This window comes from Pedobacter sp. KH_004 (assembly GCF_057840755.1).
Genome location: NZ_CM174519.1, coordinates 3689890 through 3805232, shown reverse-complemented (window position 1 = coordinate 3805232; position 115343 = coordinate 3689890). Strand labels below are relative to the sequence as shown.

Annotated in this window: 105 protein-coding genes, 4 tRNA genes and 1 pseudogene (2 of these 110 only partly in view); 67 read left to right on the top strand and 43 right to left on the bottom strand. The window is 37.5% G+C overall.

Translation table 11 applies throughout. From position 1 onward, the window contains the following. Both AC3ITD_RS16245 and AC3ITD_RS16240 read right to left on the bottom strand, forming a co-directional pair. A protein-coding gene (locus AC3ITD_RS16245; protein WP_489361290.1) for an ABC transporter ATP-binding protein crosses the window boundary here: on the bottom strand, positions 1-351 show its start. Its footprint begins 558 nt before the window's first position; 351 of the gene's 909 nt are visible here — the first part of the coding sequence; it begins with the start codon at positions 349-351; its stop codon lies off the left edge, out of view. A gap of 4 nt (positions 352-355) precedes the next feature. After that, positions 356-526, bottom strand: a complete 171-nt coding sequence (locus AC3ITD_RS16240) for a hypothetical protein (RefSeq protein ID WP_489361288.1) — start codon at positions 524-526, stop codon at positions 356-358. Between the two features lie 487 nt (positions 527-1013). Here AC3ITD_RS16240 and AC3ITD_RS16235 point away from each other — a divergent pair, with 487 nt between their 5' ends. Both AC3ITD_RS16235 and AC3ITD_RS16230 read left to right on the top strand, forming a co-directional pair. After that, the gene (locus tag AC3ITD_RS16235) at positions 1014-1823 is read left to right on the top strand and encodes a sensor histidine kinase (protein WP_235527254.1); all 810 of its coding nucleotides are present in this window, start codon (positions 1014-1016) and stop codon (positions 1821-1823) included. Between the two features lie 63 nt (positions 1824-1886). Further along, complete coding sequence (locus AC3ITD_RS16230) at positions 1887-2636, top strand: LytR/AlgR family response regulator transcription factor (RefSeq protein ID WP_463484958.1); 750 nt, start codon at positions 1887-1889, stop codon at positions 2634-2636. On the opposite strand, the gene AC3ITD_RS16225 is transcribed toward AC3ITD_RS16230, so the two are convergent. From AC3ITD_RS16225 to AC3ITD_RS16200, 6 genes are all read right to left on the bottom strand, one after another. After that, positions 2633-3514, bottom strand: a complete 882-nt coding sequence (locus AC3ITD_RS16225; protein ID WP_489361285.1) for a TraB/GumN family protein — start codon at positions 3512-3514, stop codon at positions 2633-2635. The two genes, AC3ITD_RS16230 and AC3ITD_RS16225, sit on opposite strands and share 4 nt — an antisense overlap. 1 nt (position 3515) lies before the next feature. Beyond that, entirely contained in the window at positions 3516-4256 is a 741-nt protein-coding gene (locus AC3ITD_RS16220) for a lysophospholipid acyltransferase family protein (RefSeq protein ID WP_489361283.1), read from the bottom strand. Positions 4257-4456: 200 nt separating this feature from the next. Beyond that, positions 4457-4753, bottom strand: a complete 297-nt coding sequence (gene tnpA / locus AC3ITD_RS16215) for an IS200/IS605 family transposase (RefSeq protein ID WP_489361281.1) — start codon at positions 4751-4753, stop codon at positions 4457-4459. A 538-nt stretch (positions 4754-5291) separates the two neighbouring features. Continuing rightward, complete coding sequence (locus AC3ITD_RS16210) at positions 5292-5846, bottom strand: NUDIX domain-containing protein (protein WP_489361279.1); 555 nt, start codon at positions 5844-5846, stop codon at positions 5292-5294. A gap of 38 nt (positions 5847-5884) precedes the next feature. Then, positions 5885-8248: a TonB-dependent receptor gene (locus tag AC3ITD_RS16205; RefSeq protein ID WP_489361277.1), complete on the bottom strand. Its 2364-nt coding sequence runs from the start codon at positions 8246-8248 to the stop codon at positions 5885-5887. A gap of 118 nt (positions 8249-8366) precedes the next feature. After that, a complete protein-coding gene (locus AC3ITD_RS16200; protein WP_489361274.1) occupies positions 8367-10859 on the bottom strand; it encodes a TonB-dependent receptor in 2493 nt (830 codons plus the stop codon). 226 nt (positions 10860-11085) lie between these two features. On the opposite strand from AC3ITD_RS16200, the gene AC3ITD_RS16195 reads away from it, so the two are divergent. Beyond that, complete coding sequence (locus AC3ITD_RS16195) at positions 11086-12012, top strand: NAD(P)-dependent oxidoreductase (RefSeq protein ID WP_489361272.1); 927 nt, start codon at positions 11086-11088, stop codon at positions 12010-12012. Here AC3ITD_RS16195 and AC3ITD_RS16190 read toward each other — a convergent pair. Continuing rightward, complete coding sequence (locus tag AC3ITD_RS16190) at positions 12009-12440, bottom strand: DUF6157 family protein (protein ID WP_489361270.1); 432 nt, start codon at positions 12438-12440, stop codon at positions 12009-12011. The two genes, AC3ITD_RS16195 and AC3ITD_RS16190, sit on opposite strands and share 4 nt — an antisense overlap. A gap of 144 nt (positions 12441-12584) precedes the next feature. Between AC3ITD_RS16190 and AC3ITD_RS16185 the strand changes: the two genes are divergently transcribed. Then, positions 12585-13061 (top strand): OsmC family protein, encoded by a 477-nt coding sequence (locus tag AC3ITD_RS16185; protein WP_489361268.1) that lies wholly within the window; start codon positions 12585-12587, stop codon positions 13059-13061. Between the two features lie 83 nt (positions 13062-13144). Here the strand turns inward: AC3ITD_RS16185 and AC3ITD_RS16180 are convergent, their stop codons facing one another. Next, positions 13145-15025, bottom strand: a complete 1881-nt coding sequence (locus AC3ITD_RS16180) for a M1 family metallopeptidase (protein ID WP_489361266.1) — start codon at positions 15023-15025, stop codon at positions 13145-13147. Positions 15026-15312: 287 nt separating this feature from the next. On the opposite strand from AC3ITD_RS16180, the gene greA reads away from it, so the two are divergent. Next, a complete protein-coding gene (gene greA / locus AC3ITD_RS16175) occupies positions 15313-15786 on the top strand; it encodes a transcription elongation factor GreA (protein WP_029276724.1) in 474 nt (157 codons plus the stop codon). 75 nt (positions 15787-15861) lie between these two features. Beyond that, a complete protein-coding gene (locus tag AC3ITD_RS16170) occupies positions 15862-16260 on the top strand; it encodes an HIT family protein (RefSeq protein WP_489361262.1) in 399 nt (132 codons plus the stop codon). Between the two features lie 5 nt (positions 16261-16265). Here AC3ITD_RS16170 and AC3ITD_RS16165 read toward each other — a convergent pair whose 3' ends face one another. From AC3ITD_RS16165 to AC3ITD_RS16150, 4 genes are all read right to left on the bottom strand, one after another. Next, on the bottom strand, positions 16266-16547 hold the full coding sequence (locus AC3ITD_RS16165) for a GNAT family N-acetyltransferase (protein WP_489361260.1): 282 nt from the start codon (positions 16545-16547) through the stop codon (positions 16266-16268). Between the two features lies 1 nt (position 16548). Continuing rightward, positions 16549-17439 carry a pirin family protein gene (locus AC3ITD_RS16160; RefSeq protein ID WP_265798508.1) on the bottom strand — a complete coding sequence of 297 codons (891 nt, stop codon included), beginning with the start codon at positions 17437-17439 and terminating at the stop codon, positions 16549-16551. Positions 17440-17674: 235 nt separating this feature from the next. Further along, the gene (locus AC3ITD_RS16155) at positions 17675-18775 is read right to left on the bottom strand and encodes an NADH:flavin oxidoreductase (RefSeq protein ID WP_265798507.1); all 1101 of its coding nucleotides are present in this window, start codon (positions 18773-18775) and stop codon (positions 17675-17677) included. 11 nt (positions 18776-18786) lie between these two features. After that, a complete protein-coding gene (locus tag AC3ITD_RS16150) occupies positions 18787-19089 on the bottom strand; it encodes an ArsR/SmtB family transcription factor (RefSeq protein ID WP_056848339.1) in 303 nt (100 codons plus the stop codon). A gap of 176 nt (positions 19090-19265) precedes the next feature. Between AC3ITD_RS16150 and AC3ITD_RS16145 the strand changes: the two genes are divergently transcribed. From AC3ITD_RS16145 to AC3ITD_RS16120, 6 genes are all read left to right on the top strand, one after another. Continuing rightward, entirely contained in the window at positions 19266-19844 is a 579-nt protein-coding gene (locus AC3ITD_RS16145; RefSeq protein WP_489361257.1) for an RNA polymerase sigma factor, read from the top strand. A gap of 344 nt (positions 19845-20188) precedes the next feature. Further along, positions 20189-21361, top strand: a complete 1173-nt coding sequence (locus AC3ITD_RS16140; protein ID WP_489361255.1) for a FecR family protein — start codon at positions 20189-20191, stop codon at positions 21359-21361. Positions 21362-21573: 212 nt separating this feature from the next. Next, on the top strand, positions 21574-24930 hold the full coding sequence (locus AC3ITD_RS16135) for a TonB-dependent receptor (protein ID WP_489361253.1): 3357 nt from the start codon (positions 21574-21576) through the stop codon (positions 24928-24930). 10 nt (positions 24931-24940) lie between these two features. Continuing rightward, entirely contained in the window at positions 24941-26449 is a 1509-nt protein-coding gene (locus tag AC3ITD_RS16130; RefSeq protein WP_489361251.1) for a RagB/SusD family nutrient uptake outer membrane protein, read from the top strand. A gap of 11 nt (positions 26450-26460) precedes the next feature. Continuing rightward, positions 26461-27864, top strand: coding sequence for a PKD domain-containing protein (locus tag AC3ITD_RS16125; protein ID WP_489361249.1), 1404 nt, complete (start codon positions 26461-26463; stop codon positions 27862-27864). Between the two features lie 52 nt (positions 27865-27916). After that, a complete protein-coding gene (locus AC3ITD_RS16120) occupies positions 27917-28804 on the top strand; it encodes a glycoside hydrolase family 16 protein (RefSeq protein ID WP_489361247.1) in 888 nt (295 codons plus the stop codon). Positions 28805-29057: 253 nt separating this feature from the next. Here the strand turns inward: AC3ITD_RS16120 and AC3ITD_RS16115 are convergent, their stop codons facing one another. From AC3ITD_RS16115 to AC3ITD_RS16095, 5 genes are all read right to left on the bottom strand, one after another. Beyond that, entirely contained in the window at positions 29058-29645 is a 588-nt protein-coding gene (locus tag AC3ITD_RS16115) for a hypothetical protein (protein WP_489361245.1), read from the bottom strand. A gap of 130 nt (positions 29646-29775) precedes the next feature. After that, complete coding sequence (locus tag AC3ITD_RS16110) at positions 29776-30168, bottom strand: winged helix-turn-helix transcriptional regulator (protein WP_265798497.1); 393 nt, start codon at positions 30166-30168, stop codon at positions 29776-29778. A gap of 126 nt (positions 30169-30294) precedes the next feature. After that, the gene (locus tag AC3ITD_RS16105; protein ID WP_056848346.1) at positions 30295-30519 is read right to left on the bottom strand and encodes a hypothetical protein; all 225 of its coding nucleotides are present in this window, start codon (positions 30517-30519) and stop codon (positions 30295-30297) included. Between the two features lie 229 nt (positions 30520-30748). Continuing rightward, positions 30749-33067 carry an NHL domain-containing protein gene (locus tag AC3ITD_RS16100; RefSeq protein WP_489361242.1) on the bottom strand — a complete coding sequence of 773 codons (2319 nt, stop codon included), beginning with the start codon at positions 33065-33067 and terminating at the stop codon, positions 30749-30751. A 9-nt stretch (positions 33068-33076) separates the two neighbouring features. Next, complete coding sequence (locus AC3ITD_RS16095) at positions 33077-33520, bottom strand: GNAT family N-acetyltransferase (RefSeq protein ID WP_489361240.1); 444 nt, start codon at positions 33518-33520, stop codon at positions 33077-33079. A gap of 230 nt (positions 33521-33750) precedes the next feature. On the opposite strand from AC3ITD_RS16095, the gene AC3ITD_RS16090 reads away from it, so the two are divergent. From AC3ITD_RS16090 to AC3ITD_RS16080, 3 genes are read left to right on the top strand one after another with little or no spacing between them, the layout of a single operon-like run. Continuing rightward, positions 33751-35025 carry a hypothetical protein gene (locus tag AC3ITD_RS16090; RefSeq protein ID WP_489361238.1) on the top strand — a complete coding sequence of 425 codons (1275 nt, stop codon included), beginning with the start codon at positions 33751-33753 and terminating at the stop codon, positions 35023-35025. A gap of 3 nt (positions 35026-35028) precedes the next feature. Beyond that, a complete protein-coding gene (locus AC3ITD_RS16085) occupies positions 35029-36030 on the top strand; it encodes an SPFH domain-containing protein (RefSeq protein ID WP_489361236.1) in 1002 nt (333 codons plus the stop codon). A gap of 10 nt (positions 36031-36040) precedes the next feature. Then, complete coding sequence (locus AC3ITD_RS16080) at positions 36041-36280, top strand: hypothetical protein (RefSeq protein WP_265798492.1); 240 nt, start codon at positions 36041-36043, stop codon at positions 36278-36280. 159 nt (positions 36281-36439) lie between these two features. On the opposite strand, the gene AC3ITD_RS16075 is transcribed toward AC3ITD_RS16080, so the two are convergent. The 6 genes from AC3ITD_RS16075 to AC3ITD_RS16050 form a co-directional block, all read right to left on the bottom strand. Next, positions 36440-36847, bottom strand: coding sequence for a PIN domain-containing protein (locus tag AC3ITD_RS16075; RefSeq protein WP_489361233.1), 408 nt, complete (start codon positions 36845-36847; stop codon positions 36440-36442). A gap of 17 nt (positions 36848-36864) precedes the next feature. Continuing rightward, the gene (locus AC3ITD_RS16070; RefSeq protein ID WP_489361231.1) at positions 36865-37110 is read right to left on the bottom strand and encodes a DUF6364 family protein; all 246 of its coding nucleotides are present in this window, start codon (positions 37108-37110) and stop codon (positions 36865-36867) included. A gap of 156 nt (positions 37111-37266) precedes the next feature. Further along, a tRNA-Glu gene (locus tag AC3ITD_RS16065) sits at positions 37267-37338 on the bottom strand. 84 nt (positions 37339-37422) lie between these two features. Further along, positions 37423-37495, bottom strand: a tRNA-Met gene (locus tag AC3ITD_RS16060). Between the two features lie 86 nt (positions 37496-37581). Next, a tRNA-Glu gene (locus tag AC3ITD_RS16055) sits at positions 37582-37653 on the bottom strand. Between the two features lie 80 nt (positions 37654-37733). Beyond that, positions 37734-37809 (bottom strand) — tRNA-Met (locus tag AC3ITD_RS16050). Positions 37810-37923: 114 nt separating this feature from the next. Between AC3ITD_RS16050 and era the strand changes: the two genes are divergently transcribed. The 3 genes from era to AC3ITD_RS16035 all read left to right on the top strand — a co-directional run bounded on the left by era (position 37924) and on the right by AC3ITD_RS16035 (position 40935). Further along, positions 37924-38820 carry a GTPase Era gene (era, locus tag AC3ITD_RS16045; RefSeq protein WP_489361229.1) on the top strand — a complete coding sequence of 299 codons (897 nt, stop codon included), beginning with the start codon at positions 37924-37926 and terminating at the stop codon, positions 38818-38820. 128 nt (positions 38821-38948) lie between these two features. Then, positions 38949-40250, top strand: a complete 1302-nt coding sequence (gene der, locus AC3ITD_RS16040) for a ribosome biogenesis GTPase Der (protein ID WP_489361227.1) — start codon at positions 38949-38951, stop codon at positions 40248-40250. 175 nt (positions 40251-40425) lie between these two features. Beyond that, positions 40426-40935 (top strand): GNAT family N-acetyltransferase, encoded by a 510-nt coding sequence (locus AC3ITD_RS16035; RefSeq protein ID WP_489361225.1) that lies wholly within the window; start codon positions 40426-40428, stop codon positions 40933-40935. 3 nt (positions 40936-40938) lie between these two features. On the opposite strand, the gene AC3ITD_RS16030 is transcribed toward AC3ITD_RS16035, so the two are convergent. Together AC3ITD_RS16030 and AC3ITD_RS16025 are read right to left on the bottom strand one after the other, a co-directional pair. After that, complete coding sequence (locus AC3ITD_RS16030) at positions 40939-41445, bottom strand: GNAT family N-acetyltransferase (RefSeq protein ID WP_489361223.1); 507 nt, start codon at positions 41443-41445, stop codon at positions 40939-40941. 65 nt (positions 41446-41510) lie between these two features. Continuing rightward, positions 41511-43334 carry a tetratricopeptide repeat protein gene (locus tag AC3ITD_RS16025; protein WP_489361221.1) on the bottom strand — a complete coding sequence of 608 codons (1824 nt, stop codon included), beginning with the start codon at positions 43332-43334 and terminating at the stop codon, positions 41511-41513. A gap of 267 nt (positions 43335-43601) precedes the next feature. On the opposite strand from AC3ITD_RS16025, the gene AC3ITD_RS16020 reads away from it, so the two are divergent. The 3 genes from AC3ITD_RS16020 (at position 43602) to AC3ITD_RS16010 (ending at position 47992) form a co-directional block, all read left to right on the top strand. Next, positions 43602-45488, top strand: a complete 1887-nt coding sequence (locus tag AC3ITD_RS16020; protein WP_489361219.1) for a S9 family peptidase — start codon at positions 43602-43604, stop codon at positions 45486-45488. A 3-nt stretch (positions 45489-45491) separates the two neighbouring features. Beyond that, positions 45492-47165, top strand: coding sequence for a sensor histidine kinase (locus AC3ITD_RS16015; protein ID WP_265798483.1), 1674 nt, complete (start codon positions 45492-45494; stop codon positions 47163-47165). 137 nt (positions 47166-47302) lie between these two features. Beyond that, positions 47303-47992, top strand: a complete 690-nt coding sequence (locus tag AC3ITD_RS16010) for a response regulator transcription factor (RefSeq protein ID WP_056848356.1) — start codon at positions 47303-47305, stop codon at positions 47990-47992. A gap of 86 nt (positions 47993-48078) precedes the next feature. On the opposite strand, the gene AC3ITD_RS16005 is transcribed toward AC3ITD_RS16010, so the two are convergent. From AC3ITD_RS16005 to AC3ITD_RS15975, 7 genes are all read right to left on the bottom strand, one after another. Next, complete coding sequence (locus AC3ITD_RS16005) at positions 48079-49323, bottom strand: metallophosphoesterase (RefSeq protein WP_489361216.1); 1245 nt, start codon at positions 49321-49323, stop codon at positions 48079-48081. A gap of 54 nt (positions 49324-49377) precedes the next feature. After that, positions 49378-50124, bottom strand: a complete 747-nt coding sequence (locus AC3ITD_RS16000; RefSeq protein WP_489361214.1) for an AAA family ATPase — start codon at positions 50122-50124, stop codon at positions 49378-49380. A gap of 39 nt (positions 50125-50163) precedes the next feature. Further along, entirely contained in the window at positions 50164-51651 is a 1488-nt protein-coding gene (locus AC3ITD_RS15995) for a magnesium chelatase (protein ID WP_489361212.1), read from the bottom strand. A gap of 71 nt (positions 51652-51722) precedes the next feature. Next, positions 51723-52016, bottom strand: coding sequence for a DUF3861 domain-containing protein (locus tag AC3ITD_RS15990; RefSeq protein ID WP_489361210.1), 294 nt, complete (start codon positions 52014-52016; stop codon positions 51723-51725). A 51-nt stretch (positions 52017-52067) separates the two neighbouring features. Then, a complete protein-coding gene (locus AC3ITD_RS15985) occupies positions 52068-53165 on the bottom strand; it encodes a vWA domain-containing protein (RefSeq protein WP_056848359.1) in 1098 nt (365 codons plus the stop codon). A gap of 244 nt (positions 53166-53409) precedes the next feature. Next, the gene (locus AC3ITD_RS15980; RefSeq protein ID WP_489361207.1) at positions 53410-54096 is read right to left on the bottom strand and encodes a pirin family protein; all 687 of its coding nucleotides are present in this window, start codon (positions 54094-54096) and stop codon (positions 53410-53412) included. 2 nt (positions 54097-54098) lie between these two features. Further along, positions 54099-54602, bottom strand: a complete 504-nt coding sequence (locus AC3ITD_RS15975; RefSeq protein WP_265798477.1) for a hypothetical protein — start codon at positions 54600-54602, stop codon at positions 54099-54101. A 246-nt stretch (positions 54603-54848) separates the two neighbouring features. On the opposite strand from AC3ITD_RS15975, the gene AC3ITD_RS15970 reads away from it, so the two are divergent. From AC3ITD_RS15970 to AC3ITD_RS15915, 12 genes and pseudogenes are all read left to right on the top strand, one after another. Then, a complete protein-coding gene (locus AC3ITD_RS15970; protein ID WP_489361205.1) occupies positions 54849-55148 on the top strand; it encodes a hypothetical protein in 300 nt (99 codons plus the stop codon). 137 nt (positions 55149-55285) lie between these two features. Beyond that, positions 55286-58588, top strand: coding sequence for a preprotein translocase subunit SecA (gene secA / locus AC3ITD_RS15965; RefSeq protein ID WP_265798475.1), 3303 nt, complete (start codon positions 55286-55288; stop codon positions 58586-58588). Positions 58589-58703: 115 nt separating this feature from the next. Next, positions 58704-58901 (top strand): type II toxin-antitoxin system Phd/YefM family antitoxin, encoded by a 198-nt coding sequence (locus tag AC3ITD_RS15960; RefSeq protein WP_489361202.1) that lies wholly within the window; start codon positions 58704-58706, stop codon positions 58899-58901. Between the two features lie 107 nt (positions 58902-59008). Next, a pseudogene (locus AC3ITD_RS15955) lies at positions 59009-59245 on the top strand (Txe/YoeB family addiction module toxin); the annotation flags it as partial. 135 nt (positions 59246-59380) lie between these two features. Beyond that, positions 59381-59824: an SPOR domain-containing protein gene (locus tag AC3ITD_RS15950; RefSeq protein WP_463485003.1), complete on the top strand. Its 444-nt coding sequence runs from the start codon at positions 59381-59383 to the stop codon at positions 59822-59824. Further along, positions 59811-60995, top strand: a complete 1185-nt coding sequence (locus AC3ITD_RS15945) for a M20 metallopeptidase family protein (RefSeq protein ID WP_489361200.1) — start codon at positions 59811-59813, stop codon at positions 60993-60995. The genes AC3ITD_RS15950 and AC3ITD_RS15945 overlap by 14 nt, the downstream gene beginning before the upstream one ends. A gap of 58 nt (positions 60996-61053) precedes the next feature. Continuing rightward, a complete protein-coding gene (locus AC3ITD_RS15940) occupies positions 61054-61992 on the top strand; it encodes a hypothetical protein (protein ID WP_489361198.1) in 939 nt (312 codons plus the stop codon). 57 nt (positions 61993-62049) lie between these two features. After that, on the top strand, positions 62050-63618 hold the full coding sequence (locus AC3ITD_RS15935; protein ID WP_489361196.1) for a serine hydrolase: 1569 nt from the start codon (positions 62050-62052) through the stop codon (positions 63616-63618). Positions 63619-63644: 26 nt separating this feature from the next. Next, the gene (locus AC3ITD_RS15930) at positions 63645-64304 is read left to right on the top strand and encodes an SGNH/GDSL hydrolase family protein (protein WP_489361194.1); all 660 of its coding nucleotides are present in this window, start codon (positions 63645-63647) and stop codon (positions 64302-64304) included. Between the two features lie 153 nt (positions 64305-64457). Then, entirely contained in the window at positions 64458-66446 is a 1989-nt protein-coding gene (dnaG, locus tag AC3ITD_RS15925) for a DNA primase (RefSeq protein WP_265798467.1), read from the top strand. A 103-nt stretch (positions 66447-66549) separates the two neighbouring features. Beyond that, positions 66550-66801, top strand: a complete 252-nt coding sequence (locus AC3ITD_RS15920) for a YraN family protein (protein WP_489366693.1) — start codon at positions 66550-66552, stop codon at positions 66799-66801. Between the two features lie 97 nt (positions 66802-66898). Next, entirely contained in the window at positions 66899-67981 is a 1083-nt protein-coding gene (locus tag AC3ITD_RS15915; RefSeq protein WP_489361191.1) for a glutaminyl-peptide cyclotransferase, read from the top strand. 320 nt (positions 67982-68301) lie between these two features. Here AC3ITD_RS15915 and AC3ITD_RS15910 read toward each other — a convergent pair whose 3' ends face one another. The 5 genes from AC3ITD_RS15910 to pgi all read right to left on the bottom strand — a co-directional run bounded on the left by AC3ITD_RS15910 (position 68302) and on the right by pgi (position 75075). Further along, a complete protein-coding gene (locus AC3ITD_RS15910) occupies positions 68302-68841 on the bottom strand; it encodes a DUF4251 domain-containing protein (RefSeq protein ID WP_489361189.1) in 540 nt (179 codons plus the stop codon). 148 nt (positions 68842-68989) lie between these two features. After that, on the bottom strand, positions 68990-71071 hold the full coding sequence (locus tag AC3ITD_RS15905) for an insulinase family protein (protein WP_489361187.1): 2082 nt from the start codon (positions 71069-71071) through the stop codon (positions 68990-68992). A 29-nt stretch (positions 71072-71100) separates the two neighbouring features. Then, positions 71101-72414, bottom strand: a complete 1314-nt coding sequence (locus AC3ITD_RS15900; RefSeq protein WP_489361185.1) for a M16 family metallopeptidase — start codon at positions 72412-72414, stop codon at positions 71101-71103. A gap of 247 nt (positions 72415-72661) precedes the next feature. Next, positions 72662-73333: a hypothetical protein gene (locus AC3ITD_RS15895; protein ID WP_489361183.1), complete on the bottom strand. Its 672-nt coding sequence runs from the start codon at positions 73331-73333 to the stop codon at positions 72662-72664. Positions 73334-73428: 95 nt separating this feature from the next. Then, positions 73429-75075, bottom strand: coding sequence for a glucose-6-phosphate isomerase (gene pgi / locus AC3ITD_RS15890; protein WP_489361181.1), 1647 nt, complete (start codon positions 75073-75075; stop codon positions 73429-73431). A 159-nt stretch (positions 75076-75234) separates the two neighbouring features. On the opposite strand from pgi, the gene AC3ITD_RS15885 reads away from it, so the two are divergent. The 8 genes from AC3ITD_RS15885 (at position 75235) to AC3ITD_RS15850 (ending at position 82052) form a co-directional block, all read left to right on the top strand. After that, positions 75235-75441 carry a hypothetical protein gene (locus AC3ITD_RS15885; RefSeq protein ID WP_489361179.1) on the top strand — a complete coding sequence of 69 codons (207 nt, stop codon included), beginning with the start codon at positions 75235-75237 and terminating at the stop codon, positions 75439-75441. Between the two features lie 26 nt (positions 75442-75467). Further along, entirely contained in the window at positions 75468-75722 is a 255-nt protein-coding gene (locus AC3ITD_RS15880) for a hypothetical protein (protein ID WP_489361177.1), read from the top strand. Between the two features lie 66 nt (positions 75723-75788). Further along, positions 75789-76985, top strand: a complete 1197-nt coding sequence (locus AC3ITD_RS15875; protein ID WP_489361175.1) for an NHL repeat-containing protein — start codon at positions 75789-75791, stop codon at positions 76983-76985. Between the two features lie 188 nt (positions 76986-77173). Further along, the gene (locus AC3ITD_RS15870) at positions 77174-77560 is read left to right on the top strand and encodes a DUF5034 domain-containing protein (RefSeq protein ID WP_489361173.1); all 387 of its coding nucleotides are present in this window, start codon (positions 77174-77176) and stop codon (positions 77558-77560) included. A gap of 194 nt (positions 77561-77754) precedes the next feature. Next, positions 77755-79059: an amidohydrolase gene (locus AC3ITD_RS15865; RefSeq protein WP_489361171.1), complete on the top strand. Its 1305-nt coding sequence runs from the start codon at positions 77755-77757 to the stop codon at positions 79057-79059. A 63-nt stretch (positions 79060-79122) separates the two neighbouring features. Next, positions 79123-80197 (top strand): peptide chain release factor 2 gene (gene prfB, locus AC3ITD_RS15860; RefSeq protein WP_265798456.1). Its coding sequence is split into 2 segments (ribosomal slippage): positions 79123-79182 and positions 79184-80197, totalling 1074 coding nucleotides; the frame shifts between segments, so codons are not numbered across the junction. Positions 80198-80206: 9 nt separating this feature from the next. After that, complete coding sequence (locus AC3ITD_RS15855) at positions 80207-81139, top strand: alpha/beta hydrolase (protein WP_489361169.1); 933 nt, start codon at positions 80207-80209, stop codon at positions 81137-81139. Between the two features lie 82 nt (positions 81140-81221). Beyond that, positions 81222-82052, top strand: a complete 831-nt coding sequence (locus tag AC3ITD_RS15850) for a hypothetical protein (protein WP_489361167.1) — start codon at positions 81222-81224, stop codon at positions 82050-82052. A 42-nt stretch (positions 82053-82094) separates the two neighbouring features. On the opposite strand, the gene AC3ITD_RS15845 is transcribed toward AC3ITD_RS15850, so the two are convergent. The 3 genes from AC3ITD_RS15845 to AC3ITD_RS15835 are packed head-to-tail and all read right to left on the bottom strand — an operon-like array spanning position 82095 to position 84080. Continuing rightward, positions 82095-82820: a glycoside hydrolase family 18 protein gene (locus tag AC3ITD_RS15845; RefSeq protein WP_489361165.1), complete on the bottom strand. Its 726-nt coding sequence runs from the start codon at positions 82818-82820 to the stop codon at positions 82095-82097. Positions 82821-82827: 7 nt separating this feature from the next. Further along, entirely contained in the window at positions 82828-83205 is a 378-nt protein-coding gene (locus tag AC3ITD_RS15840; RefSeq protein ID WP_489361163.1) for a glycosyl hydrolase family 18 protein, read from the bottom strand. 11 nt (positions 83206-83216) lie between these two features. Next, the gene (locus AC3ITD_RS15835) at positions 83217-84080 is read right to left on the bottom strand and encodes a transglutaminase-like domain-containing protein (RefSeq protein WP_463485023.1); all 864 of its coding nucleotides are present in this window, start codon (positions 84078-84080) and stop codon (positions 83217-83219) included. A gap of 44 nt (positions 84081-84124) precedes the next feature. Between AC3ITD_RS15835 and AC3ITD_RS15830 the strand changes: the two genes are divergently transcribed. The 6 genes from AC3ITD_RS15830 to AC3ITD_RS15805 all read left to right on the top strand — a co-directional run bounded on the left by AC3ITD_RS15830 (position 84125) and on the right by AC3ITD_RS15805 (position 91844). After that, complete coding sequence (locus tag AC3ITD_RS15830) at positions 84125-84913, top strand: O-methyltransferase (RefSeq protein ID WP_489361161.1); 789 nt, start codon at positions 84125-84127, stop codon at positions 84911-84913. 10 nt (positions 84914-84923) lie between these two features. Then, on the top strand, positions 84924-85583 hold the full coding sequence (locus AC3ITD_RS15825; RefSeq protein WP_489361159.1) for a DUF1345 domain-containing protein: 660 nt from the start codon (positions 84924-84926) through the stop codon (positions 85581-85583). A gap of 335 nt (positions 85584-85918) precedes the next feature. Then, positions 85919-86287: a BlaI/MecI/CopY family transcriptional regulator gene (locus tag AC3ITD_RS15820; protein ID WP_265798449.1), complete on the top strand. Its 369-nt coding sequence runs from the start codon at positions 85919-85921 to the stop codon at positions 86285-86287. Further along, a complete protein-coding gene (locus AC3ITD_RS15815) occupies positions 86284-87834 on the top strand; it encodes an N-acetylmuramoyl-L-alanine amidase (protein ID WP_489361157.1) in 1551 nt (516 codons plus the stop codon). The genes AC3ITD_RS15820 and AC3ITD_RS15815 overlap by 4 nt, the downstream gene beginning before the upstream one ends. A 10-nt stretch (positions 87835-87844) precedes the next feature. Next, entirely contained in the window at positions 87845-89455 is a 1611-nt protein-coding gene (locus AC3ITD_RS15810) for a M56 family metallopeptidase (RefSeq protein ID WP_489361155.1), read from the top strand. A 7-nt stretch (positions 89456-89462) separates the two neighbouring features. Then, a complete protein-coding gene (locus AC3ITD_RS15805) occupies positions 89463-91844 on the top strand; it encodes an outer membrane beta-barrel protein (RefSeq protein WP_489361153.1) in 2382 nt (793 codons plus the stop codon). 149 nt (positions 91845-91993) lie between these two features. On the opposite strand, the gene AC3ITD_RS15800 is transcribed toward AC3ITD_RS15805, so the two are convergent. Further along, positions 91994-93121: a BamA/TamA family outer membrane protein gene (locus AC3ITD_RS15800; protein WP_489361151.1), complete on the bottom strand. Its 1128-nt coding sequence runs from the start codon at positions 93119-93121 to the stop codon at positions 91994-91996. A 408-nt stretch (positions 93122-93529) separates the two neighbouring features. On the opposite strand from AC3ITD_RS15800, the gene AC3ITD_RS15795 reads away from it, so the two are divergent. The 20 genes from AC3ITD_RS15795 to AC3ITD_RS15700 all read left to right on the top strand — a co-directional run. After that, positions 93530-94813: an IS4 family transposase gene (locus AC3ITD_RS15795; protein ID WP_489366659.1), complete on the top strand. Its 1284-nt coding sequence runs from the start codon at positions 93530-93532 to the stop codon at positions 94811-94813. 286 nt (positions 94814-95099) lie between these two features. After that, positions 95100-96080: a deoxyhypusine synthase family protein gene (locus tag AC3ITD_RS15790; RefSeq protein WP_025144047.1), complete on the top strand. Its 981-nt coding sequence runs from the start codon at positions 95100-95102 to the stop codon at positions 96078-96080. A gap of 254 nt (positions 96081-96334) precedes the next feature. Continuing rightward, positions 96335-97633, top strand: a complete 1299-nt coding sequence (locus AC3ITD_RS15785; RefSeq protein WP_265798443.1) for a c-type cytochrome — start codon at positions 96335-96337, stop codon at positions 97631-97633. Positions 97634-97681: 48 nt separating this feature from the next. After that, positions 97682-100711, top strand: a complete 3030-nt coding sequence (locus tag AC3ITD_RS15780) for a TAT-variant-translocated molybdopterin oxidoreductase (RefSeq protein WP_489361148.1) — start codon at positions 97682-97684, stop codon at positions 100709-100711. 26 nt (positions 100712-100737) lie between these two features. Then, complete coding sequence (nrfD, locus tag AC3ITD_RS15775; RefSeq protein ID WP_265798441.1) at positions 100738-102210, top strand: NrfD/PsrC family molybdoenzyme membrane anchor subunit; 1473 nt, start codon at positions 100738-100740, stop codon at positions 102208-102210. Positions 102211-102212: 2 nt separating this feature from the next. After that, a complete protein-coding gene (locus tag AC3ITD_RS15770) occupies positions 102213-102749 on the top strand; it encodes a DUF3341 domain-containing protein (protein ID WP_265798440.1) in 537 nt (178 codons plus the stop codon). Then, on the top strand, positions 102721-103344 hold the full coding sequence (locus tag AC3ITD_RS15765) for a c-type cytochrome (RefSeq protein WP_265798439.1): 624 nt from the start codon (positions 102721-102723) through the stop codon (positions 103342-103344). The genes AC3ITD_RS15770 and AC3ITD_RS15765 overlap by 29 nt, the downstream gene beginning before the upstream one ends. 15 nt (positions 103345-103359) lie before the next feature. Further along, a complete protein-coding gene (locus tag AC3ITD_RS15760) occupies positions 103360-104580 on the top strand; it encodes a hypothetical protein (protein WP_056848394.1) in 1221 nt (406 codons plus the stop codon). Between the two features lie 66 nt (positions 104581-104646). Continuing rightward, a complete protein-coding gene (locus AC3ITD_RS15755) occupies positions 104647-105885 on the top strand; it encodes a cytochrome c oxidase subunit II (protein WP_265798438.1) in 1239 nt (412 codons plus the stop codon). A 23-nt stretch (positions 105886-105908) separates the two neighbouring features. Next, complete coding sequence (locus tag AC3ITD_RS15750; RefSeq protein WP_489361144.1) at positions 105909-107786, top strand: cytochrome c oxidase subunit I; 1878 nt, start codon at positions 105909-105911, stop codon at positions 107784-107786. Between the two features lie 82 nt (positions 107787-107868). Then, positions 107869-108927 carry a COX15/CtaA family protein gene (locus AC3ITD_RS15745; RefSeq protein WP_489361142.1) on the top strand — a complete coding sequence of 353 codons (1059 nt, stop codon included), beginning with the start codon at positions 107869-107871 and terminating at the stop codon, positions 108925-108927. Between the two features lie 11 nt (positions 108928-108938). After that, entirely contained in the window at positions 108939-109847 is a 909-nt protein-coding gene (gene cyoE / locus AC3ITD_RS15740; protein ID WP_463485034.1) for a heme o synthase, read from the top strand. A 15-nt stretch (positions 109848-109862) separates the two neighbouring features. After that, positions 109863-110429 carry a cytochrome c oxidase subunit 3 gene (locus AC3ITD_RS15735; protein WP_265798433.1) on the top strand — a complete coding sequence of 189 codons (567 nt, stop codon included), beginning with the start codon at positions 109863-109865 and terminating at the stop codon, positions 110427-110429. 31 nt (positions 110430-110460) lie between these two features. Then, a complete protein-coding gene (locus AC3ITD_RS15730) occupies positions 110461-111168 on the top strand; it encodes a cytochrome c oxidase subunit 3 (RefSeq protein WP_056848400.1) in 708 nt (235 codons plus the stop codon). 24 nt (positions 111169-111192) lie between these two features. Beyond that, positions 111193-111549, top strand: a complete 357-nt coding sequence (locus AC3ITD_RS15725) for a cytochrome C oxidase subunit IV family protein (protein WP_489361138.1) — start codon at positions 111193-111195, stop codon at positions 111547-111549. Then, the gene (locus AC3ITD_RS15720; RefSeq protein WP_489361136.1) at positions 111549-112244 is read left to right on the top strand and encodes an SCO family protein; all 696 of its coding nucleotides are present in this window, start codon (positions 111549-111551) and stop codon (positions 112242-112244) included. Before AC3ITD_RS15725 ends, AC3ITD_RS15720 begins: the two co-directional genes overlap by 1 nt. A 56-nt stretch (positions 112245-112300) precedes the next feature. After that, positions 112301-112837, top strand: a complete 537-nt coding sequence (locus AC3ITD_RS15715) for a DUF420 domain-containing protein (protein WP_489361134.1) — start codon at positions 112301-112303, stop codon at positions 112835-112837. Between the two features lie 119 nt (positions 112838-112956). Then, positions 112957-113559 carry an RNA polymerase sigma-70 factor gene (locus AC3ITD_RS15710; RefSeq protein WP_489361132.1) on the top strand — a complete coding sequence of 201 codons (603 nt, stop codon included), beginning with the start codon at positions 112957-112959 and terminating at the stop codon, positions 113557-113559. A 109-nt stretch (positions 113560-113668) separates the two neighbouring features. Continuing rightward, entirely contained in the window at positions 113669-114631 is a 963-nt protein-coding gene (locus tag AC3ITD_RS15705; protein ID WP_489361130.1) for a FecR family protein, read from the top strand. 33 nt (positions 114632-114664) lie between these two features. After that, positions 114665-115343, top strand: the 5' portion of a protein-coding gene (locus AC3ITD_RS15700) for a SusC/RagA family TonB-linked outer membrane protein (protein ID WP_489361128.1). The gene runs 2972 nt beyond the window's last position; the window shows 679 of its 3651 coding nt (coding positions 1-679); its start codon is at positions 114665-114667; its stop codon lies beyond the right edge, outside the window.

Below are 115343 nucleotides of genomic sequence, written 5' to 3'. Positions count from 1 at the left end.
CAGCATTTTGGCGACTTTGCTTTTTGGGATCCTGAGCAGGAGGCAGCGATTAATTAAGTTTTCTTTACCAGAAAGATGTCCATAGATAGCAGGTTGCTCTACCAAGGCTCCAATTTTTTTGAGTGCGGCAATGCGATTACTGTTGATTTCTTTCCCAAAAATAAAAACCTGATCTGCCGGCGATTTCAATAAATTAAGCAGGATTTTTATTGTAGTGGTTTTACCAGCGCCATTAGGGCCTAAAAAACCATAAATACTACCCTTTGGTACTTGTAAGGATAAATCTTTTACAATGGTTTGGTTACCAAAGCTAAAGTTTAAGCCTACAGTTTCGATTGCATAATTACTCATTACCTTATTTGAAAACCGCTGATACTTGTTTTGCGATAGTATTAGTGCTTGATGTAGTTTTTACCACAACTTCAGCATCATTTTGATTTGTATTTACCATAAGCGTTAAAATAATCATCATGAATACTGGAACTAATAAAAGTAAAAATGGCGAGGTGTTTACTAACTTTTTCATTTTGTTTTCGTTTTGATGATTCAAAGGAACAGCATTCGAATTGATTGCTAAAATGTATTATACCAAGTGTTCAAGATTCTAGATAAACTGGCGTTTTTGGCGTTTATCGATGAGATTTGGAGTTTGTCGATAAAATATGGCTGTTTGCCTGTTGGTAGAAAAAAAATGCCTGTTGGTAGATTGTGTGCGGTTTAAAAAGAAAGTTTATTTATTTTGGATGCGGAAAGATTAGCAATAAGCTGCTTCCTCTTCCAAAGTATATTAAATGAAAAAAAGCAAAGGACCATTAATACTTCACGGGATTTTCTGGGCATTTATAATATTAATAATTGTGTTAGATGTCTTTTTTGATTCTCAGGTAAAAAGTGTTAAACATTTTTTACTCTCTCTTGTGCTATTTGGTATAATAAATATTTCCCTCTTCTATATAAACTATTTAATCCTTATTCCCCAGCTCATTAAAAAAAGGAAGAAATATTTTCTATACATGTTGGCGTTTGTTCTTTTGTTAGGTGCTGCGGCATTAATTAAAACAGTTGTAGCGGTTTTAAATCCTAAAGATATGATGGATTACATCATGGAAGGAAAGCCGAAAACACTGCAGGCAGATCAATATTTTTTCGCACAATTGTTTTTGTGTGGATTCTTCTTAGTCTCAAGTTGCCTGATTAAATTTGCTGCTGATTGGTTTTCTAATGAACGCATTCAACGTAACCTGGAAAGTGAACGCCGGGAAATGGAACTGCAATTCCTTAAATCGCAGCTTAATCCGCATTTTCTTTTTAATTCTCTGAATAACATCTACTCTCTTGCTTATCAAAAATCAGATAAAACAGCAGATGCGATTATGAAACTTTCGGAGATTATGCGTTACATGATTTATGAAAGCAATACCCCAACGGTAGCTTTAAGCAAGGAGGTTGATTATTTAACTAACTATATAGAACTGCAAAAAATAAGATTTAAAGATGGTGCTTTCATAGAACTTACCCTAAATGGGGAAATTGATGATCAAAAAATAGTACCGCTGATGCTGATTTCATTTGTAGAGAATGCGTTTAAACATGGCGTGGTGAATGATCCGGAAAACCCGGTTAAAATTAATATCATTGCGAACCAAAAGATCCTACATTTTAGCGTGATCAATAAGAAAAATCAACAGAATAAAGACGCTCAAGGTGGAATTGGTTTGCCTAACGTAGAAAGACGATTACAGCTGGTGTACCCAGACAGATATAAATTAAATGTTGTAAATTCGGCTACTCATTACACCTGTGAACTAATGATCGATATTTAATTTGCCAACTGGCTTTGACGAATTGACTATTTTTGAATCCTTGAATTAAAATTAAACCTAAAAATGAATTTAAACTGTATTGTTGTTGATGATGAGCCATTAGCGCTTGATATTTTGGAAGATTATATCTCCAAAGTTCCGTTTTTAACGATGGTGAAGCGATGCGAGAATCCAATTGAAGCATTACAGGTTGTTCAGGGTGGGGGTATTGATCTGGTGTTTTTAGATATTCAAATGCCAGAGCTAACGGGGATTCAGTTCTTAAAAATTGCGGGGACTAAATGCCACTATATTTTAACTACAGCGTATCCACAGTACGCCTTAGAAAGTTACGATTTAAATGTGTCTGACTATTTGCTGAAACCTATTGCTTTCGATCGCTTTTACAAAGCAGTAGAGAAGGTTCACAAACAGCATAAACCAGTAGAAGCGCCTGCCAGTGTAGCACAGCCAATTATTACCCCAGCAGCTTTCTCTGCTCCAGCCAATCCCGTTCAGGATTATATTTTTGTAAAAACAGAACATAAAATTCAGAAAATCTACCTTCACGATATTTTGTATATTGAAGGGTTGAAAGATTACATTTCGATCTTCACCAAAGATGAACGCATCATTACGCTCCAAAGCATGAAGAAAATGGAAGAGGCTTTACCACAGAGTCAGTTCATCCGCGTACATAAATCGTACATTGTGGCTGTTGATAAAATTGAAAGTATTGAGCGCAGTAGGATTACCATTAACACCAAAATAATTCCGGTAGGAGACACTTATCGCGATGAATTTTTTAGGGTAATTGGCAATAAGAATATTTAATTAGTTTTAATTGGTGTTACTGTATACCCCTCTTTTTGTAAGAGATTAATTAAACCCCACTCACCAACCAAATGGCCAACGCCTACAGCAATAAAGGCGCTTTTATTTTTTATTAATAAAGGTAGTTTTTTAATCCATGCTATATTTCTGCTTTTAAGCAGCACTTCAAATTCTTCTGGTGTAAATTCGTCAGTTTCCTGGAACGATTTTTCAATCTTATTCAGGTCTTGCGCTTTAAAGGCTTCAAAACCCTCTTCGGCTTGCTTTTTGTATTTTTCGTAATTCAGAACATTATCAAGCAACTGCTTTTTTTGCCTTTCGATACTTGCTCCGAAAAGGATTTTACCTTGCTCTTCTATAGTTTCCAATCCGATAACGGCTTTATTGTGTAAATTTCCATATTCTTGAAAATAAGCATCAATTGCAGTATTTTCTTTACTAAATGTAACCGGCGACGTGAACTGCAATATCATCACTTTCACTGCCATTGGATTTAAATACTTTAAACTATTAATATCAACTTTGGCAATTTTTATTAAATAATCGCCGACAAGTTTATACTCTTGCTCAGTCAAAATTTTATCTAAGGTATTGCCGTTCATTAACATATAATTTGACAGCTTTTTTGCCAAAAGGCTGTCTGTAAAAAGTAGTTCGCCAATAACCATATCAGATGCATCGAGCTTATTATTTACGTTATGCATACTATCCAGAAAGTCTTTGCCAGCAAAATGGTAAGTTCCGAATAGATAAGATGGTTTTGTCAAATCCTTTCCGGTTATTTCCCAAAATAAAGAGTTAGAAAGCTTGCTGGTTTGTGCAGAAGATTGTAATCCAATGAGAAGAAATAGAATAAAAAAGTATCTCACAATTTTCATGTTATATTGATTGATTTAATATTTTTCTAATTTCTGTCTCGGCTTCCAGCGTAATTTCGTTTGGCGTTTTTAGCCCTGGTTCTATCGGTTTCAAAACCGTCCATTTTAACGCAAGGCCAGTTGTTAGAGGAAACATTCCGAAGCGAACTATTTTCCACGAGTTTTCAATAGCTATTGGCACCACTAATGCGTTTGGCACCGCTTTCAAAATGGTCGCGATTCCTCCGAATTGAAATTGCTTTACCATCCCGTCTTTAGCCCTGGTACCTTCAGGAAAAATAACCGTGCTCCAGTTATTTTCTTTCATTCTACGGCCAAGTTTGATAATTTCTGATATGGCTTGTTTGTTATCTTTTCTATTGATATTTGCTCCGCCCCCTAAACGTAGGTTGATAGAAATAGAGGGAATACCTTTTGTGAGTTCAATTTTGGAGATAAATTTGGCACTGTACTTTCTTAAAAACCAAATCAACGATGGGATATCGTACATGCTTTGATGGTTAGCTGCAAATATGATTGGCCGATCGGTTGGGAGACCGTATTCATTCTTGAAACTGATAGAATTGAACAAAAATATCTGGCAATAGGTTAAGAAGAAATTTAGAATATCTACCGACGTTTTGTGCGCTTTATAGCCAAATAACTTATAGCAAATCCATTGAATGGGATGGAAAATGCACAGCATTAAGCCAAAGAAAATGTAAAATATTGGAGTAAGTATATATCCGAAAAATTTGCTCATCTGGTTTTAAAATAAAGCAACAAAGATAATATAAATTATTCTGGTTCCTTGAAGATGTATTTGTCCTCGAACTCAATTTCGAAATCTTTTAAAAATTTAGCCTACTCGCTTAGAAAGCTTTTTTTTTTGTGATGCTCTTTTTGATTGTGGATATATTGAGTGACGTTTGGTACTTCGCTTTTTGAATAAGAGAATGCCCCCTAACCCTCTTGCCATGAAAATTTAGATTTTGACAAACCTTTATCGTTAATCCATTTTGAACTTTCGGTTTTGACGTTTTGAATTAAGCTCGAAATAGATTGATGTGGACGTATCCCAACCAAAATATGGATATGATCCGGCATGTTATTGATCTGAATCATTTTGTGGTTATTGTTTTGGAAGATTCCGGTGATATATTTTTGCAAATTATCCTCCAATTCTGCCCCAATTAGTGCTGCTCGGTATTTCACTGCAAAAATAAATTGGATGTGTATTTGGGTGTAGGTGTTTGGCATATCATTTTTTAATGAATATAACCAATTTCATGATAGCTTGGGTTAATATTTTGATGTTTGTTTTCATAAAACGTTCCTACGGAACGAAAATGTATGGTGCATATTTTCTACCGAGGAGATGTTCCTACGGAACATGTGACATCCGTTTTTGGTATATATCATTAAAATCAAGGCATAAATTTCATTTTTCTAAGCGCCCAAATATCCCGTAAGGATATCTCCTCGGTAGAAAGAATTCGTGGTTTTTCATGTTCCGTTAGGAACATTTCATGATAGCTTGGGGTAATATTTTGATGTTTATTTTCATGAAACGTTCCTACGGAACGAAAATGCATGATGCATATTTTCTACCGAGGAAATGTTCCTACGGAACATATTGTAAAAATGTGGCATCCATGTTTGATATGATTTTTGATAAAACTAATGTCTTATTTTCATTTTTCTAAGCGCCCAAATATCCAGTAGGGATATCTCCTCAGTAGAAGAAAAATATGATTTTTTCATGTTCCGTTAGGAACATTTTATGATAAAATAAACATCAAATCAGGTTTTCCATAATCATCAGCTTCGCTTTTAAAATTGCCGCCACGCTCATTGAATCGGTAATTTCATTTTTCATCACCATTTCGAAAGCCTCATCAAACGGGACTTTTTTAACCATTAATTCTTCGGTTTCTTCTGGCATTGCAATGCCTTGAATTAATCCGGTGGCTACGTAAATGATGCTTAATTCATCGCTCACTGAATTTGACAAATGCATGCGTTGAATTTCTTTCCAATTGCTTGCGCTCATGCCTGTTTCTTCCAACAGTTCTCTTCTGGCACTTTCTAATGGATCTTCGCCGAGTGGTCCCCCTCCTTCGGGAATCTCCCAGCTGTAAGCTTTTAATGGAAAGCGATACTGGCCTACCAACCAAGTGTTGTAATCTTCATCGAGTGGCAAAATGCCAATGGCTAAGTTTTTAAAGTGTACTTCACCGTAAATTCCTTTCCCACCAGATGGATTGATCACCTGATGTTCGGTGACACTAATCCAGTTGTTGTCATATTTCAAGTCACTTTCTAGCGTTTTCCAGGGGTTTTTTTCTTCCATTACGCAAATTACAAATATCCTATCCTAAATAAAATTTATCATGGTGTTGCTGGGGGCGGTGGTAGAATTTTTTTTGCGATCTTTGTAAACCTGTAGTTTAAGCTGAATATGAAATTTTGCGTATTATTCGTAGAAAAACTTTGCAATCTAAAGTTTTCACCTTCGTTATAAATGGTGTTACTTCGATTTCCAAAAATATCGTTTAGTGTAACCCTGAAATTTAATCTGTTGCTAAAAAACATTTTTCTCGCAGAGAAACTCGAAGTTACCGAACCCTTGTTTCTTCCTTGGGCACTTACGTTATTGGCATAATTTAAATTTGATTCGAAAGCAGTTTTCTGTGGAAGTTGCATAGAAAAGCCAAAAGTTCCCCTAATGCTTAATCCATCTCTATTCAAGGCTGAATTCAATTTTGAAGTGTAATTACTCTGAATCACACTGAAATTCCCATTGGCTGATATTTTATTCGTAGGACGATAATTTCCAATTAGAATCAAAGCCAGAGAATTGTTTGTTCCAACGTTATCGAAAGTGCTTTCCGATCGAGCGGAGGTGGAACCTGGAATTAAGGTAACTGTTCTAAATCTTTCAATTACACCCTGACTAGTGGAATAAGAAAGGCGGGGCGTAAAAGACCATTTCTGCCCAAATGCCCCAAAACTAATATCCATTTGGTGCGTGTATGAGGGAGAAAGGTTCGGATTACCATAAGAAATATTTAACGTATCTACATTATTAACCTGTGGATTCAAGGTGTTTTCTCTTGGTCTGTTGATACGAACGCTGTATGTTGCGCCAAAATTATAACGTTTGAGGAAAAATTTATTAACCGAAAAGTTGGGGAAAATACTTAGATAAGGCTTTACATTATAGTTTTCTCCTGTCGAAAGATCGAAAGCCACGTCTGTTAATTCGGTTCTAACCCCTGTTTTTACGCCCCAACCTGCATTGCGATAATTGTATGATGCATATCCAGCCAGAATGTTTTCACTGTATAAAAATTGATTACTCAACCTATCATTCGTTACAAATTGCTGCGTTTGAAAATTGAAATTTTCGACCAATAAGTCGTTGTCATTTTTTCTGTAGTTATAAGCAAGACCTAACTCAACACGATCTCTCTTTTTAAATACTGGTTTATCATAGTCCAGGTTAAAAGTGATGCCATTATTTCCAATATCATTATTGTTTTTTTGCAAGGTTGCTCGCGAAATACCAATGGGTAAATAGGAGGTATTATAGGCTCGAAGATCTGAACTCCCATTGTTATTAAATGTTAACCCAATCGATAGGTTTCCGCCACTCGTATCAGTCTGTAGCTTGTAATCGGCATTAATTACGAAGTTGTTGCTGTTCCCATCGCCTGTATTGGCTTGGTTGCGCAATCGTTTTTCAATGAGTTGCTCGCTTAAATAGCGAAGATCGTTTGCTGAATTGGAAGAAGATGTATTATCGTTGTAATTGGTTGATAGGCGAATGTTTTGCTTTGGCGTGATGTCCCAATCAAAACCCAACCTAAAATTGGCACCTCTGCTTTTGCTTTTGTTGGCACCGCTTTGATCGTAATAAAATGTGGTGTCAGGAAAGAAGTTTTCTCTATAACTATTATTTTCACCCTTGCCCACGTTATAGCGATAGGCCGCACTTCCATTAATAGCATAATTTTTTCTACGGTAGGAAGCATTCGTATTGGCATTTCCATTTCCTTGCACACCAACTGCTACGCCGATATTACCATTAAACCCTACCTTAAACCCTTTTTTCATCACAATATTAATGATTCCTTCCCCGTCGCCACTGTATTTTGCAGGTGGGTTGGTGAGCACTTCGATTTTTTCAATTGCATCCGATGGAAGCACATTCAAAAGATCGGCAATGTTCGATGTCATATAATCAGATGGCTTTCCATCAATAAAAACACGGGTGCTTTTTTTGCCCGCAATAGTTGCATTCCCATCGATATCAACCTGTACCATCGGTACATTTTTTAAAACATCTGTGGCGGTGCTGCCTTCCGCTAGCAAAGTGGACCCGACGTTATAGGTTACACCATCGGCACCAAATTCTATTGCAGGTTTCTGTACGGTAATGGTTACTTCCTGCAGCGAATTTTGCTCTGAGCTGAGTTTTAATGATCCTAAGTTTTTATCAAAATCTTTGTCAGTAAGGATGATTCCGTTTACCACCAAAGGTGCATAACCAACAAAACTAATTTTAATGCGATAGTTTCCGCTTTTCAGATTTTTGATGCTAAAAAAACCGTCATCATCACTTGTAGAAGTAATCAAAGGTTGTTCTGCATCTCCAAGATATACCGAAATAATAGCTGAGGGAATAGATAAACCGCCAACTTCCTCTACCACTTTGCCACTAATCGTTCCTTTTTCGGCGGCAAAAGCCATGACTCCTGAAAATAGAATCAAGAAAGTAAGACAAAATTTAGGGAGACGTTTTTTCAATGTTTGGTTAGCATTTATAAAAAAGGCGTTTAAAAATATCTTTTTAAACGCCTTTTTCAAATTAAAATGAGCCTTCATCAGGACGATTGTCTTGCTGATCGTCCTTCTTCTTGGTTTTATTTAAATTGAATGTGGTTTTTCCGAAGCGGTAAGAAAACGTTAGGTTACCCATTGTTCCTTGCATGCGTCGGGCAAAATCGATATACGTAAAGTTATCATCAGTAGTCATGCTCCATCTGCGGGTATTAAACACATCTCTAATGTTGAAACTAAGTGAGGCTTTTTTGTTAGGGAAATCGTATTTGGCTCCGCCATCAATACCGTACATGGCGTTACGTTTACCTTGCGCCATTACTTCTGGTGCCCTGTAATCGGCACGAACCTGAATAGATACGTTTTTTGCTACAGTTAAATTTCCGGTGATATTTCCATTCCAGCTAAAACCACTTCTGCTGGCAATGTTAAATCTTTCATCACCTTCAAATTTCTGTTGATATAAATTTACGTTAGTAGTAAAGTTTAACGCTTTAATTAAATCGAAACGACCAATTAATTCTAAACCACTATTTTGTTGGCGGGTTAAGTTTTGTGGTGTTGTGGTGATAATTCCATTTGCATCAGGCACACTTCTTACCCTTTGAATTACATCATTGGTTTGGCGGAAATATAAGCTAGATGTTAAGGTTACCTTTTTGAAATATTTGCTGTAACCCAATTCAAAAGAGTGTACATCTTCCGGATATAAATTCGGATTACCTGCTCTGTAATTCAACGGATCGGATACATCTAAAAATGGATTGGTATCCCATGGGCGAGGACGATTTACACGGCGTGTATAGCTTAGCTGAACCGTTTGCTCACCTTTTAATTTTTGCGTTAAAAATACACTTGGGTATAACCTTTTGTAATGGATGTTTCCTTCACTTGCTACCAGGTTATTACCGTTATATCCTTCCAGATGGGTATCTAAACGGGCATCTTCAGCTCTTAAGCCGATTTGGTAACCAAAATCTTTTATCTGATTTTGATAGTTTAGGTAAAGCGCATGAACCTGATCTTTGCTGTTAAAATCATTAATCAATTTGTTATTACGAATGTAAATTTCAGTATTGGTTAAAATCGAATCTGCATATTGATCGTTATCTCCTAAACGAATTTGGCTGCGGTAGCCGGTTTCAATTTTACCTGCTTTACCAACTGGCAAAGTGTAATCAGCCTGGATGTTATAATTTGTGTTATCGCCAGTATTAAAAATACGCTGTAAACTTGGATTGATGTTTACCGCATTTCCATTTTGGTTGGTAAAAGTGGTGCTGTACGCCTGATCATTATTATTCGTTCCGTAAGAATAACCAAAATTAAAAGTAAGTTCCTCTTTCGGTTTTTTAAATTTTTGAACGTAATCCAAATTTAAATCATAACTGCTTCCATCACCTTTATTGGTATTGCTTCTATTGCTTAGTAAAACCGGACTTAAATTAGAGCGCAATTGTCTGATGTCAACAAATTCATCGCGGTCATTTTCTCTTGAGTTAAAACCACCAGATAAACTTACAATGCTTTTAGGAGTGATGTAATAATCTAAACCTGCTTTAGCATTATGTCCCTTATCCAACGAAGTTGATGAAGTATTTTGGTTTGCAAAAGCAGTTGAAGTGGTTGGGTTTTTATAAGTAATATCCTGGAAGCCACCACCAATTCTATTGCCGTAACGATAGCTGTAGTTTCCGTAAAGGTTTACTTTACTATTTTGAAAACTTAAATTGGTATTGCCATTGTAGTTGTCGCGGTTACCGGCAGTTAAAGCCACCGAACCGTTAAAACCAAGTTTAGTATTTTTCTTTAGCACAATATTGATGATGCCAGATTGGCCTTCCGCATCATATTTAGATGACGGGTTGGTAATTACCTCTACACTTTCAATAGAACTTGCTGGGATAGACTGGAGAATTTGCGCCACGTTACCACCGGCAATAAGTGAAGGTTTGCCATCAATTAAAACCCTAACGCCGCTCGAGCCACGTAGGCTCACATTTCCGTCCATATCTGTAGAAACAGAAGGAACATTTTGTAGTAAATCGCCGGCAGAACCACCTTCGCTAATTACGCTTTGATCTACAGCAAAAATCTTTTTATCGATACCCATTTGCATACCTTGTTTTTGTCCGGTTACCGTAACTTCGCTTAAAATATTTCCTTTGGCAGTATTCATTTTAATGTCGCCGAAGTTTAAAGTTCCGGTGGCTGAGGTAATGTTTACGTTATCGCGTACCATGGTTTGGTAGCCAACAAAACTTATTTTAAAAGTAAAAGTTCCTGTAGGTAAATCGGCCATTACAAAAGCACCGTTTGCATCAGTTTGTGCTATTTTAGCATTTTTAGCGGTAGCTTTATCAATTAAAACAGCCGTTGCAAATGGGATGGTCTCTTGTGTTTTGGCATCTTTTAGTACACCGATTATTTTTGCCTTGCCTCCAGTTTGGGCGAAAAGGTTAAAGGATAAACTTAAGAATAGAAGGGTAATTTGTATCGTCCTTGATTTAAAAATTCTCATTAAAATATATTATTTGTTGTGTGTTTTTGTAAAGGGAGACAAAGTAACGGCAACTAAGTTTAATTAAGGAGGCGTAACTATTTTATTACAGCCATTTTATAGTAATATTTTTGTGAGCAATTTTTGTTCAAATTTAAATAGCCAGGCATATTTATGTTAGTGAAACAGGAAAACAATTGAACAATATTATAAATGGCCAATATCTAAATTGTTACTTTTGTTCGAAATGGAAAAAATATTAATCGTTGATGATTTACATCCCGCTTTTAAAGAGCAGGCGATGGCGTTGGGCTATCAGGTTGATGATGAACCTGAAATTAACAGACAGCAGACGTTAGAAAAAATAAAAGACTACGTCGGTATTGCTGTTCGTACCAAATTCAGGATTGATGCTGAGCTTTTCGCGGCGGCTGCAAACCTGAAATTTGTAGCCCGTGCCGGTGCTGGTTTAGATAATATTGATGATAAAATTGCTTTTGAACGAGGTATCGAGTTAATTAACGCCCCAGAAGGTAATTGCGATGCGGTGGGCGAACATGCCACAGGTTTGCTTTTATCGCTGATGAATAACTTCCGAAGGGCTGATATGGAGATCAGAAACGGGGTTTGGGATCGCGACGGAAACCGAGGGTACGAATTAAAAGGAAAAAAAGTAGGCATTATTGGTTATGGCTTTATGGGACAAAGTTTCGCGAAAAAACTAGCTGGCTTTGAGGTTGATGTAATGGCTTACGATAAATATAAAACTGGCTTTTCTGATGCGTTCGCCCGGGAAGTAAGTATGGAAGAAATTGTAAAGCACAGCGATGTGCTCAGTTTGCACATTCCACTCACCGCCGAAACCAAACAGATGGTTGATGATGAATATTTTTTCCATTTTAAAAAGCCCATTTTCTTTATCAATACCGCCAGAGGCGAAATTGTAAACACAAAAGCCGTTTTAAATGCCATCTCATCAGGTAAAATTTTAAGTGCAGGACTAGATGTATTACAAACTGAAAAATTTCCGGCCCTGGGTGAGCAAGATTGGTATAAAGAACTGGCCAAAAATGAAAAAGTGATTTTGACACCGCATGTTGGCGGTTGGACCTTCGATTCTTATCGCAAGATATCGGAAGTTTTGGCTCAAAAACTGGAGGGACTTTCTTTTTAGACTCTTGAATCATTTTTTGAGGTACGCATGGCTTTCACTGTTTTAATTCCAGAATCGGAAGATAGCTTTGTGTATTCTTCTGTTTCCATTCCATAAATAGCAATTTTGCCTTCGTGGTTGGAGTGAACCCCAAAGCCATATCGTTTTGTTAAAGGTGAAGCACGAAAACAAGGTTGTCCTTTCGAGAAAAAGCTTTTCTTGGCTTCATCTTTTTCTGCTTCGCTGCTATCGTTTCTTTCTGCGAAAACTTGAAATAACACATCATCAGATGAGTATTCGTATGGCTTTTTTGAGATCATTTCAAACTGTAATTCAGCAACCGTTTTATTGTTTCCTTTTGGTTTTGGTATTTCTCCGTGGCTAACCGGACAATCTTCTGCTACCTCAATAAAAGTATCGAAATAGTTAGTGGTGTGAGTTTTGGTCATGGCTGTGATTAAGTCTATTCAATTTCTAATTTTGGGCGGGAAATTTTTTCATTTTGATTCTAAATTAAGAAACAATTGCGATTTCTTCTCGTAGTTTCCACCCTTATTTCCTAAATTGGAATACATTTCTAACTAAATTATATCATGCCGAAAGATCATTTATACACTACCACCGTAACCTGGACGGGCAATAAAGGCTCCGGAACAATGGATTACCGCTCTTACGATTGCGACTACGTTATTTCTGTCCAAGGAAAAAGCGATATTTCTGGTTCATCAGATTCTGCCTTTCTTGGCGATAAATCTAAATATAACCCCGAAGATTTGTTATTGGCTTCTATTTCCAGTTGCCATATGCTTTGGTATTTGCACTTGTGTTCTAAAAACGAAATAGTAGTTATCGATTATAAAGATCAGGCTGTTGGCACAATGGAAGAATCGGCAGATGGAAGTGGTAAGTTTAAGGAAGTGACCCTACATCCACAGGTTTTAATAGCAGATAATGCACATTTTGAATTAGCTGAATCGTTGCATGTGGAAGCGAACAAAATGTGTTTTATCGCCAACTCATTAAATTTTCCTGTTAAACACCAGCCTGTTTGTAAAGCGGAGAATAGCTAGTATCGAGTAAAAAGTTTAAAGTAGAAAGTAAAAAGTTTAAAGTTGGTCATTTACACTCCTAAACGGCCAACTTTAAACTGCTGTTATTTTACAACAAATACGTTATCATTTGGAGTAGCATCTACATAAATACCATTATCCAAAGTAATCGACTTTATTCTACGGTTAGTATTAATCGTCATGGTAAATTCTTTCTGATTCACTTTCCAAACCGCTGGTGTTTTATGGATGGTTTCTGTTTTACCTTCCGTATCGGTAACCAAAATATCAAATGGGATAGCAAAACCGCCAACATTTTTAATTACAAACGTTACTTTTCCTGATGAAATTTGCGGGTTACTTAGGGCCAAATCGAGGTAGTGATTTGTGAAAAACCAGTTCTGAAAGAACCAGTTTAGATTCTGTCCTGATCCTGTATTCATCGAATTAAAATAGTCCCATGGGATGGGATGTTTACCATTCCAGGTGTTCATGTAATGATGAAGTGCTTTTTTAAATAAATCATCGCCCAACATATCTTTCAATGCCAGATAACTTAACGAAGCCTTTCCGTACGAATTATTTCCGTACCCGGCACCAGAAACTTGGTCAGACATCGAAATTACGGGTTGATCTTCTTCTGCAGATTTATCGTTGATGTAGCTGTTAACCCTAAATTTTTTGTAGAAATCATCAGCAGCTTTTTGGCCATGTTCGGCAATGCCGATTAAATATTCGAAAGTAGTTGCCCAACCTTCATCCATATAAGCATAACGCGTTTCATTTGTCCCCATAAAGAAAGGAAAATAGGTATGCGCCACTTCATGGTCTTGAACCAGTTGAGCGAAAACCGGATCGCCGAAGTTAGAATCATTAACCATCATCGGATATTCCATATCTGCAAAGCCTTGAAAAGCAACGCTTTTAGCGTAAGGATAAGGAATGCCAGGCCAGTTATTCGAGAACCAGGCCAGTGCACTAATGTTGTATTTTACCGAATTTAAAAAATCTTTTCCTGTGGTTGGGTTATAGGCTGCCTGTGCACTTGCCCTGCGACCGCTTTTTGAATCTACCACAACACTTCCACCATCCCAAACGTAATGATCGCTCATGGCAAACGTAACATCAGGAATATGATTGGCCTTAAATCTCCAGGTATTCCAATCTTTTTGAACCGTTACTTTACCATTTTTCAATTCATCAGCAGTGGCAATATTAATTACTCCATCTGTATCGTATGACTTTTTCAATCGGGCGGAAATTTCTGGCTGCAATACTTCATCAGGATTTAAGAAATCACCGGTAGCGTAAACCACGTAATCTTTTGGCGCTGTTACTGAGAAAACATAATCGTTAAAATCATTGTAAAATTCCGCTCTATCGGTATGTGGAATTCTATCCCAACCATTGTAATCATCATAAACAGAAATACGAGGATAGCTGTAAGCCACAAAGAAAGAGTTTGGATCAATCTGTCCTTCGCGACCGCTTTCTTTTGATAAAGGATAATCCCATCCTATTTTAACAGATACTTTCGACTTTGGGTTTAACGGCTTTTTCAAACGCACATTGCCAACCGTTCCCCAGTTTTTTGAATCTACTTTATACGTTTCTCCATCAACAGAAAACGAAGATATGTTTAGCCCTGTTGTTAAAAAATCTTCGCTTACAGCACCTCCACGTGGAGAAGTTGGCTTGTGTAAATTGTTCACAAAACGAATAGCCAATGTTTTTAGCGTATCGTTGCTGTTATTGCTATACAAAATTTCTTCTTGGCCGCTAACCATTTTCGTAGCGGCATCTACTTTAATATCCATGGTGTATTTGCCATGGTTTTGCCAATAGTTGGCACCAGGATTACCGTTCATAGAGCGGGTTCCTTTATCGTAAGCTGCCTTTATATTTCGTGGCATATATAGCTCTTGCGCCGAAAGCGTATAACTTCCTAGTCCGACAAAGAGGAATAAAGAAAATAACTTTTTCATTTTTGAATAATTTCGACTAAAATATCATAATTGAATGAATTTTAAATGAGTGTCTGTTTGAATGTTACTTTTTTATTTCAAGCGAAAGAAGAATGGTATGGGGAATGAAGGTTTATTAATGTGGTGATTAGTGGCAACTCAATGTTAAAATCTAAAAATCCTGATCTTTTATTTGCTTTTGTAATTTCCACAATTTATCTTCGTTATAATTGAAGCAAGACTATGTAGCAAACCAACTATGTAGTCTTGTTTGTTTTTTATAGCGTTTGAATAAAATTAATAGAGCAATGACAGAGGTAACGTATTACACACAAGAGGGGTTAGATAAACTGAAAGAAGAAGTTCATTATTTAACTACCACCGGCCGTCAGCTAATATCTAAAGCAATTGCTGAGGCGAGAGATAAGGGTGATTTATCGGAAAATGCAGAGTATGACGCTGCCAAAGAAGCACAGGGTTTGCATGAGGCCAAAATCTCAAAATTAAAGAATACATTGGCAAATGCCCGCCTGATTGATGAGTCGAAATTGGATTTATCAAAGGTATTGGCATTATCAATTGTTAAAATTAAAAATGTTAAAAACGGCGCAACCATGACTTACCAATTGGTAGCCGAAACTGAGGCCGATTTAAAAACAGGAAAAATTTCTGTAAAATCGCCTATTGCGCAAGGTTTGTTAGGAAAATCTGTTGGCGAATTTGCCGAAATTGAAGTGCCTGCAGGTAAAATGCAGTTCGAAGTTTTAGAAATCTCTAGATAAAAGAAGTTGAGAGTTATGGGTTACAGGTTGTAAGCCCAAACCTGTAACTCATAACTGATAACCCACAACTGACTTATGACTATCTTTTCAAAAATTGTTGCAGGAGAAATACCAGCGCATGTTGTTGCAGAAACTGTTGAGTATTTAGCCTTTTTAGATGTTCAGCCCTTAACCGCTGGCCACGTTTTAGTTATTCCTAAAATCGAAGTAGATTATATTTTCGATATGGATGAAGATTTATATGTTGGCCTTTGGATGTTTGCCAAAATTGTGGCAAAAGGAGTGAAGACCGCCTTTCCTTGCAAAAAAGTTGGCGTTTCGGTTATTGGGTTAGAAGTTCCGCATGCTCATATTCACTTAATACCGATGAATAGTGTAGCCGATATGAACTTTGCTAAGGAGAAGCTAAGGCCAACCCAGGAAGAGCTGGCCGAAGCGGCTGAGAAAATTAAGCAGGCTTTGTTAGCGGAATAAATTCGCTAAAACAAAACATCGCGTATCGTTTCGTCTTTGTCGAACACACTTTTAGCGAAAGGACAAAGGGGAAGTATTTTAATCTTATTTTCGCGGGCATTTTCAACTACAGCCATTAACAGCTGTTTGCCAATCCCTTTGCCCGAAAACTCTGGATTAACTTCTGTGTGATCGATTATAATTTTGGTTTCGCCAGCCCAAACGTAACTCATTTTGCCTGCCTGCACATTATTTTCTATAGCTTCGAAATAGCCATTTTTTTCGTTGTTTACCTGATTAATCTCCATATTATTTCTTTTGATAAGGGTTTTGATTGGGCAAAGGAACAAAGTCGGTTTCGCCTGGTACGGGTTTAAATTTTTGTTCTAACCAATCTTGTTTGGCTTGCTCAATCAATTCTCTCTCTGATGCTACAAAATTCCAATAAATAAATCTTTCCTCAGGGAAAGGTTCTCCTCCAAAAATATAAACAGTTGTATTTTCGAGCATCGTAAATTCACATAACTTGGCATCGTTTGCAATTAAAATTAATCGCGGTTCGAAAAGATGTCCTTCACTTTCAATCCCACCCTCTAAAATATACAATGCACTTTCGCCAAAAAGATCGTTTCCAATACTTAGTTTTTGCCTCGTTGTGCTTTTAATTTCGATAAAGTAAAGTGGGCAATAAACCGGAACCGGAGATTTTTTACCAAAAGCTTCGCCTGCAATAAGTTTAATGTTAACGCCATCTTGCTCCCAACTCGGGATATCTTTTTCGTCTACATGAAAAAACTCTGGCGCCATTTGTTCCAGGGCTTTAGGCAAAGCGACCCAAATTTGAAGGCCATGGAGCATTTTATCGGTTTGTCTCAGATGTTTCGGCGTTCTTTCTGAGTGAGCAATTCCACTACCGGCTGTCATCCAGTTTACCTGCCCTGGTTTAATAATTACATCCGTTGCTAAACTATCGCGATGTTCTATTTCTCCTTCGAACAAAAAGGTAAGTGTAGATAAACCGATGTGTGGATGCGGAGGAACGTCCAGATTTTCATGGCCGCTCATTGCTGCAGGCCCCATGTGATCGATAAACGCAAATGGACCAACCATTCGTTTTTCACGGAAAGGGAGTAGTCTACCTACCATAAAATTGCCGATGTTCGCTGGTCTTTCTTCGATAATAAGGGATATGTTTGACATGGGAGTTCCTTTGTTTATAACGTGAAATTAAGAAAATTTTATTTGTCGAGACAAAATCTCATCGACCTTTCGACCATAGCGGATGAATTTTGGATTTGGTTTTTATTTAAACGCGGTTGTAATCGCTAAGCTATTTTGCACTCGTTAGAAACGAGCGCAAGCTCAAGAAAAATCATGGTAAAAAAAAAACACCTCATTGATAAGGTGTTTTCCATTATATACTTAGAAAGAAAAACTATACTAATTCTGCTAATGCTTCTTTGCTGAAACCTTTCAGCTCATCCATTTGGTTGTTTTTGATTTTTTCAACCCAGTTTGGATCAGCCAATAATGGGCGACCAACAGCTACCAAATCAAAGTCTCCACGCTCCATTCTGCGCACCAACTCATCCAATGAGCTTGGCTCTGAGCTTTGGCCAGCGAAAGCGCCGAAGAAATCACCACTTAAACCAACAGAACCCACCGAGATGGTTGTTTTTCCGGTTAATTTTTTTGCCCAGCCTGCAAAGTTCAAATCAGAACCTTCAAATTCAGTTTCCCAGAAACGGCGTTGTGAGCAGTGGAAAATATCAATTCCTGCATCAGCCATTGGCGTTAACCATTGTTCCATTTCTGATTCATTCTTGGCTAATTTAAAATCATATGCTGAAGGTTTAAATTGTGACAAGCGAATAATTAAAGCAAAATCTTCACCTACACGTTTACGCACTTCTTTAATTACTTCAACAGCGAATCGTGTGCGTTCAGCTAAAGTTTTTCCACCATAAATGTCGGTGCGGTTATTTGTTGCATCCCAGAAAAACTGATCAATTAAGTATTGGTGAGCACCATGAATTTCTACTGTGTCAAAGCCTAATGCTTTGGCATCTGCAGCAGCCTGACCAAAAGCTGCAATCGTATCTGCAATTGCAGCGTCAGTCATTGGTACGCCGTTTTCAAAACCCGGACTATTTAAGCTCGATGGCCCTTCAAAAGGAGCACTTGGCAACCAGCCCGAAGCATGATTTGCATGGACGCCCTGGTGCCAGATTTGTGGCCCCATTTGTCCGCCAGCGGTATGAACTTCGTTAATCACTTTTTCCCATCCTGCTAAAGCTTTTTCGCCATAAAAGTGAGGAATGTTAGGATCGGAAGAAGATGATGGGCGGTTAATCACTGTTCCTTCTGAAAGAATTAAACCAACCTGGCCGGCAGCTCTCTTTGCATAATATTCGGCAACGGCATCAGTCGGAATTCCATTCGGAGAAAACGACCTCGTCATTGGAGCCATTACAATTCTATTTTTTATGTTTAATGATTTTAAGCTAAATGGCTTAAATAAACTATCTGTGTTCATATTATTAATTTTTATAATTCTGTATTGATGATTTTGCTTAATTTTTCAATGCCTTCATGGTTACGTTTGTAGTAGGTCCATTGGCCAACCCTTGTGGCGCAAACTAGGTCTGCCCGCTGTAAAATAGAGAGGTATTCGGAAATGGTACTTTGTGATAAACCGGCTTTATTTTGAATTTGCCCTACGCACACGCCAACGTTTTCAAAATCAGCATTTGGTTGCTCTGGAAAGTATTCGGCAGGACTTTTTAGCCAGTTTAGAATTTGTAAACGGGTTTTGTTTGATAAAGCTTTGAAAATTTCTACCTGATCCATGATGCAAATGTATATCGACTTTTCCCGATATACCAATTAAAACTTTGAAGTTTACAATAGTATGTATAATAACCAAATAAGCGTTAATAAAACGTTTAAGTTAATTGGGGATTGTTCAGTTTTATTTAGGATTTAAGCCAAACTATTTCTTACATTCGTTTAATCATTCTAACCAAATGCCTGCTTATAAATCATTAACTGATCATGAACTTTTCATCCTCATGCAGGATGGAAATAAATTTGCTTTTGAGGAAATTTACGAACGCTTTAATGGTTTGTTGTATATCTATGCCTGTAAAATGGTGTCAGACAGGGAAGATGCCCGAGATATTGTTCAGGAAATTTTTGTTTACCTGTGGAGCAATCCAAATATTCAAATCAAATCTCAACTCTCTAACTATTTGTACACCGCAATACGTTATAAAGTTTTCGATTGGTTGGATAAAAATAAATCACATTCGAATTATTTACAATCGCTGGAAGATTTTTCTTTAAAGGGAGATTATGTAACTGATGATTATATTCGTGAAAAGGAATTTGCTTCTTTAATAGAAAAGGAGGTTTCATTACTGCCTCCAAAAATGCGGTTGATATTTGAAATGAGTCGCCAACAGCATTTGAGTCAAAAGCAAATAGCAGAAATTCTTCATTTATCAGATAAAACCGTTAAAAAGCAAATGAGCAATGCGCTCAAAGTCTTACGCTTGAAATTAACTTCATTTTTGTTATTGGCAACCATCTTATTAATCAAATAAATTTTTGGAAAGCAAATTTCTGCTTATCGGTTTCTTCAGTCCCGCTTTTGCTTTAATCTTTTTGTTAAAGTTGATACTTCGTTAACGCTATTGCAACAAAAAGTATTATCGCAACACTCGGGTTTAGGAAACCTGAGTTTGTGCACATCACTTCATTTATAAACCTGACATGGCGGATACCGGCCTTGTGGCTAAGGCCTGAAGGCGTATGAGCATGTGGCAGGAACAAACGCGAAAATGAAATGCAGTCCTTGCTTTTCTAAAATAAAAAAAAATTTCATTTCATCTACTACCTAGGGTTTCCTCAACCTACATGTATTTAATTAGCCAAATATATTGAAGTGATGAGTAAAGAGGAAGTTGAAAAACTTTTAAAAAAATACAGCGCCGGCCTTTGTACTGAAGAAGAAAAAGCTTTGGTAGAATCGTGGCACTTAAATGAGCTATCGGGTAAACACGCTGATGTAAGCCATTCAGAATTGGCAGATGCCCGCAACCAAATGTGGGCTGCCATTCAAGAGGAAACCCAAATTAAAACCGGGCACAGTAAAAAGCTTTGGCTAAAGCTTGCTGCTGCTGCCGTAGTACTTTTCTTTATTGGTGTAGTCGTTAATCGGGAGGTTCAGAAAAATATGGAAACCAAGCAAGCCTTAAACAAAACGGAACAGAAAATTATTAAGCCAGGAGGGAATAAAGCAACGCTAACGCTAGCCGATGGCTCAAAAATTTCACTCACCGATGCTTCAAATGGCATAATTGCAAATCAAGCTGGAATAAATATTACCAAAACCAAAAATGGCGAATTAATTTATACGGTGGCTTCGACTTCAGGCGCAAAAAAAGATTTATATAACACCATCGAAACGCCTCGTGGCGGGCAGTATCAAATTAATCTTCCTGATGGTACAAAAGTGTGGTTAAACGCAGAATCATCATTAAGATATCCTACGGCTTTTGATCAGACAAAAAGGTTGGTTGAATTAAAAGGAGAGGCTTATTTTGAAGTGGCCAAACGTTTGGATAAAAACAGCAAGAGAATTCCCTTTACAGTTAAAACGGAGTTAGCTTCTGGGAGAAACCAGGAAGTAGAGGTGTTAGGAACGCATTTTAATATCAACGCTTATAACAATGAACCAGGCAATAAAACAACTTTGTTGGAAGGTAGCGTGAAAATCAAAAATCTTCAATCCACTAGATCAGCATTACTTAAGCCGGGACAGCAGTCGCTTATCAGCCTTTCATCGCCATCAATAGTGGTTTCGGCAGTTGACGCCGAAGAAGCGATAGCCTGGAAAGATGGTTTCTTTAGCTTTAATGAAGAGAATATAGAAACGATTATGAATAAAATTGCCCGTTGGTACAATGTGGAAATTGACTATCGGGGTAAAAAAATCAACAAGACTTTCGGCGGACGGATTTCTCGTTTCAACAGCGTAAATGAAGTGTTGGATATGCTTCAAACAACTGATGCGGTACATTTTAAAATTGACGGAAGGAGGATTTTAGTTATGCCATAACCTATACGCTTTTCATCATCTTTGATGGTTTTTAGAGTACAGCTTAACTAAAAAACTGGAAGCGCGGCAACGCTCCCAGCTATAATAAAGGCCTTATTCTAATCGTAAAATTGTGAGATACAACTATTCTAAACCTAATAACCAAATATATGAATTTTTATACTGAATGGCTGCCCCAACCTAAAGGGCGCCTGTTTAAATTTCTGCTGATTATGAAATTGACTTTTGTCGTACTAATCACTTCCTTTTTACAGCTTAGTTATGGAGCTGCCAATGCACAAAACGTAACCCTATCAGAAAAAAATACCTCGCTCTTGAATGTTTTTCGTAAGCTTAACAAAAGCGTAGGTTATAACTTTCTCTATGATCTCGATGTGTTGAAAGAAGCAAAACCGGTAACAATCGAAATTAAAAATACCGATATTAAAGAAGCTTTAAGACGCATTTTTAGCGAACAACCTTTGGGTTACACGATAAAAAATAACACCATCATTATTCACCGTAAGCCTGTTGAAGGCATGCCATTAATTATTCGATCTTTTGTTGATATACGAGGAAAGGTAGTGGATGAAAACGGCCAGCCTATGGCAGGAGCCAGCGTAAAAGTAAAGGGTTCTAACCTTGGTGCAGTAACGGATGTAACTGGTGCGTTTTCCTTAAAAGATGTAACTGAAGGTGCGACTTTAGTAGTGTCTTACATAGGCTACGAAAACAAGGAAGTTACGGCATCAAATGGATTAACGATAACGCTTACTCCACAAGCAGGTTTACTGGCTGATGCGGTTGTTATCGGCTACGGAACGCAAAAGAAAAGCGTAGTAACGGGTGCCATTGCATCAGTAAAAGCTACTGATTTGAAAGATATGCCTGTGGTGCGTATTGAACAATCTTTACAGGGTAGAGCTTCGGGCGTAACGGTTACCACGAGCTCTGGTCAGCCTGGAGATGGCGGGGTAGTTAGAATTCGAGGTATTGCGAATATTAATAATGCCAATCCTTTATATGTAGTTGATGGAGTAGTGATTAACGGTGGGATAGAATTTTTGAATCAATCGGATATAGAATCGATTGAGGTTTTAAAAGACGCCGCTTCGGCAGCTATTTATGGTACCCGTGCAGCAAATGGCGTTATCATTGTATCGACGAAAAAAGGCTCAAATACTGGTCGTATTCGTGTAGAATACAATAATTACATTGGTACGCAAGCTCCTTCTACCAAGTTAAATTTATTAAATGCCACACAGTATGCCACCATTTATAATGAATCGCAATTGGCAGATGGTGTTACAGGAGTTCGTTTCCCAAATCCGGCGCAGTATGGTGAAGGAACGAATTGGCAGGAAGCTGTTTTTAACAACAAAGCGATGATTCAAAACCACGATTTAAACATGAGCGGGGGTAATGATAAATCAGTTTATTACGGCTCGTTCAGTTATTTCGATCAGGATGGTATCGTGGCCACGCAAAATTCGAAGTTTAAAAGATTTACAGCCAGATTTAATTTCGAGCATAAAATCACCAAGAATATCAAATTTGGAAACTCAATCGGTTATACCCGAATCAATTCAATTGGTGTAAGTACCAATACCGAGTATGGTTCGCCATTAAGCCGTGCCATCAATATGGATCCAATTACACCAATTGTAGAAACTGATCCTGCAAAATATGGTTTACCAAAGTATCTCAATAATCTGGTCGTTAGAAACGATGCAGGTTTTCCTTATGGGATATCTGACTATGCGCAATCGGAAATTTTGAATCCGGTAGCAGCTTTGCAGGTTGCTCAAGGTAACTCTTGGAGCGATAAAGTGGTTGGAAATGCCTTTGTTGAAGTTGAATTTTTAAAAGGGTTGAAGCTGAGAAGTACAGGTGGTGTGGATTTAGCTTTCTGGGGTGGACAATCATTCCGTCCGATTTATTACCTCAATTCAATCAATCAATCTACTTTAACCGCTTACACCAGAGATAGTAACCGCGGTTTATTTTGGTCATTAGAGAATACTTTGAGTTATGATAAAACTATTGGAAAGCATGTAATTACCGCCTTAGTGGGTTACTCGGCGCAAAAAAACAAAGGCGAAACAAATGGTGGTATTAAAGAGGGTATTCCGGTTGATAACATTCGGGATGCTTCATTGCAGTTTCCGGTAGCCAGAACGAATTCGGATTTTTATGGCGGAGAATATCAAAACACCTTAAACTCTATTTTTGGAAGGCTTATTTATAATTATGATGAGAAATATTTGTTCACAGGTATCATCCGTAGAGATGGATCATCACGCTTCGGTCCAAACAATAAATACGGTTATTTCCCTTCAGGATCTGCTGGTTGGGTAGCTTCGAGAGAAGATTTCTGGCCAAAAAACAACATCGTAACCTTTTTAAAATTCCGTGGTTCTTACGGTGTTAACGGTAATGATAACATTCCTGATTTTAGCTACTTAGCAACTGTAAGCGGAGGAAGAAATTACTCATTAGGAACAGCATCTGGACAGACGTTAACCAATGGAGTAAGTCCGAATGCGCTTTCCAATCCTGATTTAAAGTGGGAAGAAACCTCATCTTTCGATCTTGGTTTCGATGCCACTTTGTTTGAAGGCATTACTTTATCAACCAGCTATTTCAATAAGAAAACTTATGGCATGTTGTTGCAGCAAGTGGTTCCATCTTATGTGGGCAACTCTGGTCCGTATGCCAATACAGCCGATTTATACAACCGCGGTTTCGAGATCGAATTGGGTTGGAACAAAAGAGTTGGTGAGGTAAGTTTTCGTATAGCAGGTAACGCAGCGTTCATCAAAAATGAAGTAACGCTGTTAGGAGCCGATAAAGATTACATACCAAGCAGGCAAACGATTACGCCGCAAAGTTTAGAGGTTACCCGTGTTGCGGTTGGCCAGTCTGTCGATTCATTTTTCGGTTACCAAACTGCTGGCTTGTTTCAAAATCAGGCAGAAATTAATAATTACAAAAATGGTGCTGGCACATTAATTCAGCCAAATGCAAAACCTGGTGATATTAAATTTTTGGATTTAAATGGCGACGGTGTAATTAGTGATGCGGATAGAACTTTCTTGGGAAGATCTAACCCCAACTTTACTTATGGATTAACATTTTCAGCCAAATACAAAGGCTTCGATGTTTCCATTTTTGGCCAGGGTGTTTCTGGAAACATGATATTTAATGGTTTAAGAAGGTTCGATTTAAGTCCATCAAACTATACCACTAACATTTTAAACCGTTGGACAGGTGAGGGAACAAGCAATACAGTTCCTCGGGCTACATTGGCCGATGATAATAAAAATTATAGCCGTGTTTCCAATTTGTTTTTAGAGAGTGGTGCTTATTTCAGATTGAAAAACGTTCAGCTTGGATACACTTTGCCAAAAACACTTGTGAATAAGGTGGGCTTAGATAACCTTAAATTTTATGTAATGGCAAATAACCTATTTACGCTAACTAAATACAATGGTTACGACCCGGAAATTGGTGGGGGTAGTTTAGGTGTCGATCGCGGTTTCTATCCACAGGCGAGATCATTCTTCGTAGGTGTAAATGTTGGATTTTAATAATATAGAGATGAAAACTAAACATATAAAATATTCGATAGCCATTTTGGCCATCATGCAGTTAATGGTTTCCTGCAAGAAAGACTTTTTGGAGTTAACGCCAAAAGGAACCGCGACAGAAGAAAATTTTTATCGCAATGAAACAGAAGTTTATCAAGGCCTGGTTGCCGTTTACGATGTAATGCAATGGGGCACAAGTGGAGGCTACACCATGAAGCAGCCCTTATTAAGTGCTGCATCTGATGATTGCTGGGCAGGAGGAGGTAATGCTTCCGATCAGCCAGGCTGGGTAGCATACGATAACTTCAATATGGATTCGAGGTTGGGTCCACAGGTGGGTTTATGGTCTAAAAATTTCACCGGAATAAACAGGGCGAATATCATTTTAGATAAAATTGAGAAAGCCACAAATTTAAGTGCTGGTTTTAAATCTAGAATAACAGCAGAAGCTAAATTTTTACGTGCCTACTTTTATTTTGATTTAGTTCGGTTTTTTGGTAATGTTCCGTTAATTACCAAACAAATACCAACGGCCGATCTTTACACACAAACACAATCGGCCCCTACAGCGATTTATGCACAAATAGAGAAAGATTTGAGAGAAGCCTTTCCTAGCTTGCCACCAACGGTAGCGGCAAATGAAAAAGGTAGAATTTCTAGAGGAACGGCAAAAGCACTATTAGGTAAGGTGTTACTTTTCCAAAATGACAATAGTAAATTGGCAGAAGCCGCAACGCTATTTAATGATGTGAATAAAACCGGAAATGAATATGGTTATGCCTTGCTTCCAAATTATGCTGATATTTTCAGGCCTGATAATAAATTTAATTCAGAAGTAATTTTAGAGATTCCTCACTCTACCGTATCTGCCTGGGGCGATTGGGGTTGGGTAAATGGTGGCGAAGGAAATGTTGCACCCCAATTTATTGGCATGGATAGCTACAATGGCGATACTTACTCTGCAGGATGGGGTTTTTGCCCTGTAACGCTCGATTTAGTAAACGCCATGAAAGCTGATCCACGTTTTGCAACTTCTATTATAGACGGTGCTGCACTAAAAGCTGCTGGTGCTACTTATACCGCTCGTTATCAGAATACCAATTATTTTATTAAAAAATATGCGCCATTAAAGGCATATCGCTCAAATAGCGGGGTTGCCGAATTAAACTGGCCAATAGATGAGATTGAAATGCGTTTAGCCGATACGTACTTAATGGAAGCAGAAGCTTTAGTAAGATCAGGAGGCAATGCAACGAGAGCTTTGGAATTATTAACTGCCGTTCGGGCCAGGGTGGGTTTAGCCCCGGTACCAGCAACACTTGATAATATTTACAATGAGCGCAGACTTGAGTTGGCTTTTGAAGGACATCGTTTTTTCGATTTGGTACGTACCAACAGAGCTGTTGCCGTGTTGGGTCCATTGGGTTTCAAAGCAGGAAAAAGCGAATTACTGCCAGTTCCTCAACAAGAAATCGACTTGACAAAAGGCGTAATTAAACAAAATCCAGGTTATAATTAATTAGATATATCATGAAATTAAATTATATCATTAAACAAACAGCCGGGTTTTTAAGCCTGCTGTTTGTGCTAAGCTTTAGCGCTTGCAAAAAAGAAAACAACGATAAAGAGCTGGATGCTGCACCAACAGCGGATCAAGTGAAGTTTACGGTTACGCCAACCGCAACAAATGCCAATGTAGTTACGTTAGTCAATCAATCTCCGGGTTTCAAGGCACTATGGGATCTTGGTAATGGCGCTACAGCTGATGGAAATAACGTGACAGCTTCTTATCCTCTCGCCGGAACTTACACCGTAAAATTAACGATTGCAACTGCTGGAGGTTCTGTTTCAAGCACCAAAACGGTAGTCATTGCAGCAACAAATCCCGCCATGTTAACTGATCCAGCATTTACCACATTATCTGGTGGCTTATCTAATGCAGCAGGTTTCACCTGGGTTATTGATCAAAAATCTGCAGGTCATTTGGGTGTGGGTCCAATTACCTCACAAGCACCCGATTGGTATCAGGCTGCGGCAGATGAAAAAAACGGACAGGGTTTTTACGATGACGAGATGACCTTTAACATGAATGCCTTAAAATATACCTACGATAATAAAGGAACAACCTTTGCCAATGCCGCAAATGCGCCTGGAATTGGTGGCCCGGCTGGATCAAATGATCCAACGGTAAACTATACGCCGGCAACTAACTTAACCTGGTTAGTAACAGAAACCAATGGTGTAAAATACTTAACTATTTCTGGCGGAGGGTTCATCAGTTATTATTTGGGTGTATCTCAATATCAAATTTTATCGTTAAACGAGAACGAAATGTGGCTGCGTTGTTTAGATAAAGCAAATGCTGGAAATGCCTGGTATTTGAAACTGGTTAAAAAAGGTTATGTACGGCCTGTAATTCAAAAACCATTGCAAGCGGCAAATTTAAGTGATGATTTCCAGGCTACTGCAAATTTTAGCTGGACTGCAGAGAATGTAGATTTTGTTAGGCCTTATGATAATCCTGCCAAGTTTCCAGTAAATACCTCTGCAAAAGCGGGTTATTACGAGAAAAAAGCTGGAGGCGACGGTCAGTATGGGAATTTAAACGTAACCCTGCCATATCGATTTAACTTAGCCACTACAAATAAGGTGAGGTTAAAAGTTTTCTTCCCTGGCGGAAATGATTTCACTAAAACCCCAGCAACCGTTTCAGTAAAACTACAAAACTCTTTGCTGGGTGGCAATGCCTGGCAGACTCAAACCGAAATTGTGAAAACTTTAACGGCTGTTCAATATAATACATGGACGCAACTAGAGTTCGATTTTTCAGGTATCAGCGGGCAAACGCTCTACGATAAAATTGTAGTTCAGCTTGGTGGAGAAGGGCATCCAAACCCAGGGCTCTTTTACATAGATGACTTCGAATTCAAATAAAATTGTGCTAGATCAGTTGGATTTTAAGGCCAGCTGATCTTTATATATCGATATGATGATCAAGACAAGAAAATATTTCACGAAACAAATTTTTGCTGCATTTGCTCTTGCTGTAATTGGGTTAAGTTCATGTTCTAAAGGCACTGATGATGATGGTTTGGTATATGTTCCGCCAACACCTGCCGGGCCACCGGTAGATAAAGGATGGACGTTTGAAACTTCACCAACCTGGGCCGATGAATTTACGAATACCGGAGCACCGTTAACAAGCAATTGGGATTACGATACCGGTGGAAGTGGCTGGGGCAATAACGAACTCCAGTTTTACACCAACACTACCAATAATGCCAATGTGGCGGGCGGGCTTTTAACTATCACAGCGAAGAAAGAAAGTATGGGTGGAAGAGATTATTCGTCAGCTAGAATGGTAACGAGAAATAAGCTGGATGCCTTATATGGGCGTTTCGAAATAAAAGCGAAGCTGCCTTTTGGAAAAGGAACATGGCCGGCCATCTGGATGTTACCCACCGATCGCTTCTATGGTGATTGGCCAAAATCAGGAGAAATTGACATCATGGAGCATGTAGGTTACGACCAGGATATGGTTCATTTTACTACGCATACTGAAGCTTATTATTTTAAAATAAACACACAAAAATCGAGTACTAAGAAAATTGATGGCGTGAGCACTGCCTTTCATTTATACCGCGTAGACTGGACGCCCTATGCCATTCGAGGCTACTTTGATGATGTTAAAGTTTTCGAGTTTGCTAACGAAGGTACGGGATATAAGGCCTGGCCTTTCGATAAAAAATTCCATTTGCTTTTAAACATTGCTGTTGGTGGCGATTGGGGAGGAGCTCAAGGTGTAGATGCTTCTATCTGGCCACAAAAAATGGAAGTAGATTATGTTCGTTATTACAAAATGATTGATAAGTAATTTGCAGGTTAGTTTAATTGTTGAAGTCGTTCCATTCGGGACGGCTTTTTTTGTGTTTAGTCATCAATTAGAATGTGTTTTAGCATTTTTCATACTATTAAGAAGCTGAAAAAAATTCAGCGGAACGACTAAAAAAATCCTGTTTAAAAAGAACGGGGATAAATCATACCGACCTATCCCCGTCATCTAAATTAACGCTCTCAAATATATAAACAGCTAAAAAGCCGATTTATTATATTGAGCAGAAAATATTTTATTTTTTTGCTGCTGGCTTCTTTGCTGCCGCCTTAGGTTTCTTTTCAGTAGCCACTATTTCTTCCTCAATCACAACTTTTTTCTTAGCTGGCGCTTTGGTTTTTTTTACTTCTGCAACTGTTTCTTCTGCAACCTCTTTTTTCTTAGCTGGTACTTTAACCTTCTTTGGTGCTGCAGCAACGTCTTCATCAGTAACTTCTGTTTTCTTTTTTACAGGTGCTTTAGCTTTTTTTGGTTCAGCAATAGTTTCTTCGGCTGCCACTTCTTTTCTCTTAGCTGGTGCTTCACGCTCAACGGCAGGAGCGTCAACTTTCACTTCCTCTTTGGTTTCTGTAGCTTTAGGAGCATCTACATTTTGTAAGTAGTTAACTAAAATTTGTCTTAAATAAACCTCTGGCTTTGGCATATTAATGATGTGGCCAGGTTCTTTATCCTGAGATTGTTTAATGTAAGCCGATTTAATTTTGCCCCAATCCTTCGAATAAAGTCTGATAAACATCTCTACAAATTGCTCGTCTGTATATTTTTTAGGCAACCTACCCAGCACTGCCTGAATTTTTTCTTCTTTTTTATGTAATACCGCCATCGCTTTTATTTTGGGCAAAGATAACCGATATTACAGATAATCATGTAAATAGGAAATTTAAACTTTTTATAAGTTCGAAAAAAAAGGAAAGTTTTAGTGGGGTGGCGAGTATGAAACTTATTCTGCTCATTTAAGCTTCAACTTCTTCTAAAATACCATCAGTCTTTCTGCTTGCCACTAATCTTTCCCGGTGTTGCATTCCCCAATTTCTAAGTTCGTCAATCACTTTATCTAAAGATTCACTGTATTCAGTGAGCTCGTAAGTAACAGTTACAGGAGTGGTAGCGAACACTTTACGCAGTACAAATTCGTTCAGTTCCAATTCCTTCAATTCTTTCGATAAAATTTTAGGGGTAATATCACCCAACGACTTTTGAATTTCATTAAAACGTTTCGGACCATCCTGAAGTGTTAATATTAATGGCAACTTCCATTTTCCGTTTAAAACATAAAGGGCATCTCTTACTGCATTTAAACTGGTATTACAAGTTTCCAGGGTGTGAATTTCTCTGTTAAAAGCCATGGTATAAAGTTAATAACTTTCCTAAAGGATACTGCTATCCTTTGGGAAAGTAGTACCCTTTTGATATCACAGTAGATTTTCACCTTTTCAGCGCTATATTAAAATCATTTGGTACAATCTTTTAGCTTACTTTTTCTTCCAGCCTTTTTGCATTTTTTTATAAGCTTTCTTGCTAATCTTCGATTTCTTTTTTGAGCGGGATTTGCCCTTCTTTTTACGGGCATTGATGTTATTAACCAACGAATTTTTTACGCCAAGCTTATTCTTCTTCTGGCCTTTTTTCTTTGCTTTTTTGTCTTTTTTCTTTCCGCCTTTTTTCTTACTGTCTTTTTTCTTCTTTTCCTTTGCCATATCTTCTTATTAAATGAATATGAGTAACAACATTCTATAAGATTCAAAGTTCTAAGAGGCTGACTAAATTTCAATGAAATAACGCTTAAGTAAATGGGGAGACCCGACAATAAAGAAAATTTGCCACAGATTTTCAGATTGACCCCAGGGTTTACTTTATCTTTTGCGTCGCTATTAAGCTTATGGTTTTTAAATCGAGTTATAAACTTTTGAGGATTTTTCTTTCTAGCTATCGTACAATAAGCACACTACCCGATAATTTTTTAGCACCTCCTTCAGCAATAATTTGGTAATAGTAAACGCCAACAGGTAATTGCTTTCCGTTAAAAGTTCCATCCCAAGGATTTTTATATCCACCGGAACTAAAAACGATACTGCCGTTTCTGTTAAATACCTTCACCAAATCGCTATTACCCACGCTCGTTACTTGCCAGTAATCATTAATGCCATCGCCATTCGGACTAAAAGAATTTGGCGCAACAATTTCACAGTCGTTTCGAATAAGGACGGTAATCACATTCGAATATGCATTTGGATTAGTGATACAATTCCCCTCGCTCGCTACCACACAACTTATTTCATCTCCATCATTCAGATTGCTCAATACAATCGTCTTGGTGTTTTGCTTAATGTCCAGCCCATTAATAAACCAGGTATATGCGGTAATATTTTCTTCTCTTTCGATGGTTGCCGTAAAAGTAATCGGCTTTCCAAAACATATCGCTTCATTAGCTGATGATTCAATACTTACCGTTGGTATAACTGCTGGTAAAATACTCATCCTAATAGCGTTTGATTTTCCAGAAGCAACTGGAATACAATAATCATTATTAATAATCTGGAGGGTCACTTCATCACCATCTTTAAGTTCGGTTGTGGTAAATGTAGGATTGCTGTTATTAACCTGTTCGTTATTAACCATCCAAATGTAGCTAGGGTTATCTCCAATATTATCTGTTGCCGCATTAAAAGTGATGGGCGCATTTTCGCAAACAACGCTTGAAATTGTTCGGATAAGCGCAAAAGGCGTTTGGAAACCAGAAACAATTAGTGTTTGGTCTTTCGATTCGACTCCGTTAGTTGCAGTAATAACGCTTGTTCCTTCGCCAACAATATGTATTAATCCATTAGCAATCTCTGCAACTTGTGTATTGCTACTGGAATAAGTGATCGGTAATCCGCTTGTTGCGCCAGGATTAAAGTCTGCATCGCAAGGAGTTTTCGCTAACAACTCAGGAAATGCAATACTACTTGGTGAAATAACTTGAATTTTCACTATGGTACTACTGCTTCCAAAAAGGTTATAAGCGGTAACCGTATAATCATTAAGGGGCGAGGTTGCGGTAGGTGTACCACTAATAATCCCTGTTTTAGCATCGAAAGTTAGTCCTGGCGGAAGGGTTTTGTCAATCGTATAACCAGTTAAGGCTATCTTTCTAATTAAGTTATTTTGGAAATCAGTTACAAAAAGATTTCCTATCACATCAAATGCCAGCATAATGGGGCCATTAAAACTACTATTTGTACCAATTCCATCCATGCGGCCAACCGTTCCATTACCTGCCAGAGTGCTTACAATGCCTGCAGGTGTGATCTTCCTTATTTTGTTATTTCGATAATCTGCAACATATAAATTATCAAGCGGATCAATCGTAATTCCAGTTGGATAATTTAGGCTTGCATTTATTCCTGGTCCATCATTGCTTCCTGCTGTGCCATTGCCTGCAAAACTAGAAACAATTCCTGCTGGAGTTATTTTTCGTATTTTATTGTTTCCGGCATCGGCTACATAAACGTTTCCTGCTCTATCAACAGCAACTCCATCTGGATTATTGAATGTCGCGTTTGCCGCATTGCCATCCAAGTTTCCTGTAGCTCCTGTTCCTGCAATGGTGGTTACAAATCCGGTGCTGGATATTTTTTTGATCTTATTGTTTTTTTGATCCGCTAGATACAAATCTCCGGCATAATCAAAATTAAGTCCGCCTGGGCTATTGAAACTACCCGATGCACCTGCAAAAATGGAGTTGGTGCCAGTGGGGGTGATTTTGTGAATGCTATTATTGTCGAAACTCGATACATAAACATTTCCAGCTGCATCGGCAGTTAGTCCGGTTGGCGTACCGACATTGCCTATTGAAGTAACTTGTGCTGCGGGGCTTATCTTTCTGATAGATCCGCTACCATAGTCACAAACATAAATATTGCTTTGCGCATCTACGCCTATACCAGATGGTAAATAAAAACCAGATGCAGTGCCGTTGCCATTGTAAGATGTTGATCCTCCGCTTCCCGCAAAGGTAATTACCTGTTGATAAACGTTTGCAGGTATGGCTCCTCCAGTATTAGCAGGTATTAGTGGAGATATCGGCGATCCGGTAAAATAAATTTGTGGTGAAACAAAACTTATGTTGGGCGCTTGAGCATTAGCAAGTTTTCCAGTAAGAAGAATCAACAAGCTAAGTAAGCTAACTGTTTTTAATTGGTTGTTCACGAGGGCGTTTGGTAAAAATTTATCTAAACTTACACAAATGTAAATTTTCCTCATCAAACTATTTTATTTTGCTAACTCCATAGCTAAAATAGGGTACGGTTTACCCGCATCATCGTTTTCAAAGCGTTCCATTATAACGAAGCCCAAATGTTTGTAAAAGCCTACTGCTTGTTCATTTTGCTCGTTTACATCCACTTTTGTTGCCTTCATCTCTTCGATGGCAAATTTCATCAATTCTTTACCAATTCCTTTGCCTCTTGCACTTGGATCAATAAATAGCATTTGAATATTATCGTTTGATAAACCTAAAAATCCCAAGATAACATCATGCGCTTTGAAACAAAATAGATCAACTAGATCGAAATATTTGGATAAAATCAGTTGCTTATAAGTTAGAATATCCCTCTCGCTTAAAAAATGATGTGTTGCTCTTACGGATCCTTCCCATACTTTGATCAATATTTCATAATCATTTTGGGTTGCCTTGATGATATTAATTCGTCGCATACCAGGTAGTTGATGGATTGTTAATGTAGTTATTTTCAGACGAAATTGATATCGGAAAGTGCATTTCTAATAAATCGCAAGCCATTAAGCTGAACATCAGAAACGAATATCAATACATACCTCACAAATAATAAACAGATATAAACGCATATACATTTTAAAAACAAACATACCGATGATGGCTTTAATATTGAACATTGATGTGGAACGAATTAAATATTTTACCATAAATGGCAAAACAAATTAAAGCAATTAAATGTCCGCACTGTGGCAGCATAGGTAAAACAGAAATCAAGGCTGATCATTTTATTTGCAGCAGTTGCAACACCGAATATTTTTTGGATAATGACGACATCAACATTAACCACAATATAAATTACAATACTCCTCTATTTAATACAGGAGGAGGTAAAAAAATCGGTCTAATCATTGGCTCGGTAGTAGCTGCATTTTTCGTTGTTGCATTGATAGTTCCACTACTTTTTGTAGGCAAAAAAAGCAAAAATGTTAACGAATATGTTCGGCCAGAATTTAATTGGTATTCTCAAGAGCAGTTGGCTTATACTGATAAAAATGGACAGCCCATTGTTGTTGTTTTTGGCGCCCGCAGATATTCGGGTAATGATAATGAAAATGAAACAGGTACGTATATTAGTTTTTACGATTTGATATCAGATAAAGAACTTAAGACACAAAAAATAGGGACTTTTAATATTTCGAATAGTAACGATTTTAAATTAAAACAATTTAGCAACGGCGATTTATATGCCATCGCCAATAAAACAACCATCTATAAAATCGATAAAGAAAATTATTCACCAATTGATGTAACGCAAAGCTTATTTAAAAATCATACGGCGCTGGCGAGTGGTATTGCAAATGCAGAGTTTGCATACGATAGCAACGGAGAAGCCTTTAACTTAATGACTAACGAGGGTATAAATGTTTTCTTTTTCCCATTGATTGATAAAATTTACACCAAAGATGAAATGAGCGCCAGCCAACCTGCTTTTGAGAAAAAAGAAATAAATGAAAAGCTAAAAACACAATATAGGTTTTCGTTGCATAGTGATGATTACCCTGAAGAGAAAATACAGTTGTTTAAATATACCATGAAAGATAATGAGGGCGGACCTGATTATTATGTGCATTTAAGCTGGATGAATTATAGAGGTAAAAAAATACTCAACTATTTTCTTTGGGATGTCCTCCGTTCTTACACCGATCTCACCCCAGGCAGGGTGTATTTTGATCCTAAAATTCTATTTAGTGATAACGACTATGTAGTTATCGCTACCGATAAAACTCCGGCAGATAAATCACCAACTAATATTCAATGCATTGATGCAAAAAACGGTAAGTTAATCTTTAGCTACCCAGTTCCAACTCATGAAAATTTCCATGATGGCATTCGGTACAAAGATGGATTTGTGGTCAGAGCAGGTAATTTCCTCCTCACTATTGGGATGGATGGAAAATTAATTAAAGAATTTAAATTAAGGTAAACCATGGGAATAATAAACTTTTTCAAAAACCAGCTATCTCAGGTAATAGAGTGGGATAATCAAAACCCAGAGATTTTAGTGTACAAGTTTCCATCTGGTAACGATGAACTTAAAAATGCCAGTAAACTAATTGTTGGGCCAGGGCAGGGTGCCTTGTTGGTTTACGAAGGGAAGCTAACCGATGAAATTACAGCAGAGGGCATTTATGATCTGGAAACTGATAACCATCCTTTCATCACCACGCTATTGAAATTGCGTACTGCTTTTGAAAGTGAACACAAACTGAAAATTTATTTCTACCGTACATCAGAAAATGTAAACCAGGGATGGGGTACCGTTCAAGCGATTAAGTACATTGATCCCGTTTATAAGATTCCAGTTGAGCTTGGAGCTAACGGTTCGTTTTCGTTCAAAATAGCAGATGCAAAACATTTATTCAGTAATGTAATTGGCTCGTCAGATCAATACACTGTTCTTGATGCAAGGCAAATGCTCCAAAGTCGTTTTCCGCAAGGTATTGCCTCTTCGCTCGCACAAGGTGGCGTGTCTTATCAAAACATTGATTCGCAACTGCCACTGCTTTCGCAAAATATAAAAGATCAGATTAATAATGAGGTGAGTAACCTGGGTTTCGTTTTAACGGATTTTAAACTTAACGGGACAGTTTTTGACGAGGCCACAAAAGAACGAATTGGCAAGATTGCAGATATTACTGCCGATGCTATGGCTGCTGGAGAAGGTGGTTTAACTTATGTAGAGCTTGAAAAGTTAAGAGCCTTAAGAGATGCTGCCCGAAATGAAGGCGGTTTGGCCGGAGCGGGTTTACAGTTTGGGGTAGGTATGGAGATTGGAAAAACTTTCGATACCATACGAAACGAACAGAGTGACAATTCTGCTTCCGACCCGGTTTCCAAACTCCAACAGCTGAAACTTCTTTTAGATGAGGGTATTATTACGCAACAGGAGTTTGATCAAAAGAAAACAGAATGGCTAAATAAGTTTTAAAGAAACAGTTATGAAAAAGATTATTGGAATTTTTATTGTTATTCTTGTTATCGCCTTTGTAGGCATATTGGGTTTAAGAATTTGGAATATCGAAGTGGTGAGCCTGCAAACAATAATAAAAAGCAGCGCTACCTTGTTAGTATTAGGCATCGCCATCGTAGTGCTGATTATCAGTTACGGATTTTATTTTAAGGATAACTCAAAAGGTTACGATAAGTCTGTTGGTAATCGGGCGCATCCTAAGGTTTAAAGGTCAGGAAGAATAGAGTCTTAAATGAAAAAAGCGATTTGAATAAACAAATCGCTTTCTGTAGCCCAAGCGTTACAGTTGTCGAGCACCTTTCAGGACCATTTGATACTTTTGGCGAACATGGGAGGTGATCTATTGACAGCCTATGAGACAAATTCGCTATGTACCACTAAAGCTAGCCAATGCTTCAGTCGGTGTGAGAACGGCAAGTTTGCTCTTTTTAAAATCTTTGGTATTTCGAGTGACAATAAAATCTAAATCGGGGATGCTTAGGGCACTATGGTATTGAATGGCATCTTCATAATCTTTAAAATCTGTTTTAAGCGACTGACGAATAGCAGCAGCTGTTACGTCTGTTATTTCCGTCATATCAGCCAGTTCCTCCAGCAATCTCAAAGTAGCATTTCCGGACATAGACTGACGAAGAAGGTAATATATGTTATTGTAAGAGACAGCGGCTATAAAAATCCGTACTTTACCATTTACAGCTAGATCAAAAAGTTTTGCAGCATCCATTGCAAAAGGCTGCCGGTTTGCCAGAAAATCAATAACTATGTTGGTATCCATGAAAACCTGTTTCATGCTTACCCGTGTTTCTCGTTCAAAACCTTGGCTAACTCCTTTTTGTAATCGAAATCCTCAGGAAGTTTTACTGATCCCATTAATTTGGCCACCCTTGGCGATAATGTCTGCACAGATTCCTCTGAAACACTGATAGATTTCAGGTAATTTTCTACGATATCAGATAAACTTTTTCCTTTTTGGCGGGCATATTTTTTAGCCGAATCAATTACTGTATCCTCTATCGTTAATGTGAGTTTAGTATTCATAACACGTGTGATGAGTAAATCAAATATACGTGTTTAAATTTCATTTAAAAAGACTGCACTAAAAAAAAAATAACAAAAAAACCTTCAGGTTTTGAAGGCTTTTTTGTTGATTTTTATGGAATAATCCCCATGTTGTTCCCATGACGAGAGTTTATGTAGCCCGTAGGGGAATCGAACCCCTGTTTCCAGAATGAAAATCTGGCGTCCTCACCCCTAGACGAACGGGCCATTAAAATCAGTCTTGAGTCTTTAGTTCTCAGTCTTGAGTCAATAAGACTTTGGACCTGGTACTGACGACTTCAGACTACTTAGTAGCGGGGACACGACTCGAACGTGCGACCTTCGGGTTATGAGCCCGACGAGCTACCAACTGCTCCACCCCGCATTACATTGTATTTTTACGGTATTACCAACCTCAATTTTGCAGTGTTGAAACTGATAAAAAAACCGCCATCTAATTAAGCGGTTTCGTAGCCCGTAGGGGAATCGAACCCCTGTTTCCAGAATGAAAATCTGGCGTCCTCACCCCTAGACGAACGGGCCATTAAATCAGTCTTGAGTCTTTAGTTCTCAGTCTTGAGTCAATAAGACTTCGGACTTGGTACTTACGACTTCAGACTACTTGGTAGCGGGGACACGACTCGAACGTGCGACCTTCGGGTTATGAGCCCGACGAGCTACCAACTGCTCCACCCCGCATTATATACAACTCGTTTTTTCACTTGAATTAAATCCTTAACTCTGTTTCCGAATTGGAATGCAAAGATATAATTCGTTTCTTTGTGCTGCAAATTTTTTTTTAAAAATATTTCTATGGCGCATAAAGCAGGTTTTGTTAGTATAATAGGTAAACCCAATGTTGGCAAATCTACCCTAATGAATGTGCTTGTTGGCGAGCGACTTAGCATCATAACTCCTAAAGCGCAAACCACAAGACATCGTATTTTAGGTATCGTAAATGAGGAAGATTATCAGATCGTTTTTTCTGATACTCCGGGTATTATTAAGCCAAAATACTCTTTGCAAGAGAGTATGATGAGCTTTGTTAACGGATCTTTGACCGATGCCGATGTACTTTTATTCGTTACAGATATCAACGAAACGCATGATGAAGATGATGTTTTAGAGAAAATACTAAACCGCGATATTCCTACGATTGTGTTGATTAATAAAATCGACAAAGCATTGCAAGAACAGGTTGATGAAAAGATTGCTTATTGGCAAGAAAAGCTAAATCCCATTTCTATTTATGCCATTTCGGCCTTGCATAACCACAATGTAGATGGAATTTTAGATCATGTTCTGCAATTGTTGCCTGAGCATCCGGCTTATTATGATAAGGAAGAATTGACCGACCGCTCGGAGCGTTTCTTCGTTTCGGAGATCATCCGCGAAAAGATTTTCTTGAACTATCAAAAAGAAATTCCTTACAGTACCGAGGTAATTGTAAAGAGTTTCAGGGAAGAAGAACTTAAAAACGGTAAAGGTAGCATGGTTCGGATTATGGCTGAAATTGTGGTAGAACGCGACTCGCAAAAAAATATTTTAATTGGTACTGGTGGCAGCATGCTTAAAAAAGTAGGTACAGAAGCCCGTTTGGAAGTCGAGAAATTTTTGGATTCGAAAGTGTTTTTAGAGTTGTTTGTAAAAGTAATTCCTGATTGGAGAAGCAAAAAGAATTACCTAAAGAGCTTTGGTTACGATAATTAACCGTACCTTTGCAGCCCGAAATAAATCGGTTAGGAGTTGATAATCAATGGCTAATTGATATAGACTTAACAATTTTTACGTTTGTGATAGAAAATCTACAATCGTAAATTTACAATCATAAATACAAAATGAGTAATATTATCGCCATCGTAGGCAGGCCAAACGTAGGCAAAAGCACCCTTTTTAATAGATTAACTGAAAGTCGCAAGGCAATTGTAGATGATATGAGCGGCGTAACCCGCGACAGACATTACGGCGTTGGCGAGTGGACGGACAAGCAATTTACCGTAATTGATACTGGTGGTTACGTAGCTAATTCTGAAGATGTTTACGAAGCGGCTATCCGCGAACAGGTAATGATTGCTATTGAAGAAGCAAGCGTTTTAGTATTCATGGTTGATGTAACGACAGGCATTACCGATTTGGATGATGATATTGCCCAGGTTTTACGCAGAAGTAAGAAACCTGTTTTTGTTTGCGCAAACAAAGTAGATAATACTGCACTGTACAATGAAATCCATACTTTTTATGGCTTTGGTTTGGGCGAAGTGTATCCACTATCGTCAATGACTGGTTCTGGTACGGGTGAGTTGTTAGATGAGATCGTTAAAAATTTCGAAGATATCCCTGAAGAAGAAAATCAACTTCCAAAAATCACCATTGCTGGTCGCCCAAATGTAGGTAAATCATCTTTGGTTAATGCTTTAATTGGGAAAGAACGCAATATTGTAACTGCAAATGCTGGTACCACCCGCGATTCGATCAAAATTCATTATAACCAATTTGGGCATGAATTTATGCTGATCGATACTGCCGGATTGCGTAAAAAAACTAAGGTTAAAGAAAACTTAGAATTTTACTCGGTAATGCGTACCATCAAGGCTTTGGAAGAGGCTGATGTGGTGGTATTGATGATCGATGCTGTAGAAGGTATCGAAAGTCAGGATATTAATATTTTCCACCTTGCTGAAAAAAATAAGAAAGGTATCGTAATCTTAATCAACAAATGGGATTTGATTGAGAAAAATACGCAAACAATGAAAGCTTTCGAGGAGCAAATTCACGAGCGTATTCGTCCGTTTACCGATGTGCCTATCGTATTTACTTCAGTATTAAATAAGCAACGTATTTTCAAGGCCATTGAAGCTGCTTTAGAGGTTTACAAAAACCGGGGCAAGAAAATTCCTACATCGAAATTAAATGATGTAATGTTGCCGTTGATCGAAAAGTTTCCACCTCCGGCATTGAAGGGTAAACACATTAAAATAAAATACATTACGCAGATTAACGGTACTTCGCCAATGTTTGCGTTCTTCTGTAATTTGCCTCAGTATATTAAAGATCCATATAAACGTTTCATTGAGAATAAATTAAGAGAGAATTTTGATTTTTCAGGATCACCAATTCAAATATTTTTCCGACAGAAATAAGCAGCAAAGAATGAGGTTAACAGAAGTCTAACGAAATTATGATAAGATAAGCAGGGGTCGCATTCTATAGGAAAACGACCCCTGCTTTTTGCTGTCATGGTGAATTTAGAAACAAATCACAAAGAAATATTTATCAAATTACTGCAAGCCAAAAATCAAATTTTACATTTACGCCATGCAAATCGAGGTAAAAAACAGCCAGCTTTTAGATATAGATACCATTTTTAATTTCTACGATATGGCCATTGCTCATCAAAAGAAAGTATTTAACAAGCACTGGCAAGGCTTTAGCAGGGAATTAGTAGAAACGGAAATTACAGATAACCGCCAATATAAAATTTTAGTTGATGGCGAAGTAGCTTGTGTATTTGCAGTAACCTTTAATGATCAACTCATTTGGGGCGATCGCGACCATGATTCAGTTTACATTCATCGTATCGTTACGCACCCTGCTTATCGCGGTTATTCATTCGTAAAAGAAATTATCAAATGGGCTAAAGGTTATGCAACCAAAAACGATATAAAATATATTCGTATGGATACTTGGGCTGATAATGAAAAACTTTTAGCCTATTATACTGGCTGCGGTTTTGATTATGTTGGCGTAGTTACACTCCAAAAATCGGAAGGTTTGCCGAAACACTATGAGGGTATCAGTTTGAGCCTTTTTGAGATTGCTGTTTAACAATCATTTTAATTCGATTTTCCAACTTAACATATCATCTACTTCACCAATATTTACAAAATGGTTTTTTTCCAGAATGGAATATGATGCTACATTATTTTTTTCAGTAGCGGCATAAATTGATTTAACCTTTGGTTGTTCTTTTGCCCATTCAGTTATTCTACCGACTGCCTCGGTCATAAAGCCTTTGCCCCTAAACTCTTCATAAGTACCGTAACCAATTTCAATTTCTCCATCAGCGTCGGGTTCACCAACAAAGCAAATATCGCCAACCATTTTTTGGTCTGGTTTAGAGATAACTACCCACAAGGTGTGATAGAGATATTCTTTATCTTTATCAAAAACATTGGGCAGAATAGTTTTCTGAAGTGCATCATGTAACGATTTCGAAATATTTTTTTTGGTAGGTAAAAGTCCGAATTCTTTTTCCAGAGAATGATCAGCCCGAATATATTTTAGTAGTTGATCATGAAGCAATGGTTTTAAAATAAGCCGATCGGTTTCTATCATGGTAGAGCATTAAACAGAAGCTAATTTACAGTTTTTGTTGATTATTTTTTCGAACTAATGCTGCATTAAACCCCATCTCCCCGTAAGTTTCTAAACCTTTTGCGTGCTTCTGCACTGAACATACTGCCGGGGTAATCAGTAATCAGTTTTTGGAAGTAAAGTTTAGCCTGTACAATGTCGTTCAGTTTTTTCTCGTACAAATCGCCAAGTTTAAACAGCGCATCATCAGTCCAGATGCCATCTTTAAAATCTTCGCTTAATTTTTTTAGGATATCTGCAGCTTTTTGGAATTCGTTTGACTTAATAAGGATTTTTGCCTTGGTCATCATTACTGCATCAGCAAGGCCATTCTGCGGATAAGCAATGGCTATACTATCTAGCTTATTGATTGCTTTTGCTGGTAAATTTCTAAAAATCAACATTTCGGCATCAGCGTACATTTTCAAAGCATTACTATCTGTAGGGGTTTGAATATTATCAGAAATTAAAAGACTTAAATTCAAAGCATCGTTAGCTATTAATTGTGAAGTCGCAGCCTTTAATACCTGGCATTGGCCATTACTATATTCAAAATTACCCTGATAAAAGGAAAGCTTTGCGCTTCGAAAACGAGCTTCATTACCTATAGATTGCCCTTCAAACTGTTTGCTCACTTGCTCATATACCAAAAAGGCCTCCCAAGGTTGGTTGGTAAGAATGTAAACATCACCCAAATCCAGTTTCAACTGACCAAGATCCTGGCTACTTAATCCTGGCATTTGTAAAGCTTCTTCCAAACCTTTTTCGGCCTTCTCAGCCTGATATAAATAATATGCATGCAGATTGGCTAATTTCTTAATCGCGAATAAAGTGTTTTTATTTTTTCCATTTTCATCCAGCAGAGTTTGATAATCTTTGGCTAATAAATTAAGGTCTGCTAAAATTGGTTTGCCAGTAGTTTGGATATTGTATTTGGTATTTAATAGTTCAATTTTGGATGGTAAATAGTATGGATTATCTTTACCTTTAGTGAGTAGGTACTCATAAGCTTTGATAGCAGTTTCGTAAGCGCTATTATCAACGAAAGTATATATAGCATTAAATAAAGTACCGCCATCGGCTTTAGTGCGTTTATCAAAAGCAATCAACTGGCGCAACGCCATGTCAAATTCTTGCTGTTGAATGTAATTCCAGGTTAATAACTGGATATAAACCTCTGCATCCGGAAATTTTTGAATCTTTTTCAAAATGCCTATTTGAAAGGTTTGATAATCGGCCTTGTCATCAAAAATTACAGGCAAGATGGCTTGCGCTTGTGGCAGTAACTGTGGGAGTGTGGCTAGTGCATCTAAATATTCCTGCATTAGCATGGGTTTATCCTTTTTAAAACGGTAAATGTTTAAAAGCTCATAAACAAAAAACTCATCATTGCCTAATATTTTCCTGCCTTGTTTAAAAGTTTGAACAGCGAAATCATAATTTTCAAATCTATAAAAGCTATTGGCCAGACTACGGATTTTAAACTCATCTTTTGGTAGTTTACTGATTACCTCATTGAAAATTTTATTGGCTGCCTGGATATCGCCCTTTTCTTGATAGAGCTTGCCTAATGCAACAGGATAAGCTTCATTTTCTGGGCTTTGCCGCATGAGCTTCTTTACCGTTTTTTCGGCAACATCGTAACGTTTTAATTTTAAAAGAGAATTGAAATAGATATCAAAATAGCCTTCATTGTTAGCACTGGCAAAAACTTTCTCTAATAAAACGACAGCTTTTTCATATTCTCCGTCACGATAATACTGAATAATTAACGACGTATTATCGGTTGCAAGAGGTGGGTTTAGACGTAAAACTTGCGCATTAGCACCTAATGTTAACAAGAAAAATACAAATACGATTAGTCTATTCATTATGCCAATTATAAGGTTTAAAAGTAATTAAAAAGGCTGAAAGCTAAAAACCCGATTGGTAAACATCAACTAAATGGATTTAGTTGAAAGCTAAGGCAAAGACCGATTAATTCCAATAATAATGTTACCTGCAATTTATTTTCTCTCTATTTTTTAAATACTAAATTGAGCCCGTTGGCATCTCATTTTGATAAGTAACATTGTTGGTGTAAAGCATAGTAAACTAACAGGGTTCCTTATTTTTGTCATCCCGTGAGAAATTAATTTATGTTAAAAAGAATTATTCTATTTGTTTTAGTAGCTTCAGTTTGGGGATGTAAGAATCCGCAAAAGGGGGAGACTATACCTGTAGATGATTTCTTTAAAACGTTCGATAAAGCTTATTATCACATCTCTCCGGATGGTAAAAGCTTATCGTACTTGAAACTTCAGGATAAGAAACTCGATCTTTTTGTTGAAGATTTAGCTACAGGAAATAGTGTTCAGCTGACGCATTTAACCGAAAAAACAATCAGTTTTCATTTCTGGACAAGCAATAATGAATTGATCTATTACACTGAAGATGAATCTAAAGACCGACGTTCGGATATTTTTGTAATTAACAAAGATGGAAGCAAGCAGGTACAACTTAGTGCAAATGAAAAAACACGTTTAAAGGTTATCGAAGATCAGCTTATTGACGATAAATATATCATTGTTGCATCCAATAAAAGAGATTCTACAGTGTTTGATGTTTATCGTTTAAATGTGAGAAATGGTCAAATGGATATTGCGGCTAAAAATCCAGGGAATATTACCGAATGGATGACGGATAACAAGGGTGTTTTAAAAATTGCTATCGCCAGTGATGGTGTAAACGAAACACTTTTATATCGCGAAAATGAAAATCAGTCGTTTCAGCCGGTTTTCAGCAATAATTTTGAAACCACTTTCCGACCTGTTGCATTTTCTGAGCAAGAGCCAAATGTGCTTTATGCGATATCGAATGTGAACAGGGATAAAAATGCGCTAGTTTCTCTCGATTTGAAAACAGGTAAAGAAAAGAAAGTGCTGTTTGCAAACGACACTTTGAATGTAGTGGATGCGAGATATTCACGGGCACAAAAGAAGATGCTGTTTGTAACCTGCGAAACTTGGAAAAAGCAAAAATACTATCTGGATAGCGATTCCAGAGATACCTACAGTAAAATTGATTTAAATTTGCCAGGCTCCGAATGGCGGATAATGGATAAGGACAAGCAGGAAAAAGTTTTTGTGATTAGAACTTTTACCGATAAAAGCCCAGGTTCGTACTACTTATATACGGCAAGTGATAATAAATTAAAAAAACTTACTGATATTAATTCTTCAATTAAAGAAGAGATGATGTGCGATATGAAGCCGATTAGTTTCAAAAGTCGCGATAGCTTAACCATTAATGGGTACCTCACGCTACCGAAAAACAAAAAAGCAACAAATTTGCCTGTTGTGGTATTGCCGCATAATGGGCCGGGGGGAAGAAATAGTTGGGGTTATAACGCTGAAGTACAGTTTTTGTCCAGTCGGGGTTATGCTGTTTTGCAGGTAAACTACAGAGGATCAACAGGTTATGGAAAATCATTTTATGCAGCTGGGTTTAAACAGTGGAGCGATAAGATACAGGAAGATGTAAATGATGGTGTGCGCTGGTTAATCGAAAAGCAAATCGCCAATCCTAAAAAAGTGGCTATTTATGGGAATGGTTTTGGCGGTTATATTGCATTAAACTGTTTATATAAAAATCCCGATCTTTACAACTGCGGCGGATCAAATTCTGGAGTAATTAACTTATTTAGTTATCTGAAAACAATCCCTCCGTTTTTAAAATCGAACCTGCAAATGTATTATGAAATTGTTGGCAATCCGGTAACCGATACAGATTATATGCGTTTCGCATCACCCGTATTTCATGCCGATCGTTTTAAAACGCCTGTTTTTATTGCGCAAAACCCTAAAGATCCACGGGTAAATGTAGCAGAAGGCGTTCAGTTCATCAAAGAGTTGAAAAAGAGAAATGTACCAGTTACCTATATTGAGAAAGAAGAAGGGCCGAACCCTGTATTACGCCAGCAAGGAAGAACTGCATTGTATAAAGCGTTGGAAGAGTTTTTAAAAACAAATCTGAGCAAGAAATAAATTATGGCCCTCGACAAAAAAAGTGGTTATCGCAAGAATTTCTCGCTTGGCGTTACCTTTATTGTTCTCATCTCGATTCTATTTATTCTATCATTATTTTTGGCTTTTAATTTCAGTAAAAAGTCTATTGAAAACGAATTTGTATCAGAAAAAGTAAACGTTTTAGAGCAAAGCATTAAAGCTTACAACGATTTTTTTCAGAACAAGATGCCTGAAATATCTTATTATAATGGCTTTTTGGATTCTGCAACTGCGGCAAAATTTGTAGATACCGTAACGATTAAATATCCATTTATTTCGAAAGTTACTTTTTATGATACCGAGGTAAAAAACGTCGCTGTGAAAGACGGCATGAACGTCGGAAATTTGTCTATCGGACCGAAATCCATCTACCAATTTGGTAAAACCGTAGCACCAGATTCGGTAAAGCTGTTTTCTGAATTTGATACACGATCTTTTAAAGTTGGAGATGATTTTAATGCAATGGCTTACAAACTGGTAACCTTTGTAGACCTATTAGATACTGCAGCTGTACCCACCCAGGAAGAACTTTTCACCAATTTTTCTGTAGTAAAATCAAATAAAATCACTTACCTAAACATTCCCCGACGCGAAGATTTAAAAATCTACAAGGATATGATGCGTCGTAAGCTGAACCCTTTGCCGGTTTATCAGCAGGATATGTTGGTATTTCAACTTGACCCAAATAAGATCAAGGTAATTAATACAAGACCATTGTTGTATCAAAAAATTGAAGTTGAGCCTTTAACCTATGACCCAATTGATACTTCTGATGAGAATATGACTACTGAAATTGCTTTGCCGGGTGCATTTTCTGATTTCAAATTATATTTCACCTCGTCAAAATCATATATCAAAAAAGAGATATTTATTTACTTTATGCCGATTGCTTTAGTATTGCTTTTGGTGTATGGCGTATTATTGTTGGTAGCTTTTCTAATCTATCGTAATCTCAACATCAACAGTAAAATGTTTAAGCTTCAATATGATTTTGTAAACAACCTTACCCATGAGTTTAAAACGCCGGTTAGTGTAATTAAAATTGCGGGCAATAACATTAAAAGTGCAACTGCATTAAGTCAAAAAGAGCAACAACTCTATGGTAAAATTTTAGATGAAGAAGCGGATAAACTCAATGGCTTAATGAACAAGCTACTGGCTTTTACTCAAATTGAAAACAAAGCCATAAAGCTTAACCAGGAACAGGTAAATATTGAAGATTTCATCGAAAGTACAATTGAATCGCACACGTTAAAACATCCTGATTTTAAAATTACTTATGAAGTTGTAGGGTTTAAAACCTTTATTACTGACCCGGTGTTATTAGGAAGCCTTTTCGATAATTTAGCAGAAAACGCTTATAAATATTCTAAACCTGCTCACAAGATACTTCATATTAGTGCAAAGCTAATTAAGGGTGTTTTGGTTTTTAGGTTTGCCGATAAAGGAATTGGTATTCCGGCATCTGAATTAAACAATATATTTAAAAAGTTTTTCAGGATACAGAATGAATACAACCAAATGGGAAGTGTAGGCTTAGGTTTGGCATTTTGTAAAGAACTGGTTAACTTTATGCAGGGAGAAATCTCAGTTAAGAGCAAAGTGGGCAATGGCACAGAGTTTAAAATTGTGCTGCCTTATAATAGTTCAAAGTAGAAAGTTAAAACTAGAAAGGCGATTGAGGCTATTTGAACTTAATGCATTGAAAATTAAAATACTATAAAGTCTGAATGTTTTGTTTGCCACGGTTAACATTTCAACCTTTGAACTTTACAACATATAAACACACAAAAATGTCTAAAGAAGTAAAAATATTAATTGTTGAGGATGATGAAAATCTTCGCTTTTTAGTCGCACATCGTTTAAAAACTGAAGGCTATAATGTTTTAGAAGCCAATGATGGCGAATCGGGTGAGCGGATGATTATAGCTGACCAACCAGATATTGTTTTATTGGACTGGATGATGCCAGGAAAGCAAGGTGCCGAAGTTTGTGAAAGTGTTCGCAAACAAGGTTTCGAAAACCTGATCATTATGATGACGGCCAAGGCACAGGATGTTGATAAAATTGATGCTTATAACTTTGGCGCATCAGATTATATTACCAAGCCATTTAATATGGATGTTTTGGTTGCGATGCTGGAAAGTAAAGTAAAATTCATCGTAAATAAAGATACCGCTGAAATTCACCGTTTTGGTAATATGGAGCATCATCCGAATATTCATACTTTATTTAGAGACGGAAAGAAAATTGAGCTTACCATTTTAGAAAACCGAATTTTGCTTTATTTCTTGCGCAATCCTGGAAAAGTAATTAATCGCGATGAGTTGATGTTGGTGGTTTGGGGCTACAATTCGGATGTTAACACCCGTACATTGGATATGCACATTGTTCGCCTGCGTAAAAAGATTGAATTAAATCCAGATAATCCGCAATTGTTGCAAACCGTTCGCGGTGTAGGTTATCGTTTTAATGCGGGATAATAAATGATTGAATGAGAGAATGTTTGAATGAGGGAATTAGAGGCTGTATGCTGGAAATATTCGCTCATTCAACCTTATTAATTTGCTTAAGCCCTTTTCAATGTAAATACCGTTATTTCTGGCAGAATTCCAACTCTTCCCGGATAGCCTAAAAATCCATAACCTACGTTAACGTAAAGCTGTTGCTTTTGCTCCTGATACAATCCGGCCCATTCTTTATATATGTATTGCACCGGACTCCATTGGTATTCTTTTAAGCGAACGCCAAACTGCATTCCATGGGTGTGGCCACTGAACATTGCATCAATTTGCGGGTATTTTTGTAGCACTTCACCCCGCCAATGCGAAGGGTCGTGACTGAGCAATAATTTCACTGGCAAGTCGTCGGTATTTTGAACAGCCAGTTCCATTTTACCATATTTTGGAAAACGGCCCATTCCCCAGTTTTCTATACCTAAAATACCAATTTCTTCACCATCAACTTTTAATCTGCGGTGTTCGTTCATCAACAACTCGTAACCCATTATTTTATGTACATCAACCATATCCTTCAGGTTTTTAACCTTTGCAGGAGATGATATTTTGCCAAAATAGTAGTCGCCATAATCATGGTTCCCCAAAGAAGAATATACGCCCAATGGCGCTTTCACCTTTGCGAAAATATCTTGATAATCTTTAACTTCATTGGTGAGGTTATTAACCAAATCACCGGTAAAGAAAACAAAGTCAGGTTTTTCGCCCATTAGCATTTCTACACCACCTTTAACTGCGGTTTTGTTATAAAAACTACCGGAATGGATATCGGAAATTTGGGCCATTGTAATTCCATCGAAAGCTTTTGGAAGATTAGGTAGAATTAGATTTACCTTTCTTACCTGGTAATCGTAAGCACCCGAGATAATGCCCCAGCTTAAAGAAGTTAAAGGAACTGCTGCTGCTACTAAACCAGCTTTAACTAGAAACTCTGAACGTGAAATCGGTTCTGCTTGGCTTATTGGCTGGTCTTCTGCAGTAGGTTTTTTTCTGAAAATCTTAATGAATAACCTACGTAAATCATCGAACACTAAAAATGGCAACATTGCAAATTTGCAGGCTACTGTGAGAAAGAAAGCCACTAAGATGATAGCTCTTAAAGTAAGAAACAGGTTTAAATAAATTCCTGCGAAAACGCCAACAATTAAAAGAATACTATAAGACCAATATAAAATTCCAAAAACCTTTTTGGTGCGTGGTTTCCAGTTTTTAAAAACAGAAACAATTGCTTTGTAGCAATAAATATCGAATGCAATAATAAATATACAGGCAACGATAATGAAAGGAAGTCTTCCCATACTCGGGTTGTTCAATTTAAATTAAAAATTTGGGTACTTTATTAACCTGCTAAATTAAGTATTTGCAGTCAATAAACTACTTAGAATTCTGTCAGGGTTATCGAGAAAGGATTTGTAAACCCGATAAACTTCAGTTTCCTCATAGCTCACCCTCATAATATCTTCGTCAGCCATTTCATAAATTGATGCATTTGGGTATGCCAGCAATATTGGAGAATGTGTGGTAATAATAAACTGTGCATTTTGATTCACCAAGCTGTTAATTTTGGATAACATTGCAATTTGTTTAGTTGCAGAAAGTGCCGATTCGGGCTCATCCAGAATATAGATACCATTTCCGTTAAATCTATTCATAAATAGTGACCAAAATGACTGCCCATGAGATTGCTTATGCAACGAAAGTCCGCCATAAGAGTCAATGATTTTTGGTTCTCCACCTTCTTCATCAAGTTTGTCAATCTCGCTGGCAACATTGTAAAAACTTTCGCCCCTTAAGAAAAAACCATCTTTTGGTTTCTTAAAACTTTTGGCTATTGTTAAATAGTTGTGTAAATCGGAATGGCTTTCAGTACTTTTAAAATTGAAATTCTTACTTCCTCCTTCAGCATTGAAACCAAGATTAATGGCAATTGCCTCGGTTAATGTCGATTTGCCAACTCCATTTTCGCCAGTTAGAAACGTTACTTTTGGATGAAAAACCAATTCTTCGAAAGATTTTAAACAAGGAATATTAAACGGATATCTTTCTGGAAGATTTTGCCGATTTAGCCTCAGCGATAAAAGATATCCGTTAAATTCCATTTAGTTTATTCTAGAAGTTATTAAATTTTTCATTAATTACTACCTAAAATCGTCTTCATCTTCTTCCTCGTTAAACTCGGCATTAAATAAACTGCCAAACATATCTGAGAATCCAAAACCTCCGTTCAAATAATTTTTGCTCAATTGAGAATATTCTGCGAGGCCGTGCAACACAAATTCCATCAAAAGAAGGGTTTGGTTTTCACTTAATTTAGGATGAAATTTCTTTACCGTATCATATAAACTTGGAACCAGCATCAATGCCTTTTTGTATTGCGCATTGGTCAATGTATCGGTAACATCGATATTATTTCCTTCAGTAAACCATTCGGTAATTTCACTATATGGATTAGCCGTTTTGGTTTTCTTTGCCTTTTCAGGATCTGGGAAATAGCGGGCAAATAAAGTTTTGACAGCTTTGCCGATTAAAGTTGTTGCCACATGTGCAGGCCCTTCCAATTCACCTTCGTAAACCAACTCTATTTTACCGGTAATAGCAGGGATTATCCCCGCCAAATCAGATAAACGAACAAAAGTGTTTTTCTCACCCGAAATTAACATCCGTCTTTCGGCTGTGCTAATTAAATTCTCATAAGCTGAAATGGTTAGTCTTGCCGATACCCCCGATTTCTGATCAATGTATTCGCTTTTTCTTGCCTCGAAAGCAATTTGCTCCACTAAATCTTTAACTAACCCATCCGCTTCAATATTAGCCCGTTGCTCGCTGGTGAGCTTGGCTTCTTGAAAAGTAATTTTACGGGAAATTTCGATGCTTTTCGGATAGTGGGTTAAAATCTGACTTTCAATTCTATCTTTCAACGGAGTAACAATGCTTCCGCGATTGGTGTAATCTTCTGGATTTGCCGTAAACACAAATTGGATATCCAAAGGCAAACGGAGTTTAAAACCACGAATTTGTATATCTTTTTCCTGGAGCATGTTAAACAGAGCCACCTGGATACGAGCTTGCAGATCGGGCAATTCGTTAATAACGAAAATACTGCGGTGCGCTCTTGGAATTAACCCAAAGTGAATAACACGCTCATCGTTGTAAGTCAGTTTTAAAGTAGCGGCTTTAATCGGATCGACATCACCAATTAAATCGGCAACGGTAACATCAGGCGTAGCCAACTTTTCGGTATAACGCTCGCTGCGGTGTAACCAGGCGATCTCGGTTTCATCACCTTGAGTAGCAATTTCGTTTTTTGCATACCATGAAATAGGGTTCAATGGGTCATCGAAAATTTCGCTCCCAGCAACGTACGGAACATATTCATCTAATAAGTTTACCATTAAACGGGCAATACGTGTTTTAGCCTGTCCGCGTAAACCCAGAAGTAAAATGTTATGACGGGAAAGAATTGCAGTTTGCAACTCCGGAATCACCGTTTCATCGTAACCAATAATCCCTTCGAATTCCGTTTTCTTATCTCTAAGTACCTTAATTAAGTTCTCTCTAAGTTCTTCTTTTACACTCCGAGATTTATAATTTGTTGCCTTTAACTGGCCTAATGTTGTGTTTTGCATATATCTTTTTTATGAGTTATAGGTTATGTGTTGCCAGTTTCCTAATTTAAACCTAAAACTTTTACTTTAACTTACTTGCTTTTCAGCTTCTTCATGAATTCGCCAATAGCAGGCTGCAATTCTTTGAAAATTTCGTTCTCTCTATTTTTGAGCATCACCTCGGTAAACATTTTTAAACCAATGGCAAACTCAACAGCTTGATTTTCATCTTCAAAAATACCTTTGCCTTTTACTGCGTTGATAATGTTAAAAATATTATCGTAGTTATCGAACTCTAGCGTTAACGGATCGTTTATACCATCATCTTCTTTTGCTAAAGATATTTCTTCTAATGTTAACTTATAAGTATTTGTGCGTTTAGCCATGTTTAATTATTTTGATCCCTTATCTCAGTACCAGAGATGGGGAAATTCTGACTATTTTACAGTCTTTCTCCTATTCTTAATGTAATCTTCAAAAATGTATTCACCTAATCCGTTTAGGGAGCTGTAAAAAGCTCTTCCGCCATTAATTTCGGTAAACTGGCGAACGAATTGTTGGAGGTATGGGTCCTTTGCAATCATAAACGTGGTGATTGGAATTTTCAATCGCTTACACTGTGCAGCCATATTTAAGGTTTTGTTAATCACCTTTCTGTCTAGGCCCATGCTGTTTTTGTAGTACTTTCCATTTTCTTTCAAACAGGTTGGCTTTCCATCTGTAATCATAAAAATTTGCTTATTATGTGTTTTTCGGCGGCGAAGTAAATCTGTAGCCAACTCTAACCCAGCAAAAGTATTGGTGTGATAGGGGCCAACTTGAAGGTAAGGTAAATCTTTAACAGTAATCGGCCAGGCGTCATTACCAAAAACCACGATATCTAAAGTATCTTTTGGATACTTCGTTTTAATAAGTTCGGCTAAGGCCATTGCCACTTTTTTGGCGGGAGTAATTCTGTCCTCCCCATATAAAATCATGGAATGCGAAATGTCGATCATCAACACGGTTGAGGTAAGTGTTTTAAAATCCTTTTCCTCTACCTCTAAATCTCTATCAGTTAGGGTAAAATCGCCAATTCCATGGTTAATTTGAGCATTTTGGATTGAGGCAGTCATATCGATCTGGTCCAAACTATCGCCAAAACTATACTCGCGTCTATCGGCGTTTTTCTCTTCACCAATACCCGATTGGTTGCTATTGTGATTCCCTCTGCCAGATTTTTTCAGCTTTCCAAAAATCTCGTCCAAGGCCGATTTCCGGATAGTTTGTTCTGTTTTGGCAGTGATTTTAAACTCTCCCGATTGATTGTCTTCAGTCAGGTAGCCTTTTTCTTTCAGGTCATCGATGAAATTTCCGATGCCATAATCATTGTTTGTTAGCTTGTATTGCTTGTCAAGTTCATTGAGCCAGCTTAAAGCCTCTGCCGCATCACCTGCTGTATAGTTAAGCAGTTCGCTAAACAATTTCAGCAACTCATCAAACCCACCTTGTGGCGTATCGCCAGGCTTATAATCAGAAAAACGAAAACCTCTCATGTATGTGTATTAACGGATTATTAAAGGTAAAAGTTTCGATTTGGATTAATTTAAGCGGGGTGTCATATTTGGGTGAAAGCAGAAAGACGGCCGAGAAAAGGTTAAATCAAAAACACTAGCGAGAAAAGTTTGAATAGCAACGTGGGATTCAAAACGTCGAAAGCAATGGACATCTGCCAGCTTGCGTTCTTCAAGTGCATAATTTATCGAAACACTTCGTCTTGATTCAGCTGGATCATATTTGCTATAGATGTTCCAATACCAAAATGACTGCGTTATCGCTCAATGACACAATGCGAACCTGTTCTAAATCCCAAAGCGACAGACCATCCCTGGTTTTCAATTTTCTTCCTTCAATTTCAAAGGTGCCATCAATTACTAAGAAAAAGAGTTTGTGATCTTTGTTTTGGTTCTTATAAATCAAGTGCTGGCCATCGGTAAAACTACCTGCATTTAGCTTGAACGGAAGTTTAGGATGATTAACAATTTCAATGAAATGTTTTTTATCTTCCTCAAACTCGAATTTGAATAACATTTCGCTTGCCCTAAGCAAGAACATATCGGTGTTAATTCCCAACTGGGTATAATGGATTTCCTCATTTGGATAAGGATTACTGATTTCTAAAACCTCACCTTTACCTAAATTTAAAACCTGTACTTCACCAGTCTCAACTCCAAACTCTTTCCCTCCCTGAACAATGTCTATTCTTCCCGTAATGGGAAAAAATAACTGATAAGAATCTTCTTTGGAAAGAAAAAAAATCATTTTGCCAGCAGCTATAGTGTCATCATTGCAGATAAATAAATTTCCGATGGCATGCTCCTCGCTAAATAATTTTTCAAAGTTAAATGTGCTATATCTTTTTAATGCATCCGTTGTTTTTATGCCACGTTCATCAGCAAGGAATAATTTGTCAGGTGATAACCTCATTATTAAATAGTTTTTATAGAATGAATACTTACAAACGGTTGAATTTGAAGAAGATGAGTAAATACCTCTGGCTGGGTTACCTCACTGTATGGCGAGAGCAATAAATAGTGATGAAGGCTATCATGCCAGATCATAGGTTTAGAAAAAAAGTTGATGGCAACTTTATGTTGTTCGATATCATTGATGTCGGAATTAATAATCTCAAATTTAAAATTTTCGAAGGGTAGAAATTTTCTTCCAAGGTTATCCAAAATATCGGGAATAATGCCATTCAGTTGTCTTAGGTAACCTGTAATGGCTGCACTTACTAAAAAGTGAAGTTTATCTGCCTCTGGTACATTTAAAATTAGCTCGGCAAATGTATTGTACTTTTCTTCCTGATTGAAAAGCTGCGATTGCATTTGGAACTCTAAAAAACTGTCTTCATGTATAAACTTATCCCAATGGTTTAGGCTTGAATCATCAATTATCTTCCGGTAACCTATCGTAATTACTTTTTGCGGCATGGTCTAAAATTAAAAAAGGACGTCAGCATTTCCTAACCTCTTTTGCAAATAAAAATGATGGAATAACTTTACTTTGAATGTATGTCAACTGTAGTGTTTTTGTCAGTAATTAATTCACGAAAATGAATTCTTCTTACTTTGTAGCAAAAAAAGGTGTCAAATAAAGGATTCGAAATTAGGGGTATAGTTTTTGAGTAGGTGTAATTTCATTTTGTAAAAGATTAAAACTAGCTTTGGCGCAAATTAATGAAACACCTCGTTACCATATCTCTTGTATTTTTTAGCTTAACACACTTGGCAAAAGCCGAGCGTGTTGAAGGGCTAAGGATATTGAACGAATATTGTAGTGAGCACAAAATTAGTGTAAACAACCCCGGGAAAGCTTTCGTTCAGTTAAATGAGGAGCATAACCCTTACTTATTATCTTACACTGCGCTTGCTTTAAGCGGTACCCAAGCTCCATCAAAAACTGTTAAATATGTATGCATAAATCAGTTAATCTCTGATTTGACCATCCGTAAAAAGCCAAAAAACAATAGTCCATAATTTCGTTTTTCTAGATCTTTTTAAAAGATTTTATTCCCATTTAAACCCTCAGCAGCCCAATTGACTTATTACAAGTCAATATTCTGGTTGTTGGAGTCAACCCTTTTTCAATAGTAAATAAGATTTAAAATACAATAATGTTAGGATTTTTAGCGAAGATTTTCGGAAGTAAATCAGAGAGAGATATAAAGGCAGTTCAGCCATTGGTTGTTGCCATAAATGAACAATTTAGTAAACTAACGGTACTTAGTAACGACGAATTACGTGGGAAAACCATTCAATTTAAAGAAAAAATAGCTTCTTTTTTAGCTGATATCGATAGTAAAATTGCTGCCTTAAAAGCTGATGCTGAAGGAGATGGTCTGGATCTTCATCAAAAAACTGCCATATACGATCAGGTTGATGCTTTAGGTAAAGAGCGTGATACTGAATTGGAAAAAGTGCTATTGGAAATTCTTCCTGAAGCATTTGCCGTAGTTAAGGAAACTTCTCGTCGTTTGAGTGAAAACGATTATCTAGAAGTTACCGCAACACAGTTTGATAGAGATTATGCTGCTCGTAAAAGCAATGTGAAAATCGTTGGCGACAAAGCACAATGGGCCAATCGATGGGATGCCGCAGGTACCGAAGTAGTATGGAACATGGTTCACTACGATGTTCAATTAATTGGTGGTATTGTTTTGCACAGTGGAAAAATCGCCGAAATGGCTACTGGTGAAGGTAAAACTCTGGTTTCTACCTTGCCAGCATATTTAAATGCGCTTGCCGGTCAAGGTGTTCACATTGTAACGGTGAATGATTACCTGGCCCGTAGGGATAGTGAGTGGAATGGTCCACTATTCGAATTCCATGGAATTAGTGTCGATTGTATTGATAAGCATGAGCCAAACTCTGAGGAAAGAAGAAAAGCTTATGCGGCTGATATTACTTACGGAACCAATAACGAATTTGGCTTTGATTACCTGCGTGACAATATGTCGCAAACGCCTGATCAATTGGTGCAGCGTAAACAACATTTTGCAATGGTAGATGAGGTCGATTCAGTTTTAATTGATGATGCCCGTACACCATTAATTATTTCAGGCCCTATTCCTCGTGGAGATGAGCACGAATTTTATGAGTTAAAACCTCGTATTGAGCGTTTGGTAAATGCTCAGAAAGCTTATGTTTCTTCTGCTTTAAATGAGGCTAAAAAGTTAATCAATGCGGGTAACACTGGTACTGAAGAAGGTGAAGGAGGTTTGGCGCTATTACGTGCTTACCGCGGTTTGCCAAAGAATAAAGCATTAATTAAATTTTTGAGCGAAAGCGGTGTTCGTGGTTTGTTGCTGAAAACTGAAAACTACTACATGGCTGATCAATCTAAAAATATGCCTAAGGTTGATTCGGAATTGTATTTCTATATCGATGAGAAAAACAATCAGGTAGAATTGACGGAGAAAGGTATCGAATTGATTACTCAATCTGGCGAAGACCCTCATTTCTTTGTATTGCCAGATGTAGGTACTGAAGTAGCTGAACTGGAAAAATCTGATATGCCTTTAGAAGAAAAGGTTGTTCAAAAAGATGCTTTAATGCGCGATTATTCTGTTAAAGCAGAGCGGATTCATTCGGTAAATCAATTATTAAAAGCCTATACTTTGTTCGAAATTGATGTGGAATACATCATCGATGAAGGGAAAATTAAAATTGTTGATGAGCAAACGGGTCGTATTATGGATGGCCGTCGTTACTCTGACGGTTTACACCAGGCTATTGAGGCTAAAGAAAATGTTAAGGTTGAAGATGCAACCCAAACTTATGCTACCGTAACGCTGCAAAACTATTTCCGTATGTACCACAAACTTTGCGGTATGACGGGTACAGCAACCACGGAAGCAGGCGAATTCTGGTCGATTTATAAATTAGACGTGGTTGAAATTCCAACCAATAGAAACATTTCACGTCTGGACCAGCAGGATTATGTTTACCGTACTGTTCGCGAGAAATATAATGCCGTTGCCGATGAAATTGTAAAATTAACTCAAGCAGGCCGACCAGTATTGGTAGGTACAACGTCGGTAGAGATTTCCGAATTATTGAGCCGTATGTTGAAGCTTCGAGGAATTAAGCACAATGTACTGAATGCAAAAATGCACCAGAAAGAGGCTGATATTGTTGCAGAAGCTGGTCAGGCGGGAACAGTAACCATTGCAACCAATATGGCTGGTCGTGGTACAGATATTAAATTGGGCGCAGGTGTTAAGGAAGCTGGTGGTTTAGCAATTGTGGGTACAGAGCGTCATGAGTCTCGTCGTGTAGACAGGCAGTTACGCGGTCGTGCTGGTCGTCAGGGCGATCCAGGTTCATCACAATTCTTCGTTTCGTTAGAAGATAACTTAATGCGTTTATTCGGTTCTGAAAGAATTTCAAGCATTATGGTTCGTATGGGTATCGAAGATGGCGAAGTAATTCAACATTCGATGATTACCAAATCTATCGAACGTGCTCAAAAGAAAGTAGAGGAAAACAACTTTGGTATCCGTAAACGTTTGTTGGAGTACGATGATGTGATGAACTCCCAACGTACGGTGATTTATGCTAAACGTAAAAATGCCCTTTTTGGCGAGCGGTTAGATGTAGATATGAACAACATGGTTTATGATGTTGCTGAAGATATCGTTAATGAGTATAAACAAGAAGGAAATTACGATGGTTTTAAACTGGAAGTAATTAAAAACTTCTCTTTGGATACTGAAATTACAGAGAAAGATTTCTCGTCCACCAATGTAGCGCAATTAACAGAGCGTTTATTTGAAGAGGCTGAATCGTTTTACGCTCGTAAATCAGAAGCCATTATTCACCAATCGTTACCAGTTTTAACTCAGGTTTACGAAGAACGTGGTGAGCACATTGAGCAAATTGTAGTCCCATTTACCGATGGTATCCGTGGAATTCAGGTGGCTGTTGATTTAAAGAAAGCAATTGATAATAAGGGAAAAGAAGTTGTTCGTTCATTTGAAAAAACAATTGTTCTGGCCTTGATTGACGATAGCTGGAAAGAGCATTTACGTGAAATGGATGATTTGAAACAGTCGGTTCAAAATGCTGTTTATGAGCAGAAAGATCCATTGGTGATTTACAAAATGGAAGCTTTTAACTTGTTTAAAAACATGCTTAATGCAGTGAATAAAGAAGTAGTAAGTTTCTTGTATAAAGGTGGTATTCCTGTTCAGCAAGAAGCTGATGAGGTTAGAGAAGCACCAGCACCTGTTAAACAACCGAAATTGCAGACTACTAAGCAAGAGTTTGGTGCTGAGCAGCCAGGTGTAGAATTTGGCGATACCCGTGAGGCTGTTCCGCAACAACCGATTCGTAAAGAAGCAACTGTTGGGCGTAATGAGCCTTGCCCATGTGGAAGTGGCAAAAAGTTTAAAAACTGCCACGGAGCAAACTTGTAAAGGAGTTTTTAATCAAAACTATAAAAGCCTTAGCACTCACTAAGGCTTTTTTTATTCAGGTAATTTGCAATTACGGACATCTTGGCGTACATTTTTAAGTACTAAAGTTGTTTTTATGAAAGCTGTAACAATTTCTTCACTGAGGAATAACATGAAGAGCTATTTTGATGAGGCGTGTTCAACAGAAGATATTTTAATTGTCCCTCGCAATAATAACGAGGATGAAGCTGTAGTTGTAATTTCTATTAAGGAATATAATGCACTGACAGAAACGGCACATTTAATGTCGACAGAGGCTAATCGTAAACGATAAGAAGTTCGATTGAAAGCGTGAAAAAAGGTAATGTGAGACACTTTATACTTGATGACAAAGTATAATATAGGAACATGGTATTTACAGAAGAATGATGGGAAGACTTTGAGTATTGGAGAGATAATGATATTGAAGCTGAGAAAAAAATTAGGGATTTGCTTAAAGACATCAAAAGAACTCCATTTCATGGCTTAGGTAAACCGGAGCCTTTGAAACATAATATAAAGGGGTTTTGGTCTCGGCGTATTACCCGTGAACATCATTTAGTATATCAGGTTTCGGGTACTAAAGGTAAAGATCAACAATGTGCCGTAATTCAATGTTGGTTTCATTATAATAAATAAGTAACATTTTTCTAATTGTAGACAGTTACGAAGAATAAAACTACCATTTGCACAACCCATAAAGAATGCCGATTTTTGCGAAGAATTCGGCATTCTTGTTTTTAAACAATTCTAGAATGTCATGGTTAATTACAAATGAAGATAATACTCACGCTAATACTAAGCTTATTTCTGTTTTCAGCATCTTTTGCTCAGCGAGGCGAAGTAACTGTTATAAAAGATCCACTCATTGATAGTTTGATCGCAAAGCGTTCTGAAGTTTATAAAACGACCGGTGAAGTGAAAATAGGAAAGCCGATTGTTTCTTCTTATGGCTATCGGGTTCAAATATTTTATGGTTCAGATAGGAGAGAAGTGTTTAATCAACAGGCCAGATTTAAAAGTCTCTACCCAAAATTTAATACTTACCTTATTTACAAGGAGCCTAATTATTATATTAGAGTGGGCGATTTTAGAACACGTTTAGAAGCACAACGTTTGATGAATGAAATCCGACCAGCTTTCCCAACATTGTTTATTTTTAGGGAAAAAATTAATGCTCCACAATTAGATACGACTATCACTGATGATCAAAAATAAAGTCCAAGAACTTGCTGCCGCAATTTTTAACGATGTGGTAGGTTACCGTCAACATATTCACGCCAATCCTGAATTATCTTATCAAGAGTTCGAAACTTCAAAATTTGTTAAAGATAAGCTATCGGCTTGGGGAATCGAATTTAGCGATTGCGCAAACACAGGCGTTGTAGGTTTAATTAAAGGAAATTTACCATCAGATAAGGTGATTGCCTTACGTGCTGATATGGATGCCTTGCCAATTCTGGAAGCGAACGATAAACCATACGCGTCTAAAAATCCGGGCGTAATGCATGCCTGTGGTCACGATGTACACACCTCTTCACTTTTAGGTTCAGCTTATATCTTAAATCAATTGAAAGATGAATTTGGCGGGACTATCAAATTAATTTTCCAACCAGCAGAAGAGCTGTTACCAGGTGGTGCAAGTATCATGATTAAGGAAGGCGTTCTGGAAAATCCGAAGCCAAATTACATTGTTGGTCAGCATGTGATGCCTTTAATAGAATCAGGAAAGGTTGGTTTTCGTTCAGGTATTTATATGGCGTCAACCGATGAATTGTATGTAACCGTAACCGGAAAAGGTGGTCACGGTGCACAGCCGCACCAAAATATCGATCCGGTTTTAATTGCCTCACACATCATTATTGCCTTACAGCAAATCGTTTCCCGTAATGCCGATCCGCGTTTGCCATCAGTTTTGTCGTTCGGTAAAGTAACAGCAAATGGCGCAACCAACATTATTCCGAACGAGGTTAAAATTGAAGGTACTTTTAGAACTTTGGATGAAAATTGGAGAGCAGAGGCTCATAAACGCATGAAAAAAATGGCCGAAGGTATTGCCGAAGCCATGGGGGGAAGTTGTGATTTTGATATTCACAAGGGCTATCCTTTCCTTATCAATGAGGAAAAATTAACGGCTAATGCCAGATCATTTGCTGAGGAATTTTTAGGTAAAGAGAATGTAATTGATTTAGACATTTGGATGGCTGCTGAAGATTTTTCTTTCTACTCTCAGGTAACAGATGCTTGTTTTTACCGTTTAGGTACTGGTAACGCAGCAAAAGATACGCAATATTCTGTGCATACGCCAAAGTTTGATATCGATGAGGATGCACTTAAAATTTCTACTGGTTTAATGGCTTATATCGCCCTAAAGCAGCTCGGGAATTAATTGATGTAGTGGAACAATCAAGATCTCGCTTACATCACCATATTATATATCATTATACATGAAATTATTTTTGATTACCATTTTATCCGCTTTCATCTTTAGTGGTTTTACTCAAGAAATTCCTCGTTTTAATCCCGATACGATTAAAACAATTACTTTAGATTCTGTAGTGAATATTAAAGCGGAGCGGTTAAACATCGAAACTTTCATCAATAAAGTGGTAAACGATACATCTTTTTATCAATCATTTAGAGACATGAAGCGCTACAGCTTCATAGCTGAAAACAGAATCTTCAGCTATAACAAGAAAAACAAAGTTGATGGAAAAATTTATCGGAAAATAAAGCATAACAATGCCGGCCAGTATAAAATGGAATATCTGGTGAAAGAAGAAAGTGGTAATCTTTATAAGAAAAACGGTAAGTATCAACTATATACGGTAGAAATGTTCGATTACATTTTTATGAATGCCTATAACACCGATTTTGTGCCCAATGCACCAGCCGCTAACGGAAAAGGTGGTACCAACGAGAGCTACAAAAATAAGTTAAAAACACTAATCTTCAATCCCGGTCGGCCGGTAAAAGTGCCATTTATCGGCAGTAAAACAGAGATTTTTTCGGCAAATATGCGCCAATATTATGATTATGCTTTTACTAGTGGAACTTATTTGGATTCCATTCCTGTTTATCGCTTTAAAGTTTCTGTCAAGCCAGATATCTCGAGTTGGACAAAAGATGGCATCATGATCAAAGAACTGGTTACCATTTTTGATAAACGAAATTTCAATATTCTGGGGCGTTATGTTGATATGAAATATGGCAACATGCTGTTTGATTTTGATGTTCAAATGAATATTGAAATGGGTTATTTCGGCGATGATAAACTACCTACCAAGATTACCTATCAGGGCAATTGGGACTACCCTTTCAAAAAAGAAGAGCGGGCAAGCTTCCTCATTGTTCATAAAGATTACAAACTCGAAAAGGATAAGTAGGCGAAAAATGCTCCTGAAAGAATGATTATCTTTAAGCGATATTTAAACCCACCCTCCATGCGATTATCCTTTCAAAAAACTTTTATACAGGCGAGTTTTCTACTGATCCTTTGCAGTACAAATTTGTCTGCTCAGGTACTTACATCTAAACAAATCGACAGTGTTGCAGAAAAAACCTTAACTGCTTTAAATGTTCCTGGTATTGCTGTAGCAGTAGTAAAAGATGGAAAGGTAATCCACGCCAAAGGTTATGGTGTTCGGTCTTTAAAAAATAAATTGAAGGTTGATGAAAATACCCTGTTCGGTATTGCCTCGAACACCAAAGCATTTACAGCAGCAGCCTTAGCCATGCTGATAGATGAAAAGAAAATTACCTGGGACACGAAAGTAACCGACATAATTCCTGAGTTTAAACTATACGATGCATACGTTACTTCTGAGTTTACCATCAGTGATTTACTTTCGCATAGAAGTGGATTAGGTCTAGGTGCTGGTGATTTAATGATTTGGCCTGATTCTTCAACGGTTTCGAAAAAACAAATCATTCATAATTTAAGGTATCTCAAACCTGTTTCTAGTTTCCGTACCAAATGGGATTACGATAACTTACTTTACATCGTGGCCGGCGAAGTAATCGAACGGATTTCTGGAATGAAATATGAAGATTTTATTGAGCAAAAAATTGCGCAACCATTAGGCATGAATAGTACTGCCCTTTCTTTTAATCGATTAAAAGACAAAACAAATATCATTGATGCCCATGCGCCTGTCAATGGGAAATTGTCGGTCATCCCAAAAGATTTCTCTGAGAATAGCAATGCCGCTGGTGGAATGAACTCGAGCGTAGCAGATTTAAGCAAATGGGCAATTACGCAATTAAACGGGGGTAAGTATGGCGAGAAGTTAGACAAAACCTTATTTAGCAGAGCTTCGCAGAACAGAATGTGGACCTTGCACAGCATCATCCCTGCTGGAAAAGGCGATTATAACACGCATTTCTTTGGTTATGGACTAGGTTGGTTTTTGAGTGATGAAAAAGGTTATATGGTTGCTGAGCATACCGGTGGTCTTGCTGGAATGGTAAGTGAAGTAACTATAATACCAGATTTGAAATTGGGTATAATCGTGCTGACCAATCAACAATCTGGCGGCGCTTTTACTGCAATTACTGAAGCCATTAAGGATGGCTATTTCGGTATCAAAGGTAAAGACAGAGTTAAAGAGGTAACCGATAGTGAGAAAGAAGATAAGGAAGATGCTAAAAAAGTGACTGATAAAATTTGGGCTGATATCGCTTCTGCTCAAAAAGACGGTACTAATAAACCAGATTTAAAAAATTATTTGGGTGAATACAACGATGTGTGGTTTGGTCTAGTTACCATTAGCAATGTAAATGGAAAAATGCATTTCCAGGCAAAAAACTCCCTAAAGTTAACCGGCGATATGGTGTATTACAAAGACAATACTTTTATTGTTAAATGGTACGATAGAAGTATGGATGCGGATGCATTTGTTAACTTTTCGCTGGATACCGAAGGAAAACCTACAGGCTTTAAAATGGAGGCAATTTCTCCATTAACCGATTTTAGCTTCGATTTTCAGGATCTGGACCTTAAAAAAAATTGATCAAAAATAATCAAACCTATATTTCAATGAAAAATTTATTCAGAACAGGCATTTTACTAAGCTTTTGCCTAATTGCATTAACTTCAATGACATTTAAACCAAAACACATTATCTTCTTTGGAGACTCTATCACGCAGCAAGGCGTTTCGAAAAATGGCTATGTTACCTTAATAAAGAAAGCTTTAGATTCTACTAAGTATGCTGTTACAGGAGCTGGTATTGGTGGCAACAAGGTATACGATTTGTATCTACGCTTGGAAGATGATGTATTAAATAAAAAACCAGATCTGGTAGTCATTTATGTAGGGATTAATGATGTTTGGCACAAACAATCATCACATACCGGAACTGATTATGATAAATATTTAAAGTTTTATCAAGCTTTGATTAGTAAAATTCAGGGTGTTGGTAGTAAGGTGATTCTTGTTACACCATCTGTTGTGGGAGAAAAAAAAGATGGAACCAATGAGCTTGATGCAGACTTAAATAAGTATGCCGAAGGGATAAGACAGCTGGCTGCAAAAAACAATTTACCAGTTTGCGATTTGAGAAAAATTTTCACAGCCTACGAAGCGGAAAACAATCCGGAAGACAAAGAGAAAGGCATTTTAACTACAGATCGTGTTCATTTAAATGAAGTTGGGAATAAATTAGTGGCTGAACAGTTATTGCCTTTGGTGAGGTAGGTTATAAGTTATAGGTCTGGATGTCTATAGAAATTTTTGAATGTTATAAGCTATAGGTCTGTATGCCTATTAATATTTTGAATATGTTAAAAGTTGTAGGTTATAAGTGAAGTCGGCAGACGTAAAACTTATTACTTAAAACGTAGAACTAAAATGATAAACCGCGAAACGATAGATAAGATAATGGATACTGCCCGAATTGAGGAGGTAGTAGGGGATTTTGTGCACTTAAAAAAACGCGGAACTAGTTTAATTGGCAATTGCCCATTCCATGGCGAAAAAACCCCTTCTTTCCACGTTTCGGTAACCAAGGGGATTTACAAATGCTTTGGATGCGGAAAAGGAGGCGATTCTGTTCGTTTCATTATGGATCACGAGAAATATTCGTATCCTGAAGCGCTTAAGTTTTTAGCCACTAAATACAATATTGAAGTTGAGGAAACTGAACTCACGCCACAAGATGCGGAGGCACAAAGCGCCAAAGAAAGTTTGTACATCGTATCTCAATTTGCATCAGCATTTTTTGTAAAACAACTTTGGGAAACAGATGAAGGGAAAGGAATTGGACTCAGCTATTTTAAGGAGCGTGGTTTTCGGGAAGATATCCTTAAGAAATTTGAAGTAGGTTATTCGCCTGATGTTTGGGATGCCCTAACTCAAAGCGCTACCAATGCAGGCCATAAATTGGAATTTTTAGAGTCTACCGGATTATCTATCAAGAACGATAATGGGAAAATTTACGACCGCTTTCGTGGCCGCGTGATGTTTCCTATCCATGGTTTTACGGGCAGGGTAATTGGCTTCGGCGGCAGAACCCTTAAAACCGATAAAAACGTACCCAAATATGTAAATTCTCCCGAAAGCGAAATTTATCATAAATCGAATGTTCTTTATGGCTTGTTCCATGCGAAGAAGGCAATTCGGGATTTGGATAACTGTTATCTGGCCGAAGGATATGCCGATGTGCTTTCTGTACATCAGGCAGGTATAGAAAATGTTGTCGCTTCTTCCGGAACCTCTTTAACCGTAGAACAGATTAAACTTATCGGTCGTTTTACGCAAAATATTACCATTTTATTTGATGGTGATGCCGCCGGGATAAAGGCTTCATTACGTGGATTGGATATGATTCTGGAAGAGGGATTAAACGTAAAGATCGTTTCGTTTCCCGATGGTCATGATCCGGATTCTTATATGCACCATGTGGGGGCAGGCGCTTTCAAGACTTATTTAGAGCAAAATCGCAAAGATTTTATCCTTTACAAGGCCAATGTTTTATTGAAGGATGCTGGTGATGATCCGATAAAGAGGGCTGGAATTATCCGCGATATTGTAGAAAGTATTGCGAAAATCCCTGACCCAATTAAGGCGTCGGTTTTTGTTCGCGAATCGAGCAGCCTGCTTGAAATTGAAGAAAAGATTTTGATGAGCGAGTTGAATAAAATGCGCTCAAACAAAGTGAAGAAAAATTTTGAAAGTAATCAAAGAGCTCAAGGTAATTTTTCAAACAATAATAGTAATCCTTATTCTTCTGGTCCGCCCGAACCGTTAGGGCCGCCAGACGATTTGTGGGATGACAATGCTGGCCCAGATAGCCAACAAGCCGCTTCGGCAACAGATGAGATTCAGGAGAAGGAAATAGTACGCTTGTTGTTAACTTACGGGCATGAATTTGTAAATTGGGACAAGATCGATGACATGTATATAGGTTCGTTTATTATGCAAAACCTGGCAGATGTCGACTTTGAAAATTCACTTTGTAAAAGGATCATCGAGCATTATAAAACAGAGATTGACAATGGAAGATTACCAACGGCAAATCATTTTATAAAACATGAAGATCGTGACCTGGCGGATTTAGCCATAACGCTTTCTACATCAGAATATGCCTTAAGTGAAAACTGGCTTAATAAGCACCTGATTTACGTTAAAGATGAAAGTATGAACCTCAAAGCAACCATTTTAGGAGGTATTTTTCATCTGAAGAAAAGAAAGGTTGATAAGATTTTGACCAATTTGTTAAAAGAAATTAAAGACGAAAACGATGCGGATAACCAAATGATTTTAATGCAGCGTTACGGTGTAATTAAAGGAGTGGAACGGGAAATATCTAAGTTTTTAGGTTCAGTAATTGTGAAATAGGATCAGAATTAACAAGATTTAGGGATTTTTAGATCAGGGCCGTTTATTCATTTCTTCATACAGGTATCATTCACTCCTTCAAAAATCGATCATTCAATAATTCATCAAAAGGGCGATTCATAATGCTTTAGGGAGAGAGAGTGAAAATATTGCAAAACAATATTTAGAGGGTAAAGATTACGAAGTGCTGGACAAGAACTGGACGCATGGCAAATCGGAGATAGATTTAATAGTGTATAAAGATGGAGTCATGGTTTTCGTGGAGGTAAAAGCCCGAACATCTGTTACTTTTGGTCCGGCGGAGGAGTTTGTACATAATGCAAAGCAGAAACAGATGGAACTAGCCGCAACTTAATACATAGAAATCGTGAATCATCAAAATGATATTCGTTTTGATATAATTGCGATTACCTTTACAAAAAATAAAAGTTATAACCTAAATCATATTGAAGATGCTTTTTGCCCTGAAGACTAACCAAATCAAAAATTTACTTTTCATCACAATCATCGTTGCATTTGTCAGCTCATGCAAGGATGATAAACCAGGGGCTTATAGAAGTTTCTTATCGCCGATGATCGGCTTAAATGTTCCTGTTGGAAATGAATTTGAAGTTAAAGTTCAATTTGGAAAGGATAAGAGCGTAGATTCTGTTGTCTATTTAATTGATACGGCTAAAGTTATTGCCAAAACAGACACTTTGTCTTTTAAGCTAAAAACAGCAGGATTGAAGTTAGGAAGCCATATTTTAACTGCCAAAATTTACGAAGGTACAGAGGCTGAAGAGCTAACGACCAATATTAATGTGCTGGCTGCCCAGGCACCATTGGAATATACTTACAAAGTAATCAAAACGCTTCCGCACGATACTACTTCCTACGTGGAAGGTTTAGAATATCATGATGGCTTTTTTTACGAAAGCGCTGGCGATTACGGCCATTCGAGTCTGCGTAAAGTAGAACCATCAACAGGGAAAATAGTTCAGTCAACACCGGTTGATAAACAATATTTTGCAGAAGGAATCACGGTTATTGGTGATAAAATCATTCAACTTACCTACCGTGAAAAAGTGGGTTTTGTTTACGACAAAGCTACCATGAAAAAACTTTCAGAATTTTCCTACACTACCGGAAGAGAGGGTTGGGGTTTGGCTTTCGACGGAGAAAAGGTGCTCAACACAGATGGTTCAAATACGATTTTCTTTTTGGATAAAGATAAGTACAACCGCATCGGTTCTATTGATGTTTATGACAATAAAGGGCCAATTCAAAATCTTAATGAGTTAGAAGTTATCGATGGGAAAATCTACGCCAATGTTTACACCACAAACGATATTTTGATCATCAACCCGGATAATGGTGCTGTTGAAGCACGTATCAATTTGGCGGGGATTTTTTCTGCAGATAATTTCAAGACTGAAGACGAAAAGGCAAATAACGTGCTGAACGGAATTGCCTATGATAAAGCAACAAAAAGCCTGTTTGTAACGGGTAAAAAATGGCCCCATATTTATCAGATTCAGTTGGTAAAGAAATAGCATAATTCCTCTAATGGTCGGTATCTCCACCGACCATAAATAACCCTCATCCTACATTGATGTTTTTAATTTTCGATCTTTACAATTGCTTCAATCAATTTTTCATGGATTGAAGCAATCTCATTTGTTGCATTATTTTTTTAAAGGAGAGTGCTTCGTGCCTCGCAATGACGACCGTTCTTAACGTCATTTATATTGATTTTATCAAATAAATTAACCTTCAGCTTGACTGAGGATCTAAATCGGATTTATTATGCATCGCTTTAAAATTAACGCCTACGCGAGAATGAGGATACAGGATTAGAACTTCCACACCTGATTTATAAATTTTTATCTTTCTTCTTCGATTCTTGCAATACACCGTTAAAGGTAATCGGTTGCCTATTGTTTCCAGAAGCAACTAAAGTAGCGTATCCACTTGTAGAAACATTTAACGTAAACCTATAATTTTCCCTTTTAATATCCTTCGTATTTATTTGAACAGTATAGGCGCCTTTTTTACTCACAGTTTGCCTGTAAGTAAAATCTTTTGAAGTAAACTTTATTCCACCTTCATTCGGGTTATATGGCGCACTAAATGCTCTCCCATAAAATGGCAAGTAAGCAATAATGCTATCCTTGGTTACTGTGAAGTCGTAGTTGCTTCCTGATAAATTGATGTAAGACCCACTTGGATTTCCGGGCATTCTTTCCAAGACTCTCGAAACATCCATATTAGCCATCGGGATGGCAGAATTAGCCACAAATGTATAGTTCTGCTCTTTAATTATTTTTTCTGTGGTTTCTTTATCTGTTTGTGCGAGTAATGATAATGATGAGCTCACCAAAACCAAGCTCAATATTAATCTAAATTGTTTCATAACCTGTGTGTTTTAAAGTATAACAAATTAAAGATGTGCAAGTTTCAAACATTCCATAAATGATATTATGAAAAATTAAAGAATGGCTTCAAAAGTAAAAAGCCGTTACATCTTAAATGCAACGGCTTTCTATCTTCAAAATAACTCGTTAGTTAAATTCTTCTGCTTTTAGTGGCGGATTCACTTTAATTTCTTTAATTATAATGGCAAACTCTTGTGAGCCTTGTGGAGTTTGGACGCTTTGCGTCAATGAATGAGGAAATAATAGGTCTCCTACTTTCTTGTAATCAGCATACTCTGTCGATTGACTAATTTCTACAGTGCCCTTTGTTACCGTTTTCTCATCTTTCAAAAGCAAGCCAGTCTTGACATCATAATATTCAGTTTTCTTTTTGCCAGATGGTGAAGTAATTTCTAATTTATAAGCGTCGGCTGTTCCCACTTTTGCTGTTCCGGCCGATTCAACTTTCCAGCCATCAGTAGCATAGTACAACTGACTTACCAAGCCTTTTTCCTCTTTCTTGTCTGTCAGGTCATCTCCAGTTAATTCTTTCTTTTGCCCCATTTGCGTGGCATATCCAGTTGTCCCATTGAAAACTTGTTTCATTGCAGTTTGTCCCATCATAGATATTTCCATGCTATTTGCATTCGGCGCCATGTTTTTCATGGTTACAGTTAACTTGTTGCCTTGCATGTCCATTTCACCATTTTGTTGTAACGACGTTATCTTTTTAATCGCTGCTTCTCCGCCTATTGCTGCAATGTAACTTGCTATAACATCTTTAGCACCCTTTGTAGTGGTTGTGCTAGTAGTAGCGGCAGCTGTAACAGGCATTGCGTAACTATCAAATTGATTGACCGCAAAACCAGCTTTCTTTAAGCCCGGTATAAAAGCTTCCGTTTTGCCAACAATTACTACACGGGTATTATCATGATTGTAATATTTTTTGGCAACTCTTAAAATGTCGTCAGCTGTTACCGCATTTAATTTTTGTAAGTAAGTACGGTAAAAATCTTTAGGTAAATTATTAATTAAAATACTACTAGCGAAGCCAGCAATACGGGCAGGGTTTTCAAGACCCAGCGCAAAGCTACCATTGTAAAGATTTTTTGCATTTTGTAGCTCCTCCGCAGATACCTTTGCCGTACGGATGGTATTTATCTCTTTCAAAAATTCAACTACGGCACTATCAACTTTTTCGTTTCTAACGGCGGCGTTAGCGGAAAATTTTGACTGAAATCTTCCGGCACTTGTGCTAGAATAGGCGCCATAAGTAAATCCATGTTTTTCACGTAGATTCATAAATAATCTGGATTCCGAACCTCCACCTAAGATTTGATTAGCCAATAAAAGTGGAAAGTAATCAGGATTGCTCATAGGTAAATCGATTAAATTTACCACCGTAATTTCAGATTGTACCGCGTTACTTACATTAATTACATCAACTTCAGTTTTAGCAGGATTGCTCACTTTTGCTAATGTAGGTAAAGTCAATGTTGAGCCTTTCCAATCGCCGAATGCTTTTTCTGCAAGCGCTTTTGCCACTTCTGGTTTAATATCTCCAACAAAAGTTAAATAACCTCTAGATGGAGTAATGTATTTTGCATAAGCGTTCTTTACATCAGCCAAAGTTAAACCGTTGATAGATGCTTCCGTCTCAAATTCTCCATTAGGATGATTTTTTCCATAAGCCAGGGCATTTACCACGCGTGAAGATATTGCTTTGGCATTTTTCTCATTTGATTTCAATCCCGTAATCGTTTGAGATTTTATCTTTTCAAAAGAAGCTTCGGGGAATGCTGGCTTTCTGATACTTTCTGCCATTAAAGCGAAAGCTTGAGGAAAATAGCGGGTTAAAGCTGATGCCGAACCCCCAGATGCATTAGCGCCAACATCGGCACCTAATTGATCTACCGCCTCATCGAATTGTGCCTTGGTTTTGGCGGTTGTTCCTTCATTTAACATGCTGCCCATTAAGCCCACCACGCCAGCTTTAGTGCCTTCGGTAATCGGACCAGCATCGATACTATAGCTTGCTGAGATTTTAGGTAACTTATGATTTTCTACCACTAAAACAGTGATGCCGTTGGCCAGTTTATAAATTACCGGATCGCCGATAGTTATTACAGGCGCCGGACCAGGTTTTGGTTTTTGACTGCGATTTATAGTTTGTGCCGAAATACCTTGAGCCAATAAGGAAATTGCAGCTATGATGAATATTTTTTTCATGATTTTAAATAATGTAAGATATAAAGCGCTTATTTCTTAGGTAAATAATACAAAACAACTCGTTGATTTTTGCCTAGGTATTTTTTGGCAACGTCTCTGATCTCCTCGCGTGTAATCGATCTTATTATTTCTAATTCTCTGTTGATGTCGTTTGTATCTTTATCGTGGAAGGTGTAACCTGCAGCTAAATTTTCGGCAACTCCGAGCATTCTGCTGTTGGCGCTTACGTAATCGTTTTCAAATTTATTCTGCAACTTTTTATAATCACTTTCGCTGATTAAATCCGTTTGTAAACGCGATACTTCTTCATCAATATCTTTCAATAAATCGTTTAGTGGGGTGTTTTTATTTGGCAGGGCTAAAGTGATATAAGCGCCGTAATCCTCTAAACTGTAATTGAAGGCCGCTACTTGTAAGGCAGTTTTCTTTTCATCAACCATTTTAGTGCTTAATCTCGAGCTACCGCCGCCCGATAAAATAGAGCTGATCATGCCCAGTACTTTGCTATCTCTGCTTTTCATTCCCGGTACGCGATACGCTGCAAATATTGCCGGAATTTGAATATTGGCATCGTAAGCGGTATCGATGATTTCTTTGGTGATCTCTGGTAGCTTGAACTCTCTGCGAACAACAGGTTCACCTTTTGGCACCTCGTTAAAATAAGATTTAACCAGGCCTTTGGTTTTTTCGATATCTAAATCGCCAGCAATAGTTAAAACCGCATTGTTAGGAACATAATATTTTTTAAAGAATGCAATGAACTCACTAAGTTTTGCCGCATCTAAATGTTCCATTGAACCAATTGGCTGCCAGCGATAAGGATGGCCAGCAAACAGATGCGAAAATATTTTTTCGGTAAACTTTCCATACGGCGCATTATCAATACGTAAGCGTTTTTCCTCTTTAACAACTTCATTTTGGGTTTTAACGCCAACTTCATTAATCACCGGGTGCAACATTCTTTCACTTTCCAGCCAAAGGCCTAATTCCAATTGATTAGAGGGAAACACTTCGTAATAAAAAGTACGGTCTTGAGAGGTATTTGCATTGTTCTGCCCACCATTGCTACTTACGAGTTTCATAAATTCGCCGCGTTTAATATTATCCGATCCTTCAAATAATAAATGCTCGAAAAAGTGTGCAAAGCCCGTACGCTCCGTTTCTTCGTCTTTCGAGCCAACATGGTACATTACAGAAACGGCGACTACAGGTGCAGTTTTGTCTTGATGTAAAATAACGTGAAGACCATTGTCAAGGTCGAACTCCGTAAATTGTACTTTTTGAGCAGAAGCACTTAAACATAAAATGGAAAGGGCCGAAGCAAAAAGAAATCTTTTTTTCATTCGTAATTTGTTTTTAATGATTAGAAACAATCAAAGGCGAGAAGCGAGAGAAAATTTCATTAATAAGTTAATTTGGATTTGCCACTTGGCTAAGGATCCCCTAAAATATTGATTATAAATAGAAAAAGCGAGTATAAAACTCGCTTTTTCTCGAAAATTTAATCAATACCCAATTTTTGCATTCAATAAGGCTTGTTATTGTTTACAACTTATTCTTAATAACTTTAAAGGACATCCAAATTTAAAGTTATTGATGAGTATTGATAATATAGCCGTGAATGTAAGTACTTACGTCTTCAGTAGATGGTGTTTGCAAAATCGCTTTTCCGTCTTTTTGTACATTTAAGTAGAATGTTTTAGTTTCGCCTTTTTCTTTGATTTTATAGGTGATAACAGCACTTCCATTTTTTTTATTTGATATTTTAGTTTTGATATTTTTAGGAGGAATTATCTCGTAAAGATTTCCATTAATATCACTTATGGATTTTGGATTATCAAGTTCACTCATTACTAAATTAGATTCATTATGTTGAAAATACATAACTTCATGAATAGATTTGATCTCACTTATTTTTGCCCCCTTAGCAACAGGAATACCGTAAGCAGTAAAGTAACTACCGTCTCCTCCTGCCGAGCGATAATACATTTCGGAATAGGCGCTCCCTGCACCACCAACATTAGCTGATGTATATGCTAAACTTTGCTGTATACTTGTTGTACTCGCCACCGGGCCACTATAATAATTTGATTCAAAATTGTAACCAGAACTACCATTCGTACCTGGTTTGTTTTTAATTCCAGTTGCAACAAAAGCAAATCGTTGTGTTTTCAGTAACTTGGCAATATCAATATGCGAAGTTTCTTGAGCATGAATTGGCGTTAAATACACCAATAGGCAAAATGTTAAAAAGTGTTTCATAGTTGTGTTCATTTATGTGTTTAACTAAGATAAACATTTAACGTTTTAATTATATTAAAGAAACTTGAGTAATGGGGTAACAAATGCTTGACGATTTACCTCCAAGTCTTATATTGATTAATCAAACCATTGGTCGAACTGTCGTGGCTCGCCACTTTTTCATCGCCTTCCAACTCCGGAAGAATTTTTTTAGCTAATTGTTTACCTAACTCCACACCCCACTGATCAAAGCTGAAAATATTCCATATTACACCCTGAACAAAAATTTTGTGCTCATACATAGCTACCAAGCTTCCTAAAGTGTATGGCGTAATTTTTTTCAATAAAATAGAGTTCGTTGGTCTGTTTCCTTCAAAAACTTTAAACGGAGCAATTTTTGAAATGTCTTCTGCCGACTTGCCGTCTTTTTTCAGTTCTTCGGTAACATCTTCTTCCGTCTTACCGTTCATTAAAGCTTCGGTCTGCGCAAAAAAGTTAGATAGTAAAATTGGGTGATGGTCTCCCAGTGGATTTAAGCTTTGAGCCGGAGCGATAAAATCAGCAGGAATGATTCTGGTACCTTGATGGATCAATTGATAAAATGCATGCTGACCATTTGTACCAGGCTCGCCCCAAATAATTGGCCCTGTTTCATAATCAACTTCGTTGCCATTTCTATCTACATGTTTGCCGTTGCTTTCCATATCTCCCTGTTGGAAATACGCTGCAAAGCGATGCATATATTGATCGTAAGGTAAAATTACTTGCGTTTCTGCATTGTAAAAATTAATATACCAAACGCCTAATAGTCCTAAAATTACAGGAATGTTGCTTTCAAATTCTGCGGTTTTAAAGTGATTATCGGTTGCATGGGCACCGGCTAAAAGTTCTTTAAAATTATCGAAGCCGATACTTAATGAAATAGATAGACCAATTGCACTCCACAAAGAATAACGGCCGCCAACCCAATCCCAAAATTCGAACATGTTTTCGGTATCAATTCCAAAAGCTGAAACATCTTTAGCATTGGTAGATAAGGCAGCAAAATGTTTAGCAATATCATTCTCTTTACCACCATTTTCTAAAAACCACGAGCGGGCAGAATGCGCATTGGTCATGGTTTCTTGTGTAGTGAATGTTTTAGAAGCCACCAAAAACAAAGTCGTTTCTGCGTTTAATCCTGAAAGGGTTTCAGCGATGTGCGTTCCATCAATATTAGAAACAAAGTGAATATTCAGATGGTTCTTGTAGTGTTTCAAGGCTTCGGTAACCATTACAGGTCCTAAATCTGAACCTCCAATTCCTATGTTCACAATATCGATAATGGCTTTTCCTGTATAGCCTTTCCATTCACCACTGATAATACTGTTGCTAAATTTTTCCATTTTGGCAAGCACGGCATTTACTTCAGGCATTACATCCTTGCCATCAGCCAAAATGGGCGTATTGCTTAAATTACGTAGTGCAACATGAAGTACAGAACGATCTTCTGTTTCATTAATTTTATCGCCATTGTACATGGCTTTAATGGCTTCGTCTAATTTACACTCGCGGGCCAGCTGAATTAGCAAAGCCAAGGTTTCATCAGTAATTCTATTCTTGCTGTAGTCTAGCAAGATATCTTCAAAAAAAACAGAAAACTTGTTGAAACGATCTGCATCTTCTGCGAAAAGATCTTTAATGCTTTTTTGATTAATATCTAAAAAATGACCGGCCAGGTATTTATATGCCTCGGTTTCAGTAAAATTTATTTTTGGTAGCATAGTCTTTGTTTTTTGTAAAAGTAATAAAGCAAATTTTTAATTCTGTCTTTTAATGTTCACAAAATCATAAGAATTTTTATTGTTGAATCTATAGTGTAACTTTAATATCAGTCCCCGTTGAAATTTTGCACCCAACAATTAAAATAAATAACAAACGATATGTTAGAAAATTTAAATGAATTGGTGCGTGAAAACGTACAGGACACCGTTGTAAATAACAGCGAAATTCCAAATGAGCAAAATGAACAGGTAATTCAAGCAGCTTCAGGTTCTATTTTTGATACGTTAAAAGATCAAATTTCCTCTGGAAATGCAGAGGATCAGCGATTATACAGCAGGCAGCTTGAAGTTTCACAGATAAATTAGCAGGTTTAGGCATAAATGCAGAAACAGTGAAGAAATTGGCTGCAACGGTAATCCCCGTAATCATTGGAAAACTAACCCAAAAAACTGCCGATCCAAATGATAGTTCGTTCAATATTAAAAATGTACTGGGCAGTCTGCCTGGTGGAAGTGATGGTAAATTTGATGTGAGCGATGCAATAGGAATGTTTAATGGAGGCGGACAAGCACCTGCAGCTAACCAAAACGGTAAAAATCCTGCCGAAGGTGGAATATTAGATAAGCTGAAAGGCAGGCTTATTTAGTATATTTTTCTCTAGGGACAAATTTTTCGAACAGGATTTTTATCTTTAGAGAAATTTTAAATAAAAATGCTAAAATCGCTCTCCACTCTAGCAGTTCTATGCTTAATCTACATTCTTTGCTTTTCTTCTTGTGAAAAGGAAATTGAAACTGTTACCGAAACCAAAACAATTAGGGATACGATCAGAATCACTGACACCCTTGATGTTGACAGGCCTTTAAACCTTAAAGCGACAAAGGGTAACTATGGTTCTAGGATCAACATCAGCTGGACACCAATGCCTCTCGCTCAAAAATACCAACTTTGGAAATTTGACAATATTACCCAAAAATATTTTCTTCTTAAAGAACTAGCCGACACTACATTTGATGATACATCGATTGCTAAATCCTTAACCAAAAATTTCTATAAAGTAAGAACATTTAATACAGGCTCATCATATAGTAGATTTAGTGATGCTGATTTTGGTTATACTACTGGCTTAAATTATTACAGGGCAACTTCTTTTGGATCCGAAGGAATTGGAACTGGTCAATTTAGCTTCGCATATCATATTGAGACAGATAAAACAGGTAATATTTATGTGAGTGATGTTGGCTTAAACAGAGTTCAAAAGTTCGATATAAATGGTAATTATAAAGAGCTTTTCTACAGTGGGTCCGGAGCCAGAGCAACCGCCTTTTTCGATAATGGAAATTATATTGCAACTCGAACACAAAGCAGTAGTTATGTTCAGATTTTCAATAATAACAAGCAGTTGATTAGAGAATGGGGTATCTATGGTACCGGAGACGATGGTTTTGGTAACATTGAAGAGTTGATGATTGATGATGAGCAAAATATTTGGATTGTAGACAGCCTAAATGATCGCGTTAAGAAATATGATTCAACAGGCAAATTGCTTTTTACCTTCGGAACAGAAGGTAGGGCTAACGGACAGTTTTTTACTCCTTACGGAATATGTTATTTCAAAGGTAAGATTTATGTCTCTGACCAGGGTAGAATGCAGGTTTTTGATAAACAAGGAAAGTACCTAAGCACATGGAAATTAGGAGATAATTTTTGGGCGATTAAAAGCAAAGGCGATTATTTGTATGTTGCAGCATTACAGTATGTTATCAAAACCGATGAAAACGGGGATATTCGAGAAAAAATTGGTGCCGGCCAGTTAGAGCTTGCCACTGGGGTTGCATTAGGACCCAATGATGAAGTAATTACAAATGATGTATATCGCAGAAAGATAGTTGTTTATAAAAAAGGATAAACGAGCTTTCCATTGTCAATTCGTTTTTCTCATTATTAAATTCATTAATCCTTCTCTCTCATGATTAAGAAGATATTTTTTGTTTTTGCGTTATCCTTAATGTCGCAGCTCATTGTAGCCTGTGTAGATTGTAATTGTTTACCGGCTAAAACTATTTATCCTACCCACAAAGCCGTACTGCTCAAAATATGGATTTCTCCTTGCCAGAGTCTAAGACTTCGAATGCCGGAATTATATCCAGCAAAAACTATGGTATTCAAATTCAGCTGCAAACTGAACAGTTGGTTTCAGGCAAGGCGCAGATAAGATGGAATTTTATTCAGGCTGCGTACGCCTGCAGCTGCGTAGAAGATGTGGGTATAGCTAAGGAAACTATAGCTTCTATTCAAATATTATCTAGTAATGATTTCGATGCTACGCATCCTAAAAATACTAATATTAGTCTGTATTTCACGACAAAACGAAATACTTCGATGATTACAATAACCGATTATATTCGTTCTATGCAAGAGGAGAAGTACAGCTATTCATATAATTTAATGAAGGTATTTTTCTGCAAACAGCTCCAGTTATGAGCAAAAAATATAGATTTAAGTTGGTTATCACGCTTTCTGATGATAGGATCTCGGAAGCCGAAACAACAGAAGTTGAATTAAACTAGAAAGTTTTCCTGATATTTTTGTTCAAGCCAGTTTAATCCAATAGTTTCTATGTGACCTAAAGCTAGAAATTGATTAGATTAGTGCATCCTTAAATAAAACCCATCGTGATGAAAAAGATTTACCTCTTTGCATTTTCAATGCTTTCGCTTCAAGCCATTGCTCAACAATCAGATTTACGTTCGGCTGTTGGCAAAAAAGCCGATGCGTTAGAACAAAAAGTAATCGCCTGGCGAAGAGATTTTCATGAACATCCTGAATTGGGCAATACCGAAACCAGAACAGCAGAAATCATTGCAAAACACCTCGAATCGTTAGGCATAATGGTAAAGACTGGCGTTGCCAAAACTGGTGTGGTTGGCATTTTAAAAGGCGGTAAGCCTGGTCCGGTGGTTGGGTTACGGGCTGATATGGATGGTTTGCCTGTTACCGAGCGAGTAAATATTCCTTTCGCTTCAAAAGTAAAGACAGAGTATAACGGGCAAGAAGTTGGTGTAATGCATGCTTGCGGTCATGATAGCCACATGGCCATTTTAATGGGCGTAGCAGAGGTTCTGGCATCTATGGAAAAGGATATCCCTGGCACAGTGAAATTCATTTTTCAACCCGCAGAAGAAGGTGTTCCGGCAGGAGAAGAAGGCGGTGCTGCTTTGATGATTAAGGAAGGTGTACTGGAAAACCCAAAAGTTGAAGCTATTTTTGGTTTACATATCAATGCACAAACAGAAGTTGGTAAAGTAACCTATCGCCCAGGCGGAACAATGGCGGCAGTAAATGATATGAAAATTACGGTTACAGGCCGACAAGCCCATGGTGCTTACCCCTGGAGCAGTGTAGATCCAATCGTCATTTCGGCCCAGATAGTAAATAATCTTCAAACCATCGTTAGTAGAAATTTAAATGTTACAGAAAACCCAGGCGTGGTCACTATTGGGGCCATTAATGGTGGGGTTCGTTCAAATATTATTCCTGAGAAAGTGGAGATGCTTGGGACGGTTCGTAATTTCAGCAAAGAAGATGAAGCGATGTTTATTGAGCGCATTAAAACCATTGCCACTAAAACAGCCGAGGCTGGCGGTGGAACTGCAGAAGTTAAAATTCCATATAGTAACCATTATCCAGTAACATTCAATGATATCGCTTTAACAGAAAAAATGCTTCCAAGTATTAAAGCAACTGCTGGAGCCGACAATGTAATGCTTAAGCCGCCTGTTACTGGCGCTGAAGACTTTTCATTTTTTCAGGAGAAAATACCGGGCTTGTTTGTCTTTCTTGGTGGCATGCCAAAGGGTAAAGATCCTTTAAAAACGGCTTCTCATCATACGCCTGATTTTTATTTAGATGAAAGCGGCTTTGTATTGGGTGTAAAATTATTATCCAATTTAACGCTGGATTATATTGGGATGAAGAAGTAAGTACTGGTTTTAAATCAATCGATCTGGTCAGTTAAATCAACTCAATTTTATATATTTGCCATTATGACCAAAGAACAGATTCAGGATTTAAGAGACAGAGTAACGTCTCTGAGGAGGCATCTTTGACGTCGATGAGCTACTATACGCCATCCGTGAAGAGGAAAAATTAACTATGGCGCCCGATTTCTGGGACGATCCAAAAAAAGCAGAAAAAATATTAGCAGAAATCAGTTCAAAGAAAAAATGGACAGATGGCTTTAACCAAACCAATAATGCGGTAGAAGATGCAGCAGTAATGTTTGAGTTTTTTCAATCTGGCGATGCATCAGAAACAGAACTTCAAGAGCAATTTGAGGTCAGCAAAACTTCGGTTGAAGAACTGGAACTCAAAAATATGCTCCGAAATAAAGAAGATCAACTTTCGGCAGTAGTGCAGATTACTGCTGGGGCTGGAGGAACCGAAAGTTGCGATTGGGCTTACATGCTCATGCGGATGTATATGATGTGGGGCGATAAAAATGGTTACAAAATTACCGAACAAGATAGTCAGGAAGGGGAGATTGCCGGAATAAAATCGGTAACGCTTCAGTTTGATGGCGACTTTTCTTATGGCTATTTGAAAGGCGAAAACGGCGTTCATCGTTTGGTGCGCATCTCTCCGTTTGATTCGAATGCCCGTCGCCATACGTCTTTTGCATCGGTTTACGTTTATCCATTGGTTGATGATACCATTCAAATTGACATCAATCCGGCTGATATAGAATTTGAAACCTTCAGAGCAGGTGGGGCCGGTGGACAGAACGTAAATAAAGTGGAAACCGCTGTTCGTTTGTACCATAAACCATCGGGTATCATCATCAAAAATCAGGAATCGAGATCGCAGTTGCAGAATAAAGAAAATGCCATTCGCTTGCTTAAATCTCAACTGTATGAAATCGAAGAACGTAAACGCAATGAGGCCATTGCTGCGGTAGAAGGATCGAAGAAGAAGATAGAATGGGGTTCGCAGATTAGAAGTTATGTGCTGGATGACCGAAGGGTTAAAGATCACCGAACCAACTATCAAACCTCAAACCCTGATGCCGTTTTAAACGGCGATATTAACGACTTTTTGAAAGCTTATTTAATGGAATTTTAATAAACAATCATGGCAAAATCATTCATCCTTTTCTTTTTGTTCTTTATGGCGGTTCAAATTTCAAAATCACAAGAAGTAATTCCTTTGTATACTGACAGCATTCCAGGAGCAAAGCCTACACCGTCAACATATGCCGAAAATACCGAGGTAAGATCTAATGGTACATTAAGCGTTACGAAGGTTTCGATACCAACACTTACGGTATTTGAAGCGCCTAAAGATATCGCCACCGGAACAGCAATAATTATTTGCCCGGGAGGTGGTTATGGAGCGCTTGCTTTTAGTCATGAGGGAACAGATGTGGCCAAACGTTTCAATGCCATTGGGGTTACCGCTTTTGTTTTAAAATATCGTTTGCCGAGTGATCAAATCATGGTTAATAAAACTTATGCATTGCTTCAGGATGCACAGCAAGCGATTTATCTGGTAAAAAAGGCGGCTAAAAAATACCATATCAAAAGCAATAAGGTTGGAATAATGGGCTTTTCGGCAGGTGGTCACTTCGCTTCTACGTTAGAAACACATTATAACGATCTAAAAATCGCGAACCCTGAAAAAATAGATTTACGACCAAGCTTCGGTGTGCTGGTTTATCCGGTAATTAGTTTCGAAGAATCGGTACACACAGGGACAATGAAAAATCTATTAGGGCCAAATCCGCCAGATTCATTAAAAAGGTATTTTTCTGCAAATGAAAACGTAACTAAAAAAACACCTCCAACTTATTTCGTACACGCTAAAGATGACAAGACCGTGCCTGTAGCAAACAGTGAATTAATGCATAAAGCATTACTTGCTGCTAAAGTTCCAAGTAACCTTTTCTATTTTGAAAAAGGCGGTCATGGTTTCGGGCTAATTAACAAAACGAGCACCACCGATTGGTTTAGCCTGATGGCAGGATGGTTAAAAGTTCAAAAATTTAAAGTAAAAGGAAATTTCTAATCTGGGCTAAAAGCCAATAGTTTCTGGAAAGAATAATGTTAATATGTTTGTAGCCAGCAATTTACGCTCTAAATCTGGCCAAATGAATCATAAAATTATACTTGCAATGGTGGCTGTTATTACCATTATTTCTATCGCAAGCTGTCAAAAGGAAATCAATTACAACGATCCGAATGGGAAGAACTGTAAGTTAAGCAATCTGGTATTAACATTGCCTGGTTTTGGAGATTTCAATCTTAGTTTTACTTACGATGTGGCTGGCAAGGTGATCAAGGGCGTAAGTAATGATGAAAGTCTTAATTATACTTACTCAACGAATAAAATTACAGCAACTGATACGGGCGGAAAAGTTAGTGAAATTTCGTTGTCAAACGGACGAGCGGTGAGCAGTTCGTCTCCAGATTATATTCAGATTAACGGAATAAGTTACGATATCAAGAGGGATTATACCTACAATGCAGAGGGTTACCTTGCTATGGTGAAAAACTATGTTAATGGAGAATTAAATTCTACAGATGTAATTACTTACGCTGGTGGTAACCTTACCAAATCAGTCGTAACCTTTGCAAGTGGTGGCGAACAGGAGATTACTGTTTACGAATACTCAGTCTCGGCCGCGGTGAATGCTTATGAAATGGCCGATCCGCTTACAGGCCATGTAGACTATTTTCCAGGCAAGTACTACGGCATCCAATCCAAAAACGTATTGATCAAATCGACTATTTCACATGTCAGTCCAACAAATGGCATTACATCCGCACAGGATGTTGTTGATCATAAATATCAGTTCGATGCAAAAGGGAATGCCACGTCAATTATTTTAGCTATCCAAAGTTATCAAAATGAATCAGGTAAACTTGTTTTGACCGATGAATATCAAATATCGAATACCTTAACTTGGGACTGTAAATAGCATGGATAATATTGAGCAGCCGCAATTTAATTTGCGGTTTTTTTATTTTTTTAAAGTTTCAGCTATAACATCTACCAGTCCATTGGCATAAGCATCATCCGTTAACTCCCAAAACATAATACCGTTTAGCTTACGGTCAACTACGTATTTGGTTTTTAAAGCAATTGATTTTGGGTCATCGAAAGTGACAAGTTGTTTCGAAGCGGCATTGTAATAATATGGCGCTTTGGCTACATCATCCCAATAGTATTGAAACCCTTTTTCTACCGTAAACTGATCTGGGAAACTCTTATAAGAAACACCACTTAAGAATTTTGTTGGTTGATATAAGCCCTGGTTGGCATCTGTAGTGTTTTGGAAAATTCTCGAATAGAAAGCTGCACCTAAAGCAATTTTTTGCGGTGGAACACCTACTTTAATCATCTCATTTATGGCCCAATCTGCAGAAAGTTGTTGTTGCGGCGTAGAAAAAAGTGGCGTATGGTGCCCGCTTTGTGTGGCATAACCGCTTACCAGGTCGTAGCTCATCAAGTTTACGCGATCTACTAGAGGCATCACTTTTTTCCACTCAAAACAAGAATCTATACAGTTTTTCGTACCTCCGGCAGCAAAACTAATCTCGGCTTTTTTGCCCAGTTTTTTGCGTAACTCCTGAATCAATAAAGTGAAGTTGTGTTTATCAGCTTCTGTGTATCGATGGCCTGGGTAACCCGCTACTGCAGGATATTCCCAATCAATATCGATTCCATCTGCTTGGAAATAATCCAATAGTTCTTTAGTGGTTTTGGCAAAAGTTTCGCCCGTTTTTTCTGCTGAATACTTCCGAGCAGGGTTCGCAAGCACTCCAACCTCCCATGGCAATCATCACTTTCAAATCTTTATTGCGACTTTTTAAAGCCACCATTTTCGAAATCAAAGCCGAATCTTTAGCGTTTTTAATGTTCAGGCTATCGCCTTTAACGTGCCCAAAGCTGTATATTAAATGGCTCAGTTTCTCTACAGGGAAGCTGTCGATTAAAGTTCCGCCGCCACCAGTGTAATAGGCTATTACGTTTGGCTTGGTTATTTTTTGTGCAATAAGGTTATTTGCAAAGCAGATAAATCCTGCGAAAATAATGAATTGTAAAAAAGACAGAGGGGAGATTTTTTTCAATTTTTGGATGTTTAAGGTTCGGCAATAATATTTTGCAGTTCGTTCAGTTCTCTCACTTTTTCTGTTGCACCGGCATTTTCGTAAGCAGAAATTAAATTCCTGATTACCCTGCGAATGATATCTGTATTACTGCATGGTCTGTAATATTCTGGCAGCGACTCTAAATTTAGTTGGCGCAGGAACTGATCAACATCATGTTTGCCAAAAATATTTCCACGGTTAAAAGCATTAATGTAAAACAACACGCCGTATTCAGTGCCTTCTTGTTTACTTTCATCTATAAAGCCCAAAATGAAATGTTGAGGCAAATTAATACCATAAATTGGCAAATCCAATTTTTGGGCAAGGGTAGAGTAGATGATAGCCAATGATATTTGATTGCCTTTTTTGCTCTCTAAAACCTGGTTTAAATAAGAGTTTTGAGGGTCGTGATGATTTTTTGTGTTGCCACCAAAACCGTATTGTTGGTACAAAACATGGTTAATCAATTTTACCTTTTCTACCGAACTCATTTCGTATTGTAAGCCCAGCCAGATATCTCTTTTAATTTCCTCGATTTGGTTAATCACTTTTTGTTCATCCAAATCAGGATATTGATAACGGTTAATGATGAGCGCACCCTGCATCAAATCGAAAGCACCGCTCAAATACCATAAATTCAAATCTTCTTTAACCGTTTTAAATTGGATTTGGTGAACAATGTTTTCAATTCGTTCCTGCAAAAGCCCATCAAAAGACTGCTCCCAGGCATTTTCCAGATAGTGAATCACTTCACCACCATATTCGAGCAGTTTTTGCTCAACATGCTGATAAACTTCTTCATCCGGATCATCCAATAATTTAACTAATGCGCTTATCTCTCCGATATTTTCCATAAAACATACACACGTTTGCCGCGTTTAACTACTTTTGCAATATTATGCTATTTCAATTTATTACCGATTACATTAAACATCGTTTAACAGCGAAAACCCGTCATGGAACGCATTCACCATTCGTATACAAGCTCGCTGATGGGGTAATTTACGATTTTAGCGAGAAATCTCAATACAAAAATATAGAAGAGCAAAGAAAAAAACTTTTTTCTGACGATTCCAAAATCACTGTTACAGATCTTGGAGCAGGCTCCCATCTTAATAAAAACCGAACCAAGAAGATAAGTGAAATCGCTAAAAACGCACTTAAAAGTCCGCGGTTAGCTAAACTTATTTATCGGCTAGCACAAAATACTGATCCTAAAACAGCAATCGAACTGGGCACTTGTTTAGGAATTACCTCGTCGTACTTGGCAAAAGCTTGTCCCGAAGCTGAAATTATTACTATAGAGGGCTGTCCTCAAACGGCCGAGGTGGCAAAGAGAAATTTCCAAGATCTCCATCTGAATAATATTGAACTTCATGTAGGTAATTTCGACCTCATTTTACCTGATATTATTGCTAAGCAGCCAAGCCTCGATTTCGTTTATATTGATGGCAACCACCGCAAAGATGCTACCTTAAATTACTTTAAATGGTGTTTGCCAAAAGTTACCGAAAATTCTTTGCTCATTTTTGATGATATTTACTGGAGCAAGGGAATGAAGGAAGCTTGGGAAGAGATCAAAAGCCATCCAGAAGTAACAGTAACAGTTGATTTGTTCTGGATTGGATTGGTTTATTTCAAAAAAGGCCAAGCCAAAGAGCATTTCAAGCTGAAATTTAATCAGTAAATAAACCAGTATGAAAATCGAACCCAAACTTCAAGGTATCCAGAAGTTATCGGCATTGTATATTTTGCTAATTAGCTTTTTTGTGGCGGTTTTGGGTTTTTTCGGCTCGTTGCTCTTAAAAACTGACATGCTCACCCACGTGATGTTTGGCTGGGATATTTTTAGTTTAATGCTGATATCCTTGCACTGGTTCATGTTTTTCAAAACATCACCTATCGAAACCTGCTTAAAAGCAAAAATTCAAGATGAAACCAAAGAAGAGATTTTTGCAATTGTTGTAGTTTCTACCTTCGCTGGTTTGTTGGCTGTAATTCTGCTGTTAATCAATAAAGATATCAAACCGCTCTCATTGGTTATCGCCTTGTCAGGAATGTTTTTGTCGTGGTTCTTGGTGCATACCACTTTCAGTATGCGTTACGCACATCTTTTTTATGGCGATAATAAAAATGGAAAAGGTTCAGGATTAGGTTTTCCTGGCAATGGATCTCCAGATTTTGTTGACTTTGCCTACTTTTCTTTCGTTTTAGGGATGACTTTTCAGGTTTCCGATGTCGAAATTTCTTCCCGTCAAATTCGTCGGCTTTCCTTGCTACACAGTTTAATCGCTTTTATTTTCAATACGGTAATTGTGGCGCTAACCATAAATGCATTGGCTGGATTAACTCACTAATTTCAGAGGCTATATTGTTGATCAATTATTTGTAAATGATCAGTTCTCTGTTTCGTGGCGGCTTTCTGTCCCGCTCCCGCTTCTGCTCCCGATAAAAAATCGGGGAACATCTCGCTTCGATCCCTTAGGGTTTAAAAACAAAGGCTGTTGCTTATTGCCTATTTATCTAATGTAATACCTTCTCAAAGTTTCACTATAATCACATTTTCAAATTTATATTCCTAGGGAGTTGTTCCGGATCGTTTCCGTAGCGATATTCAGTATGAAAACTGAAAAATCAATAACATAACTGATTTTATAGTTGTATAACTGAAAAATAAGTTATAAGTTTGGGTATGGAAGAATTAACCAAAACCGAAGAGCGGATTATGCAGGTTTTATGGAAGCTAAAGAAAGCTTTCGTAAAAGATATTATTGATGAACTGGATGACGAACCGAAACCACCATACAATACTATCTCATCTATCGTAAGGCTTTTAGAAAAAAAAGGTTATGTTAACTACAAAGCTTATGGAAAAACCTATGAGTATTTTCCTTCAATCGGAAAAGATGATTATGCCAAAACAACATTTTCTAAACTTTTTTCTGGCTATTTTGATAATTCACCAGCCAGTTTATTATCCTTTATGGTTAAAGAAGAAAAATTGAGTGAAAACGATATAGAAGAAATCCAAAAGATTATTCACCAAAATCAAAAATCATGATTTTACTTTATTTGTTAAAAGTTTCGGCTTGTACGGTTATCCTCTTCATAGCCTATCATTTTTTGTTATCGAAACTTACCTTTTTTAAACTTAACCGTTTATTCTTATTAACTGCATTGCTTTTTAGTTTTTCCATTCCGGCTTTGACAGTAGAAAGTACAAGGGAAGTTTCGACCAATCAGCAAGAAACACCAGTTGAGGTGGCTTATAGCAATGAAGCCGCTTTTGAACAAGATTTTGATGATAATCAGCCAATAAGGGATTCGGCTAGACATTGGAGTCAGTTAATGGTTTATGTGTATGGTGCCGTTTTGCTGGCGTTAATTTTCCGAATGATGATTATGATAGGTATCGTTCAGCGTTCCATCACAAAATACAAATCCTCTCAAAATGGTAAACTTATTCTGGTACAACCTCATGCACAGATAAAAAATTGCTCCTTTTTAAATCAAATTATCATCGATGAAAGCTTAACAGAAGATGAAAGAGATTTGGTAATTCAGCATGAGTCGGCTCATGTAACGCAAGGCCACGCTGTCGACAAGCTCCTGGTAAATTTAGCAGTTTGTATTTTATGGTTCAATCCCATCATTTACTTCTGGAGAAATGCAATCGACCATAATCACGAGTTTTTGGCTGATCAGGAAACACTAAAAACCGCTGATAAAAAGGCTTATGCATCTTTATTGTTGAATTTGGCTATGCCATCAAGTATGCTCTTGACGCATAGTTTTAGTAAGCTTCCATTAAAGAAAAGAATTATGATGTTGTACAAAAAACCAAACTCCAATATGAAAAAGCTCATTTACTTTTCGTTTATTCCAATAATTGCGGGTTGCTTATTAGCCTTTGCAAACCGTAAAGAGGTTATTGTAAAAAAAAAGGTGGTAGATAATGGAAATTATTTTACTGATGTTAAGGTTTACAAGCAAGATTATTTTAAAACAGCAATAGTTTTGGATCCGAATGCAAAACCTGCATTTAACGAAGCAGAAGTGGTATTGGTTCTTGATGCAGGACATGGAGGTAGAGATGCAGCTTCGGTTGCCTTGGATGGGCAAAGGGAAAAAGACATGAATTTGAGAGCAGTAAACATTTTAAAAGAAGAAGCTTCCAAACGAGGCATTAAAATTCGGTTGACACGAAGTAGTGATGAGTATGTATCGCTTCGTGATCGATTACCTGTTCAACCTGCTACTGCTTTTATCTCTATTCATCATAATGCAATGCCTAAAAACGGTCCCGTGGCCTTCGGCGGCATAGAGGTTTATGTTTCGAAATCAAATAAGAATATTAAAATAGCAGAAGAACTGGGCGCAAATATCTTAGGAAAACTTAAACAAGTGAAGGGGACGCCTGTCCAAAATTCGCTTAAGGACGCAAGTCTCTTGGTATTAAGAGAATCTCAAACGCCAGCTGTTTTGATCGAATTAGGGAATATTACCGATCAAAAAAGTCTGGATTTCATCAATCAGGAAAATAATCTTCGTAAAATCAGTAATTTAATATTAGATGGGTTTGTCTTGTTCTCAAAACGAGGTTGTTAAAGATTAAAATATGGAATGGTTCATCTATTTGCTTAAGGTCAGCGCCTGTTCAGTTTTGTTTTTCGGCTTCTATCTTTTGGTTTTAAGAAGACTAACCTTCTTTAAATTCAATCGAATTTACCTGCTTGGCTCATTAATTTTAAGTTCAATTATTCCTGCTTTGCAGTTTGAAATTAAACGCCAAATCGAGATAAAAGAGATCCACATTCCGTTAGTTGATTCAAACCTCAAGCCTGTTAGCGATGCGCCATTCCAAATGATTAACCCTATTGCAGTTGAATACCAGTCTATCGATAAAAACGAAATAAATTGGGAAAAACTAGGGTTTTACTTTTATGGAGGCATTACCTCATTAATCATTTTGGCCTTTGTCTGGAGGTTGATTGCCTTACTAAAGTGTACTGGGAAATATGTAAAGACCAATGATGGATTAAAATTGGTTACAAAAAAGAAGGGGTTTACCAACTGCTCTTTTTTCAATTATGTTTTTATCGATCCAAATAGCTTAAGCGAAAACGAATTGCAAGTTTTATTAGTTCATGAAAGGGTTCATGCTCAACAACTTCATTCTGTTGATAAGATTTTGCTAATGCTTTTTAAAGCTTTGTTTTGGTTCAATCCAATCATTTATTTATTTAATAAAGCGTTAGAACAAACCCATGAGTATGAAGCAGATGAAATTACATCAGCTGACTTCGGGAATCAAGCTTATGCAAATTTGCTGCTCAGGCTTGCCGTAGCTAAAAATGATATGCCACTCATTCACAATTTCGTGAAAAGCCCGATTAAGGATCGAATCAAGATGTTGTTTAATTCAAAATCTAAAAACATGAAAAAATTGATGTATTTGTTGGTTTTGCCAGTGGTATTCGGTCTGGTTTGGCTATTGTCGGTGGAAGTCGTTTACGCTGAAAAAGTTGTTCAAGAATTTAAATTGAAGAGTGGAGATGTTAAAGTGATAGATTCAGCACAAGCCAGGTCAAATACTATTGTAAAACAGAAACAAAAAATCAAAAGGATAGCACGAAGTGATTCGGCGAAGAAATCATCAGGTTCAGTTATTCCCAGAATTAAATCTTTCAAAAAGATAACTGGAGATACCAAAAACAAAATTTCTTTGATGCAAGATGCGGTGATAGAAATAAAATCGGATGTGCTGAGGGCTGAAAGCGTAGAATGGAATAAAGTGAGGAACATTCTAACAGCTCGAAATGCTTCGCTAACCAATGATTTGGGCGATAAAACTATTGCAAAATTGTTCGTTTTTGATTTGAATAACGGAACTTATGAAACATCCTTAAAACAGGATTCGGAATCTGATCTGAAGCCAGATAAAACAGGTTCTAATGCATTACCTGGTGATAGGTTTGTTTATTGGGCTGATTCTGTCCGATTCAGCAAGAATAGAAACGTGATTAAACTCTACGGTAATGCCAAACTGTCTTACTGGGATATTGATTTGCTTGCTGATGAAATCATTTACGACAATACAACCAGAAAAGGTACTGCTAAGAATGTAAAAATTAAAACTTTAAAAAACGGAATATCAATGGTTGGATCCGACGCGAAGTTTGATTTAACGAGTAAAGGGAAGTTCGAGTTATGGCAATCAGATAAGTAGTTTTTCGATGTTAAAAAAACTTTTTGTCATTTTGATTGGGATATTATCAATTTCACCAAGTAAGGCACAGTTCAGGGTTTTTGGGGAAACAAAATCTGTAAAAAATAAACCAATTGAGCACATTTCAGTCAAGCTTACCGACTTTAACAAGAAATCAATCTACACACAATCCGATAGCTTGGGGAATTACACTTTCCTGAACTTGCCAGCAGGGAATTACAATATCTTTTTTTCGGCCGTTAATTACCTCAGTCAGCAAAATAGTTTTCAGCTTAAAGGCGATACTTCTATTCATGTTCAGCTAATGGAAAATAGCCAAGCGCTCGCCGATGTTCAAATCAACTCTAAAAAGCCACTGATTGAAAAGAAGATCGATAGAACCATTTTTAATGTAGAAAATAGCATAATTGCAATCGGTACCGATGCGCTTGAGTTACTAGCCAAAGTTCCAGGCGTTCGGGTAGTAAATGATCAGGTTTCCCTCGTGGGCAAAGGTGGTGTAAATGTGATGGTGAATGATAAATTGGTACAGCTGAGTCAGGATGATTTGTCTAATTATCTCAAATCTATTCCATCTGATCAAATTTCGAAAATCGAAATGATTACCAATCCTCCGGCCAAATACGATGCACAGGGGAATAACGGCTTGATCAATATCGTGTTAAAAAAAACAACAGCTGAAGGTCTCAAAGGTTCCGTTAATATGGTTTTTACCCAAGCTTCACATCCAACGGCATCCATGGGTGGAAATGTGAGTTATCGAAAAGATAAAATTACCGTTAATTCAACCTTTAACATCAGAAAGGGTTCCATTGTACCATTTGAACAGAGTACTATTTTTTACCCTTCGCAAAGCTGGAATGTAATTAACAAAGACCGGAACTTCAGAACGGTACCCAGCGGGCAAATTGGATTGGATTATCAGATTTCCAAAAAAACAATGCTTGGTGCTGCGTACAATGGCGGGTATACAAATTTTCATTCAGAAGAGAATATAAAAACCAGGGTATCTAACGTCAATCAGCAGTTAGATTCTATCCTAAATTCTGATGCAAATGCAGCAATCAGCTCCCATTATCATTCTGCAAATCTGTTTTTAAAACAAACATTAGATTCAACGGGCAAACAGCTTACCATAAATGCAGACTGGTTTAGCTTTGCCGACGATAAAAATCGGGCTTTCAATAACCAGAGTTTTTTCGGTGATGGTGCTATAATACCGGGATCATTTGCAGAATATTTATCAACGAGCAAACAAGGAATTACACTTTATACGCTAAAAGCTGATGTAGATTTGCCTTATAAAAATTTTAAAGTTTCGTTCGGTACCAAACTTAGTTTTATTAAGAACGAAAGCGATATTGCTTTTTATAGAAAACGTAATGACCTTTATGCCGTTGATTTGAATCAAAGTAATTTATTTACTTATCATGAAAACACTCAGGCCTTGTATGCTAATATGAATAAGACCTTTAAAAAGTGGGAGTTTCAACTTGGCCTGCGGTCGGAATATACCCAGATAAATGGAAATTCAGTCAATCAAGAAATTCAGTCTAATTATCTACAGTTGTTTCCTACTTTCTACGCAGCTTATCGTGCTGGCAATCAAAGTGCATGGAGCATCAATTATGGACGTAGAATTAATCGACCAGCCTACCGGAGGTTAAATCCTTTTCGGTGGTACAGCAATCAGTATGTTTATACTGAAGGTAATCCGTTCTTGCAGCCGTCTTATAACCACAACATTGAGCTTTCGCACACTTACAAAAGTTCGCTCACCAGTACTTTATCGTTTAGCGGTGCCAATAATGGTTTTGCTGATGTAAATTTTATCGATGTAAATTCAAATACCCAAGCCACTAAACCCGTAAATTTTATCACCGCATATAGTTACCAATTTAGTAATTCCCTAGTGTCAAACCCATTCGAAAATTGGCAAACTATTAATCAGTTTGATGTTTTTTACAATGTATCAAAGTCTGCAATTTTGCAAACACAAACCAATTTGAGCAGAATAGGCGCATATTTCTCTACTTCAAATCAATTTACCATAAATAAAAGCAAAACTGTTTTGGCCGATGTTAATTTTTGGTTTCAATTTCCGAGAGCTGAAGGGTTAAATGAAATTAAAAGCCAGTATAATTTGGATTTTGGAGTGAAGACCTTGCTGCTCAATAAAAAACTTCAGCTATCGTTGAGCGCAAACGATTTGCTGAAATCCAATAGGTATCGATTTAGCAGTTTAATCAATAACATTAAACAAGATTACAATAATTATTACGATGCCAGACAGTTACGAATCACTGCCCGGTTCAATTTCGGAAACGAGAAGCTAAAACAAACGGATCGTAAATCAGGAAATGAAGAGGAGCGAAGGCGGAGCAATTAACTTATTACTGTGCAGAATTTATTGCTCGATAATGGCAGCTGTGGAGCGATAAATGATTTTTCATCGTTTCAGGTAATTTCATTGCCGCAATCGCAGTTGCCGAATCAGATTGCCACGTTGTTCCTCTTTGCAAAAGATATCTGTGGTTATTAAAACGCTTCCGCGATACTGATGTAAAATCCACTCTGACGCTTTTCATTTGATCTTTTCTCGCCAATTCCGTAATCTACACGAACGCTGATTCCTTTTTCCGGATCGAAGAAATAACGTAATCCAGCACCATAATTTGGTTTGAAAGCATCGGTAGAGAAATCATCAACACCCCAAACGGTTCCGGTTCCACCAAAGAGCGTAGCGCCGAAACGACTGCTATAACGGTACCTTAATTCCGCCTGCGCAGCCAATAAGTTTTTATCGCGATAGCGCCCGCCATAATAGCCACGCATCATTTCGTCGTTACCAATTTGCGGTAACAGATAAACAGGTGTATTACTGCCTAACACGGTATTGTACAATCCTTGTACGCCCACGGCAAAGCTTTTATTCAATCGCCAGAAATTCCTTGCATCAATTTTTATCTGGCTACCTGTAAAATTGCCGGCCGAAAAAATATTGGGCGCATATTGGTAGGTACCTCTGATGAAAAAGCCTTTGGTGGTGTAGTTGTTATTATTCCTGGCGTCATAACTTTGCGAAACACCTAGATATAAAACGCTACCGGTTCTATTGTTATAATATGTGTCGCTGTTAAAAATTCCGTCGGCAACTACATCTTTGTATTTATAATTTTCAAAACCTAGCGAAACCCCGGTATAGGCCTTTGGCAATAACTGTTTTTCTGCCTGAAGCAAAACTTTAATCTGCTGCTGGATCAATTTATCTTCATTAGCCTCTTCGGTACTGTTGCCAATGCCATAAAAGTTAAAAGGCATGCGTTTGAAACGTAATTCGCCAATGTAATGTAGCTTATTTCCTTTTCCCCAAATATCAATGAGCGAACTCATATTGTAAGCTTTCAAGGTAGAGTAGTTCAGGTTTAAGGTTAAAGATGATGGGCGATTTGTGGTATCCAACCGATCGGCATAAAAACCTACAATTGCACCAACACCAAACTGAAAACCGGTTTCCTGGGCATATCCAAAGGAAGGAATGGGCAGAAAGCTTGCTTTGCGTAAAGTATCTTTTTCGTTTGATAGCAACTTTTTTATCAATTTCATTTGAGCAAATGAACTTCCAGATAGGAACACGAAAGCCAGGAGAAAATAAACTTTTTTCATTGCCGCAAATTAACTGATTTTTTTATTAAGAATTATTTACTGAAGGGCTATAGCTATTTTATGACAGTGGCTTGGGATTTTTTAATAGTAGCAAGGCCTGGGCCACCTAAACCGGGTTGGCGGGGAAATCGTCCAACTTTTCGTTGGGCATTGTACCAAAAAGCCGGACTGCCTTTGATGATGTTGCAGCAACTGCTTTTCAAAAAAAATCGTTCGGCACGCTACCATTGACGTTTTTAATTCTCCGTGATTTCTTGCCTGCGACAGGCAGGTGAAATCGATTTAACGCCTCGGTCTGTGTCTTTACCAATGCTATTAACTTAGCGTTATAAGTATTTGATATTCAAATATTTATGGCTATATTTGAATATCAAAACAACAGTAATAAGATGAGTATAATTTCTTCAAATCACAAAAGGGAGCAACATAAAGTGGCTCCTAAAAAAAACATTTGATTTCATTCAGGATAAAAATAATTTTTCTCAATATCTTAAAGAGCCAATCTTTTTTACGCGCAAGCGAAGTTTAAGCTTTCCAGTTGTGGTTTCTACAATATTGAATCTTTTTAAAGAATCTGTAGAGTACAACATTTTTACAATTTTGCCCAGTATATCATCAAAAGTGGTTACAGGAGCAGCCTTTTCTAAGGCTCGATATAAAATATCCCTTTCTTTTTTCAAGGATCTCAACGAGATACTGGCAGATCATCACAAATATCATCCATCACAACTTTGGAGGGGATATCAATTGATTGCCGGTGATGGCTCTACAGTTGGGCTACCACCTTCCCGACAGATAAAAGATTTTTTTGGAATATATTCACAAAAAGGTGAAAGTATAAAGAGTTGCCTGGCACAGATTTTTATGTTTTATGATGTTTTTAGTGGCGCAATTCTTTCCAAAAGGATATCAAAGATGGAGAACGTAGAGAGAACACTTTTTAATGCATGCCTTGAAGAACTACCATCCCGTAAATCCGTAGTTATTTTAGACCGGGGATTCGGATATTTTCATATTTTCAAAAAACTTTGCACACTCAAACAGGATTTCTGTATTCGTATAAGCAGTGCGCAGTCCTGTTTTGCAAAACGGATAGTTCAGGAGTGCGAAAATGATTTTATAACAGAGTGGCACCCCAGTCCAAAAGAAATGGAATCCTGCTTAAAGCATGGGTTAGATACTAAAACAATTACGGTCAGGGTTACCAAAATCGAGTTAAATACTGGGGAGATCGAAATTCTCGTATCCTCTTTATTAGACATGAATGATGTATGCACAGTGAATATGAAAGCTCTTTATGGGCAGAGATGGCCAGTAGAAGAAGGTTTTAAGAAATTAAAACCAAAGATGAAATTAGAACAGTTTGGTACTCGGAAACCCGATGGAATATTCCAGGAGTTTGAAGCCCATGTATTCATGATGAATCTGGTTGCATTATTTGGTATCCAGGCACAGCAGAAAATCGATAAGAACAAGAAACGAAAACTAAAATATAAATACAATTGGCAAAATGCTTACAGGTTTGTCAGAAAAGCAATTATTCAAATACTAAATACAGAACACCCGGAAGATATAATTCAATCTCTTATTAAGCTAATAGCATCATCTAAAATACCTATAAAACCGGACAGAAGCTTTCCTAGAATAACATTTAAAAAAAGAAAAAACAGAACGCATCAGACATATAAATAGCTTAAGTTAATAGCATTGGTGTCTTTACAGACCGAAGCATTGACAAACAAGAAATGGTCTGTGGGGCACACCGACCATGGGAAAAAGCTAGATTGGAACAATTTCTCCCGCAGATTAAGGTGATTATCGCTGATTGTTTCTCCATTAATCTTTTTTGATCTTCGGAATTACTGTTAACGAGGTGTCACAATGAATTTCAAACTTTTGACTCCTAGCTCCAAATACTTTTAATGTTTTATCGTTTCGGGCTAAATGCCTACTTTTGCGAAAAATAATACATAACAAAATGAGCAATACTAGAGGACCAATATCTCAGTTTATGGAGCGTAATTATCTCCATTTTAATGCTGCGGCGATGATGGATGCGGCTAAGGGCTATGAAACGCATTTGGATGAAGGCGGTAAAATGATGATTACCCTTGCCGGTGCAATGAGTACTGCTGAATTGGGAATTTCGCTTGCAGAAATGATTCGCCAGGATAAGGTATCTATTATTTCTTGCACAGGAGCTAATCTGGAAGAAGATATAATGAACCTGGTAGCGCATTCGCATTATAAACGTGTGCCTAACTACCGCGATTTAAGTCCGCAGGATGAGTGGGATTTATTAGAAAACCACTACAACCGCGTTACTGATACTTGTATTCCTGAAGAAGAGGCTTTCCGTCGTTTGCAAAAACACATTCAAAAAATCTGGATGGATGCTGAAGCAGCGGGCGAACGCTATTTTCCACATGAATTTATGTACAAAATGCTTTTAAGTGGAGATTTAGAGCAATATTATGAAATTGATCCAAAAAATTCGTGGATGTTAGCCGCTGCTGAAAAAAATCTTCCAATTGTCGTTCCAGGATGGGAAGATTCAACTATGGGAAATATTTTTGCTTCCTACGTAATGAAAAAAGAGCTAACGGCTACTACTGTAAAAGGTGGTATTGAGTATATGGGCTGGTTAGCCGATTGGTATATTGCAAACAGTGGCGGCAAAGGTATTGGTTTCTTCCAGATCGGTGGTGGTATTGCTGGCGATTTCCCAATCTGCGTCGTACCGATGTTATATCAGGATATGGAAATGGAAAATATTCCTTTCTGGAGCTATTTCTGCCAGATTTCTGATTCTACAACTTCATACGGTTCCTACTCTGGAGCGGTACCGAATGAAAAAATTACCTGGGGTAAGTTAGATATCAATACACCAAAGTTTATTGTAGAAAGTGATGCAACAATTGTAGCACCGCTGATGTTTGCCTGGATATTAAAGCAATAAGAATAACATTTTGATAAAACAAAATTGAAGCTTGATGCCCATTTTCGATAAAGATCGAAAAATGGGCATTTTTATTGCCTGAGTGGCCTGAAACATCATTTGTTTAGAATGATTATAAATTGTATTTCCGGTCACTATTATGTCATGGGATTTATTAATAAGTTATACTTTTGTTCAAGTTTTGGTGGAGCTACATCAGTTCAGGCATCAATTTCACAACAAAAAGTAAATTAAATAAGTATAAAGTGTTCATTATGAGAGATATCTCGATGATTTTAAAAAGCGTTTGGAAGTCGTTATTCGTGTTTTCAGCAGTTACTGTAATGGCGGTTTCAACCGTTAGTGCTCAGGATGCTAAAGAGGGGAGAACGCTTTTCAGAGCTAAATGTTCATCATGCCATGCATTAGATGCCAAATTGGTAGGTCCTGCTTTAACAGGGGTGAGTGATCGCCACTCTGAAGAGTTCTTATTAAAATGGATTCCTAATTCGCAAGGGATGATTGCTGCCGGCAATCCGGAAGCGGTTAAATTATTTAACGAAAATGGTAAAGTAGCGATGACTTCTTTCCCTGAGTTAGATGAGGAAAAAGTTAAAAGCATTTTAGCATACATCAAAGAAGGCGAGCCAAAAGCTGCTGTTGATCCAAGTGTGGTTAAAGCGGGCGGTGGAGAAAGCGGTACATCTGGTTTATCTATCGCTGGTATCGTTGCTATTGTATTGGTAGGTATTCTAATCCTGGTAATTTTAGGTCGTGCCTCTAAATTGCTAGAGCGTTTAATCTTACAGAAACAAGGTATTGAAATTGAAGAGGATGTGCCGTTAAAGGTAGGTGTTCGTAAAATGTTCAAAAACAAGAAGTTCGTGATGTTCTTCATCTTGTGTTTGGTAATTGCTTTAGGATCTTGGGGTTGGATGGGTATGTGGAACACAGGTGTTCACACTGGTTATCAACCAGTTCAGCCAATTAAATTCTCACATGAGCTACACGCTGGTATCAATCAAATCGATTGTCAGTATTGCCACAATGGTGCTTTCAAATCTAAGAATGCTACCATTCCATCATTAAATGTTTGTATGAACTGCCACAAAGCTGTTCAGGCAAGAGATAATTACGATGGTGAGATTTCTCCAGAGATCAAAAAAATCTACAATGCTTTGGGTTACGATCCTGAGACACAACAATACGATAAGAGCAAAGAGAAACCAATGGAATGGGTACGTGTACACAACCTTCCAGATTTTGCATACTTCAACCACTCTCAACACGTAGTAGTTGCAGAAGATGCTATTCGTAAAGCAAAAGGATTACAACCAACAGAGCCTGTATGTTTCGCATGTCACGGTCCGGTTAATACAATGGAAGAGATCTACCAATATTCTCCATTAACCATGAAATGGTGTATCAACTGTCACAAGGAAACAGATATTTCTGGTCAGAAAAATAATGCTTTCTACGCTAAGGTTATCGAAGCGCATGAGAAGATTAAAAAAGGCGAGAAAGTCACCCCAGCGTTATTGGGTGGTTTAGAGTGTGGTAAATGCCACTATTAATAGATAGAGTTTAGTAAGAACGTTCGAATAAACAGTAATATAGCTTAAATGGAAAGCAACAAAAAATACTGGAAAGGCTTAGAGGAGTATAATAATACACCCGATTTTGTTAAGAATAGCAAAAACGAATTCGCCGAGCCACTTCCAATAGAAGATGTTTTAAATGAAGCAGGGTTAAGTACCGTTACCCCACGCCGCGACTTTTTAAAGGCGTTAGGTTTTGGTTTAGGTGCAGTTACTTTGGCAGCATGTCAAACAGCCCCGGTTCATAAATCTATTCCTTACCTGGTAAAACCTGAAGAGGTTACGCCAGGTATTCCTAACTATTATACTTCGAGCTTTAACGGCCAAAGTATTTTAGTTAAAACAAGAGAGGGGCGTCCGATTAAAATTGAACCAAACCCTAATGCAGGTGAATTTTATCGCGGTACTGATGCAAGAGCGCAAGCGTCTGTGTTAGATCTTTATGATGTATCGAAATTAAAAGCGCCAGTACTTAAAAACGAAGAAACTACCTGGGCTAAGTTAGATAGCTTTGTAAAAAGCGAATTAGCAAAAGCACAAGCAGGCGGTAAGAAAATCCGCGTAGTGGCTTCTACAGTTAACAGCCCATCAACAAATGCTGTTTTAGCGCAGTTTATTACGAAATATCCAGCGGCTAAATTAGTACAATATGATGCGGTTTCTTATACCGGAATTATCCAGGCTAACCAAAACAGTTTTGGTAAAGCGGTATTGCCAAAATATAACTTCGATAAAGCTGACTTAATTGTAAGTTTCGGTGCCGATTTCTTAGGAACCTGGATTAGCGGAGAAGAGTTTACAGCTCAATATACTTCTAACCGTAACTACAAATCGTTAGAAAACAAAAAAATGAGCCGCCACATTCAGTTTGAAAGTGGAATGAGCTTAACGGGTACAAATGCTGATACGCGTGTTCCGATTAAATTGTCAGAAGAGGGACCTGCTTTAATCGCTTTATATAATGCAATTACTGGTCAGTCTTTAGCTGGCGGTACACTTGGAAACAACACTACTGCTGATAAGGTAATCAAATTAGTAGCAAAAGAATTAGTACAAAACAAAGGTAAAGGCCTTGTAGTATGCGGTTCTAACGATGTTTCAACTCAGATTTTGGTAAATGCCATTAACTCCGCTATCGGAAGTTATGGTACTACAATCGATTTAGATAATCCTTGCTATTTATATGCAGGTAACGATGCTGAATTTAACGGCTTAGTTGCCGAAATGAGTCGTGGTGAGGTTGGTGCTGTTTTATTCTTAAGCAGTAACCCTGCTTACGATTTCATGAATATTGATGTATTTACTAAGGCTTTAGCTAAAGTTCCTGCAAAAATCTCTTTCTCAGATAGAGCTGATGAAACAGCTTCACTTTGTGATGCCATTGCAATTAACCATAACTATTTAGAGTCGTGGGGTGATGCAAATGCTTACGAAGGATATTATTCAATTGTTCAACCTACCATCAACCCAGTTTTCAACAGCCGTCAGGCAGAAGAGAGTCTATTGGTTTGGGCTGATGCTCCTGTTAAAAATTACTATCAGTTTGTTCGCAACAACTGGGAAGCCAAAATGTTGCCAGCAATTGGTTTAAAATGGAATGATGTTTTAGAGAAAGGTGTAGTTACAGTAGCTCCAAAAGCTGCTGGTAGTTATTCTTTCACTCAATCATTGGCGCAAGTTGCTACTTCAATCATAAGCAGCAGCAAAGCTTTAGCAAAAGGTGGCGACCAGGTAGAATTGCAAGTTTACGAAAGCGTTCCGATGCGTGATGGTAAAAACGCCAACAATGCATTCTTGCAAGAATTACCAGATCCGGTTTCAAAAGTAACCTGGGATAATTATGTTGCACTTGCACCGAAATTTGCAGAAAAATTAAAGGTTAAAGAATTTGATGTAGTTACTGTAAAAGGTAGCAATGGACATTCTGTAGATCTTCCGGTATTGATCCAGCCAGGACAAGCACAAGGAACAGCATCTATCGCGTTAGGTTATGGCCGTACCAAAGTTGGTAAAGCTGGTAACGAGGTAGGTAAAAATGCTTTTCCTTTTATCTCTTTCCTAAATGGAACAATGCAATATGCCAGCAATGTAACCATTACCCCAACAGGCGGTTATTATGAACTGGCTCAAACACAAACTCACCACTCTTTCGAGGGTCGTGCGGTAATCAAAGAAGCTACATTCAAAGAATATTTGAAAGATGCTTCTGCTGGTAACCATAAAGGCGAACACAAAGATTACGATCTTTGGGATGCTTATGAGAAACCAGGTAACAACTGGGTAATGGCAATCGATTTGAATGCTTGTACAGGTTGTGGTTCTTGTATTGTTGCCTGTAATGTAGAAAATAACATTCCTGTAGTGGGTCGTGATGAGGTTCGCCGTCGTCGTGAAATGCACTGGATTCGTATTGATCGTTACTATAGCTACGAAACCAAAGATGGTGATGTAACCAAAGAAAAAGAGATTGCTAAATTGGAAGATTTAGATCACGTTTCTGTGGTTCACCAACCAATGTTGTGTCAACACTGTGATCACGCACCTTGCGAAACAGTTTGTCCGGTATTGGCAACTGTACACTCAAGCGATGGTTTAAACCACATGGCTTATAACCGTTGCGTAGGTACACGTTACTGTGCGAATAACTGTCCGTATAAAGTTCGTCGTTTCAACTGGTTTAACTACTGGAATGATTCACGTTTCGATAACTACTTAAATAATGAGTTTACTCAATTAGTATTGAATCCTGATGTTACTACCCGTTCTCGTGGTGTAATGGAGAAATGCTCAATGTGTATCCAACGTATTCAAGGTGGAAAATTACAAGCTAAATTAGAGAAACGTCCATTAAAAGATGGCGATATTAAAATGGCTTGTCAGGAAGCTTGTTCAGCAAATGCAATCATATTTGGTGATTCAAACGATCCAAATTCAGAGGTTTCAAAAGCATTACGTTCTGAGCGTATCTACTACGTATTAGAAGAAATCAATGTGAAACCAGGTATCGGATACATGACAAAAATTAGAAACACAGATACAACAGTACAAGCGTAAGCTTTAGTATAAAGAAAATACAAATTATGTCAGGACATAACGAATCAATACTTAGAGAACCATTAATTACCGGCGATAATATCACGTATGCGAAAATTACGGATGATATTTTAGGACCGGTAGAAAACAAGCCGAACAAGGCTTGGTGGATTGGTTTCATCGTTTCAGCATTAGGTGCTTTACTTTGGGTTGTAGCTGTGAGTTACACTTTTTGGAATGGTATCGGTGCATGGGGCTTAAATAAAACAGTTGGATGGGCATGGGATATCACCGGTTTCGTATGGTGGGTAGGTATCGGTCACGCCGGAACGCTAATTTCAGCGGTACTATTGCTTTTCCGTCAAAACTGGCGTAACTCCATTAACCGTTCTGCAGAGGCGATGACAATCTTCGCCGTTATTTGTGCAGCAACGTACGTAGTATCACACATGGGTCGTCCATGGTTGGCTTATTGGGTTTTACCATTGCCAAATCAGTTTGGTTCACTTTGGGTAAACTTTAACTCACCATTGGTTTGGGATATGTTTGCCATCTCTACTTACTTCTCGGTATCATTATTATTCTGGTACACAGGTTTATTGCCAGATATTGCAACCATTCGCGATCGTGCAGTAGGAACACGCAGAAAAATCTATTCTATCTTTTCATTCGGATGGAGTGGAAGTGTTAAAACCTGGCAACGTTTCGAGGCGGTATCATTAATCCTCGCTGGTATTTCAACCCCATTAGTACTTTCGGTGCACACTATTGTATCAATGGACTTTGCAACATCAGTAATACCAGGATGGCATACCACAATCTTCCCTCCATATTTTGTAGCGGGAGCGATTTTCTCAGGCTTTGCGATGGTGTTAACCTTATTATTGGTAGCACGTAAAGTATTGGGTCTTGAAAACTACATCACCATGTTCCACATTGAGTCGATGAATAAAATCATCATCTTAACAGGATCAATTGTAGGTGTGGCTTACTTAACTGAGTTCTTCATTGCATGGTATTCAGGTTCTGAGTACGAGCAATACGCCTTCATCAACCGTTCCACTGGTCCTTACTGGTGGTCGTACTGGATGATGATGACCTGTAACGTGATCTCTCCGCAATTGTTATGGTTCAAAAAGATCCGTTTAAGCATCAAAGCTACCTGGATTTTATCAATCGTAGTAAACGTGGGTATGTGGTTCGAACGTTTCGTAATTATCGTTACTTCATTACACCGTGATTATATCCCTTCAAGTTGGGCTATGTTTTATCCAACCTGGGTTGATGTGAGTGTATTCGTGGGTTCAATTGGTTTGTTCTTTACCTTATTCTTATTATTCTTAAGGGTATTGCCTTCAATCGCTATCGCAGAGGTTAAATTATTATTAAAATCTGCAAGTGAGCAAGCGAAGATGAAACAGATTAAAGACGGACATGAGAACAAAGAATACGTAGCAGAATACGTAGAGTCGTTACAGAAATTTGATAGTGTTAAACAAGAAGATTACGCAAAAATATAACAATGAGTGATATCAAATATATTTTAGGCAGCTTTGGTGATCCTGATGAAATGATGCATGGCATCGAAAAACTTCAGGAAAATGGTGTAAGCATTTACGATGTTTATACGCCAATGCCTATACACGGAATAGAAGCCAAATTAGGGATTAAAAGATCGAGAATTGATATTGCAGCATTTTGCTTTGGTATCACTGGAACTTGCGCAGCTTTTGCATTAATTTATTTTTGCGCAGTAATCGATTGGAAAGTAAACATTGGTGGTAAGCCATCATTTGCATTGCCGGATTTTATTCCGATAATGTTCGAGCTTACTGTATTGTTTTGTGCTTTCGGTATGGTTTTAACTTATTATGCATCTACGCATTTGTTTCCAGGAAGAGCGCCAAGAGTAATGGATCTTCGTGCAACAGACGATCGCTTTGTAATCGCTGTTGATGCAAAAGATAATGCAGCGCATACTGTTATTGATGGTTTATTAAAAGATGCAGGTGCTTTAGAAGTAAAGTATAATGAAAGGAAGTACATTAGCTATGAATAAGAATAAATTTGTTTATACAGCGTTTTTAGCTATCGCTTTCGCAGCTACAGTATCCGCTTGTAAAGATAAACGCAGTACTGGTTTAGAATATGCCAGGAATATGTATGATGCATTAGCATTAAACCCGGATCAACCTGTTGATACGGCTAATAAATTACTGGCTAGTTTTAAAGGTCAGGCAGCACAAACGCCACCTGCAAATACAAAACCTGTTGGTTTTACAGAGTATGACGAATTTCCTAACACTAAAGAAGGTTACGAAGCAGCTGGGGTAAGTATGGTAAATCCATTGCCTGTTGATACCGTTAACTTGGCACAAGGAAAGCACTTATTCAATGTTTTCTGTAGCCCTTGTCACGGCGAAAAAGGTGATGGTCAAGGCCATTTGGTAAAAATTGAGAAATTTAGCGGTGTACCGGCATATCAAACAGGCGCTTCATCTCGTGGTGGTAACATGGTAGATCTTACTGCAGGTAAAATTTATCACACCATTACTTACGGTGTAAATAACATGGGCTCGCATGCTTCACAAATTACGCCAACAGATCGTTGGAAAGTAGTGATGTATGTTCAACAATTACAAAAAGGACAATAGTAAAGCAGAATATAAATGGGAACTCACAATATTAATTTCAGTGAACAGTTTGAGTTTACAGGTAAAGTAAAAACCTTGAGCATTGTTGGTATCATATTAGGTGCTATTGCTATTGGTTACGGTTTTACTGGTGATAAAGTAATGCATGAGCGTACTTTTGCTAACCTGTTGCTTATGGGATATTACTTTGCATGCGTTTGTATGTCAGGTATGTTTTTCCTAGCTGTTCAATTTGTTGCGCAAGCAGGATGGTCTGCTTCAATTTTACGTGTACCACAGGCATTGGCCAAAACATTGCCTATTGCTTCTATAATCCTAATCGTGATTATTTCTGCTGGTTTATATACACATAATTTATACCACCACTGGCATGCTGATGGATTAACTGATCCAAATAGCCCTAATTACGATTCATTGATCGCAGGTAAGGCCGTATTCTTAAATGTGCCTTTCTTCTTAGGTCGTATGGTAGTATTTTTGGGTGTTTACAGTGCATTTGCAATAAGCTTTACTAAACTTTCATATAATGAAGATTTAGCTGGTGGATTAGCTTCATACAGAAAGAGCTTTAAAAATGCTTGTATCTTCCTGGTAATTTACGGTTTCACTACACCAATTTTTGCTTTTGATACAATCATGTCATTAGAAGCGCACTGGTTCTCAACCATGTTCGGTTGGTACAACTTTGCCGCAATGTGGGTGAGTAGTTTAGCTACCATTGCAATCATCATCATCTTATTAAGGAGAGCTGGTTATATGCAATGGGTTAACAATAGCCACTTACATAACTTAGGTCAATTTATTTTCGGTTTCTCTATCTTCTGGACTTACGTATGGTTCGCACAGTTCTTATTAATTTACTATGCAAACATGCCAGAGGAAACTGTTTATTTCTACAAACGCTTTGAATATTACAAGTTCTGGTTTTTCTTAAACCTGGCGATGAACTTCTTAGCTCCGGTTTTATTATTAATGGACAGAGACAACAAGAGAACAGATGCGAAGTTGTTATTTGTTTCTATCGTAGTATTGTTAGGTCACTGGGTAGATTACTACCAAATGATTATGCCAGGTGCTGTAGAAGATGGACACAATGGTTTCGGTATTGTTGAAATCGGTACTGCCTTAGGTTTTGTAGGATTGTTTACCTTTACAGTTCTAAGCAACTTAAGCAAGAAACCTTTAATTGCAAAGAATCATCCGTTATTACAAGAAAGTTTGCATCACCAGCTTTAATAGGTGATAGTATAGAGCAAATATTTAATTATTATTATAGAAGTACAGCGTACTACTTTTAAGGAAATGAGTTTAAGAAAGTTTATCACGAATAAAACGACCGCGGCTTTGGCAGTATTACTTACTGTTTTTGCAAACACCAGCGCTTTTGCGCAAGAGGCAGCAGCAGGTGCTGCAGCGGCACCGAAAGTTGATATGGGAGAGGTTTACAAATCAGTAATTTTTTATACGCTGATATTCCTTGCCGTATGTGTATTCATCGCTATTATTGGTAAAGCAATAAAAGTATATGAATTAAGCCGCGAAGCGCAAGGTAAGCCAATTGGTATCAACTGGAACGGGGTACATGCAAGCTTATTTGCATTGTTCTTGGTTTTAGGTTTGTACGGTGTGTATTGGGAATATACCGTTCATGGTTCTATGTTATTGCCTGATGCTGCATCAGAACATGGAAAGAAGATTGATGAAATGTTTAACTTAACATTAATTATCACGACCATTGTATTCATTGCTACGCACATTTTATTATTTGGTTTTGCTTATATCTACAAGTATTCGGCAAAAAGAAAAGCTTACTACTATCCACACAATAATACGATTGAGAAAATCTGGACAATAGTTCCTGCCTTAGTATTAACAGTTTTAGTGTTGATGGGTTTCTTAACGTGGAGATCAATCTTCTTCAAAGTTGAAGATCCTAATAACAAACCACTTCAAATCGAAGTAACTTCTGAGCAGTTTAAATGGTCTATCCGTTACCCAGGAGCTGATGGTATTGTTGGAAAGAAAAACTATAAATTGACAACTGCATCAAATACTTTAGGTATTGATTTTAAAGATTTAAATTCTCGTGATGACGAAATGGCTGACGAGATGGTTATTCCTGTTGGTAAGCCTGTTAAATTAATCTTAAACAGTAAAGATGTAATCCATAGTTTTTACATGCCTCACTTCAGAGTTCAGTTGAATACTGTACCAGGTATGCAAACTATTTTCGAATTTACTCCAACAAAGACTACCCGTCAGATGCAGGAGGAAACCAATGATCCCAATTTTAAGTTCCTTTTCTACTGTGCTAAAATCTGCGGCTCTGGTCACTATAACATGCAAAAAGATGTACGTGTAGTATCAGAAGCTGAATACAAAACATGGATTGCAGAACAAAAAACATACTTAAACGACGATTTAAGAAAACAATTTAATTTGCCAGTGGCGCCTGCACCTGCTAAACCAGCAGCAGAGGGAGATTCATCAGCAACCGATTCGGCAGCTGTGAAAGGAAACCAAATGGCTTTAAATAAATAATATTAAGCAGGAGCGAAAAGAATATGTCAACAATAGCATTACACGACGAACACAATCACGACCACGCTGATCACGGACACCACAAGGAGACGTTGATTTCGAAGTATATCTTCAGCATGGATCACAAAATGATTGCTAAGCAATTCCTAATTACGGGTGTCATTATGGCCGTAATAGCAATGGGCTTATCAATTTTATTCCGGATTCAATTGGCTTGGCCAGATCAAAACTTTCCATTCTTAGAAACTTTTTTAGGAAAATGGGCTGAGGGCGGTCGTATCAAACCTGACTTTTATTTAGCATTAGTTACTATTCACGGTACCATTATGGTATTCTTCGTGTTAACTGCAGGGCTTAGTGGTACTTTTAGTAACTTACTTATTCCATTGCAAATTGGTGCAAGAGATATGGCATCGCCATTCTTGAACATGCTTTCATACTGGTTCTTCTTTATGGCTTGTGTGATCATGATGTCTTCGTTCTTCATCCAAACAGGACCTGCCTCTGGTGGTTGGACGGTTTATCCGCCTTTATCTGTAGTTGCGAAAGCAATGCCAGGTTCTGGTATGGGGATGACATTATGGTTAATTAGTATGGTACTTTTCGTGGCATCATCATTAATGGGGGGTATCAACTATGTGAGTACAATCTTAAACATGCGTACTAAAGGTATGGACCTTTGGAAAATGCCATTAACAATTTGGGCTTTCTTTTTAACGGCTATCTTAGGTATCTTATCTTTCCCTGTTCTTGTCGCTGGGGTGGTATTGATGGTGTTCGATCGTAGTTTTGGAACAAGTTTCTATTTATCTGATATCGTTTTAGGTACTGATATTTTACCAAACGAAGGTGGTTCTCCAATTTTATGGCAACACCTATTCTGGTTCTTAGGTCACCCTGAGGTATACATCGTAATTATGCCAGCTTTGGGTATCTCATCTGAAGTAATCTCTGTAAACTCACGTAAACCAATTTTCGGTTATCATGCGATGGTTTATTCATTGATTGGTATTACCGTACTTTCATTCATCGTTTGGGGTCACCACATGTTTGTTACCGGTATGAACCCGCTATTGGGTGGTGTATTTATGATAACCACGTTGATTATTGCCGTACCTTCAGCGGTAAAAACATTTAACTATTTAGCTACGCTATGGAGAGGTAACATACGTTTCACTCCAGCCATGTTGTTCGCTATTGGTTTAGTTTCATTCTTTATCTCTGGTGGTTTAACCGGTATCTTCTTAGGTAACGCTTCATTGGATATTAACCTACACGACACTTATTTTGTAGTTGCCCACTTCCACTTGGTAATGGGTTCTGCAGCAATTTTTGGTATGCTTGCAGGTGTTTATCACTGGTTTCCAAGAATGTTTGGTAGAATGATGAATGCTAAATTAGGTTACTTACACTTCTGGTTAACCTTCATCGCGGCTTACCTGGTATTCTTCCCACTTCACTTCTTAGGTTTAGATGGTGTACCTCGTCGTTACTATGCTTTCACTGAATTCGAATTCATGAAAAAATGGTTAACGGTGAACGTTTTTGTAACTTGGGCGGCTATTATGGCAGCATTGGCTCAAGTAGCATTCTTGTTCAATTTCTTCTATTCAATATTCAAGGGTAAAAAGGCACCTCAAAATCCTTGGGAATCAAATACTTTAGAATGGACTGCACCAGTTGAACATATCCACGGTAACTGGCCAGGAGAAATTCCAACAGTTTACAGATGGCCTTATGACTATAGCAAACCAGGACATGATGTAGATTTTATTCCACAAACGGTTCCTTTCTCTCAAACCATGAGTTCAAACTTGCCTCATGATTTTGAAGGAAATGCTGAAGCAGAAAAAATTCAACAAGATTGGGAATTGGCTAATCCTGTAAAAGAGAATAACTAGCTTTTAGCTTTAATACAATTTTAAAAGGGGTATCTGATTAAGTTTCTGCTTATCCGGATACCCTTTTCATCTTAAAAGATATATGGTCAGCAGATCAGAACAACGTTTTATTAGGATCAATTTCATAACCATCATAGTTACACTATTGGTTATACTTGCTGGCGGTATTGTTCGCAGTACTGGCTCGGGTATGGGTTGTCCTGATTGGCCCAAATGTTTTGACCGTTATGTTCCACCTACTGATGTATCTCAGCTTCCTGCAGATTATAAAGAGAAGTATGTTGCCGGAAGGTTAAAAAAGAATGAAAAATTTGCTAAATACCTAGAAAGTATGGGCAAAGTTGAATTGGCAGATAGCATCAGGAATGATAAAAGTATTACACTGCCTGAAGAATTTAATCCGGCAAAAACTTGGGTAGAATATATTAACCGTTTAACGGGAGTTGTTGCAGGAATATTTTTGCTTTTAACAGCAGTATATTCTTTTACCTATAGGAAATCAGCAAAGAGGATCATTTTTTTAAGTATCCTGAATATTCTAGTGGTGGGATATCAAGCGTGGCTGGGTTCCATTGTGGTTTCGACTAACCTGGCGCAGTGGGTAGTTACCGTACACATGTTATTGGCCGTTGTCATTTTAACCATCTCCATTTATACTTATAACTATGCGAAACAGCTGAACAAACCACAATCCGTAATTATGTACCGCATATTATGGCTAAAAGGATTTTTGCTTTTCACCTTGATTGTTAGTATTGTTCAAATCATATTAGGTACTGAGGTAAGAGAGTCGGTGGATGTAATTGCTAAATCACTCTCATATAATCTCAGAGGAAGTTGGATCGCAAAGGTTGGTTCTGTGTTTTCATATCATCGCGACTTGGCCATATTAGTAGTGGTTGCGAATGCGATTGTTTATAAAATGGTTATTGATCGCTTTAGCGGAAAAGCAGCTCCATTGTTAACTGCCCGTTTTATTTTAATCACGCTTCTCATACAAATTTTAAGTGGTTTTGCTTTAGCTTATATCGCATTTCCACCAGCAGCGCAAGCCATACACATTTTGTTTTCTACGCTGCTATTTAGTTTACAATTTTATTTGTACTTGCTGGTTTATCGAACAAGTACCTATAAGCAATAATAAAAAGAGAATTGAAACAAGTTATTTCTGATTTTTCTAAACTTATCAAGTTCAGGCTATCGTTTACGGTAGTGTTTTCTGCATCGATATCATTTTTGATCGGACAGAAAATGCAAGTAGGCAGAGGCCATATTCCTTCTATTGATTGGGGAAATTGGGGCATTTTGATTGCTGGTGGGTTTTTGGTAACAGCAGCTGCAAACTGTTTCAATGAAATTATTGAGAAAGACTTAGATAAGCTGATGTCTCGTACCAAAGATAGACCAATGCCTGCAGGGAGAATGACAACCGGACAGGGCTTAATTTTGGGGGTCTTTATGGCTTTCGTAGGAACGTGGCTACTTGGAAGACTTAACCTCGAGACCGGGCTATTATCTGTATTTTCGATCTTGCTTTATGCTTTCGCTTATACACCTTTGAAACGTAAATCACCGATTGCGGTTTTTGTTGGAGCTATACCTGGTGCATTGCCACCACTTATCGGTTACCTGGCAGCATTCGGAAGTTTGAAAGCAGAAATGTTTCATGAAATTGATTATTACATCGCAGGAATATTATTTTTAATCCAATTCGTTTGGCAGTTTCCACATTTTTGGGCAATTGCATGGGTGTTGGATGATGATTACAAAAAAGCTGGTTTCAGACTTTTACCCACTAAAAAACGCGATAAGGCGACAGCTTTATTAACTTTTGTAAGTACGTTAATTTTGATTCCGGTAAGTTTATTGCCGACCTTTTACGGTTTCGGTGGTTATTACATTGCTGGTTTATCGCTAATAGCCGGGCTTATTTTTAGCTGGTTGGCTTTAAAACTTTTATTAAACAGAGAATTAGTTGATGCAAAAAAAGTAATGTTCTGTTCGTTTTTTTACATCCCTGCCGTACAGTTGGGTTTATTATTAAATTTTATAGCAAAATAATTTATGGTTCTAACAATGGAAAATATCCAAGATACATTTGATCCAAAGCCAAGAAAATTTATAGTATGGTTATTTGTAGTATCATCAACAATTATGTTTGGTGGTTTTACAAGTTATTATCTTGTGTTTTCTGCATCAAAAGGAAAAGGGCATGGTTTGGTTTTGCCCGATGCCTTTATCTATTCTAGTCTGGTGATTATCGCCAGTAGTATTACGCTTTTCTTAGCATCTAGGGCGTTGCGTAAATTAAATTTCAAGTTACAAAGAAATTTGCTTTTGGTAACTGTGCTATTGGCTATTGCTTTCGGTGTAATGCAGTTTAATGCATGGGGCAGTATGATCAAAACAGGTGCAACCCTGGTAGGTAATAATGCAGCAATTTCGTTTATTTATGTGGTGAGTTTTATTCACCTGCTACACATTATAGCTGGCGCTTTTTTAATAATTAGTGCTTTAGTGGGGAGCTACAGAAATATTCCATTAGCGAAAAGCCAATATCGCATGGAAATCGCATCTATTTTTTGGCATTTTATAGATATATTATGGATATATCTGTATGTTTTTTTACTTTTGAACCGTTAAATTTGTTAACAAACTATTATACTATTTCCAAATGAATTCAGTATCACAATTAGATCAAGTTAAAACCGGACCATGGAATGGTGGTCGTTCTCCGTGGTCGGTAGAATATGGTAAAATCATGATGTGGTTTTTCCTTTTGTCAGATGCTTTTACTTTTTCATCGCTATTGATCTATTATGGCGCTCAGCGTTTTTCGAAATTAACATGGCCAGATCCTGATTTGGTTTTCCAATCCGTACCCGGTCTTGCAGATAGTGGTTATCCGTTAGTATTTGTGGGTATCATGACTTTTATTTTAATCATGAGTTCTGTAACGATGGTATTAGCGGTAGAAGCAGGACACAGACGTTCTAAAAAAGAAGTGATCTGGTGGATGGTGGCTACTATTATTGGTGGTTTTATGTTCTTAGGCTGTCAGGCTTTAGAATGGACTCACTTATTCCATGAAGGATTTGGATGGGGAGAAATTCCATCAGCAGAAGAATTAAAACATTTATTTTCTGGTGATGTTTCTTTGGTAGCAGCACAACAGTTTTCAAACCTTTTCTTTACCATTACAGGTTTCCACGGTTTCCACGTATTTAGTGGTGTGTTAATCAATATCATTATCTTAATCATGACTATTAATGGAACTTTCGAAAAAAGAGGTCACTATTTGATGGTTGAAAAGGTTGGCTTGTACTGGCACTTTGTAGATTTAGTTTGGGTGTTTGTATTTACATTCTTCTATTTGGTTTAATTTATCATATCTAAAAATATTATCATGTCAGAACATCATTCACATACAACAGAAGGACACGAACACGAAGAGCATGCAGGCCTAAGCAAAAGAAAAATTTGGCAGGTATTTGGTATCCTATTACTGATTACGGTAATTGAATTTATTATCGCGTTGGTGATTTTACCAAAGGGATACATTTCTCACGGTGTTGGAAATTTCTTATACATTGCGCTAACCCTTTTAAAAGCATTCTATATTGTGGCTTACTTTATGCACTTAAAGTATGAGAAATTAGGACTTCAGCTTTCGCTTACCGTTTCGTTCATTTTCATTATTTACTTCATCGTTTTAATGTTAATTGAAGGTGGATTTCTTAACATCCACATGATGAGCCATTAATGAAAAGAAGCCCAATTAAAAAGGTATTAATCCTGGTAAGCATATTGGCTATACCAGGATTTTTGTTTTTTTACTTATTGCCACAATTTGCAAAAAATAGGTATAAGAGCTTGCCCATATTCGGAGAAAAGGTAGTAGCATCTACATTTCATTCCGTTAAAGGGAAGAAAATTCCAGATACCATTTATCACCAAATTCCTGATTTTAGCCTTGTCAATCAACAAGGTGCAATTATTAATCTCGATTCTGTAAAGGATAAAATAATTGTTCTCAATCTTTTCTTTACTGATGCGATGAGTAAAGATTTGGCTAAATATATCAGTCAGTTATCAGCTGGTTACACCAAAAAGCCACTGGTTCGCTTTTTAAGTATCTCTGTAAATCCAAATGATAAGAACAAAGTGCTAGATTATGCCAATCAATTTCAGGCCAAGCCTGGTAAGTGGGATTTGCTTACCGGAGATACAGCAACAACCTATCCCTTAATCCGAAAAGGGCTTTTGCTTGATGTAATTAAAGATGAATCAAAGGAGACACCCAATTTCATATTTGGCAATAAAATATTATTGATAGATGTTCAACATCGAATTAGAGGCATGTATGAAATTGATAATCCCGAAGCCAAAAGTAGGTTAGAGGATGAAATAAAAGTGCTTATTGCAGAATATCTACGCAATTTAAAGGATGGCAGGTAGGTTAAAGTTGAAAGTGAAAAGTTTAAAGTAAAAAGTATTTAAGGGCACAAGCAGAAATGAAGTCATCAATTGAAACGAAATATAATAAGTGGATTGTTGTATTGTCAATCGCCATACCTGTGGTGGTTGCATTATTGTTCGGAGTTAACTTAAGGAAACTTGGTTACGATGTAAAGCCGCTTTCTTTTTTGCCACCAATTTACGCCACGATAAATGGGATCACAGCGATTGTATTGGTAATTGCAGTTTGGGCCATAAAAAATGGTAAACAAAAGCTTCATGAAAACCTGATGAAAGTAGCCATTGGCTTATCTGTAGGTTTCTTAGGGATGTATGTTGCTTATCACATGACAGCTGATTCGACAAAATTTGGAGGCGAGGGCGCTATAAAATACATCTATTATTTTATTCTCATCACTCATATTTGCCTGTCGGTAATTATCATTCCTTTTGTATTAGTTACTTTTGTTAGGGCGCTGGCGCAACGTTTTGACAAGCATAGAAAAATTGCAAGGATTACTTTCCCGATGTGGCTTTATGTTGCTGTAACCGGGGTAATCGTTTATTTGATGATATCACCTTATTATAGCTAGTTGTTTTGAATTTTTTTGAAATAAAGCTGCCTAAAAACCAATCTAAACTGTCATTTTTCTGGTTATAAAGTTGTAATATTGATTCTATATTAACCGAGTCGATGGAAGGTTACCACTAGATGAATGCAACTAAGGTAGAAAAGGGAATTGATTTAATCACTATAATTGAGAAGGGTCATACTGCGACTTTCACCCAATTTTATACCGCCTATTTCCAAAAACTTTTATTAGCAAGCGACAGATATGTGAATGATATATCTATCGCGGAGGAGCTGGTGCAGGATATTTTTCTCAAGATTTGGGAAAATCCACAAGCTTTGAACGAAGTTCAATCCATCAAATCATACTTGTACCGCACTGTAATTAATTCATCCATTAATTACCTCAATCGTCAAAAAAACATAGCGCAGCATCATTTAAAATTAGCTTCAACTATTACGGATCAATATTTAATGGATCTTGATGAGGAAAGTGAAATGATTTTGATGTTAAGAAATGAAATTGAAAAACTTCCGGCTCAATGCAAAAAGGTGTTCACGTTAAGTCGATTCGAAAATCTAAAGTATAAGGAAATTGCAATTCAATTAAATATTTCTGAAAAAACAGTCGAGAATCACATCGGAAATGCCTTAAAACTATTAAGAGCTCGTTTTTTAAATGATGAGACTTTAAATAAGCGTGGTAAAGGATATTTAATGCTATTGAATTTCATATTTTTTTAATTTTGGTCGGTGAAAATGGTATTCTTTCAATTTTATTTAGTTTTTTAAAGATTATCTAGGGGTTTTTTTCGGTTTGATTGTCTTTATGTTTACAAACCCAAACTAACTAATGCTTAACCGACCTGAATACTTAGACTTAATTGTCCGGTATTTAAATAATCCACAGGATGAAAAACTTCATTCTGCGATAATTTCCTTTTGTGCTGAATCTGAAAGCAATCAATCCTATTTTGAGGAAGTGGAACGGGTATGGAATCTATCTTCGAAAGTGGTACGTCTGGAACAAGTTAATGAAAAAAAATCCATTGAAAGTTTTAAACTGGCGCTGAAGAAGATATCTCACCAACCACCATCTCGAATTAAATGGTTAAGTGGCATTGCAGCTACCATTTTATTAGCTGTTTCTTGCTACTGGGTTTACACTTTAAATAGGCCCTTAGAATTGTTAAGTTTCGAAACGAAAAATGATATCGACTCACTTTTATTATCTGATGGATCTAAATTAATTTTAGCTGAAAATACTACAATTAAGTATCCTAAAGCATTTGATGGGAATTCAAGAGATATTTATTTAACCAAAGGGAGAGCCTTTTTTCAAATTGTAAAAGATCCTAAACATCCCTTTAGCGTAATTATGGGCAAATCGAAAGTAAGTGTTCTAGGAACTTCTTTTAACCTTGATTATTCTCCTGTTAAAATTGATCTTGATGTAAAAACCGGTAAGGTTATTTTTTCGCCCTATCAAAAAGGTACATCTTCTATTTTAACAGCTGGCCAGGCTTTGACTTATCGTATTTTGGATAAGCAATTCACGACAAGGATATCACAAAATTCAGATTCGTGGATTACCAAGCAATTAATTTTTGTTGATACACCTTTAGAAGAGGTTTGCAAGCAACTTAGTCATTATTATAAAACTGACATCAAACTTATTACTAACCATCAACTGGTGGAAAAATTTAATGCCAAATTCGAGAATAATAGTTTGAACGAGGTTTTAGAGGTTTTGAAAGCAACTTATTCATTAAAAATAAAAGAAACTAAAAATAATATCACCCTACAAACACCTTAACTAATCAATTAATCAAACAAACAACAATTAACTATGGAGAGAAATTTCTACAAAAGAAATGCGGGAATGAGTTTGCGCCGAATGGCCTTACTTCTGTGTGCAATCTTTTGGGCGGTTTTAGCCAAAGCTGATATTCAGCAAGGTAACGCCAAGCCCGAACGGTTAGACAGCTACTTAAGAAAAATTGAACAAGCTTACAAAGTAAGTTTTGTTTACGACGCAGCTGAAATTAACAAAACAATGATGTTGGAGGTGCCTAACAAACTCACATCAATCACTGAATCACTAGATCAGCTGAAACAAAAAAATATCAGCTACAAATTAGTAGGTAGCCAGGTTATACTTAAAGTGCTGGAGGCTTCAAAATCTAATTCAAAAAAAGATATAATCATTAAAGGTCGTGTTAGAGATAAAAAAGATGGCTCAGCTTTGCCAGGCGTAAGTGTACGTGAAAAAGGTGCATCGAATGCCGTATCCACTAACGGACAAGGCGAATATCAAATTAAAGTGAAAGATGGAGCCACATTATCTTTCGCTTCAATAGGTTATAAAACCATTGAAATCGCTGTAAATGGCAGAACCACCATAGATGTTTCAATTGAGGAAGATGCTAACCAACTTAAAGAAGTAAATGTAGTTTCAAATGGATACCAAAACATTGACAGGAAGCTATTTACAGGTTCTGCAACTCTGGTAAAGGCTTCAGATGCTC

Coding starts and splice junctions, on each gene's coding strand:
- AC3ITD_RS16240 (WP_489361288.1), bottom strand. CDS start 526: ATGAAAAAGTTAGTAAACACCTCGCCATTTTTACTTTTATTAGTTCCA.
- AC3ITD_RS16235 (WP_235527254.1), top strand. CDS start 1,014: ATGTTGGCGTTTGTTCTTTTGTTAGGTGCTGCGGCATTAATTAAAACA.
- AC3ITD_RS16230 (WP_463484958.1), top strand. CDS start 1,887: ATGAATTTAAACTGTATTGTTGTTGATGATGAGCCATTAGCGCTTGAT.
- AC3ITD_RS16225 (WP_489361285.1), bottom strand. CDS start 3,514: ATGAAAATTGTGAGATACTTTTTTATTCTATTTCTTCTCATTGGATTA.
- AC3ITD_RS16220 (WP_489361283.1), bottom strand. CDS start 4,256: ATGAGCAAATTTTTCGGATATATACTTACTCCAATATTTTACATTTTC.
- tnpA (WP_489361281.1), bottom strand. CDS start 4,753: ATGCCAAACACCTACACCCAAATACACATCCAATTTATTTTTGCAGTG.
- AC3ITD_RS16210 (WP_489361279.1), bottom strand. CDS start 5,846: ATGGAAGAAAAAAACCCCTGGAAAACGCTAGAAAGTGACTTGAAATAT.
- AC3ITD_RS16205 (WP_489361277.1), bottom strand. CDS start 8,248: ATGGCTTTTGCCGCCGAAAAAGGAACGATTAGTGGCAAAGTGGTAGAG.
- AC3ITD_RS16200 (WP_489361274.1), bottom strand. CDS start 10,859: ATGAGAATTTTTAAATCAAGGACGATACAAATTACCCTTCTATTCTTA.
- AC3ITD_RS16195 (WP_489361272.1), top strand. CDS start 11,086: ATGGAAAAAATATTAATCGTTGATGATTTACATCCCGCTTTTAAAGAG.
- AC3ITD_RS16190 (WP_489361270.1), bottom strand. CDS start 12,440: ATGACCAAAACTCACACCACTAACTATTTCGATACTTTTATTGAGGTA.
- AC3ITD_RS16185 (WP_489361268.1), top strand. CDS start 12,585: ATGCCGAAAGATCATTTATACACTACCACCGTAACCTGGACGGGCAAT.
- AC3ITD_RS16180 (WP_489361266.1), bottom strand. CDS start 15,025: ATGAAAAAGTTATTTTCTTTATTCCTCTTTGTCGGACTAGGAAGTTAT.
- greA (WP_029276724.1), top strand. CDS start 15,313: ATGACAGAGGTAACGTATTACACACAAGAGGGGTTAGATAAACTGAAA.
- AC3ITD_RS16170 (WP_489361262.1), top strand. CDS start 15,862: ATGACTATCTTTTCAAAAATTGTTGCAGGAGAAATACCAGCGCATGTT.
- AC3ITD_RS16165 (WP_489361260.1), bottom strand. CDS start 16,547: ATGGAGATTAATCAGGTAAACAACGAAAAAAATGGCTATTTCGAAGCT.
- AC3ITD_RS16160 (WP_265798508.1), bottom strand. CDS start 17,439: ATGTCAAACATATCCCTTATTATCGAAGAAAGACCAGCGAACATCGGC.
- AC3ITD_RS16155 (WP_265798507.1), bottom strand. CDS start 18,775: ATGAACACAGATAGTTTATTTAAGCCATTTAGCTTAAAATCATTAAAC.
- AC3ITD_RS16150 (WP_056848339.1), bottom strand. CDS start 19,089: ATGGATCAGGTAGAAATTTTCAAAGCTTTATCAAACAAAACCCGTTTA.
- AC3ITD_RS16145 (WP_489361257.1), top strand. CDS start 19,266: ATGCCTGCTTATAAATCATTAACTGATCATGAACTTTTCATCCTCATG.
- AC3ITD_RS16140 (WP_489361255.1), top strand. CDS start 20,189: ATGAGTAAAGAGGAAGTTGAAAAACTTTTAAAAAAATACAGCGCCGGC.
- AC3ITD_RS16135 (WP_489361253.1), top strand. CDS start 21,574: ATGAAATTGACTTTTGTCGTACTAATCACTTCCTTTTTACAGCTTAGT.
- AC3ITD_RS16130 (WP_489361251.1), top strand. CDS start 24,941: ATGAAAACTAAACATATAAAATATTCGATAGCCATTTTGGCCATCATG.
- AC3ITD_RS16125 (WP_489361249.1), top strand. CDS start 26,461: ATGAAATTAAATTATATCATTAAACAAACAGCCGGGTTTTTAAGCCTG.
- AC3ITD_RS16120 (WP_489361247.1), top strand. CDS start 27,917: ATGATGATCAAGACAAGAAAATATTTCACGAAACAAATTTTTGCTGCA.
- AC3ITD_RS16115 (WP_489361245.1), bottom strand. CDS start 29,645: ATGGCGGTATTACATAAAAAAGAAGAAAAAATTCAGGCAGTGCTGGGT.
- AC3ITD_RS16110 (WP_265798497.1), bottom strand. CDS start 30,168: ATGGCTTTTAACAGAGAAATTCACACCCTGGAAACTTGTAATACCAGT.
- AC3ITD_RS16105 (WP_056848346.1), bottom strand. CDS start 30,519: ATGGCAAAGGAAAAGAAGAAAAAAGACAGTAAGAAAAAAGGCGGAAAG.
- AC3ITD_RS16100 (WP_489361242.1), bottom strand. CDS start 33,067: ATGAGGAAAATTTACATTTGTGTAAGTTTAGATAAATTTTTACCAAAC.
- AC3ITD_RS16095 (WP_489361240.1), bottom strand. CDS start 33,520: ATGCGACGAATTAATATCATCAAGGCAACCCAAAATGATTATGAAATA.
- AC3ITD_RS16090 (WP_489361238.1), top strand. CDS start 33,751: ATGGCAAAACAAATTAAAGCAATTAAATGTCCGCACTGTGGCAGCATA.
- AC3ITD_RS16085 (WP_489361236.1), top strand. CDS start 35,029: ATGGGAATAATAAACTTTTTCAAAAACCAGCTATCTCAGGTAATAGAG.
- AC3ITD_RS16080 (WP_265798492.1), top strand. CDS start 36,041: ATGAAAAAGATTATTGGAATTTTTATTGTTATTCTTGTTATCGCCTTT.
- AC3ITD_RS16075 (WP_489361233.1), bottom strand. CDS start 36,847: ATGGATACCAACATAGTTATTGATTTTCTGGCAAACCGGCAGCCTTTT.
- AC3ITD_RS16070 (WP_489361231.1), bottom strand. CDS start 37,110: ATGAATACTAAACTCACATTAACGATAGAGGATACAGTAATTGATTCG.
- era (WP_489361229.1), top strand. CDS start 37,924: ATGGCGCATAAAGCAGGTTTTGTTAGTATAATAGGTAAACCCAATGTT.
- der (WP_489361227.1), top strand. CDS start 38,949: ATGAGTAATATTATCGCCATCGTAGGCAGGCCAAACGTAGGCAAAAGC.
- AC3ITD_RS16035 (WP_489361225.1), top strand. CDS start 40,426: ATGCAAATCGAGGTAAAAAACAGCCAGCTTTTAGATATAGATACCATT.
- AC3ITD_RS16030 (WP_489361223.1), bottom strand. CDS start 41,445: ATGATAGAAACCGATCGGCTTATTTTAAAACCATTGCTTCATGATCAA.
- AC3ITD_RS16025 (WP_489361221.1), bottom strand. CDS start 43,334: ATGAATAGACTAATCGTATTTGTATTTTTCTTGTTAACATTAGGTGCT.
- AC3ITD_RS16020 (WP_489361219.1), top strand. CDS start 43,602: ATGTTAAAAAGAATTATTCTATTTGTTTTAGTAGCTTCAGTTTGGGGA.
- AC3ITD_RS16015 (WP_265798483.1), top strand. CDS start 45,492: ATGGCCCTCGACAAAAAAAGTGGTTATCGCAAGAATTTCTCGCTTGGC.
- AC3ITD_RS16010 (WP_056848356.1), top strand. CDS start 47,303: ATGTCTAAAGAAGTAAAAATATTAATTGTTGAGGATGATGAAAATCTT.
- AC3ITD_RS16005 (WP_489361216.1), bottom strand. CDS start 49,323: ATGGGAAGACTTCCTTTCATTATCGTTGCCTGTATATTTATTATTGCA.
- AC3ITD_RS16000 (WP_489361214.1), bottom strand. CDS start 50,124: ATGGAATTTAACGGATATCTTTTATCGCTGAGGCTAAATCGGCAAAAT.
- AC3ITD_RS15995 (WP_489361212.1), bottom strand. CDS start 51,651: ATGCAAAACACAACATTAGGCCAGTTAAAGGCAACAAATTATAAATCT.
- AC3ITD_RS15990 (WP_489361210.1), bottom strand. CDS start 52,016: ATGGCTAAACGCACAAATACTTATAAGTTAACATTAGAAGAAATATCT.
- AC3ITD_RS15985 (WP_056848359.1), bottom strand. CDS start 53,165: ATGAGAGGTTTTCGTTTTTCTGATTATAAGCCTGGCGATACGCCACAA.
- AC3ITD_RS15980 (WP_489361207.1), bottom strand. CDS start 54,096: ATGAGGTTATCACCTGACAAATTATTCCTTGCTGATGAACGTGGCATA.
- AC3ITD_RS15975 (WP_265798477.1), bottom strand. CDS start 54,602: ATGCCGCAAAAAGTAATTACGATAGGTTACCGGAAGATAATTGATGAT.
- AC3ITD_RS15970 (WP_489361205.1), top strand. CDS start 54,849: ATGAAACACCTCGTTACCATATCTCTTGTATTTTTTAGCTTAACACAC.
- secA (WP_265798475.1), top strand. CDS start 55,286: ATGTTAGGATTTTTAGCGAAGATTTTCGGAAGTAAATCAGAGAGAGAT.
- AC3ITD_RS15960 (WP_489361202.1), top strand. CDS start 58,704: ATGAAAGCTGTAACAATTTCTTCACTGAGGAATAACATGAAGAGCTAT.
- AC3ITD_RS15950 (WP_463485003.1), top strand. CDS start 59,381: ATGAAGATAATACTCACGCTAATACTAAGCTTATTTCTGTTTTCAGCA.
- AC3ITD_RS15945 (WP_489361200.1), top strand. CDS start 59,811: ATGATCAAAAATAAAGTCCAAGAACTTGCTGCCGCAATTTTTAACGAT.
- AC3ITD_RS15940 (WP_489361198.1), top strand. CDS start 61,054: ATGAAATTATTTTTGATTACCATTTTATCCGCTTTCATCTTTAGTGGT.
- AC3ITD_RS15935 (WP_489361196.1), top strand. CDS start 62,050: ATGCGATTATCCTTTCAAAAAACTTTTATACAGGCGAGTTTTCTACTG.
- AC3ITD_RS15930 (WP_489361194.1), top strand. CDS start 63,645: ATGAAAAATTTATTCAGAACAGGCATTTTACTAAGCTTTTGCCTAATT.
- dnaG (WP_265798467.1), top strand. CDS start 64,458: ATGATAAACCGCGAAACGATAGATAAGATAATGGATACTGCCCGAATT.
- AC3ITD_RS15915 (WP_489361191.1), top strand. CDS start 66,899: ATGCTTTTTGCCCTGAAGACTAACCAAATCAAAAATTTACTTTTCATC.
- AC3ITD_RS15910 (WP_489361189.1), bottom strand. CDS start 68,841: ATGAAACAATTTAGATTAATATTGAGCTTGGTTTTGGTGAGCTCATCA.
- AC3ITD_RS15905 (WP_489361187.1), bottom strand. CDS start 71,071: ATGAAAAAAATATTCATCATAGCTGCAATTTCCTTATTGGCTCAAGGT.
- AC3ITD_RS15900 (WP_489361185.1), bottom strand. CDS start 72,414: ATGAAAAAAAGATTTCTTTTTGCTTCGGCCCTTTCCATTTTATGTTTA.
- AC3ITD_RS15895 (WP_489361183.1), bottom strand. CDS start 73,333: ATGAAACACTTTTTAACATTTTGCCTATTGGTGTATTTAACGCCAATT.
- pgi (WP_489361181.1), bottom strand. CDS start 75,075: ATGCTACCAAAAATAAATTTTACTGAAACCGAGGCATATAAATACCTG.
- AC3ITD_RS15885 (WP_489361179.1), top strand. CDS start 75,235: ATGTTAGAAAATTTAAATGAATTGGTGCGTGAAAACGTACAGGACACC.
- AC3ITD_RS15875 (WP_489361175.1), top strand. CDS start 75,789: ATGCTAAAATCGCTCTCCACTCTAGCAGTTCTATGCTTAATCTACATT.
- AC3ITD_RS15870 (WP_489361173.1), top strand. CDS start 77,174: ATGGATTTCTCCTTGCCAGAGTCTAAGACTTCGAATGCCGGAATTATA.
- AC3ITD_RS15865 (WP_489361171.1), top strand. CDS start 77,755: ATGAAAAAGATTTACCTCTTTGCATTTTCAATGCTTTCGCTTCAAGCC.
- AC3ITD_RS15855 (WP_489361169.1), top strand. CDS start 80,207: ATGGCAAAATCATTCATCCTTTTCTTTTTGTTCTTTATGGCGGTTCAA.
- AC3ITD_RS15850 (WP_489361167.1), top strand. CDS start 81,222: ATGAATCATAAAATTATACTTGCAATGGTGGCTGTTATTACCATTATT.
- AC3ITD_RS15835 (WP_463485023.1), bottom strand. CDS start 84,080: ATGGAAAATATCGGAGAGATAAGCGCATTAGTTAAATTATTGGATGAT.
- AC3ITD_RS15830 (WP_489361161.1), top strand. CDS start 84,125: ATGCTATTTCAATTTATTACCGATTACATTAAACATCGTTTAACAGCG.
- AC3ITD_RS15825 (WP_489361159.1), top strand. CDS start 84,924: ATGAAAATCGAACCCAAACTTCAAGGTATCCAGAAGTTATCGGCATTG.
- AC3ITD_RS15820 (WP_265798449.1), top strand. CDS start 85,919: ATGGAAGAATTAACCAAAACCGAAGAGCGGATTATGCAGGTTTTATGG.
- AC3ITD_RS15815 (WP_489361157.1), top strand. CDS start 86,284: ATGATTTTACTTTATTTGTTAAAAGTTTCGGCTTGTACGGTTATCCTC.
- AC3ITD_RS15810 (WP_489361155.1), top strand. CDS start 87,845: ATGGAATGGTTCATCTATTTGCTTAAGGTCAGCGCCTGTTCAGTTTTG.
- AC3ITD_RS15805 (WP_489361153.1), top strand. CDS start 89,463: ATGTTAAAAAAACTTTTTGTCATTTTGATTGGGATATTATCAATTTCA.
- AC3ITD_RS15800 (WP_489361151.1), bottom strand. CDS start 93,121: ATGAAAAAAGTTTATTTTCTCCTGGCTTTCGTGTTCCTATCTGGAAGT.
- AC3ITD_RS15790 (WP_025144047.1), top strand. CDS start 95,100: ATGAGCAATACTAGAGGACCAATATCTCAGTTTATGGAGCGTAATTAT.
- AC3ITD_RS15785 (WP_265798443.1), top strand. CDS start 96,335: ATGAGAGATATCTCGATGATTTTAAAAAGCGTTTGGAAGTCGTTATTC.
- AC3ITD_RS15780 (WP_489361148.1), top strand. CDS start 97,682: ATGGAAAGCAACAAAAAATACTGGAAAGGCTTAGAGGAGTATAATAAT.
- nrfD (WP_265798441.1), top strand. CDS start 100,738: ATGTCAGGACATAACGAATCAATACTTAGAGAACCATTAATTACCGGC.
- AC3ITD_RS15770 (WP_265798440.1), top strand. CDS start 102,213: ATGAGTGATATCAAATATATTTTAGGCAGCTTTGGTGATCCTGATGAA.
- AC3ITD_RS15765 (WP_265798439.1), top strand. CDS start 102,721: ATGAAAGGAAGTACATTAGCTATGAATAAGAATAAATTTGTTTATACA.
- AC3ITD_RS15760 (WP_056848394.1), top strand. CDS start 103,360: ATGGGAACTCACAATATTAATTTCAGTGAACAGTTTGAGTTTACAGGT.
- AC3ITD_RS15755 (WP_265798438.1), top strand. CDS start 104,647: ATGAGTTTAAGAAAGTTTATCACGAATAAAACGACCGCGGCTTTGGCA.
- AC3ITD_RS15750 (WP_489361144.1), top strand. CDS start 105,909: ATGTCAACAATAGCATTACACGACGAACACAATCACGACCACGCTGAT.
- AC3ITD_RS15745 (WP_489361142.1), top strand. CDS start 107,869: ATGGTCAGCAGATCAGAACAACGTTTTATTAGGATCAATTTCATAACC.
- AC3ITD_RS15735 (WP_265798433.1), top strand. CDS start 109,863: ATGGAAAATATCCAAGATACATTTGATCCAAAGCCAAGAAAATTTATA.
- AC3ITD_RS15730 (WP_056848400.1), top strand. CDS start 110,461: ATGAATTCAGTATCACAATTAGATCAAGTTAAAACCGGACCATGGAAT.
- AC3ITD_RS15725 (WP_489361138.1), top strand. CDS start 111,193: ATGTCAGAACATCATTCACATACAACAGAAGGACACGAACACGAAGAG.
- AC3ITD_RS15720 (WP_489361136.1), top strand. CDS start 111,549: ATGAAAAGAAGCCCAATTAAAAAGGTATTAATCCTGGTAAGCATATTG.
- AC3ITD_RS15715 (WP_489361134.1), top strand. CDS start 112,301: ATGAAGTCATCAATTGAAACGAAATATAATAAGTGGATTGTTGTATTG.
- AC3ITD_RS15710 (WP_489361132.1), top strand. CDS start 112,957: ATGAATGCAACTAAGGTAGAAAAGGGAATTGATTTAATCACTATAATT.
- AC3ITD_RS15705 (WP_489361130.1), top strand. CDS start 113,669: ATGCTTAACCGACCTGAATACTTAGACTTAATTGTCCGGTATTTAAAT.